This window comes from Desulforhabdus sp. TSK (assembly GCF_022836495.1).
Classification (GTDB): Bacteria; Desulfobacterota; Syntrophobacteria; order Syntrophobacterales; family Syntrophobacteraceae; genus Desulforhabdus.
Genome location: NZ_BQXM01000006.1, coordinates 1 through 113,971, shown reverse-complemented (window position 1 = coordinate 113,971; position 113,971 = coordinate 1). Strand labels below are relative to the sequence as shown.

General features: G+C 55.9%; 106 protein-coding genes, 2 tRNA genes and 2 pseudogenes (1 of these 110 cut by a window edge). 72 read left to right on the top strand and 38 right to left on the bottom strand.

Annotated elements, in window-relative coordinates; translation table 11 throughout:
* Positions 1-2,584, top strand: the 3' portion of a protein-coding gene (gene carB / locus MWC30_RS05595; RefSeq protein ID WP_244083174.1) for a carbamoyl-phosphate synthase large subunit. The gene continues 617 nt to the left of window position 1, outside the view; 2,584 of the gene's 3,201 nt are visible here — the last part of the coding sequence; the start codon falls outside the window, past its left edge; its stop codon occupies positions 2,582-2,584.
* A 95-nt stretch (positions 2,585-2,679) separates the two neighbouring features.
* On the opposite strand, the gene glgX is transcribed toward carB, so the two are convergent.
* A complete protein-coding gene (gene glgX / locus MWC30_RS05590; protein WP_244083173.1) occupies positions 2,680-4,974 on the bottom strand; it encodes a glycogen debranching protein GlgX in 2,295 nt (764 codons plus the stop codon).
* Positions 4,975-5,231: 257 nt separating this feature from the next.
* Here glgX and MWC30_RS05585 point away from each other — a divergent pair, with 257 nt between their 5' ends.
* The 3 genes from MWC30_RS05585 to hisB are packed head-to-tail and all read left to right on the top strand — an operon-like array spanning position 5,232 to position 7,406.
* Positions 5,232-6,305, top strand: a complete 1,074-nt coding sequence (locus tag MWC30_RS05585; protein WP_244083172.1) for a cation diffusion facilitator family transporter — start codon at positions 5,232-5,234, stop codon at positions 6,303-6,305.
* Positions 6,306-6,344: 39 nt separating this feature from the next.
* Positions 6,345-6,755, top strand: a complete 411-nt coding sequence (locus MWC30_RS05580; RefSeq protein WP_244083171.1) for a thioesterase family protein — start codon at positions 6,345-6,347, stop codon at positions 6,753-6,755.
* 54 nt (positions 6,756-6,809) lie between these two features.
* Positions 6,810-7,406, top strand: a complete 597-nt coding sequence (gene hisB / locus MWC30_RS05575) for an imidazoleglycerol-phosphate dehydratase HisB (RefSeq protein ID WP_244083170.1) — start codon at positions 6,810-6,812, stop codon at positions 7,404-7,406.
* A 130-nt stretch (positions 7,407-7,536) separates the two neighbouring features.
* Here the strand turns inward: hisB and MWC30_RS05570 are convergent, their stop codons facing one another.
* Entirely contained in the window at positions 7,537-8,955 is a 1,419-nt protein-coding gene (locus tag MWC30_RS05570) for a mechanosensitive ion channel family protein (protein ID WP_244083169.1), read from the bottom strand.
* Positions 8,956-9,532: 577 nt separating this feature from the next.
* Between MWC30_RS05570 and MWC30_RS05565 the strand changes: the two genes are divergently transcribed.
* From MWC30_RS05565 to MWC30_RS05460, 22 genes and pseudogenes are all read left to right on the top strand, one after another.
* Positions 9,533-9,609, top strand: a tRNA-Met gene (locus tag MWC30_RS05565).
* Between the two features lie 230 nt (positions 9,610-9,839).
* Positions 9,840-10,187, top strand: coding sequence for a transposase (locus tag MWC30_RS05560; protein WP_244083168.1), 348 nt, complete (start codon positions 9,840-9,842; stop codon positions 10,185-10,187).
* A 149-nt stretch (positions 10,188-10,336) separates the two neighbouring features.
* Positions 10,337-11,199 (top strand): annotated as a pseudogene (locus tag MWC30_RS22880) (transporter).
* Between the two features lie 281 nt (positions 11,200-11,480).
* Entirely contained in the window at positions 11,481-13,763 is a 2,283-nt protein-coding gene (locus MWC30_RS05545) for a tetratricopeptide repeat protein (protein WP_244083165.1), read from the top strand.
* A 247-nt stretch (positions 13,764-14,010) separates the two neighbouring features.
* Complete coding sequence (locus tag MWC30_RS05540) at positions 14,011-14,787, top strand: hypothetical protein (protein WP_244083164.1); 777 nt, start codon at positions 14,011-14,013, stop codon at positions 14,785-14,787.
* A 155-nt stretch (positions 14,788-14,942) separates the two neighbouring features.
* Positions 14,943-17,381: an arylsulfatase gene (locus MWC30_RS05535; protein WP_244083163.1), complete on the top strand. Its 2,439-nt coding sequence runs from the start codon at positions 14,943-14,945 to the stop codon at positions 17,379-17,381.
* A 20-nt stretch (positions 17,382-17,401) separates the two neighbouring features.
* The gene (locus MWC30_RS05530; RefSeq protein ID WP_244083162.1) at positions 17,402-18,910 is read left to right on the top strand and encodes a DUF1254 domain-containing protein; all 1,509 of its coding nucleotides are present in this window, start codon (positions 17,402-17,404) and stop codon (positions 18,908-18,910) included.
* 67 nt (positions 18,911-18,977) lie between these two features.
* Entirely contained in the window at positions 18,978-19,802 is an 825-nt protein-coding gene (locus tag MWC30_RS05525) for a DUF2092 domain-containing protein (protein ID WP_244083161.1), read from the top strand.
* A 221-nt stretch (positions 19,803-20,023) separates the two neighbouring features.
* On the top strand, positions 20,024-20,512 hold the full coding sequence (locus MWC30_RS05520; RefSeq protein ID WP_244083160.1) for a hypothetical protein: 489 nt from the start codon (positions 20,024-20,026) through the stop codon (positions 20,510-20,512).
* Between the two features lie 123 nt (positions 20,513-20,635).
* Entirely contained in the window at positions 20,636-22,075 is a 1,440-nt protein-coding gene (locus MWC30_RS05515) for a patatin-like phospholipase family protein (protein ID WP_244083159.1), read from the top strand.
* Between the two features lie 29 nt (positions 22,076-22,104).
* The gene (locus MWC30_RS05510; RefSeq protein ID WP_244083158.1) at positions 22,105-24,837 is read left to right on the top strand and encodes a glucosidase; all 2,733 of its coding nucleotides are present in this window, start codon (positions 22,105-22,107) and stop codon (positions 24,835-24,837) included.
* A 49-nt stretch (positions 24,838-24,886) separates the two neighbouring features.
* Positions 24,887-25,858: an MBL fold metallo-hydrolase gene (locus MWC30_RS05505; protein ID WP_244083157.1), complete on the top strand. Its 972-nt coding sequence runs from the start codon at positions 24,887-24,889 to the stop codon at positions 25,856-25,858.
* Positions 25,859-25,966: 108 nt separating this feature from the next.
* Complete coding sequence (locus MWC30_RS05500) at positions 25,967-26,113, top strand: hypothetical protein (protein WP_244083156.1); 147 nt, start codon at positions 25,967-25,969, stop codon at positions 26,111-26,113.
* A 79-nt stretch (positions 26,114-26,192) separates the two neighbouring features.
* Positions 26,193-26,561, top strand: a complete 369-nt coding sequence (locus MWC30_RS05495; protein ID WP_244083155.1) for a cupin domain-containing protein — start codon at positions 26,193-26,195, stop codon at positions 26,559-26,561.
* 43 nt (positions 26,562-26,604) lie between these two features.
* Complete coding sequence (locus MWC30_RS05490; protein WP_244083154.1) at positions 26,605-27,471, top strand: SMP-30/gluconolactonase/LRE family protein; 867 nt, start codon at positions 26,605-26,607, stop codon at positions 27,469-27,471.
* Between the two features lie 97 nt (positions 27,472-27,568).
* Positions 27,569-28,600 carry a fumarylacetoacetate hydrolase family protein gene (locus MWC30_RS05485; RefSeq protein WP_244083153.1) on the top strand — a complete coding sequence of 344 codons (1,032 nt, stop codon included), beginning with the start codon at positions 27,569-27,571 and terminating at the stop codon, positions 28,598-28,600.
* A gap of 573 nt (positions 28,601-29,173) precedes the next feature.
* Positions 29,174-29,518 carry a metalloregulator ArsR/SmtB family transcription factor gene (locus MWC30_RS05480; protein ID WP_244083152.1) on the top strand — a complete coding sequence of 115 codons (345 nt, stop codon included), beginning with the start codon at positions 29,174-29,176 and terminating at the stop codon, positions 29,516-29,518.
* A 29-nt stretch (positions 29,519-29,547) separates the two neighbouring features.
* Entirely contained in the window at positions 29,548-30,087 is a 540-nt protein-coding gene (locus MWC30_RS05475; protein WP_244083151.1) for a thioredoxin family protein, read from the top strand.
* Positions 30,088-30,140: 53 nt separating this feature from the next.
* The gene (locus tag MWC30_RS05470; RefSeq protein WP_244083150.1) at positions 30,141-30,659 is read left to right on the top strand and encodes a permease; all 519 of its coding nucleotides are present in this window, start codon (positions 30,141-30,143) and stop codon (positions 30,657-30,659) included.
* A gap of 65 nt (positions 30,660-30,724) precedes the next feature.
* Entirely contained in the window at positions 30,725-30,916 is a 192-nt protein-coding gene (locus MWC30_RS22520; RefSeq protein WP_256461222.1) for a (2Fe-2S)-binding protein, read from the top strand.
* A gap of 136 nt (positions 30,917-31,052) precedes the next feature.
* Entirely contained in the window at positions 31,053-31,496 is a 444-nt protein-coding gene (locus MWC30_RS05465) for an arsenate reductase ArsC (protein WP_244083149.1), read from the top strand.
* Between the two features lie 35 nt (positions 31,497-31,531).
* A complete protein-coding gene (locus MWC30_RS05460; protein ID WP_244083148.1) occupies positions 31,532-32,401 on the top strand; it encodes a universal stress protein in 870 nt (289 codons plus the stop codon).
* A 12-nt stretch (positions 32,402-32,413) separates the two neighbouring features.
* Here the strand turns inward: MWC30_RS05460 and MWC30_RS05455 are convergent, their stop codons facing one another.
* The 9 genes from MWC30_RS05455 to atpD form a co-directional block, all read right to left on the bottom strand.
* On the bottom strand, positions 32,414-33,313 hold the full coding sequence (locus MWC30_RS05455; RefSeq protein WP_244083147.1) for a F0F1 ATP synthase subunit gamma: 900 nt from the start codon (positions 33,311-33,313) through the stop codon (positions 32,414-32,416).
* Positions 33,300-34,850: an alternate F1F0 ATPase, F1 subunit alpha gene (locus MWC30_RS05450; RefSeq protein ID WP_244083146.1), complete on the bottom strand. Its 1,551-nt coding sequence runs from the start codon at positions 34,848-34,850 to the stop codon at positions 33,300-33,302. The genes MWC30_RS05455 and MWC30_RS05450 overlap by 14 nt, the downstream gene beginning before the upstream one ends.
* A gap of 13 nt (positions 34,851-34,863) precedes the next feature.
* Entirely contained in the window at positions 34,864-35,730 is an 867-nt protein-coding gene (locus MWC30_RS05445) for a hypothetical protein (protein ID WP_244083145.1), read from the bottom strand.
* 3 nt (positions 35,731-35,733) lie between these two features.
* The gene (locus tag MWC30_RS05440; protein WP_244083144.1) at positions 35,734-36,012 is read right to left on the bottom strand and encodes a F0F1 ATP synthase subunit C; all 279 of its coding nucleotides are present in this window, start codon (positions 36,010-36,012) and stop codon (positions 35,734-35,736) included.
* 4 nt (positions 36,013-36,016) lie between these two features.
* Positions 36,017-36,724, bottom strand: a complete 708-nt coding sequence (locus tag MWC30_RS05435; protein WP_244083143.1) for a F0F1 ATP synthase subunit A — start codon at positions 36,722-36,724, stop codon at positions 36,017-36,019.
* Complete coding sequence (locus MWC30_RS05430) at positions 36,721-37,032, bottom strand: ATP synthase subunit I (RefSeq protein WP_244083142.1); 312 nt, start codon at positions 37,030-37,032, stop codon at positions 36,721-36,723. The genes MWC30_RS05435 and MWC30_RS05430 overlap by 4 nt, the downstream gene beginning before the upstream one ends.
* Before the next feature lie 161 nt (positions 37,033-37,193).
* Positions 37,194-37,517, bottom strand: a complete 324-nt coding sequence (locus MWC30_RS05425) for an AtpZ/AtpI family protein (RefSeq protein WP_256461221.1) — start codon at positions 37,515-37,517, stop codon at positions 37,194-37,196.
* Positions 37,504-37,899, bottom strand: a complete 396-nt coding sequence (locus MWC30_RS05420; RefSeq protein WP_244083140.1) for a F0F1 ATP synthase subunit epsilon — start codon at positions 37,897-37,899, stop codon at positions 37,504-37,506. The genes MWC30_RS05425 and MWC30_RS05420 overlap by 14 nt, the downstream gene beginning before the upstream one ends.
* Positions 37,896-39,293, bottom strand: coding sequence for a F0F1 ATP synthase subunit beta (gene atpD, locus MWC30_RS05415; RefSeq protein WP_244083139.1), 1,398 nt, complete (start codon positions 39,291-39,293; stop codon positions 37,896-37,898). The genes MWC30_RS05420 and atpD overlap by 4 nt, the downstream gene beginning before the upstream one ends.
* Before the next feature lie 236 nt (positions 39,294-39,529).
* Between atpD and MWC30_RS05410 the strand changes: the two genes are divergently transcribed.
* From MWC30_RS05410 to MWC30_RS05375, 8 genes are all read left to right on the top strand, one after another.
* Positions 39,530-39,883 carry a helix-turn-helix transcriptional regulator gene (locus MWC30_RS05410; protein WP_244083138.1) on the top strand — a complete coding sequence of 118 codons (354 nt, stop codon included), beginning with the start codon at positions 39,530-39,532 and terminating at the stop codon, positions 39,881-39,883.
* A gap of 188 nt (positions 39,884-40,071) precedes the next feature.
* Positions 40,072-41,457 (top strand): permease, encoded by a 1,386-nt coding sequence (locus MWC30_RS05405; RefSeq protein ID WP_244083137.1) that lies wholly within the window; start codon positions 40,072-40,074, stop codon positions 41,455-41,457.
* Between the two features lie 50 nt (positions 41,458-41,507).
* Positions 41,508-41,741, top strand: a complete 234-nt coding sequence (locus tag MWC30_RS05400) for a thioredoxin family protein (protein WP_244083136.1) — start codon at positions 41,508-41,510, stop codon at positions 41,739-41,741.
* 112 nt (positions 41,742-41,853) lie between these two features.
* A complete protein-coding gene (locus MWC30_RS05395) occupies positions 41,854-42,231 on the top strand; it encodes a putative zinc-binding protein (protein ID WP_244083135.1) in 378 nt (125 codons plus the stop codon).
* 36 nt (positions 42,232-42,267) lie between these two features.
* The gene (locus MWC30_RS05390; RefSeq protein WP_244083134.1) at positions 42,268-42,789 is read left to right on the top strand and encodes a (Fe-S)-binding protein; all 522 of its coding nucleotides are present in this window, start codon (positions 42,268-42,270) and stop codon (positions 42,787-42,789) included.
* Positions 42,790-42,861: 72 nt separating this feature from the next.
* The gene (gene arsB, locus MWC30_RS05385; protein ID WP_244083133.1) at positions 42,862-44,070 is read left to right on the top strand and encodes an ACR3 family arsenite efflux transporter; all 1,209 of its coding nucleotides are present in this window, start codon (positions 42,862-42,864) and stop codon (positions 44,068-44,070) included.
* 275 nt (positions 44,071-44,345) lie between these two features.
* On the top strand, positions 44,346-44,699 hold the full coding sequence (locus MWC30_RS05380; RefSeq protein ID WP_368860808.1) for a thioredoxin family protein: 354 nt from the start codon (positions 44,346-44,348) through the stop codon (positions 44,697-44,699).
* A 55-nt stretch (positions 44,700-44,754) separates the two neighbouring features.
* A complete protein-coding gene (locus MWC30_RS05375) occupies positions 44,755-45,462 on the top strand; it encodes a cytochrome c biogenesis CcdA family protein (RefSeq protein ID WP_244083131.1) in 708 nt (235 codons plus the stop codon).
* 453 nt (positions 45,463-45,915) lie between these two features.
* On the opposite strand, the gene MWC30_RS05370 is transcribed toward MWC30_RS05375, so the two are convergent.
* The 6 genes from MWC30_RS05370 to MWC30_RS05345 form a co-directional block, all read right to left on the bottom strand.
* Entirely contained in the window at positions 45,916-46,164 is a 249-nt protein-coding gene (locus MWC30_RS05370) for a hypothetical protein (protein WP_244083130.1), read from the bottom strand.
* Complete coding sequence (locus tag MWC30_RS05365; RefSeq protein ID WP_244083129.1) at positions 46,161-46,610, bottom strand: DUF5681 domain-containing protein; 450 nt, start codon at positions 46,608-46,610, stop codon at positions 46,161-46,163. Before MWC30_RS05365 ends, MWC30_RS05370 begins: the two co-directional genes overlap by 4 nt.
* 218 nt (positions 46,611-46,828) lie before the next feature.
* Positions 46,829-47,989, bottom strand: coding sequence for a DEAD/DEAH box helicase (locus MWC30_RS05360; RefSeq protein WP_244083128.1), 1,161 nt, complete (start codon positions 47,987-47,989; stop codon positions 46,829-46,831).
* Positions 47,990-48,401: 412 nt separating this feature from the next.
* Complete coding sequence (locus MWC30_RS05355) at positions 48,402-48,611, bottom strand: type II toxin-antitoxin system HicB family antitoxin (RefSeq protein ID WP_244083127.1); 210 nt, start codon at positions 48,609-48,611, stop codon at positions 48,402-48,404.
* The gene (locus MWC30_RS05350; protein WP_244083126.1) at positions 48,604-48,846 is read right to left on the bottom strand and encodes a type II toxin-antitoxin system HicA family toxin; all 243 of its coding nucleotides are present in this window, start codon (positions 48,844-48,846) and stop codon (positions 48,604-48,606) included. The genes MWC30_RS05355 and MWC30_RS05350 overlap by 8 nt, the downstream gene beginning before the upstream one ends.
* Positions 48,843-49,994, bottom strand: coding sequence for a site-specific integrase (locus MWC30_RS05345; protein WP_244083206.1), 1,152 nt, complete (start codon positions 49,992-49,994; stop codon positions 48,843-48,845). The genes MWC30_RS05350 and MWC30_RS05345 overlap by 4 nt, the downstream gene beginning before the upstream one ends.
* A gap of 900 nt (positions 49,995-50,894) precedes the next feature.
* Here MWC30_RS05345 and acsA point away from each other — a divergent pair.
* The 6 genes from acsA (at position 50,895) to MWC30_RS05315 (ending at position 56,740) form a co-directional block, all read left to right on the top strand.
* Positions 50,895-52,655 carry an acetate--CoA ligase gene (gene acsA, locus MWC30_RS05340; RefSeq protein WP_244083125.1) on the top strand — a complete coding sequence of 587 codons (1,761 nt, stop codon included), beginning with the start codon at positions 50,895-50,897 and terminating at the stop codon, positions 52,653-52,655.
* Complete coding sequence (gene pdhA, locus MWC30_RS05335; protein ID WP_244083124.1) at positions 52,652-53,659, top strand: pyruvate dehydrogenase (acetyl-transferring) E1 component subunit alpha; 1,008 nt, start codon at positions 52,652-52,654, stop codon at positions 53,657-53,659. Before acsA ends, pdhA begins: the two co-directional genes overlap by 4 nt.
* The gene (locus MWC30_RS05330; protein ID WP_244083123.1) at positions 53,656-54,660 is read left to right on the top strand and encodes an alpha-ketoacid dehydrogenase subunit beta; all 1,005 of its coding nucleotides are present in this window, start codon (positions 53,656-53,658) and stop codon (positions 54,658-54,660) included. Before pdhA ends, MWC30_RS05330 begins: the two co-directional genes overlap by 4 nt.
* Entirely contained in the window at positions 54,653-55,984 is a 1,332-nt protein-coding gene (locus MWC30_RS05325; protein ID WP_244083122.1) for a dihydrolipoamide acetyltransferase family protein, read from the top strand. The genes MWC30_RS05330 and MWC30_RS05325 overlap by 8 nt, the downstream gene beginning before the upstream one ends.
* A complete protein-coding gene (locus MWC30_RS05320) occupies positions 55,981-56,250 on the top strand; it encodes an acyl carrier protein (RefSeq protein WP_244083121.1) in 270 nt (89 codons plus the stop codon). Before MWC30_RS05325 ends, MWC30_RS05320 begins: the two co-directional genes overlap by 4 nt.
* 121 nt (positions 56,251-56,371) lie before the next feature.
* Complete coding sequence (locus MWC30_RS05315; protein ID WP_244083120.1) at positions 56,372-56,740, top strand: carboxymuconolactone decarboxylase family protein; 369 nt, start codon at positions 56,372-56,374, stop codon at positions 56,738-56,740.
* A gap of 54 nt (positions 56,741-56,794) precedes the next feature.
* Here the strand turns inward: MWC30_RS05315 and MWC30_RS05310 are convergent, their stop codons facing one another.
* Positions 56,795-57,646, bottom strand: a complete 852-nt coding sequence (locus tag MWC30_RS05310; RefSeq protein WP_244083119.1) for an SPFH domain-containing protein — start codon at positions 57,644-57,646, stop codon at positions 56,795-56,797.
* Between the two features lie 60 nt (positions 57,647-57,706).
* Positions 57,707-58,168, bottom strand: a complete 462-nt coding sequence (locus MWC30_RS05305; RefSeq protein ID WP_244083118.1) for an NfeD family protein — start codon at positions 58,166-58,168, stop codon at positions 57,707-57,709.
* Between the two features lie 326 nt (positions 58,169-58,494).
* Between MWC30_RS05305 and MWC30_RS05300 the strand changes: the two genes are divergently transcribed.
* From MWC30_RS05300 to MWC30_RS05250, 11 genes are all read left to right on the top strand, one after another.
* Positions 58,495-58,890 carry a (deoxy)nucleoside triphosphate pyrophosphohydrolase gene (locus tag MWC30_RS05300; protein WP_244083117.1) on the top strand — a complete coding sequence of 132 codons (396 nt, stop codon included), beginning with the start codon at positions 58,495-58,497 and terminating at the stop codon, positions 58,888-58,890.
* Between the two features lie 88 nt (positions 58,891-58,978).
* Positions 58,979-60,145: a cysteine desulfurase family protein gene (locus MWC30_RS05295; protein WP_244083116.1), complete on the top strand. Its 1,167-nt coding sequence runs from the start codon at positions 58,979-58,981 to the stop codon at positions 60,143-60,145.
* 405 nt (positions 60,146-60,550) lie between these two features.
* Entirely contained in the window at positions 60,551-61,597 is a 1,047-nt protein-coding gene (gene hrcA / locus MWC30_RS05290; protein ID WP_244083115.1) for a heat-inducible transcriptional repressor HrcA, read from the top strand.
* A 100-nt stretch (positions 61,598-61,697) separates the two neighbouring features.
* Positions 61,698-62,264 carry a nucleotide exchange factor GrpE gene (gene grpE / locus MWC30_RS05285; RefSeq protein WP_244083114.1) on the top strand — a complete coding sequence of 189 codons (567 nt, stop codon included), beginning with the start codon at positions 61,698-61,700 and terminating at the stop codon, positions 62,262-62,264.
* Between the two features lie 111 nt (positions 62,265-62,375).
* A complete protein-coding gene (gene dnaK / locus MWC30_RS05280) occupies positions 62,376-64,292 on the top strand; it encodes a molecular chaperone DnaK (protein ID WP_244083113.1) in 1,917 nt (638 codons plus the stop codon).
* Positions 64,293-64,453: 161 nt separating this feature from the next.
* The gene (locus tag MWC30_RS05275) at positions 64,454-66,370 is read left to right on the top strand and encodes an ABC transporter substrate-binding protein (protein ID WP_244083112.1); all 1,917 of its coding nucleotides are present in this window, start codon (positions 64,454-64,456) and stop codon (positions 66,368-66,370) included.
* A gap of 152 nt (positions 66,371-66,522) precedes the next feature.
* Positions 66,523-66,783, top strand: coding sequence for a zinc ribbon domain-containing protein (locus MWC30_RS05270; protein ID WP_244083111.1), 261 nt, complete (start codon positions 66,523-66,525; stop codon positions 66,781-66,783).
* A 221-nt stretch (positions 66,784-67,004) separates the two neighbouring features.
* Entirely contained in the window at positions 67,005-67,541 is a 537-nt protein-coding gene (cobO, locus tag MWC30_RS05265) for a cob(I)yrinic acid a,c-diamide adenosyltransferase (RefSeq protein ID WP_244083110.1), read from the top strand.
* A complete protein-coding gene (locus MWC30_RS05260; RefSeq protein WP_244083109.1) occupies positions 67,542-68,129 on the top strand; it encodes a uracil-DNA glycosylase in 588 nt (195 codons plus the stop codon).
* Between the two features lie 97 nt (positions 68,130-68,226).
* Entirely contained in the window at positions 68,227-69,195 is a 969-nt protein-coding gene (locus MWC30_RS05255; protein ID WP_244083108.1) for a hypothetical protein, read from the top strand.
* A 58-nt stretch (positions 69,196-69,253) separates the two neighbouring features.
* The gene (locus tag MWC30_RS05250; protein WP_244083107.1) at positions 69,254-69,706 is read left to right on the top strand and encodes a universal stress protein; all 453 of its coding nucleotides are present in this window, start codon (positions 69,254-69,256) and stop codon (positions 69,704-69,706) included.
* 90 nt (positions 69,707-69,796) lie between these two features.
* On the opposite strand, the gene MWC30_RS05245 is transcribed toward MWC30_RS05250, so the two are convergent.
* Positions 69,797-69,979 (bottom strand): hypothetical protein, encoded by a 183-nt coding sequence (locus tag MWC30_RS05245; protein ID WP_244083106.1) that lies wholly within the window; start codon positions 69,977-69,979, stop codon positions 69,797-69,799.
* Between the two features lie 73 nt (positions 69,980-70,052).
* On the bottom strand, positions 70,053-71,120 hold the full coding sequence (locus MWC30_RS05240) for a lytic transglycosylase domain-containing protein (RefSeq protein WP_244083105.1): 1,068 nt from the start codon (positions 71,118-71,120) through the stop codon (positions 70,053-70,055).
* 660 nt (positions 71,121-71,780) lie between these two features.
* Between MWC30_RS05240 and fusA the strand changes: the two genes are divergently transcribed.
* Together fusA and rpsU are read left to right on the top strand one after the other, a co-directional pair.
* A complete protein-coding gene (fusA, locus tag MWC30_RS05235) occupies positions 71,781-73,823 on the top strand; it encodes an elongation factor G (RefSeq protein ID WP_244083104.1) in 2,043 nt (680 codons plus the stop codon).
* Between the two features lie 211 nt (positions 73,824-74,034).
* Positions 74,035-74,226, top strand: coding sequence for a 30S ribosomal protein S21 (gene rpsU, locus MWC30_RS22875; protein ID WP_368860804.1), 192 nt, complete (start codon positions 74,035-74,037; stop codon positions 74,224-74,226).
* Between the two features lie 263 nt (positions 74,227-74,489).
* On the opposite strand, the gene MWC30_RS05225 is transcribed toward rpsU, so the two are convergent.
* From MWC30_RS05225 to MWC30_RS05210, 4 genes are all read right to left on the bottom strand, one after another.
* A complete protein-coding gene (locus tag MWC30_RS05225; RefSeq protein WP_244083102.1) occupies positions 74,490-75,638 on the bottom strand; it encodes an acyl-CoA dehydrogenase in 1,149 nt (382 codons plus the stop codon).
* A 92-nt stretch (positions 75,639-75,730) separates the two neighbouring features.
* Positions 75,731-76,522: an enoyl-CoA hydratase-related protein gene (locus tag MWC30_RS05220; protein WP_244083101.1), complete on the bottom strand. Its 792-nt coding sequence runs from the start codon at positions 76,520-76,522 to the stop codon at positions 75,731-75,733.
* 39 nt (positions 76,523-76,561) lie between these two features.
* The gene (locus MWC30_RS05215) at positions 76,562-77,743 is read right to left on the bottom strand and encodes an acetyl-CoA C-acetyltransferase (RefSeq protein ID WP_244083100.1); all 1,182 of its coding nucleotides are present in this window, start codon (positions 77,741-77,743) and stop codon (positions 76,562-76,564) included.
* A gap of 193 nt (positions 77,744-77,936) precedes the next feature.
* On the bottom strand, positions 77,937-78,908 hold the full coding sequence (locus MWC30_RS05210; RefSeq protein WP_244083099.1) for a TrkA family potassium uptake protein: 972 nt from the start codon (positions 78,906-78,908) through the stop codon (positions 77,937-77,939).
* 511 nt (positions 78,909-79,419) lie between these two features.
* Here MWC30_RS05210 and sat point away from each other — a divergent pair.
* A complete protein-coding gene (gene sat / locus MWC30_RS05205) occupies positions 79,420-80,610 on the top strand; it encodes a sulfate adenylyltransferase (protein WP_244083098.1) in 1,191 nt (396 codons plus the stop codon).
* A 103-nt stretch (positions 80,611-80,713) separates the two neighbouring features.
* Here sat and MWC30_RS05200 read toward each other — a convergent pair whose 3' ends face one another.
* From MWC30_RS05200 to MWC30_RS05175, 6 genes are all read right to left on the bottom strand, one after another.
* Complete coding sequence (locus tag MWC30_RS05200; RefSeq protein ID WP_244083097.1) at positions 80,714-81,634, bottom strand: electron transfer flavoprotein subunit alpha/FixB family protein; 921 nt, start codon at positions 81,632-81,634, stop codon at positions 80,714-80,716.
* Between the two features lie 33 nt (positions 81,635-81,667).
* Positions 81,668-82,441, bottom strand: coding sequence for an electron transfer flavoprotein beta subunit/FixA family protein (locus MWC30_RS05195; protein WP_368860803.1), 774 nt, complete (start codon positions 82,439-82,441; stop codon positions 81,668-81,670).
* A 51-nt stretch (positions 82,442-82,492) separates the two neighbouring features.
* The gene (locus MWC30_RS05190; RefSeq protein WP_244083095.1) at positions 82,493-84,481 is read right to left on the bottom strand and encodes a heterodisulfide reductase-related iron-sulfur binding cluster; all 1,989 of its coding nucleotides are present in this window, start codon (positions 84,479-84,481) and stop codon (positions 82,493-82,495) included.
* A 111-nt stretch (positions 84,482-84,592) separates the two neighbouring features.
* Entirely contained in the window at positions 84,593-86,263 is a 1,671-nt protein-coding gene (locus tag MWC30_RS05185) for a class I adenylate-forming enzyme family protein (RefSeq protein WP_244083094.1), read from the bottom strand.
* Positions 86,264-86,372: 109 nt separating this feature from the next.
* On the bottom strand, positions 86,373-87,515 hold the full coding sequence (locus tag MWC30_RS05180) for a cyclohex-1-ene-1-carbonyl-CoA dehydrogenase (protein ID WP_244083093.1): 1,143 nt from the start codon (positions 87,513-87,515) through the stop codon (positions 86,373-86,375).
* A gap of 30 nt (positions 87,516-87,545) precedes the next feature.
* On the bottom strand, positions 87,546-88,694 hold the full coding sequence (locus MWC30_RS05175; RefSeq protein WP_244083092.1) for a cyclohexane-1-carbonyl-CoA dehydrogenase: 1,149 nt from the start codon (positions 88,692-88,694) through the stop codon (positions 87,546-87,548).
* Between the two features lie 290 nt (positions 88,695-88,984).
* Here MWC30_RS05175 and MWC30_RS05170 point away from each other — a divergent pair, with 290 nt between their 5' ends.
* The 9 genes from MWC30_RS05170 to MWC30_RS05130 all read left to right on the top strand — a co-directional run bounded on the left by MWC30_RS05170 (position 88,985) and on the right by MWC30_RS05130 (position 100,747).
* Positions 88,985-90,655, top strand: a complete 1,671-nt coding sequence (locus MWC30_RS05170) for a sigma-54-dependent Fis family transcriptional regulator (RefSeq protein ID WP_244083091.1) — start codon at positions 88,985-88,987, stop codon at positions 90,653-90,655.
* A 538-nt stretch (positions 90,656-91,193) separates the two neighbouring features.
* Positions 91,194-91,637, top strand: a complete 444-nt coding sequence (gene aprB, locus MWC30_RS05165; RefSeq protein ID WP_244083090.1) for an adenylyl-sulfate reductase subunit beta — start codon at positions 91,194-91,196, stop codon at positions 91,635-91,637.
* Positions 91,638-91,660: 23 nt separating this feature from the next.
* The gene (gene aprA / locus MWC30_RS05160; RefSeq protein ID WP_244083089.1) at positions 91,661-93,565 is read left to right on the top strand and encodes an adenylyl-sulfate reductase subunit alpha; all 1,905 of its coding nucleotides are present in this window, start codon (positions 91,661-91,663) and stop codon (positions 93,563-93,565) included.
* 265 nt (positions 93,566-93,830) lie between these two features.
* Positions 93,831-95,099 (top strand): CoB--CoM heterodisulfide reductase iron-sulfur subunit A family protein, encoded by a 1,269-nt coding sequence (locus tag MWC30_RS05155; RefSeq protein WP_244083088.1) that lies wholly within the window; start codon positions 93,831-93,833, stop codon positions 95,097-95,099.
* A 4-nt stretch (positions 95,100-95,103) separates the two neighbouring features.
* Positions 95,104-97,323: an FAD-dependent oxidoreductase gene (locus MWC30_RS05150; RefSeq protein WP_244083087.1), complete on the top strand. Its 2,220-nt coding sequence runs from the start codon at positions 95,104-95,106 to the stop codon at positions 97,321-97,323.
* Positions 97,324-97,401: 78 nt separating this feature from the next.
* Entirely contained in the window at positions 97,402-98,565 is a 1,164-nt protein-coding gene (locus MWC30_RS05145; protein WP_244083086.1) for a (Fe-S)-binding protein, read from the top strand.
* A gap of 223 nt (positions 98,566-98,788) precedes the next feature.
* Entirely contained in the window at positions 98,789-99,049 is a 261-nt protein-coding gene (locus MWC30_RS05140) for a hypothetical protein (protein ID WP_244083085.1), read from the top strand.
* 155 nt (positions 99,050-99,204) lie between these two features.
* On the top strand, positions 99,205-99,927 hold the full coding sequence (locus MWC30_RS05135) for a YkgJ family cysteine cluster protein (RefSeq protein WP_244083084.1): 723 nt from the start codon (positions 99,205-99,207) through the stop codon (positions 99,925-99,927).
* A gap of 43 nt (positions 99,928-99,970) precedes the next feature.
* Positions 99,971-100,747, top strand: a complete 777-nt coding sequence (locus MWC30_RS05130) for a YkgJ family cysteine cluster protein (protein WP_244083083.1) — start codon at positions 99,971-99,973, stop codon at positions 100,745-100,747.
* A gap of 140 nt (positions 100,748-100,887) precedes the next feature.
* On the opposite strand, the gene MWC30_RS05125 is transcribed toward MWC30_RS05130, so the two are convergent.
* The 3 genes from MWC30_RS05125 to MWC30_RS05115 form a co-directional block, all read right to left on the bottom strand.
* A complete protein-coding gene (locus MWC30_RS05125) occupies positions 100,888-101,154 on the bottom strand; it encodes an ogr/Delta-like zinc finger family protein (protein ID WP_244083082.1) in 267 nt (88 codons plus the stop codon).
* A 199-nt stretch (positions 101,155-101,353) separates the two neighbouring features.
* Entirely contained in the window at positions 101,354-101,770 is a 417-nt protein-coding gene (locus MWC30_RS05120; RefSeq protein WP_244083081.1) for a DUF5663 domain-containing protein, read from the bottom strand.
* A gap of 336 nt (positions 101,771-102,106) precedes the next feature.
* On the bottom strand, positions 102,107-102,892 hold the full coding sequence (locus tag MWC30_RS05115) for a carbon-nitrogen family hydrolase (RefSeq protein WP_244083080.1): 786 nt from the start codon (positions 102,890-102,892) through the stop codon (positions 102,107-102,109).
* Between the two features lie 246 nt (positions 102,893-103,138).
* Between MWC30_RS05115 and MWC30_RS05110 the strand changes: the two genes are divergently transcribed.
* From MWC30_RS05110 to MWC30_RS05090, 5 genes are all read left to right on the top strand, one after another.
* Complete coding sequence (locus MWC30_RS05110; protein ID WP_244083079.1) at positions 103,139-104,245, top strand: ATP-binding protein; 1,107 nt, start codon at positions 103,139-103,141, stop codon at positions 104,243-104,245.
* A 52-nt stretch (positions 104,246-104,297) separates the two neighbouring features.
* Positions 104,298-104,756 carry a thioesterase family protein gene (locus tag MWC30_RS05105; protein ID WP_244083078.1) on the top strand — a complete coding sequence of 153 codons (459 nt, stop codon included), beginning with the start codon at positions 104,298-104,300 and terminating at the stop codon, positions 104,754-104,756.
* Positions 104,757-104,998: 242 nt separating this feature from the next.
* On the top strand, positions 104,999-106,213 hold the full coding sequence (locus MWC30_RS05100; protein ID WP_244083077.1) for a homocysteine biosynthesis protein: 1,215 nt from the start codon (positions 104,999-105,001) through the stop codon (positions 106,211-106,213).
* A 5-nt stretch (positions 106,214-106,218) separates the two neighbouring features.
* Positions 106,219-107,049, top strand: coding sequence for an ATP-dependent sacrificial sulfur transferase LarE (gene larE / locus MWC30_RS05095; RefSeq protein WP_244083076.1), 831 nt, complete (start codon positions 106,219-106,221; stop codon positions 107,047-107,049).
* An 18-nt stretch (positions 107,050-107,067) separates the two neighbouring features.
* A complete protein-coding gene (locus tag MWC30_RS05090; protein WP_244083075.1) occupies positions 107,068-108,060 on the top strand; it encodes a tRNA 4-thiouridine(8) synthase ThiI in 993 nt (330 codons plus the stop codon).
* Positions 108,061-108,101: 41 nt separating this feature from the next.
* Here the strand turns inward: MWC30_RS05090 and nth are convergent, their stop codons facing one another.
* On the bottom strand, positions 108,102-108,794 hold the full coding sequence (gene nth, locus MWC30_RS05085) for an endonuclease III (RefSeq protein ID WP_244083074.1): 693 nt from the start codon (positions 108,792-108,794) through the stop codon (positions 108,102-108,104).
* Positions 108,795-109,122: 328 nt separating this feature from the next.
* Here nth and MWC30_RS05080 point away from each other — a divergent pair, with 328 nt between their 5' ends.
* Together MWC30_RS05080 and pyrR are read left to right on the top strand one after the other, a co-directional pair.
* Positions 109,123-109,464, top strand: coding sequence for a hypothetical protein (locus MWC30_RS05080; RefSeq protein ID WP_244083073.1), 342 nt, complete (start codon positions 109,123-109,125; stop codon positions 109,462-109,464).
* A 220-nt stretch (positions 109,465-109,684) separates the two neighbouring features.
* The gene (pyrR, locus tag MWC30_RS05075) at positions 109,685-110,242 is read left to right on the top strand and encodes a bifunctional pyr operon transcriptional regulator/uracil phosphoribosyltransferase PyrR (RefSeq protein ID WP_244083072.1); all 558 of its coding nucleotides are present in this window, start codon (positions 109,685-109,687) and stop codon (positions 110,240-110,242) included.
* Between the two features lie 41 nt (positions 110,243-110,283).
* On the opposite strand, the gene MWC30_RS05070 is transcribed toward pyrR, so the two are convergent.
* Positions 110,284-111,264: a threonine/serine dehydratase gene (locus MWC30_RS05070; RefSeq protein WP_244083071.1), complete on the bottom strand. Its 981-nt coding sequence runs from the start codon at positions 111,262-111,264 to the stop codon at positions 110,284-110,286.
* 275 nt (positions 111,265-111,539) lie between these two features.
* Here MWC30_RS05070 and MWC30_RS05065 point away from each other — a divergent pair.
* Positions 111,540-111,616 (top strand) — tRNA-Gly (locus MWC30_RS05065).
* Between the two features lie 103 nt (positions 111,617-111,719).
* Here MWC30_RS05065 and MWC30_RS05060 read toward each other — a convergent pair.
* Together MWC30_RS05060 and MWC30_RS22870 are read right to left on the bottom strand one after the other, a co-directional pair.
* Positions 111,720-112,826: a site-specific integrase gene (locus tag MWC30_RS05060; RefSeq protein WP_244083070.1), complete on the bottom strand. Its 1,107-nt coding sequence runs from the start codon at positions 112,824-112,826 to the stop codon at positions 111,720-111,722.
* Positions 112,827-112,951: 125 nt separating this feature from the next.
* Positions 112,952-113,338 (bottom strand): thermonuclease family protein, encoded by a 387-nt coding sequence (locus MWC30_RS22870; protein ID WP_368860802.1) that lies wholly within the window; start codon positions 113,336-113,338, stop codon positions 112,952-112,954.
* 74 nt (positions 113,339-113,412) lie between these two features.
* Between MWC30_RS22870 and MWC30_RS05055 the strand changes: the two are divergent.
* Positions 113,413-113,971 (top strand): annotated as a pseudogene (locus tag MWC30_RS05055) (IS3 family transposase); the annotation flags it as partial.

Here is a 113,971-nt window from a genome sequence, read left to right as displayed (position 1 = left end):
GGAGGAATCGGTCCTCGGCTGGGAGGAGCTGGAGCTGGAAGTCGTCCGGGATGCCAGGAACCAGCGCGTCACGGTCTGCTTCATCGAGAACGTCGACGCCATGGGCGTCCACACGGGGGACTCCTTCTGCACGGCTCCCATGTTGACCATCGACAGGGAGCTCCAGGAAAAGCTCCAGAAGCAATCCTATGACATCGTCGAGGCCATCGAGGTCATCGGGGGAACGAACGTTCAATTTGCACACGATCCCAAAACGGGCCGGATCGTCGTCATCGAGATCAATCCTCGGACCTCCCGGTCCTCAGCCCTCGCTTCCAAGGCGACGGGTTTCCCCATCGCCCTCATCTCGGCGCGGCTGGCAGGAGGCCTGACCCTGGACGAGATTCCCTACTGGCGCGAGGGGACCCTCGATCGATACACACCCTGGGGCGACTACGTCGTCGTCAAATTCGCACGCTGGGCCTTTGAAAAGTTCAAGGGGGTCGAAGACCGCCTGGGAACTCAAATGCGCGCCGTGGGCGAAGCCATGAGCATCGGAAAGACCTACAAGGAAACGCTGCAGAAGTCCATCCGCTCTCTCGAGATCGGCCGCTACGGACTGGGGTTCGCCGCGGATTACAACACGAAACCTTTGGCGGAGCTCATGGAGCTGCTCGCCTTCGCCACCAGCGAGCGCCAGTTCATCATGTACGAAGCCCTCCGTAAGGGCGCCACGGTGGAGGAGCTATCCCAAAAGACCCATATCAAGGCCTGGTTCATCGGGCAGATGAAGGAGCTCGTGGAACTGGAGGAAGAAATCCTGCGGTGCAAGGGTGGAACCCTGCCGCCCGGTCTCCTCGCCCGCGCCAAGAAAGACGGTTTTGCAGACCGCTACCTGGCGGGACTCCTGGGGATCTCGGAGCGGGAAATCCGTGACCGCCGGAAAGCCGAAGGCATCGTCCAGGGTTGGGAGCCTGTACCCGTGAGTGGGGTCGAAAACGCAGCCTACTATTATTCCACCTACAATGCGCCGGACCAGGTGACCCGATCCGACCGCGCCAAGGTCATGGTCATCGGAGGCGGCCCCAACCGCATCGGCCAAGGGATCGAGTTCGACTACTGCTGCGTTCACGCGGCCTTCGCTCTCCGGGACGAGGGTTACGAAACCATCATGGTCAACTGCAACCCCGAAACGGTCTCCACGGACTACGACACTTCGGACAAGCTTTACTTCGAGCCCATTACCGTGGAGGACGTTCTTGCCATCTATGAGAAGGAGAAGCCCGAAGGGGTTATCGTTCAATTCGGAGGTCAGACTCCCTTGAACATTGCCCGGGAACTGGCCGAGGCCGGAGTGCGGATCATCGGCACCACCCCCGATACCATCGACCTGGCCGAAGACCGCGACCGCTTCCGGCAGATGATGGAACGGCTCGGCATTCCCATGCCCGAATCCGGGATGGCCGCCAACCTTGAGGAGGCCCTGAAGGTGGCCTCCCGCATCGGCTACCCCCTCATGGTCCGTCCCTCCTATGTGCTCGGCGGGCGAGGCATGGAGGTCGTTTACGACGAAGAGATGCTTCGGCAGTATGTGCAGGCGGCTGTCGGCGTCACCCCCGACCGTCCCATCCTCATCGACAAGTTCCTGGAGAACGCCATCGAAGCCGAAGCCGATGCCATTTCCGACGGTGTGAATGCCTTCGTCCCGGCGGTGATGGAGCACATCGAGCTGGCGGGAATCCATTCGGGCGATTCGGCCTGTGTCATTCCACCCATCAGCATCCCGCCCAAGCACCTGGAGACCATCCGCGAGTATACGCGGCAGATCGCCCTGGAGCTGAAGGTTGTGGGCTTGATCAATATCCAGTATGCCGTCTCGGACAACAGCGTCTATGTGCTGGAAGCGAATCCGCGGGCATCCCGAACGGTTCCCCTGGTTTCCAAGGTGTGCAACATCCCCATGGCGCGGCTGGCCACCCAGGTCATGCTGGGCAAGCCCCTGGGCGAACTGGGCCTGCAGGAAAGGTATATTCCCCACTTTGGAGTGAAAGAAGCCGTTTTCCCCTTCAACATGTTTCCGGAAGTCGATCCCATCCTCGGCCCTGAAATGCGCTCGACGGGTGAGGTTCTCGGCATGGCGGATTCATTCGGCATGGCATCCTTCAAGGCACAGGAAGCAGCCGGCCAGCGCCTGCCGGTGGAAGGCACCGTTCTCCTGACGGTTTCCGATCTCGACAAGCAGGCGTCGGTTCAGGTGGCCAGGCGGTTCAAGAATTTGGGACTCAAGATCATGGCCACGAAGGGCACCTGCAATATTTTGCGGGCCAGCGGTATCGAAGCGGAGGGTGTCGAAAAGATGCACGAAGGGCGCCCCAATATTGTGGACGCCATCAAGAACGGAGCCATCCAGCTGGTGGTGAACACTCCCAGCGGCAAGCTGAGCCAGTGGGACGATTCTTACATCCGCAAGGCGGCCATCAAGTACAAAATCCCCTATATCACTACGCTGGCAGGTGCCGTGGCGGCGGCCCGAGGGATTGAGGCGTTCAAAACCGGACGCAGCGACGTCAAGTCCCTCCAGGAATACCACGCTGCCATCCGGTAGCGGGGATGGCTGGGGGACGCTGAAAACGCTGACAAGCGCTGATTGACGCAGAAAAAATTTGGGGCTGGCGCGGTCTCCCGACCGTGCCCCCCTGTCTAAAACTCCCTCTCCCTCGAGGGAGAGGGTTGAGGTGAGGGTGAAGGTGAAGAAGGACCCGCCCCCACCAGAATGGCCATGGAGTGGGGCAGGAGTCGATACACGCCCTGCTCCTTCAACAGCAGTTCCTTCCCCTGCCCCCGAACGTCGTGGGGATACGATTTGCCCGTATCGACAAAGCGATGCCAAAGGCGGTTGTCGGGCGCTTTCGGCAGCTGAAAAACCTCCGGCTCATTCTTTGCGTTGAAGAGCAGGCACAACGGCTGTTCCGCGGCCCTCATTTCCCTTTTTTCAGGGTAGATGAGACATCCCAGCACACCGCCGCCGCTATCCCACTGAGGAGCTCCTCCGTCCGGTCCGAGCCACAAAATGTCGTCTCCCGTGTAAAAATGCTCCGCCGTCAGCACCCTGTGTCGGCGGCGGAAGGCAATGAGCTCCCGTATAAATCGAAAAATCTGGCGGTTTTGCACGACCAGACTCCAATTGTACCAGGAGACCTCGTTGTCCTGGCAATAGGCGTTGTTGTTGCCACCCTGAGTCCTGCGAAACTCGTCTCCCCCCAGCATCATGGGAACTCCCCGCGACATGAAGAGCGTCGCCAGCAGGTTCTTCATCTGGCGGGTGCGTACTGCATTGATGGCGGGATCCTCCGTCTCTCCTTCCACCCCGTAATTTTCGCTGAAATTCTCGTCCGCGCCGTCCCGGTTGCCTTCGCCGTTGGCCTCGTTGTGCTTTCGGGAATAGGTGACGAGATCGTGGAGTGTAAACCCATCGTGGCAGGTGATGAAGTTGATGCTGTGCAAGGGATCCTTTCCCGTGCGCTGATACAAATCCGCGCTTCCGCACAGGCGGGTGGCGAGAGCGCCCACCATCCCGTCATCCCCCCGCCAGAATCTCCTGACCTCGTCACGAAAGCGCCCATTCCATTCGCACCAGCGCAACCCAGGAAAAGACCCCACCTGATAGGCGCCTCCCGCATCCCATGCTTCGGCGATGAGCTTTACATCCCGCAGCAGAGCGTCTTCGGCAATCCGCTCGAGGAGCGGTGGGTTGGTCAGCACCTCCCCTTCCCGATCCCTCCCCAGCACTGAGGCCAGATCGAACCGAAAGCCGTCCACATGCATCTCGATGACCCAATACCTGAGGCAATCCAAAATGAACCCCCGCACCACCGGGTGATTGCAGTTCAGAGAATTCCCGCAGCCCGAATAGTTGCGGTAGCTCCGCCGATCGGTGCGGAGCATGTAGTAGATGCTGTTTTCCATCCCCCTGAAATTGAGTGTCGGTCCCGTTTCATCGCCTTCCGCCGTATGGTTGAGCACGATATCGAGAATCACTTCAATGCCCGCTTTGTGCAGCTCTCGCACCATCGTTTTGAATTCAGCGACCTGGCAACCCGCTTCTATCTCGCTTCCGTAGCTCTCTTTGGGGGCGAGAAAAGAGACCGTATTGTATCCCCAGTAATTTCGGAGGAGCTCCCCCGTAAGAGGATTTTCCCTCACCAGTTCGCTCTCGTTGAATTCCTGGACCGGCATCAACTCCAGTGCTGTGATGCCCAGCGTTTTAAAGTAAGGAATTTTTTCGATGACCCCGAGAAAGGTCCCGGGCTGCTTCGCAGCTGAAGAGGGATGGATGGTGAGTCCTTTGACATGCGTTTCATAGAGAATGGTTTCCGACCACGGGTGCTTCAGAGGGCGATCCCCCTGCCAGTCGAACCGGGTGGTCGTCAGAAGGCACTTGGCCATGTGTCTGGCGTTGTCTTCGATGGAGCAGGCGGTATCGGGCTCGGGAGTGCTGAAGTCGATTCCCCTGGCATATCGAAAATCCCAACCGCGCGTCCCTGCGAGTGCATGCGCATAGGGATCCAGCAACAGCTTGAAGCGGTTGAAGCGATGCCCCTCCTGCGGTTGATAAGGCCCCTGCATGCGAAATGCGTAGATCTGCCCCAGGCCGATGCCCCCAATCCACACGTGCCAGATGTCGCCCGTCCGATGCGCCAACGGTTCCAGTTCAATGGAGGCAAAAGGCTTCTCATCCTCGGGAGCGTCGAAGAGCTCCAGCCAAACTTTCTCGGCATGGCGGCTGAAAACCGAAAAATTGATGCCCCCCTCCAGCTCGGAGGCTCCGAAAGGCAGCGGCTTGCCGATATCCATCTCGACAAATGGCGGCCGGCCACTCTCATTGGTGGCTGTCTGCCCATCTCGAGGACCAGAAGACGGAAGGGGCTGGAGGGCTTCGATCTTTTCAAAAGAATGCGTATTTCTCTGTTTTTTCAGGGCACCGGTGCAAATCATTTCGACTCCTCCCGCGACGCCTTTCTGGAATATCCCGCTCCATCCGGTCACCAGGCCTCCGACCGAAGACTCTGCCCCGACAGACTCCTGGCGGCCCTGCAGGACGCCGTTCAGCAAAGAAATATGGCTCGGCAATATTTTTATCACATGTGAAAACGACTTGTGCTGACAAATCCAAAACGATTGTGTAGACTTTCAGACACGAATGCAAGCATTTGCCCTGAACCTTTACCATATAGCAGGATCAATATTCCATCATGAACATGAACAATGCCGATGCGTGGAACCCGGGCAGCTATTTCAGACATCGCCTGATCGCCATCACGTTCTCCCTCGTGGTGGGTGCTCTGCTCATGGCCTCAAAGTTCTACGTATACTGGCTGACTCATTCTTCGGCTATTCTTTCCGATGCGTTGGAATCCATCATCAATGTGGTCGCCAGCGCGTTTGCCATGGGCAGCATTCTACTGGCGTCCAAGCCTCCCGATATGACGCATCCCTATGGCCATGGAAAGATAGAATTCTTTTCGGCCGGTTTCGAGGGCGCCCTGATTGTCTTCGCGGCCATCGGCATTGCAAGGACGGCATGGCCTCAGATCCTGCACCCCCATCCCCTTCCCAATCTCGAAAGCGGTCTCTGGATTCTTCTCGCTACCAGTGCGGTGAACTTCATTCTTGGGGCAGGACTCGTGCGCATCGGCAAGCGCACCCATTCCCTGACTTTGGTGGCCGACGGAAAGCATGTCATGACGGATGTGTATACGTCGGCGGGCGTTCTCCTGGGGCTGGTGCTGGTGAATCAGACGGGGTGGTACTGGATGGATGGGGCTATTGCCTGCCTGGTGGCACTGAATATCCTCGTCATGGGAGGAAAGCTCATCAACGAATCGTTCAGCGGACTCATGGACCGATCCGATCCGGGGCTCCTGGAGGATATTTCGAAGCTTCTCGCTCAACATCGGCGAGACGTCTGGATCGACATTCATCACCTGCGCGCTTGGCGGTCTGGAGACCGTATCCATCTGGATTTTCATCTGATTTTACCCAGGGATCTCTCCCTGGATAAAGTGCACCAGGAGGTTGAGGAGCTCCAGGCATTGCTGAGCGATCACTTCAACGGGAGAGCCGAAACCCTCATCCACGCGGAACCCTGCAACATGCCGCAATGCCCTATTTGCGGCCTCGACCCCTGCGAGCTGAGGGTGAAGCCCACGAGCCACCAGGCCCTGTGGCACCGGGAGGTTGTGACTCTCCCTGAAGAGGGTGCAGGACGGTTGGACGGGATAGAGTGCGGAGCGCAGAAGAAGGAAACGAAAAATTCCGCTCCGTGATGTGCTGCAGGATACTGGATGGGAAAGGAGAGTGAGGGCATGAGCGACCAGGCAAAGCTGGAAATCGGAATGAGGGGCACCGCCGGTGGACAGGTGGATCCAGGCAATACAGCCATCGCCATGGGAAGCGGAGAGGTGGAAGTCTTTGCCACACCGGCCGTAGTAGCCCTCATGGAGGCGGCGGCCGTACAGTGCCTCCAGGGTCACCTGGCTCCCGGAGAGACGTCCGTGGGCATCCGCATGGAGATGACTCACACGGCAGCCACACCAGTGGGAATGAAGGTACGTGCGGAGGCTGTTCTGGAAAAGATCGAAGGCCGCCTCCTGTCCTTTGAGGTTACCGCTTTCGATGCCGTTGAAAAAATCGGTGAGGGGAAGCACGAACGGGCAGTCGTGCAAAAGGAACGGTTTGTGTCAAGGGTTCTGGGAAAAAGAGACATGGCTCCATAGGGAGCCCTTCCCGGCAGTGTGCAGATCTGCAGAGACTAAGAATGGACACCATTTATGACAGAAAGGTTGCGGAGGGGTTCTGTACATCGCGGAACCAACGAGACTCGGATCGATCTTGATCTTGTTCTGGACGGGAGTGGGTCGGCAGATTTAAAGACAGGCGTTCCCTTCCTGGAGCACATGCTCACCCTTTTCAGCGTGCACGGTCTGTTCGACTTGAAGGTGGAGGCAGACGGTGACCTGGAGGTCGATGCACATCACACCGTGGAAGATCTCGGCATTTGCCTGGGGCAAGCCGTGTCCCTCGCCCTGGGCGACCGCAAAGGCATCCGCCGCTATGGTCAGTCGTCCATTCCCATGGATGAAACCTGCGCTTCCGTGGTGCTGGACCTGTCCAATCGCCCATGCCTCGTGTACCAGGTTCCTCCCCTGTCCGAACGCGCTGGTCAGTTCGAAACGGAGCTCGTCCCTGAATTCCTCCGCGCTTTCTGCCTCCATGGCGGCATAACGCTCCACGTCCAGGTGCCTTATGGAAGCAACACGCATCACATGATCGAGGCGGTCTTCAAAGCACTTGGCCGAGCCCTGGACCAGGCGACTCAGCTGGACGAACGGCGCACCGGCATCCCATCCTCCAAAGGTGCCCTTTAGCACCATGGCCGGCCCAGTACATCGCAGCTAAAGTCATTCCCTGGTGCACTGGGCGAAAGTCGCACCAGGTCCGGGAGGTTTTGTTTTCTGCGTTCGTCAGCGTCTCGTCAGCGTTTTCAGCGTCCCCCTCTCAGACGATCTTCTCGCTCAGCGCCTCGAGATCGATGTCTTTGTCATCGGTCACGTGGTAAACCGTCTGGCTGGGAAAAGCGAACTCGATGCCTTCAGCTTTGAACCGCCGCATGATTTCGAGGCAGGACCTCTGCACCCACGCCTGGAAGTCCCAGTAATTGGGTGGATGGTACCACGCAAAAACGGCGATGTTGAGGCTCCAGTCGTTGAAGGCATTGAAGTACACGCGAGGCGGAAATTCCCTGCGCATCCCTTCGTGGTTTTCCAGGATCTCCTGCACGATGGCCACCGCCCGTTCGACCTTCTCGGGTGAAGTGTCATAGGTGATGGTGAGGTTGGTGTGCCAGCGCAGGTGGGGACGCTTGTCGACATTTTCCAATGTGGAATTGATGATTTTTTCATTGGGGATGGAAATCAGGTGTCCTGCCAGAGTCCGCAGGCGGGTGCTGCGGAACCCCACGTTCTCGACAAACCCTTCGTAATTGTCGATGGCGATGCGCTCCCCTACCTGGAAGGGCTTGTCCAGAAGAATCGTGAGGCTGCCGAGAAAATTGGCGATGGAATCCTTGCCGGCCAGGGCGAAGGCGAGACCCCCGATCCCCAGGGAAGCAATGATGGGTCCGATTTCGATGCCGGTCATGTTCTGAATGATCATGATGCCGCCGATGGCCAGGATGAAGACCCGGATAGTTTTCCCCACCAGAGGCACCAGCATGTCGTCAATGGTGTTCGTCGTGGACTGAGCCCAATGCCTCAGCTGTGAATCCAGTACCTTTATCAGTCGATAGAAGAGCCAAAAAAGAGCGACCGTCCCACCCAGGTCCGCCGCTTTCCTTGCCAGTTGGTGCACTGTGTTGACGCCATCCGCGGTGCTGAAATATCCAAATAATGGTGACAATGCATAATAAACTCCGTAGATTCGGATAAAGACGGAAAGCGGCCTGGAAAGCGCTTTCAGAAACAACCGCCACCACCGTTCCGAAGTCTCCTCACCGCTCTGCCGGGAGATTTGCCTGTGCAGCAAATATGTGACAACACGATCCACGAGCACGACAAGGAAAAGCAGCAGGGCGCATATGATCAGCTTGAGCCAGGTGATTCCCAAAAAGGCCCTGGCGGCGATCCATTTTCCCCATTTACGGGACGCGTCCTTCCCGACTTCGTCGATTTTCTTGCCGAGCACCTTCCCCGCTTCGTCGATTCTTTCCGTTTGCAGGGGAACCGCCGTCTCATTGGGACGAGGAATGAGGTTGACGGTGGGCTCTGCTTCCTTTTCTTTCTCCACCTCCCTGGCGGCGCTTTTCTTTTCCTGCCCTCCGTTTCCATTCTCGGCCGAGACCCTTCCCAGTGATCCCAGCCCGAGAAAAAGGCCCAGCATCATCAAGACAATCAGCACAACAGACCTTCTACGCAACATCAATTCTGTCCTCCGGAACTTCCTTTTGGGGAGATTGTGAGCCTTTTCTCAATTTCGACAGGCCTCCTGGCACACGCTTTACGAAATGAAAGCAAAAGCCGGGCCTGCAATCCCTGCAACTCTTTCGGTTCACTCTCACCCCATACTGCACAGGTTCGATCGAATCAGGGTGGACACCGTGGCCGCTCGTGCAATGGCCCGAAACATGAGAAGCACGGCCCACCAAGGTTGGAGAATATATTCAATTGATGCGTGAATATCAATGCGGCACTGCGATGCCCGTGCAATCGCACGAAGTAGCCAATGAGGTGAGGAAAAAGGCAGTCAATCGGCATCGGACAACGGCGGAGGTGCCTTTCACACGCCTGACTCCACTGTACTGTTAACCGGTGATAACCTGGCTTTTGCAGGAGCGGCTTTCCATCTGCAACTTTCACCATCGATCGTTTTTGTCGCGGCTGGAAGCCGCTCCTGCAAGGCATTTGCTCGCTTATAAAGACCCACGTTGAAGACGGCTCAAAAAGGATTGGATTCCGCTTGACTTTGCATGGGCTTTGACATATTGTGCTTTTGTTGTCGCGGGGTGGAGCAGTCAGGTAGCTCGTCGGGCTCATAACCCGAAGGTCAGAGGTTCGAATCCTCTCCCCGCTACCAGGAAAATAAAGGGCTTATGGGAAACCATAAGCCCTTCTTCTTTTTCTTCCCCACACTATTCCCCACACCCACGCTAGAAATGAAGCTTTAGAGAGCACGGGCCACACCCTATTCAGTTTTCAAAGAGCGGCACTCGGTCATCTCCAGAGACATTTTTATAGAAAAGAATGTCTCACATGTCTCTAATGTCTCCAATCCTTTTGTCAGTGCGATTCTACAGCGGAGACATAATGTCTCCCAATGTCTCCAATGTCCCGACTACCCTTTTTCATATCGTTTGCGACAACTTGCGTGTCCACAAGGGCAAGGAGGTCCTGAAATGGTTGGGCAAACACCCACGTTTTCTTTTCCATTTCACTCCCGTCCACTGCTCCTGGATGAATCAAGTGGAGCAGTGGTTTAGCATCCTACAACGCAAGCGCTTCAAAATCGCCGATTTTGCCTCTATCGAAGATTTGCGCGACAAGATCTATCTTTTCATTGAGCAGTGGAACAAGAGAGCGCACCCTTTCAAATGGACGACCAAGTCAGTGGCCAAGATCATGGCCTATCCTGATGATCATAAGCAGGCGGCCTAACAGACACTCTTTTGTGTGACGCTGTATTAAGTTTATGAAGAAAGCAAGGATCTTATTCGGCTTGGCATGGTTGCTCTGGTCTGCGACAGTGCAACCCTCCGAAGTCTCCGCCACTGAGGGCGGAGTCAGCCACTACACCCCGGGGAGCCATGGCGTCTTTTATTGACACCGCCCCCCCGGGATTGGTGGCAATAAACTTTTTCAATCATTACAATGGAAGCGCCGGTGGTGACAGGCAACTGCCGTTTGGCGGCATGGTGGCGGCTAATCTTGACATGACCTTCTACGCCGATGTATTCGGCCTGGCATATGGGACCCCTTTGGGCATTCTTGACGGCAAATTCGCTGCTGCAGTGCTCGTTCCCTATGTCTGGGTTGATGTGAAAGCGCAAGTCGACCTGCAGAGCAGACTCTTCCCACGACTCGGGCGCACTATCACCCGGCAGGACGCGGCTGACGGTATCGGCGATATTACGCTCGTACCGTTTTGGCTTGCCTGGAAATAAGGGCGATTTCAAATGGGATGTGCGGTGTGACATTTACGCCCCGACAGGTGAATACACCGAGGGTCGGCTGGCCAACGTGGGTCTTAACTACTGGACCTTTGAGCCGGTCGTATCGTTCGGCTACCTGAGCTCCAAAATCGGCCTGGAAATATCTGCCTATGCCGGCCTGAATTTCAATACCAGGAACGATGCCACGGACTCAGAGCAGCGATTTCTTTCATCTGGATTTGACCGTCGCCGAGCACCTGCCCCTGTCCAAGTACGGCCTCATCGGAATCGGCTTCAACGCCTTTTACTGGGACCAGTTCACCGGCGACAGCGGTTCCGGTGCTGTGCTTGGGGCCTTCAATGGCCGCGCCCAGGGAATTGGACCGGTGGTCTCCTATGTCTCCCCGCCGATTTGTGGTCATACCATCTTGACCGAGGTGAAATGGCTCCCTGAGACCGATGTCAATAACCGCCTCAGCGGTGACTACATCTGGCTCAAGGCGGTGTTGGCTTTCTAACGATAGACGCGCTTATGGACCTCCCCATAGGCTGTATTTATTGACAGTAGACATTTTCCGGAAAGCTCTTTATTGTGAGCTGTATCGGAACCTTTTTCAGATAGCGCAGGAGATGACGGTAAGGCGCCCACCGGGACTCGACTCACTCATAGGAATCAGGGCTGATGGAGATCGAAAGGGGTGGTTTATGAAGAAAAGAACATCAATGGCCGCATTCATTCTTGCATTGAGCGTGGTGTGCGCGGGAGCAGCCTCGGCGCAGACGGAAAAGGATGTGTACCATGAGGTCAAAGTCGAACACCGTTGTCTTGCTGGCCTTGGCAGTGGGTGTTGTGTGTTTCTGCGGCTTGCCCCCGTTTTCTACCTTTGCGACTGAGCCCCGGCGGAACGCAGAAGTCGAGGGGTTTGCCGGCTCCCAGAGCTGTCGGGAGTGCCACGAGAGCTTCTACCAGCTCTGGTCCACCTCCTTCCACGGGCTCGCCATGCAGCCATACAGCGACGCTCTGGCAGAGGAGAAGCTCATCCCCCAGAAGGAAGACGTGGTCATCGGTTCGTTTCGCTACCGGGCCGAAATCGGCAAAAGGCAGGGCTGGGTGCTTGAAAAAGGGCCTGAAGGGACGAAGAAGTACCGAATGGAACATGCCTTGGGCGGCAAGAACGTCTTCTACTTTCTTACCCCGCTGGAGAAGGGGAGGCTGCAGACACTGCCCGTTGCGTACGATGTGAGCCGGAAAGAGTGGATCGACATGGCGTCAAGCGGCGTGCGGCATTTCCCGGGCGATCAGCGTCCGGAGGAGCCCTTCAATTGGAAGGAATGGCCTTACACCTTCAACACCGCGTGCTACAGCTGCCATGTGAGCCAGCTTACCACCAACTACGACCTCAAAAGCGATACGTATCACACGGTCTGGGCCGAGCCCGGCATCAACTGCGAGACCTGCCACGGCCCGTCCGCCGAGCATAACCAGTCTGCCAGGGAAGCACCAAAGGGACAGTCTTTGGCCGACCTGAAAATCATCAGCACCAAGACCATGACCAAGGAGCAGCGCAATCATCTCTGCGCCTCATGCCACGCCAAGACAACCGCTCCCCTGACACCGTCCACTCCTCCGGGGGGGAGGTTCTTCGACCACTTCGACCTGGTCACCCTCGAGAGCCCGGATTACTACCCGGACGGTCGCGACCTGGGAGAGAACTACACTTACACCTCGTGGCTCATGAGCCCCTGCGTCAAGTCGGGGAAGCTCGACTGCATGCACTGCCACACATCGAGCGGCCGCTACCGCTTCAAGAAACCCGAAGACGCCAACAAGGCCTGCCTGCCGTGCCATGAAGAACGGGTGAACGGCGCCCCGGCACACACTCGCCATGAGGAAGGAAGCGCCGGGAACCAGTGCATATCCTGTCATATGCCCATGACATCCTTTGCCCGCATGAACCGGAGTGACCACTCCATGCTGCCGCCGGCTCCCTCGGCGACGATGGCCTACCAATCGCCGAATGCCTGCAACCTCTGCCACACCGACAAAGACGCGGCCTGGGCCGACAGACAGGTTCGGGAGTGGCTGCCCCGCGACTACCAGGCCCCGCTGCTTCATCGCGCGAGCCTCATTGATGCAGCGAGAAAGAGGGACTGGAGCAAGCGGGAGGAGATGCTTCATTACATCACGAGCCCGGATCGGAACGAGGTATTCGCCGCATCCCTCATTCGCCTGATCCCGCCAACCTTGGACCTGAAAATCGCTCAGGCACTGCTCAAGGCGGCGGGTGACCCGTCTCCTTTGGTCCGGGCCGCAGCCATGGAATCCCTGGCGATGATCCCGTCGAAACAGTGTCTGCAGGCCATCATCGGGGCAACCGGAGATGACTTCCGACTTGTCCGCATCCGGGCTGCAGCGGCTCTGTCCGCCTATCCCGATCTGCAGATGGGCGAGGAGTACGGGGAGAAAATCAGGAAGGCCGACGCGGAACACCTCACGTCTCTGCTGGCGTGGTCCGACCAGTGGCCTTCCCACTACAACCTGGGGAACTACTATCTCAACCGGGGGGAGCTCAAAGAGGCCATCACCTGCTATGACCGGGCTCTCACGATCGAGCCTCGTGCCGTCATGGTCCTGGTGAATGCCTCCATTGCGTACTCGCGCATGGGGGAAGTGAAAAAGAGTGAAGAATCGCTGCAGAAGGCCCTCAGAACTTCCCCTGAGAATGGTGCGGCCCTGTTCAATATGGGACTTCTCAAGGCCGAGCTGAACGATCCGCAGCAGGCGGAGAGTTATCTCAAAGCAGCCCTGAAACAAGACCCCCAAATGGCCCAGGCGGCCTATAACCTCTGCATCCTTCTTGCCGGGGACCGACCGGGGGAAGCCGTCGGTTTCTGCAGGGAGGCGGTCGGGTTGCGCTCCGATGATCCGAAGTACGCCTACGCCCTTTCCATCACGCTGCAGCAAACGGGTGAGACGGCTGAAGCGATCTCTGTGTTGAAGACGATTTTGGAGGAGTATCCCGAATATCAGGACGCGCAGGTGCTTCTCCGGCAGATACTATCAACGGCTCCAACGCCCTGAAGAAGGCCGTGAGGCAGGTCGACCCTCAGGGGGGTACAGGAGCAGGAACCTCATTGATTCTGCCAATGACGACCAGTTACTGCTCCTGGGTGGAATCCATGAGCAGAAGGGAAACAGGCGCGGAGCCGGCGACACATACAAGCAAGAGGGACGTTGCCGTAGAAGGAATAGCAGAGAGCCAAGAGCTTTTGATAAAAGCGCGGATGGAAGCTCTGAAGCCTGACAAGACGGGTTCGGGAGGGAAGTAATGAATTATGCACTGGTCGGATTGTCATTAGGTACCGGTTTGTTCTTCGGCATGCTGATTCTCTATGAGGTTGGGAGGCGCATCGGCATCGCTGTACTCATGCGCCATCCTGAAGGCTTGGACAAGGGAACCAGCGCGGCGGAAGCCGCCGTGTTCGGCTTGATGGGACTTCTCATCGCCTTCACATTCTCTGGAGCCGCATCGAGGTTTGAAGATCGCCGGCACTTGATCGCCTCGGAAGCCAATGCGATCGGTACGGCCTACCTGCGCCTCGATCTGCTTCCAAACGATTCGCAGCGGGAGTTGAGGGAACTGTTTCGTCGCTACGTGGATGTGCGATCGGAGTCATATCTGGGGCAAGATCTAGATGCGATGCGCCTAAAGCACGCTGAGGGCTCCGCTTTGCATGAGGAGATCTGGACAAAGGCAATAGCTGCGTGCCGCAGGCAGGATGCACCCACACAAGCAGCCATTCTCCTGCTCCCCGCACTGAACGAGATGATCGACATAACGACCACGAGGGTGTCGGCAGCCCGGAATCACCCGCCGCTGGTCATATTTGTGCTGCTTGCCGGACTGAGTCTTATTGGCGCATTGATCGTTGGCTTTGACACGTCGTCCAACAAGGACCGGAGCTGGTTCCACATGATCGCTTTCGCAGCCATTACGTCGCTCGCGATCTACGTGATTGCAGACCTTGAGCTCCCGCGCCTCGGTCTGATTCGCATCGATGCTGCCGACCAACTCCTTATGGAGCTGCGAAAGAGCATGCATTGAGGCAATGCGTGTCTCGTAGCTCGTGCGAAGTTGAAAAAAGAGTGGAATCGAGGAACCCTGGTTTTTCTGCTTTCGGATTTTCGTGATGGACCTTTGATGTCAGTGCGGCTCGGCCGTCAAGGGTCAACGGAACTGGAAGAAATGAGGAGGGATGAATGAAATCTAAATTTGCATTGCGCACCATCCTGCCCGTAGCCCTTATTCTTACTGTGCTGGTGTGCACGCCAACAGTCCTGGCGCAAACGGAACCGGATCGCACCATGCTGCCGATCCACGAGCCCCAGTACCCCCACAGCACCGTGCTCGATGTCCGTAATGCTCCACCGCCACCACCACGGTTTGAGGTCAAGGCTCCGGCTGGAGCGCCCAACGTCCTCATTGTGCTGATCGACGACATGGGATTCGGCCAGTCCGGCGCCTTCGGCGGTCCTCTCCACATGCCGACCGTGGAACGTCTGGCTCAAAACGGGCTCCGGTACAACCAGTTCCACACGACCGCCCTCTGTGCGCCGACAAGGATGGCGTTGCTCAGCGGCCGCAGCCACCACATGAACAACATGGGGTCGATCACGGAAACGGCGACAGCCTACCCCGGCAACACCGCCCAGCGCTCCGACAACGTGGCGCCGCTGGCGATGGTGCTGCGCTACAACGGCTACACGACGGCGCACTTCGGCAAGAACCATGAGACGCCGGTGTGGGAGATCAGCCCGTCCGGACCCACCGACCGCTGGCCGACCCGCAACGGGTTCGACAAGTTCTACGGCTTCATGGGCGGCGAGACGAACCAGTGGGCACCGGCCGTCTACGATGGCATGATCAAGATCGAGCTGCCGAAGGATCCAAACTACCACTTCATGACCGACATGACGAACCAGGCCATCCAGTGGGTGCGATCCGTGAAGTCCCTAACCCCGGACAAGCCGTTCTTCATCTACTTTGCGCCCGGGGCTACCCACGCGCCGCACCACGTTCCCAGGGAATGGATCGAAAAGTACAGGGGCAAGTTCGACCAGGGGTGGGACAAGCTGCGGGAAGAGACCCTCGCCCGCCAGATCAAGCTGGGAGTCGTGCCCCCAGGGACGAAGCTCGCACCGAAGCCGGAAGCGATCAAGGACTGGGAGAAGCTCACGCCGGATGAGAAGAAGCTCTTCACCCGCCAGATGGAGGTGTTCGCCGGGTTCTCCGAGTACACGGACACCGAGATCGGCCGCCTCGTGAACGCCATCGGCGACCTGGGCCAGCTCGACAACACGCTGATCTTCTACATCGTGGGTGACAACGGCGCGAGCGCGGAAGGCGGCATGGCCGGCATGTTCAACGAGAACACCTTCTTCAACGGGATTGCGGAATCGGTCCAGGATGTTCTGAAGCACTATGACGAGCTTGGCGCTCCGAGCACGTACAATCACTATGCCGCCGGATGGGCCGTCGCAGGGGATACCCCGTTCGCGTGGACCAAGCAGATTGCCTCGAGCTACGGCGGAACCCGGAACGGCATGGTCGTCCACTGGCCGAAGGGGGTTAAGGCAAAGGGCGAGGTCCGTTCGCAGTGGCACCATGTCATCGATATTGTCCCCACGATTCTCGAGGCTGCGGGACTTCCCGAACCGAAGGTGGTGAACGGCGCCAGCCAAGTCCCCATCGAAGGGGTGAGTATGCTGGGCTCCTTCAATGATGCCAAGGCAAAGGACAACCACCTGACCCAGTACTTCGAGATTTTCGGAAACCGCGCCATCTATCATGATGGCTGGCTGGCCGGCACTATTCACAAAGCGCCCTGGGAGCAAAAGCCCCGGGCATCTCTCGAAAACGATGTCTGGGAGCTCTACGATACGCGGGCCGACTTCAGCCTGGCCAACGACCTGGCGGGAAAGGACCCGGCAAAGCTCAAGGAGATGCAGGACCTGTTCATGAAGGAAGCGGAGAAATACAACGTGCTTCCCCTTGACGATCGCACTCTGGAGCGCTTCAACGCCGCCCTCGTCGGACGTCCCGACCTGATGGCAGGCCGAACGTCCCTCACGGTCTACGAGGGCATGACCGGAATGTCCGAGAACGTGTTCATCAACACCAAGAACCGCTCCCACACGATCACGGCGGAGGTGGAGATTCCCAAAGGCGGCGCCAACGGTGTGATCCTGGCCCAGGCCGGGCGGTTTGGCGGCTGGAGCCTGTATCTGATGGATGGCAAGCCGACCTACCATTACAACTTCCTGGGGTTGGCGCGCTTCACCATTGCCGCAAAAGATCCTGTACCTGCCGGGAAGGCCACCATCCGCTACGAGTTCGCCTACGACGGCGGCGGACTGGCCAAGGGCGGCCTGGGGGCGATCTTCGTCAACGGTGCGAAGGTTGCCGAGGGGCGGATCGAACAAACGCAGCCCATGGTGTTCTCGGGTGATGAAGGTGCTGACGTCGGTGAGGATGGAGAGACGCCGGTCGTTGAGGACTATGGAATTCCAGCACCCTATAAGTTCACCGGCAGGATCGACAAGGTCACGATTGACCTGAAGGAAATGAAGGCGGCAGACAAAACGGAGGAGAACAAGCTCCGCGCCGAAACCGCTCATAAGAAAGCCTTGTCGGATTAGGCAATGAAGGAGCAGACACGATGAGAAAAGCACCTGTGTATGTCCTTGCCCTCCTGGCTTTGATCGTCTTTGGCCCTGCCATGCAGAGTGGGGCGGAGACGCCTGAGATGAAGATGACGACCCCGATTCCCGAGGGGGTCGCCATACCGGACACGGTTGAAACCCGCCTCGGCACTCTGAAGTTCTTCGACGGTTTCCCGGATGATGCCACCGTCGCGAAGCTCTACGACAACCTGGACTTTCAGCGCGCGGTACAGGCCTACCTTCTGGCCTTGGCCCCCGTTAGCCAGTTGGCCAACAAGAAGGGGATCTCCGAGTTGGGGCCACTCAATCTGACGGTGCCCATCTTCGAGGACCGGATGGACTCGAAGTCTCTCTTCCTCACTCCGAACAACAACACGCCGTACACGTGGTTCTGGCTGGACCTGCGCGATGGTCCCCTCGTGCTCGAAGTGCCGCCGAAGGTGCTCGGGGCGATTGATGACATTTGGTACAACTTCGTCACCGACCTCGGCTTCACCGGGCCGGACAAGGGCGAGGGCGGCAAATACCTGATCCTCCCGCCCGGCTACAAAGGCGATGTGCCGGAAGGCTACTTCGTTGTGCGCCCCGCAACGTTCTCCATTTGGGTCCCCTGGCGCTCCTTCCTCGTCAACGGCGACCCCAGGCCAGGCGTGGATCAGGTGGAGCAGCACACGCGCATCTATCGCCTGAAGGATGCCGCCAATCCGCCCAAACTGAATTTTGTGCACGTTTCCGGCAAGGCATTCAGCACACTTGCGCCAGCGGATTACACGTTCTGGGAGTATCTGAACCAGGTGCTGCAGGAAGAGCCGACCGAATCGCTCGATCCGGTAACACTCGGCCTCTATGCGTCGATCGGCATTCAGAAGGGAAAGCCGTTTGCACCCGATGCGCGGATGAGAGGGATACTGACTGAAGCTGCTTCGGTCGGCGACGCCACCGCTCGGGCCATCAATTACCGGCTGCGAATCAAGGAAAGCTACTTTTACCCGAACAGCGCCTGGCGCTCCGGCTTCTACGGCGGCTACAAGTTCGAAGAAAACGGCGCGCGCGTCCTCGACGCTTACTCGGCCTTCTTTTTCTACGCCACAGGCATCACACCGGCTATGGACTCGAAAACTGTCGGCGTGGGATCCCAATACATGGCCGCATTCGTGGATTCCAAGGGTGCCCCGCTGGACGGCGGGAAGAACTATAGGCTTCATCTGCCACCGAACATCCCGGTCAAGGAGTTCTGGTCCGTCATCCTCTACGATAACCAGACCCGCTCGATGCTCCAGACCGATCAGCGCTGGCCGGCCGCAACCAGCCAGAACCCTGACCTCAAGGCTAACACGGACGGATCGGTAGACATCTATTTCGGCCCCAAAGCCCCGGCCGGCAAAGAGAGCAACTGGGTACAGACGATTCCCGGCAAAGGATGGAACACCCTCCTGCGCCTCTACGGACCCCTTGATCCATGGTTCGACAAGACCTGGCGGCCAGGAGAGATCGAACCCATATGAGTCGTCCCGGCCGGGATTGGCATCCCTTGACGAGGTTTCGCATAACCTCAAAACTAAGGAGATTATTATGACACACAAGAAAATCCTGATTGTTTTGGTCCTCTTACTGAGCTTCTCATTTGCTCCCATTGCAGCGACCGCGGTGCAGGAGCAAGCTTCGGGAGCGCCCGCCGGCACTGGTGATGCCATGGCTTTGCTCAAGCGCACCGCTGATTTCCTCTCTCAACGCCCGCAGTTCAGCGTCACCATCCGCACAGGGTATGATGTGGTGCAGAAATCGGGTCGGAAAGTTGAGTTCGGAGATATTATCAAGGTAACGCTTCGCCGCCCCGATGGCTTCCGGGCGGACATCGAGCGAAGTGACGGCGAAAGAGGACTTGTATCTTTTGATGGAAAGGACATCGTCGTCTTCAACGAAAAAGAACAAGTTTTTGCAAAGGCTCAAAGGCCCGGAGACCTGGACGGAGCCGTGACCTATCTCCTCTCCGATCTCAAGATGCGTCTTCCCCTTGCCATGTTGTTTCTGACGAGACTTCCCTTCGAGATCGAAAGAAGGGTCCTTTCCGTCGATGTGGTCGAACGTTCCGTCATCATGGATGTCCCCTGTGATCACCTTGCTGCCCAAACCCCGGAAGTGGATTTCCAGATCTGGGTCCCCTCGGAAGGTGATCCAATGCCCCGGCGCATCGTGATCACTTACAAATTCGATCCAGGTGAGCCCCAGTTCAGTGCGAATTTCACGGATTGGAGCCTCTCTCCTAATCCTCCCGATTCTCTGTTTGTATTCTCTCCGGCGGAAGGGGTTCGCGAGATCCCCTTTCTGGCGCAACTGGGGGTGTCACAGCCCGAACCCGCAAATAAAGCGGCAAGCAAAAAAGGAGGCAAGAAATGAAAGAAAGCATATCCACGAAAGTGATTTCTTTGGGCGTGATATCCATCTTTGTGCTGTTCCTCTCACTTGACGCTGAAGCCCAACGCGGTGGCAGAGGCGGCGGAGGTGGACGAAGTGGTGGCGCTCAAAGCTTCTCGGGCGGCGCTGGTAGCGGTTTCAGTCGAGAGGGCACTGCTAGTGGAGGCAGCTTCTCATCCAGGAGCTCAGGCGCTGGTAGCACTATGTCTCAAAATCAGAGTAATCGCCAGAGCTCCATGGCTCAAACGCAGAGCAGTCGTCAGGAAGCTCAAAGCAGTCGTCAGGCAACTTCGTCTCAAAATCAGAGCGATCGGCAAAGCGCTTCGGCTCAGGCCCAGAGCAGCCGACAGCAGTCTGCCCAGAGCGCTCAGGCCAGCAGGCAGAGTTATGGTCAAAATGCCCAGCAAAATCGACAGAATTACGCCGATGATCATTGGGACGACTACCACCATCATGGAGGGTACTATGGAGGCGCTGTGGCGGCAGGCGCGGCTGCAGGTTATGCGGTGGGCGCTACAACTGCTGCTGTCGCAGCAACCACACCGGTGTATGTTACGGTTCTTCCCTCCACTCCCAAGGTTATCGTTGTAACTGGGGTCACCTATTACCAGTGCGGCTCAACCTGGTACCAACAGGCCTACTCCGGGTCGGGGGTCACTTACGTCGTAGTCAAGGCGCCGGCAGGTTACTGAGCGCATTTCGGACATGTGGACCGAATATCAGGACGCGCAGGTGCTACTCGGGCAGGTACTATCAACGGCTCCAACGTCCTGTAGAGGAAACGATTCCTGGGAACTTTCTTGGGGAGGAACGGCATGCATTGGAAGATTTTGGTGAGACCTGCCGGCGAAGCTCTGCTGAGGGCGTGTGCTGCACTGCGTCACTGGATTTGGGGAGCCATCCTTCTGGCCGCAGTGACAGGTTGTGCTCACTACCCCGTCAATCAGGCCGTGAGACAGGTCGACCCTCAGGGGGGCTATCGGGGCAGGAACCTCATCGATCCTGCCAATGACAACCAGATGCTGCTCATGCTCACTTTTTCCGGTGGGGGAACCCGGGCTGCCGCCTTTTCCTACGGCGTCCTCGAAACATTGCGGGATACGAGCGTCACCCTGCACGGTCGACAAAGGCGCCTGCTGGACGAAGTGGACTGGATCTCCGGAGTATCCGGTGGGAGCTTCACGGCGGCTTACTACGGCCTCTTCAGGGATCGAACCTTTGAGGACTTCGAACCCAGGTTCCTCAAGAAGGACATCCAGGGCGACCTTACCCATGCCACGCTCTTCAATCCCATCAACTGGGGAAAGCTTTTCTCCCCATACTACGATCGCAGCGACCTGGCTGCGGACTACTACAACAAGTACGTCTTCGAAGGAAAGACTTTTGGTGATCTGCTCGCCCTGAAAGAGCCAATGATTGTGATCAACGCCACGGACATGGTCCATGGTACCCGCTTTTCCTTTGTTCAGGACATATTTGATGTGATCTGTTCCGACCTTTCCTCGTTTCCCGTGGCTCGAGCCTGCGCGGCCTCCTCGGCGGTGCCCTTATTGTTGAGTCCCATTACCGTGCGCAACCATGCCGGCGAGTGTGGCTACCAGATGCCACCGGCGCTGGCACAGGCCATGGTCCCGCCCAGGGACGTTATCTCCCGCCGTTTCGATCTTGCCAACAACATGCTGCCTTTTCTGGATTCCAAGCAGAAGCCATATATCCATTTGGTGGACGGGGGCGTTGCCGACAACCTGGGCCTTCGAGCCCTGCTGGAGCGAGTCACACTGATGGGTGACCCGTGGTCCACATTGAAGGCAAACGGAATGGAAAATGTACACAAGGTCGTCTTCGTGGTGGTGAATGCCGAGACCGAGATCGACGACAAGTGGGACCGGTGGGAAAAGGTTCCCCCCTTTGTCGCCATGCTCGATTCGTACTCGTCCATAGCCATCGAACGATACAATAAGGAGACGGTGGCGCTGTTGAGTGAGAGCTTCACCCGCTGGGCTGATGAAATTCGACGGGGGCGTTGCGGCTCCGATCCGATCTCGACCCAGCCCGGCGGCTGCGGAGATATCGAATTCTATCTGATCCAGGTGAGGTTTGACGCTCTGGACGACGCTGCGGAGCGCAGCGCCCTCAAACGGCTCCCGACTTCTTTTGCCCTGAAGCCTGAGCAGGTGGACCATCTGAAGGACGCCGCACACCGTATTCTCAAACAGTCCAGGGAATTTCAGCGGCTTATCGGGGACTTACAATAGGGAGTTTATTTCAGAAAGGAGCGAGCATCATGACGGCGGAGCACCTGCGACTTGAAGAAGCTCGAGAGCAAAAGGCCTCCTGGAAAAAATGGGGGCCCTACCTGAGTGAACGCCAATGGGGAACCGTTCGGGAGGATTACAGTGAGGGTGGGGACGCCTGGAACTACTTCACCCACGACCAGGCTCGCTCACGGGCCTACCGCTGGGGCGAGGATGGCATCGCCGGCCTTTCCGACGACAAGCAGCGACTCTGCTTTGCCCTGGCCCTGTGGAACGGCAAGGATCCCATTCTCAAGGAACGCCTCTTTGGCCTGACCAACAGTGAGGCCAACCACGGCGAGGACGTCAAGGAATACTACTTCTACCTCGACAGTACGCCGACCCATTCCTACATGAAATATCTCTACAAGTACCCCCAGGCGCCATTCCCCTACGCCGACCTGGTGGAGACGAACCGCCGGCGCAATCGGGAGGAGATGGAATATGAGCTTATCGACACCGGCGTGTTCGACGGCGACCGTTACTTCGACGTCTTCGTGGAGTACGCCAAAGGAGGCCCTGAGGACATCCTGGTGCAAATCACCGCCATCAACCGGGGACCGGACGAAGCCGAACTGCACCTGCTGCCGACGCTCTGGTTTCGGAACGACTGGGCGGCGTGGATCGCCAGACCTTCTGAAAAACCCGTTCTCAAGCAGATCGAAGGACCTCAAGGCGTTAGTACGGTTTTCGGAGCGCATCCGCTGCTGGGTGAATACACCCTTTACTGCGAAGGCGATGTGCCGCTGCTCTTCACCGAGAATGAAACGAACAACGAGCGGCTGTTTCCTGAATATCCGAACGCCGGCCCGTACGTCAAAGATGGGATCAACAACTGCGTCGTGCTGGGTCGGCAGGGTGCGGTGAACCCCGAGAAGACAGGAACGAAGGTGTCCGCCCACTACGGGTTGGCCATCGGTCCCGGTCAGTCGGCGACGGTCCGTCTGCGTCTCACCGCCCAACCCCCTGCCGGGGAAGGCTCGAAAGCCAAAGGCACCACATCCCCCTTCGGGGCGAAGTTTGCCGAGATCCTGGCCGCCCGGCTGAAGGAAGCGGACGAGTTCTATCGGTCCGTAACCCCACCTTCGGTCTCCCCGGATGCGGCCAACGTGATGCGCCAGGCCATCGCCGGCATGCTGTGGAGCAAGCAGTTCTACTTCTTCGACGGTGACCAATGGCTGGACGAGCACCGCGCCAATCCCCTCCATGCCGGGAGCCGCGAGTTCCGGAATCGGGAATGGTTCCACATGATCAACGAGGACATCATCTCGATGCCCGACAAGTGGGAGTACCCCTGGTACGCGGCTTGGGACCTTGCTTTTCACACGCTGCCCCTCTCCGTCGTGGATCCCGACTTCGCCAAAGAGCAGATGGAACTGATGCTCCGTGGGGTCTATCTGCACCCCAGCGGACAGATCCCGGCCTATGAGTGGAACTTCAGCGACGTGAACCCGCCGGTCCATGCCTGGGCGACCCTGTTCCTCCACCGCACCGAGCAGGCCTTGCGCGGCGAAGTGGACGTGGATTTCCTCAAGTCGGCCTTCAACAAGCTGCTGCTGAACTTCACCTGGTGGGTGAACCGCAAGGACCGCTTCGGGAAGAACGTCTTTGAGGGAGGCTTCCTCGGCCTCGACAATATCGGCGTCTTCGACCGCAGCGCCCCGCTCCCCACCGGCGGCCACCTGGAGCAGGCGGACGGCACGGCCTGGATGGCTCTCTTCAGTCAGAACATGCTGGAGCTGGCAGCGGAGCTCGCTGCTCACGACCGCACCTACGAGGACATGGTCGCAAAATTCTCGGAGCATTTCTACTATATCGCCCGTGCCATGAACCGGTCCGACGGCATGTGGGACGAGGAGGACGGCTTCTACTACGACATCTTGAGACTTCCCGACGGAAGCGCCACGCGCCTCAAAGTGCGCTCCATGGTGGGGCTCCTGCCCCTGTGCGCCACGACGGTGATCGAGAAATGGCAGCGTGAGAGCGTACCGCGGGCGATGGCTCAGATCTTCGAGCGTCATCGCCGCATGCCCGAGCTTGCGGAGACTACCCACCCTACCGGCCCGGGGCATTTCGGGGTGGCCGAGCGAGGACTCATCGCTCTGCTCAACCAGGAGCGGCTGCGCCGGATTCTCACGAAGATGCTTGACGAAAACGAATTCCTGAGCCCCTACGGCATCCGTTCGCTCTCCAAGTTCCACGAGCAGCACCCGTACATCTTCCACGTACACGGCCAGGAATACCGGGTGGACTACCTGCCGGCCGAGTCGAATACGGGTATGTTCGGCGGCAACTCCAACTGGCGGGGACCGATCTGGATGCCGGTGAACGCGCTCATCATCCGGTCGCTCCTGAACTTCTATCTCTACTACGGTGACAACTTCAAAATCGAGTGTCCCACGGGGTCCGGCAGGATGATGAACCTCTTCGAAGTGAGCAAGGAGATCGCCGACCGGCTCACCCGGATCTTCACCCGAAACGAGCAGGGCAGGCGGCCGGTCTACGGCGGCACGGAGAAGTTCCAGAGCGATCCGCACTGGCGCGATCATATCCTCTTTTACGAATACTTCCACGGCGACAACGGCGCGGGACTTGGCGCAAGCCACCAGACCGGCTGGACCGGCCTTGTGGCCAAGTTCATTCAGCTCTACGGCCTTTTGGATCCGAAGCGTGCTCTGGGGGTGGGCAAGGAAAGTTCCTTCTTAAAGGGGCCTAAGGCATGACACCATCGAGACGGGCATTGTTTAGGCTCACAGGAGAACCCATATGGAGATGAAACAAGTAAGCGACCACTGTTTTGCAGTCCTGAACGAGAAGAACCGGGTGTGCGACGCCAACTCCGGCCTGATCAATCTGGGCGGAGGGGTTGTGATCGACACCCAGTCGGACCTTCCCCATGCGCGGCAGATGATCGAGCTGTTCAGCAAGGTGTGGCCCGCCATGCCGAAACGCGTCATCAACACGCACGAGGATGGGGACCACGTCTGGGGCAATCAACTCTTCGTGGGCGCGGAGATCATCGCCCACCGGTCGGTGCCCGAACGGATGAAGCACGTGGCTAATCCGGAGGAGACTCAGAAGTTGCTGCACGGCGTGGCCGACGGCCCCACGCGCCAGACACTCGAGGCGATGCACCCCGGCGTCGCGGCCGCGGGGCTGCAATTGTTGGAAGACTATAACCTCGACGGCGTCGAGCTCGTCCTGCCGACAACCCTGTTTGACACGCGCTATGAGCTCGACCTCGACGGCACGGAGGTCCACTTGATCTATGTCGGGCCGTGCCATCAGGTCGGAGACACGATCATCCATGTCCCCAAGGAGCGCGTGGTGTTCGCCGGAGACGTTCTTTTCCGGCAGTGTACGCCGATGGGCTGGACGGGATCCTATGAAAAGTGGTTCCAGTGTATCGATCTGCTGGTTGAGCTCAACCCGGAAGTCATCGTCGCCGGCCATGGCCCGCTCTGCGGGATCGAAGGGGCCACCGAGATGAAAGCGTACCTTCAGTACGTCCGGGACGAGTCGAAAAAGTGCTTCGAAGCCGAGCTCACTTCCCTGGATGCGGCCAAGCGAATCGAGTTTGGACCCTACGGTGAGTGGCGCGCCCCGGCGCGGCTGTACATGAACGTCGAACGGGCGTATCGCGAGCTCCGCAACGATCCTCCTGACGCCCCCTGGGACACGCCGGCCACCTTCGACGCCATCTACCAGGTGGCGAAGGCAAAAGGGATCGAAGTCGAGTACTGACACCGTTCAAAGAACTTTCCGTGAAAATCCCCCTCAATCCCCCTTTGATAAGGGGGAGGAGTTGCGTGTTTCCCCCTTTGGCAAAGGGGGGCAGGGGGGATTTTATTGATGGGGGTGAACATCGCCGCCGTGTTCATGACTGTTAAGCACCTGAGCACATATTTTTTGACATTTTCATACCGTCATACCGGCAAAAGCCGGTATCCAGAGAATTTGCCGCAGGGCTGGATTCCGGCTAAAAGCATGCCGGAATGACGTAATCAATAAGGCTCAAGAATGTTAGACAACTTCTGCTTAGGCCCTTAAGCCACCATGCAGGAGAAGGATAATAGTAATGAAATTCCCCATGATCCATGTAGACGAACGGGGTGAGACGCACTTCGGCGTCCAGGACATACAGGACCGTGAGCTTGCCGTGGGCCCGCCGCCCAACCCCATGGGGCAGCTGAGCGATTTCGGGGCTGTCACGAACATGTGCGTAATCTCGTTCCCCGCCGGAACGGAGGCGCCAGCACACAACGCCCCCCAACCCTACGTCGTCATCGTCTTGTCGGGCGAGGGAGAAGTGGTGACCAGCGACGGCGAAGCGCGGAGATTCCACACCGGCGAGGTGCTCTTCTGCAATGACCTCACCGGCAAGGGGCACGTGACTCGGGCGATCACCGATCTGACCCTGGCGTTCGTCAATCGGGCCACATCCTGAGACGCCTGTAGGCGGGATCCAAACACCAAGGAGAGAATACGCTATGCCGACTAACATCAATATACTGGTTGATTCCACAAAGGGACTCAAATTCACGGAGAGTCCCCGTTGGCACAACGGGAAGCTGTGGTTCCTCGACATCCACGACAAGCGGATCAAGACCGTGGACCTCACCGGTTCTGTTGTCACGGTAATGGAGCTCCCGTTTATCCCGAACAGCTTCGGGCTCACTCCCCAGGGAACTATCGTAGTTGGTGACGCGTTTCAGCGCCGGGTTTACCGCCAAGCCGAAGATGGCCTGGAAGAGGTGGCCGACATCGGCGAATTGACCGAGTTCTGCCTGAGCGACGGCATCGTGGACGCCAAGGGCCGTCTGTACGTGGGGGACATCGGCTACAACTTCTTTGACCCGGCTGCCAAGCCCGTCGAAACCTGCGTGATCGTCCTCGTCCAGCCTGATGGCCGAGCGTCCGTGGTTGCCGACAAGCTCTTCTTCCCGAACGGCATGGTGATCACCCCCGACGGACGAACGCTCATCGTCGGCGAGACGATCGGCCACCGTCTGACCGCCTTCGACATCCAGGAGGACGGCTGCCTCGGCAACCGGCGGGTCTGGGCACAGTTACCTCCCTCCGTTGGCCCCGATGGCATCTGCCTCGACGCCCAGGGGGCCGTGTGGTGCGCCAACCCCGAAGGCGAAGACAGCGTGGTGCGGGTCCGTGAAGGCGGGGAGATCACGGATCGGATCAAGGTGGACACCCACGCCTATGCAGTGATGTTGGGCGGGCCTGAGCGGAGGCACCTCTTCATCTGTGCGTCAGGCTCCCACGATCCTGCAGATATCCAGCGAAATCCGAGCGCGAGCTTCCAAGTTGTGGAGGTGGATGTTCCGGGTGCAGGAATACCATGACGCAGCGAGTACTTCGACGCCATCTACCAGGTGTTGAAGGCAAAAGGGATCGAAGTCGAATACTAATCCGGTCCAGACACAGAAAGGGAACCCTGCCATGAAACTGATCCGCTTCACCACCGCCGACTCGCTGAATCCTTGCCTCGGCGTCATTGTCGGAGATCAAGCCGTCTCGTTTGCCGTGCTGCAAAGCAAAGCGGGGAAGTCCTCCCCCCACCTGGCCAACAGTCGATCCTACCTGACCAATCTCCCCGAAAGCGAGCAGGCGGCCAGGGAACTGCTTGCCTGGGGCGAAGAGCACCTCGGAGAGCTCGGTAACGGCGAGCGCTTCCCTCTCGACGCCGTACGCCTGCTGGAGCCGGTCGAGGTCACCGCCCTGTTCGACTTCGGCCTGACGCCTCGACATCTCAAGAACTCCGCCGAAACCCTCATGAAGTATGAGAAAGATAACCCGCAGACCGCGCCGCTGCTGCAGGCGTTCGCCAAGGCCGTCATGGCCCCGAAACCCAAGCGCGCCACGGGTCAGCCCGAGCCCCTGTCCTATTATAAGTGCAACATGAACGCCATCGTAGGCGACGGGGAAACCGTTCCCTGGCCGGCTTACACGTCGCGCCTGGACGTCGAGCCTGAACTCGCCGTCGTGTATGGCAACGAAAAGCAGCCGGTGGCGGGCTTCTGCATCTTCAACGACGTCTCGGCCCGCGATGTTCAGGCCACAGAGTTCGTGGGCGGATTCTGCTTGACGAAGGACATGGCGAAGGGGAACCAGCTGGGGCCTTATCTGGTCACCCCCGATGAAGTCGGCGATCCGTACAGCCTCAAGGTGACGGTCTTGGTGAATGGGCAAGTCAAATACCAGGGCTCGACATCCGACATCAGCCACAAGGCTGAAGACGTGTTTGCATGGTTGGGGTTCATGGCTCCTCCCAAGCCCGGCTCCGTGATGGGCTTCGGCACCATCCCCGACTGTACCGGTCTTGACCACGACGACTTCATCGACCCCGGCGCCGAGATTCAGATCACTTTCGAGCAACTCGGGACCCTCCACTGCCGTTTCGCCGAACCGGCGGGCAAGCTGCTACCGAGCCGCTGGCCGGTGCGTGAGCCGTTGCAGAAGTACCACGGGTAGTAAGGCAGCTCACAAATAATAGAGTACCAGAACTGTAGGAGCGGCTTCCAGCCGCGACATCGGAGAAGCCGCCATGCGCTTGGTCGCGGCTGGAAGCCGCTCCTACAAAGCAAGCCATCCTTTGGTAGGTTATTTCTTTGGAGTTGCCTTACAAGAATGATTTGCCAGTGAACACCTTCGTGCTGTACTAGCCCTTTGTTTATGAGGTTTTGCCGGCAGTGGCGTTATGCCACTCAAACGCCACTCATGCCACTGAGGGACGCCACTTTGAAAAATTCTCTGTTCTACAACCCTGGTGTCACTTAAACCGACAGCGCCTCCCCCCTTTCTTTCAATCAAATCAATCCCAGCAAGAAAAAAATCACGGTCTCCTGCGTTGCTCAGAATATGAGGCAGCTCACCCGCAGCGTTCGCCGGGTCTTCGACTATCTGAAAATGACGAAAAACTCGCGCAGTTCCGGCTGTTCCTATGAGAAAATAAATCTACCGTTGCCAGCAACCGAAAATCAATTGACGCGTTTCAATAGACAGCATATATTTCTATATTTCGATATTAAAACAAAGAGGAGGCCTATGAAAGAATTCATCAAAGTGATGAAGGCGTTGTCCGATCCGAATCGCGTCAAGATCGTGAAGATGCTCCAAACGAAATCGCTCTGCGTGTGTGAAATCCAGGCAGCCCTCGAAATTTCCCAACCCACGGTTTCCAGCCACCTGAAGCTGCTGGAGGAAGCCGGGTTGGTAACCTATCGCAAAAGCGGGTTATGGGTTAATTATTTCCTGGCGAACGGGGAGAGCAGCCCTTATGTGGCCACGCTCCTCGGAAACCTGAAGCATTGGTTGGGGGATGATCCAGAGATCGATAGGCTGACGAAGATCGTGCCTCAATTGCAAAGAGAAGAAATCTGCAGGAAGTGAAGCTAAGAAAGGAAAGGAGGGCGGGGGATATGTCGGAAAAGGACATCACTCGAATCAGAGTCGGGCGCGATTCTGTGGGAATCATCGGCTTGAAGTCGGTCATCGAGGAACTGACCGAGGAGTATGCAAGTAAATCTGACGACGAAGTAAAGTGTGCCCTGCTTGAACGTCTGACGCGGGGTAATTACATCGCGGAATCTGCCCGGAAAGAATATGAGCAGGCATTTGTGCGGGAGTTCCGCAAGGCTTTGGGGCAGCCGTATGTGGAGCCGGTGCCGGAAGGGATCGACATCAAGGTGCTGGGCACTGGCTGCGCTCAATGCGATCAATTGGAGCGGACGATCATGGAAATTCTGGCGGAGGATAACCTGTCGGCGAGTCTGGACCACGTGACGGATATAAAGGATATTGCCCGCTACGGTGTGATGGGAACACCCGCTCTCCTCATCAATGGAAAAGTCATGGCGGTGGGGAGCGTCCCTCCCAGGAACAAGATCAAGAAATGGCTGCAGGACGCTGGCCCCGCTCGAATGGAGGGTCGCTGCGGGAATTCTCAGGGGGGACATTGACCCGGTAGAGCGCCACCGTTGATTAGGTTTTTGAAGACCATAAGGAATTCAAGATGAAAGCCAATGAAGAGAAAGGCTGCTGTTGTGCGGCAAGAGCGGAATTGATCTCGGGCGAGGCCTGCGAAAGCGAGCCCAGGTCACAGATGATGCGGTATCTCGTGCTGAGCGTTCCGGCCCTGGTGATATGGTGGCTGATTTACAGCAGTCTGGCGCCCTTTTCCAAATTTCTCACGTACACCCTGCTCGATCTGTCGCCGGAGAGCCATTTCGGCAGTGCGGTAGAATTTTTCGTCTACGATACCCCAAAAGTGCTCATGCTTTTGACGCTGGTGGTTTTTGCGGTGGGTATCCTGCGCTCCTTTTTCACGCCTGAGCGTACCCGAAAGATCCTGGCCGGCAAACGCGAATCCCTGGGGACGGTCCTGGCATTCATGATGGCTGTCATCGCTCTGTCACTTCCGGAAGCTATTATCCTGCGAAAGGTGCTCAAACCCACTCTCATCGCTACTTTTTTTGGAGTGGTGGGTACGGGGATTCTCTTTGTGGGGTATCTGTTCAACATGCTCATCTGAGAGCAAGGGAATCGAGTGCTCCAATGGGCGATCATTGGAGACTGTCGTTTCAACAAGGTTAAAGTATGGAAGATGCCTTCACTGAAAATATCCTGACGGCTCCTTCGGAGGAAGTGGTGTGCTACTGCGCCGGCGTCATCAAAGGGCAAATATTACAAGCGATGCGAGAGGGAGCCCGAAGCCTTCAAGACGTCAAGGCCACGACCGGTGCTTGTACCGTGGAGAGATGCAAGGAATTAAATCCCAGGCGGAGGTGATGCTCCCGAGAGATTCAATGGCTCCTGGGTCAGGAGCCGTTAGTCGGCGGTCGGCAGGGTGATGGATCACAGTAGCTGCTCAACTCGTAGATAAAAAGCAAGTTACGGGTTCTTCATGGAGGAAGTGAACATTCGTATGGAGACAAAAACATCAAAAATCAAGGTCCTCTATCTATGCACTGGTAATGCGTGCCGAAGCCAGATGGCAGAGGGGTGGACACGTTCCTTGAAAGGAGACGTGATCGAAGCCCATTCAGCAGGTGTTGAGCCTCACGGGGTAGACCCTCGGGCGATTCGGGCCATGGCGGAGGCAGGGGTGGATATTTCGGCGCAAACCTCCAAGTATGTCGATATGTTGGAGGATATGGACTTCGATTATGTGGTGGCACTCTGCAGCAGCGCCCAGCAGGCCTGCCCAGTCTTTCCAGCCAAATCCCGTGTCCTGCATTTTGGATTCGATGATCCACCCGCACTGGCGGCCGGCGCCAAAACGGAGGAAGAAGCCATGAGTCACTATCGGCGTGTGCGAGATGAGATCCGGCAGCTTGTGGAGCGGCTCCCCAAGGTGCTTATGGAATGAGAAATGGTGGAATTCTCCAAGAGAGGATAAGCATCATGTTTGAAAAAGTGGTGATGGCAACGGATCTATCGAACGACTGGGATGCGATCATCGCGTGTGCCCGGGAGTTCAAAGCATTGGGATGCAAGCGGGTGGTCCTCACCCACGTGTTGGTCGCCAAGGGGCTGGTGGGAACGGATACGGCCGCCCTGGCCGAGGCGCGGCCCAGGTTGGATGCTCAGAAAGCTGGCCTGGAGGCTCAAGGCTTCGAGGTCGAAGTGGAAACACCGGTAGGGCTGCCGGCCTATTCGCTCAATGATGTTGCCCTGAAGCACTGCGCTTCCCTCATTGTCGTGGGCTCTCACGGCAAATCCGCCTGGCGGGAAGCGATCCTGGGGTCTGTGGCCAGTGCTCTCCTGCATCATGCCCGGTTCCCCGTTTTCCTCATCAATGTGAAGAATTTCGAGGCGGGGGGGCTGGGGAGCACCTGTCAGCTCCGCGCCACGGAGCTTTTGCGGCATGTGCTTTTCCCCACGGATTTTTCGTCGGTGGCCGAGGGTGCTGTTGCGTACCTGGAGTACCTGGCACCCAGGGGGCTGTCCCGAGTCACCGTGCTGCATGCTCTGGAGATCGAAGAGGCCACTCCTCCCGCTTTCCTGGAGTGGGCTGAGTCGGCTGCGCGTGGATCCATGGATGCCCTGGAGAAAAGACTTCACGCGGCCGGCATTTCCGAGGTGAACGTCCAAATCTCCCACGGGCACCCCATTTCCCTCACTCTGGATTTGGTGAAGAAGGGGGATATTTCGCTCATTTTGCTGGGAGCGCAGGGGAAAAGCCTTCTGTCTGAAATCTTCCTGGGAAGTGTGGCCTACAACATCTCGCGCCTTGCTCCTTGCCCGGTCCTGCTGATTCCTCCAGCGGCTTGAACCCCGTTCGTACTACGGTTTCTGTCCGCCATCTCCGCTCAGTGCCTCAAAGCCCGAGATAACATCCATGAGCTCTTCGGTGATGAGGCTCTGACGCTGCTGATGGTAGCTCAAGCGAAGCTCGCCCAGCCGGTCGGCAATGTTTTTTTCAGCCACCTGCATGGCGGCCAGCCGGCCTGCATTTTCACTGCTGAGGGATTCCGCGACGGAGCGGTACAGTGTCACGAACAAGAACTGTCGCACCAGGGCGGACAACAGGTGAGCGAGGTCCATGGTGATCACGGGCAGAGAGCGGGACGGCCATTTCCTTTGAGCCAGGGAGCTCAACCATGCCCTGTTCAAGGGGAGCAGTTGCACCCGGCGCGGTTGGTAGGTGGTACCGCCCGTGGGAAGATTGTGAATCAGAAAGACCTGTCCGTCTCGGGTCTGTGCCCGCCATGCTTCCATGTGGACGATCATGTGCTGGACCACGGAATGAATGCCCGTGACCGATGTGGGCACGTCAAAGAGCTCACCGACGGCATGCCCCATGCGCTCGAGCCTGGACTTGACGCGCATTCCCATCGCCCACACGGTCAAACGTTCACCCGATGGGTCCAGGAACTGGACGTCTTTCACGGCCTGGGCCGCGACAATATCGTTGAACGGACCGACCATCCCCTGATCGGTCCCAAGGACAATGGCGAGACTGTGCTCCAACGAGGGCGTTTGCTGTCGGCTCACGGCTCCGGGTGCCTTCCACGCGACCATGCGCAGGGCCTGTTGGACCGCATGATCATAAAGCTCCATGGACTGCACCGCCTTCTCGTACTGGCGGATACTCACAGCGGCGAGGGCTTTCATGGTCTTGACGACGGAGAGCAGGTCCTCGGCGCTGGTGAGCTTTCGGCGCATTTCCTCAAGCGTTTCCATGGAAGCTCTTCTCGATCATGCGATGGATGGCCCTCCTGGCGCTGGACAGGACATCCTCACGGTCCTGCTGCCTGAAGACGGCACCCGAAAGGATGCGAGCGTGAAGCTCCCGTGAGCCTTCCCGCATTGCATGGCGGATGGCCTGCTCCGCCGGCGACGCCTGCTCGACGGGCAGGGCATCCAGCAGGCCGGCGTTGACCGCCAGCAGAACGGCAATCTGCTCCACCACGGGGATGGCATCGTACTGGATCTGCTTCAGGGACTCCCGCACCCTTTTTCCGTGCTCCAGCGTTCGACGTGTGGCCTCATCGAGTCGCGTGCCGAAGCGCGAGAATGTTTCCAGCTCTTCGAACTGTGAATACGTGAGGCGCAGATCGCCCGCCACTGCCCGGTATGCATTGAGCTGTGTCTTGCCTCCCACGCGGGACACCGATTTTCCCACGTCTACGGCGGGCATGATGCCCTTCTGGAACAGAAGGGGAGAGAGATACACCTGTCCGTCCGTGATGGAAATGAGATTGGTGGGGATATAGGCCGAAATATTCTGAGCTTCCGTCTCGATGATGGGCAGTGCCGTGAGAGACCCTCCCTTGAGCGATTTGCGAAGATGTGTCGAACGTTCCAGAAGTCTTGCGTGAATGTAGAAGATATCGCCCGGGAATGCTTCACGGCCCGGGGGACGTCTGAGCAGCAGGGAGAGCTCACGGTAGGCGATGGCATGGCGCGTGAGATCATCATAGACGATGAGAACGTCCCTCCCTTGCTCCATGAAAAATTCCCCCATGGAGGTTGCCGCGTAGGGAGCGACGAACTGCAGCCCCGGTGGATCATCGCCTTCCGCCACAACCACGATCGTGTAGCCCATGGCGCCGTAATGCCTTAAATCGGCGATGACTTTGGCAATGGAAGAGCCGCGCTGGCCGATGGCACAGTAGACACAGACAACGTCCTTGTCCGCCTGGTTGATGATGGTGTCCAGGGCTATGGCAGTCTTGCCCGTTTGGCGGTCCCCCAGAATCAGCTCTCTTTGTCCCCGGCCGATGGGGATCAGTGCATCGATGACCTTGATGCCGGTCTGAAGAGGGACCGTCACGGGTTCACGATCCATGATGGCGGGTGCTTCCCGCTCCACAGGGCGGCGCTCGGTGGTGCGCAGTTCACCTCCCTGGTCCAGCGGCCGTCCCAGAGGGTCCAGCACCCTCCCCAGCAGGGCTGTGCCCACCGGTACATCCAGGACACTTCCGGTCCGGTAGACCCTCGACCCGGCATTGAGATGGGGGTTTCGATCCAGGCAGATGATTCCCGTTCCGTGGGGATCGATGTTGAGCACCATGCCCGGAAAATTCCCTTCGAACTGCACCAACTCTTCGGACTGTGCTCCCAGGAGCCCTTCAACACGGGCGATACCGTGCCCTATGGAGCGCACCGTGCCGTATTGCTGTACTTTTAGACGAGGCTCTGTGCCGGCAATCGCCTGATCTAATGCCTTAGCGGCGCTTTCAAGTATTCTCGTCAATGGGCCTGGGGGATCGGACATGATGGACTGCCTTTTAGCTCGTTGCAGTATGCTTCTGTGCTGGTATTTCTACATCGGTTCGGGAAAGACCGCCGGGAGAGCGATCCGGTTTGATACTGTCGGTGTCTTCAGCCAGAAGGCTGAATCTCCCGTCGAATTCGATGTCGAGGTTTTTCTCGAGATCGCGAAGGTATTCCTCCAGGTTCCAGGAAACCCGTAGACTTCCTGTCCGGAGCTCGACGCCGCAGAGCAGGGCCGGCGATATCTCGTAATGGAACCGGCACTCGCATCTCATACTCTCCCGACAGGTGCGCTCGATCACGCTCCGCAAATCCGGTGGAATCTCAAAGGAGCTGGTCACGACCACCCGTGAGCCCGGCGAAAGGAGCGGGGCCGCATCCGTTTCCGAGGGGTTCGCGGGAAGTTCGCTGAGACGTTTTACAAAAACCTGCAGGATTTGCCTTTCGAGCTCGACTCCGGCAAGGCTTCGCAACGCGCTCCTGGAGACCTGCACGAAAGCAGCGGAGGTGTGACGGAACACGTCGTTGAGAAAGGCGGCTTTTTCTCCTTTCAGCGCTTCCAGCCAAGCGGTCAGTCTGGCCTTCACTTCTCCACGAGCTTCTTGCAGCAGTTCGCCTTTGCGGGCCTCCATCTCCTTCTCCGCCTTTTCCATCATTGCCGCAAGATTGGCCTCGAAATCGCGGTTCTTCTCGCGCCAAGCCTGCGCCTCATCATCAGCGGCTGCGATATGCTCCTCCGCTTCGCGAAGACGGGCGGCAATCCCGGCTTCCCGTGCATCCATGGCCTTGATGACGGGGCCGTAGAGGAATCTCTTGAGCAGCGCCACCAGGATCAGGAAGTTGATGATTTGCGCACTGACGGTGAACCAGTCGATGAGCACCGGTCATCCCCCTGCTTTCGAAACCATGTGGTCCCAAAAGGGGTTGGCAAACAAGATGATCATGGCGATCACCAGGCAATAAATACCCGTGGATTCCACCATGGCGATGCCCACAAACAGGGTCCGAGTGATGTTGTTGGCCTCATCCGGTTGCTGGGCAATGGCGAGCAGTCCCTGCGCCAGAGCGCGCCCCTCTCCCAGTGCGGGGGCGATGGAGCCGATAGCCATTGTCAAGCCTGCGGTGAAGATGGATACCATGCCGATGAGTGTCAGACTGTCCATCGTGTCATTCTCCTTTTTCCTGATGTGATTGGCTTGCCTGGCCCGGGGATTGAACTTCAGTCGCAGCCGAGATAAAAACCGTTGCCAGGATGGCGAAGATGTAGGCCTGAATCAGGCCTGTCAACAATCCGAAGGCCTGCATGACAACGGGAAAGATCAGGGGAGTGACGGAGAGGAGGATTCCCCCGATCATGGTCCCACTCATGACGTTTCCAAACAGGCGAACCGCCAGTGCAAGGGTGCGGGAAAGTTCTCCCATGACATTGAGCGGCAGCATGAAAATGGAGGGCTTCGCATAATTCTTGAAATAGGCTACGGCGCCCTGCGTTGAGATTCCATAAAGGGGAACGGCCTTAAAAACGCAGAGCGCCAGTGCCGTCGTTGTGGAAAGGGAGCCCGTCGGAGGCAGGTAGCCAGGGATAATGCTCAACAAATTGGATACTGCGATGAACAGGAAGAGCGTGCCGATAAATGGTAGGAATCGGTCCGGCTCCTGGTTGCCCACATCGCTGATCTGCTTTCGGATGAAGGTCACGATGATTTCGAGAAGGTTTTGCATGCGAGACATTTTGCCGTGAGTGACAAGCCTTCGAGTTATCAACCGGGACCCGATCACGAGGAGGGCCATGATGAGCCATGTGAACACCAGGGTCGCATTGATGCCGATGGGTCCCCACTGCCGGAGGACGATGAGATCCGGAGTGATCTTCATATGGGGGTTCCTTTTCCCATGCGTGACGGTGCACTTCCGCCGGGTCCAAGGCGCCATGTGAGCACCTGGCGCATCAAGAGGAAGCCCGCCATACAGGCGGCTAGCCTCAGCCAGTTTCCTCCCATGATGACGTAAAACGCTGCCAGTGCGATGGAGGCTCGCACCAGGAAGCTTGTCCATAGCATCAGTGCCGGCCGGCGGGCGTGAATGACGTGTCGGACCGTCAACCAGAGTCCGCCGAAGTAAAGGCTTCCCGTCACCAGTCCACCGATGAATGCCGGAGCATATTCCCAAATATTCATGGTCATGATGCCTCTACGATGATTCCAAGAGAGCTTTTTCCTGCTTCAATCCGGATTCACGATAGGGCGGGGTTGCGCCTCCGCCAACCCTGTGGCTCCGTTTGGCGGGGACGCAACCCCGCCCTACCGCGTCCGTCAATTTGAATTGCGGAAATCATCGGCTTGAGTCATTCTCCGATTTCTCTGCTCTCACGCTTCACCCAGTGCCATGCGTTGAAACAGCCCAGAATGACACCCACCAAAAGCCCCATGATCGTCCAGGAGTAGCGGCTGGGGAAGCTGCGGTCGACCCAAACTCCCAGCGTGGTCCCCAGCACCGTCGGGATGGCCACGGCCCAGCCGACCATGCCGAACATACCCAGCCCGAACCACACAGCGCGGCTCTTCCCGCACCTGGCGCATACCTTGCGTCGCTCCTTCACCTCCACGGCACGGCTCAAGCGTTTTCGGCCATCATCAGGTTTATGTTGACAGGGGTCAGGGCTTCCCATGTTTTCCCAGCTCCCAAAAGCGCCTGGCAAACTCGGCCTCCATCTTTGCCAGGGCGGTGCGCGCTTTTTTCTCCTGCTCGTCGAGACGCCGGAACACATCCTCCACGGTCTGCCTCAGTTCGCCCAGGCGGCGGCCGGTCACTGCATTGTGTGTTGAAACCAAAACCTGGGGGCCGCATTTGACGAGGACCCCTTCGTCTACCGCCACAAAAGATTCCTCTCCCTGCTCCGGAAGGTAAGAAAGGATGCCCGGCACGAGAGCGGCCGCAAAATCGGCGTGCCGGGGCAGGAGGCAGAAATGGCCATTTTCAGCCTCCGCAACCACTTTATCAACCTCCTCATCCAGAAAAATGTGACTGGGCAGCAGGATCTTCAGTCTCATGTCATGCGCGCCTCATCCACCCGGCCGATCATGTACAGGGCCTTTTCCGGGGCGTCCGAAAATTCGTCGTTCAATATCCTCTCGCAGCCCTGCAGAGCATCGGCCAACCCTACGGCCCTGCCTTCCATGCCCGTGAAATGTTCCGTGGTAAAAAAAGGCTGAGTCAGAAACCGTTCCAGGCGGCGCGCACGGTAGACCGCCTTGCGATCCTCTTCCGAAAGTTCTTCAATACCCAGCATGGCGATGATGTCCTTGAGCTCCTCATAGGTGGCCAGCGTCCTGCGGACCTCCTGGGCCGTCCGGTAATGTCTTTCTCCCACGATGAGCGGGCTCAGCATTTTGGAGGAGGACTGCAGCGGGTCGATGGCCGGATATAACCCTTCTCCCGCCTTCTTTCGAGAAAGCACGATAGAGGCCGAAAGATGCCCGAAGGTGTGCACGGCGGCGGGATCGGTGAAATCGTCCGCCGGAACGTAAACGGCCTGGATGGAAGTGATAGCCCCGGTCCTGGTGTTGGAGATGCGCTCTTCCAACCCTGCCAGTTCTGTCGCCATGGTGGGTTGATACCCAAGACGCGAGGGAATCTGCCCCATCAGTCCCGATACTTCAGAGCCAGCCTGGATGAAGCGAAAAATGTTGTCGATGAGCAGCAGCACATCCTGTTTGGCCCGGTCCCGAAAGTATTCGGCCATGGTCAGGGCGGCGTGCCCTACCCGAAAGCGCGCGCCGGGCGGTTCGTTCATCTGGCCGAAGACCATGATGGTATTTCCAAGGACTCCGGCATCCCTCATCTCGCGGTAAAGCTCTTCTCCTTCCCTGCACCGCTCGCCAATGCCGCAAAAGATGCTGATCCCCTCATGATGCCCTACCATGTGATGGATGAGCTCGGTGATGAGCACCGTCTTTCCGACCCCGGCCCCGCCGAAGAGGCCAGCCTTGCCTCCCAGCTCCAGGGGCATGAGCACATCGATGGCCTTGATGCCCGTGAGAAAAACTTCGGAGGTGGTCGCACGCTCGCTGAGGGGCACCGGCTCGCAATGGACCGAAGTCCATTCCACATCCTCCGGCGGCTTTCCGCCGTCGATCGTTTTTCCGAAAACATTGAACATCCGCCCCAGGCACCCACGGCCCACAGGCGTCATCAACGGCCTGCCCGTGTCCAGGACCACCGCCCCTTGAGCCGTGCCTCGCGCAGGAGTCAGAGCAATGCCGCGAGCCATGTCCCAGCTGAGATGCCCTTGCACCTCGATCACCACGTCATGATGTTCTCCAGTCAGAAGCAGGCTGTGGCGAGCCGGCAACCGGTCGGGAAACCGGACATCGATGACGCTTCCGCGCACTGAGACAATCGTACCCAGGTTCTCTTCGGTTGATTCTGGTCTTCGATCTTCCATCGCGGCACTGAAACCTCGAATAAACTCTAAATAAGTATTTCAATATTTGCTTTTAAAGATATCATTTCGTCCTTTTGATTTCAAAGTGAAAATAGGTCTTAGGTCCACATGAACCCCATTGATTTTTCTAAAGTAAACGCGAAGCCGAAAGCGCAGGCATCGAAAATAAAATTTTATATCGACGATAGACGATTTAGGATGTATATTCATCATGACTTATCTGTGGAGGGAATCCCATGCAAGAGTTCGTCAAGGTGATGAAGGCCTTTTCCGAGCCCAATCGAGTGAAGATCGTCAAACTGCTTCAGCACCGGTCGATGTGTGTCGAGGAGCTCCAATCGATCCTCGGCATTGCCCAGCCAACGGTGTCCAATCACCTGAAAGTTCTTAGTTTTGCCGGATTGTTGGCTTGTAGCAGGAAGGGCTTTTGGGTTTATTACTATCCCAGCGATGGGAGCAGCAGTCCCTTCGCGGCATCCATGCTCGGCAATCTCAAGCACTGGCTAGAGGATGATGAGGAATTCCTGCAGCTTATGGATCGGGCCTCTTCAATCTATGAGGAAAACCTCGGCAGTGCCGGTGGTAGATAAATGGCCCTTATGGAAAAGGAAAAATCCGAGAGGTGTGCGAGTTTGAGGAAGGCCGGATCGACTCAATGCCTATACATAGATAGATCGACATATAATTTAGAGGTGGAGGGGGGCGTCCATGGGGAAGGCCCGTGAAAAGAAAATCTTGTCCAAATGAGGACTCAACCGAAAAGCGAGGAGAGGCAGTCATGGGCAACGCTCAAGTAGGTCATAAAGAACCGTTGAAGGAGGATGCGGCGGAGAATGCGGAAGAAATGGCGCCAAGCCGCATCGACTGGAAAACCATCCGGCTTCCCATGTCGCTGATTGTCGGGGCGTTTTTGGTGGCCTTCTACCTTCCCATGGAAAGCAAGCGCTTCACCAACGCCGTGATGGAATCGCTGTCTCTGGTCAAGTGGTACGCCCAGGAGCATGTGCTGCTCTGCCTGGTGCCGGCTTTTTTCATTGCGGGAGCTATTTCCTGCTTCGTGTCGCAGGCTGCGGTGATGCGTTACCTGGGGCCGGCTGCCAACAAGGCCCTCGCCTACGGCGTTGCCTCGGTTTCGGGCAGCATCCTGGCGGTTTGTTCGTGTACCGTCCTACCTCTTTTTGCCGGCATCTGGAAGCGGGGAGCTGGATTGGGGCCGGCCATCGCCTTTCTCTACTCCGGCCCGGCCATCAACATTCTGGCCATCGTGCTTACGGCGAGAATCCTTGGACTACCCATCGGCATTGCCCGTGCGGTTGGGGCCGTCTCATTCAGCGTGGTTATCGGGTTGCTCATGCATTTTTTCTTCATCAAGGAGGAAGAAGAGAAGGTGCAGGCCGCTATACACATGCCTCCCGTGGAAGTTGATCGACCCCTTTGGAAGAATGTGACCTATTTTGCCACCATGGTGGGGCTGTTGATCTCGGCCACCTGGGGCAAGCCTGCCGACCCCGTCGGCTTCTGGAACGCGGTCTTTCAAATCAAGTGGTGGCTGACGGGAGCTTTTGCTGTCTGCCTGGGTATCGAGTTGATCATTTGGTTTCGAGTGAACACGGTCAAAGTGGTCCTTGCAGGGATCGCTATAGCGGCTTTGGCTTTTCTCTTTCCCCATGAGCCCCTCATTGCCTTCGGGGCCGGCATCGTCTCCCTCACCGTTCTCATCACCACCACCCGCGGCGAGACCGAAGACTGGTTCATGGCGACCTGGGACTTCACCAAGCAGATCACGCCCCTCCTCCTGGGTGGTGTGATGGCGGCAGGGTTGCTCCTGGGACAGCCGGGCACCGAAGGGATCATTCCTTCTGAATGGGTGAGCAATCTGGTGGGAGGCAATTCTCTCGGCGCCAATTTCTTCTCCGCCCTCGTGGCCGCTTTCATGTATTTCGCAACCCTCACGGAAGTCCCCATCCTGCAGGGGCTCATCGGGTCGGGCATGGGGCAGGGACCCGCGCTGGCGCTGCTCCTGGCCGGACCGGCTCTTTCGCTTCCCAACATGCTGGTCATCCGAAGCGTCATGGGCACGAAGAAGACGTTCATTTATGTGTGCCTGGTGGTGGTTATGTCCACCTTCTGCGGGATGGTCTTTGGATATTATTATCCGGGCTGAAATTGGCGTCATGGTGACGCGGGGTATTCCAACTTAAAAGGAGATTTTTAATGGAAATCAAAGTATTGGGTCCTGGTTGCGCAAAATGTCAGCAAACGGAAAAGGCTGTCAAGGACGCCGTCGCAGAGACGGGTGTGGACGCCCAGGTGGAAAAAGTCACCGACATCTTGAAAATTGGCGAATACGGCGTCTTTGGCACACCGGCCGTGGTGATTGATGGTGAGGTCAAATCAGTCGGCAAGGTGCCATCCAAGGAAGAAGTGAAAGGCTGGCTAAAGAAATGAGGACCCTTCAGTAAAAGCTGAAGAGCAACTCTGCGACGTTTTTCGCGAAACCCTAACAAAGTTGCTCTTCCAACAGTCAACCTACCGATGAAGGGAGTAAGGGAGGATCTCTATGTTTGAAGATTGTTGTGCTCCCGGCGGAAATGTCATGATCCTGGCGTGTAGTGGAGCTTCCAACGTGGGCCAGGTATCCAACCAGGTGGCCGTCGAGCTGACCCGGGAGGGTCTCGGCAAGATGTTCTGCTTGGCCGGTATAGGCGCTCATCTTAACGGGTTTGTTCAATCGGCGAAGGATGTACCTCGAATGGTAGCCATCGACGGGTGTCCGCAGGGTTGTGTCAGGAAGACGCTGGAGCATGCGGAAATCCCCATGAAGCCCTATATCGTGCTGACGGAGCTTGGCATCGAAAAAAATAAAGAATTGAGCCTCAAGCGTGCTGACATAGACAAGGTCAAGGCTGCCGCGAAGGCAGCATGCGGCAGTGTGTGATCCATCAGAAACATTCAGAGCGGCGGGAGGTGCCCCATGTTGCTCAAAGGCTACCGCAAGGAAATCGTCCGCCCCGAGTGCAGGCCCGAGGCCGAATCCGTCCACTACATTGCTCACCTCAACCAAGACATCACCGAGGTGATTCCCTACCTCAATTCCGTGTTGGGAGGGTTTCAGTATCTCAAAGACCCTCCTTCCGTCTCCTTCAAGGTTCATGGAAAACTCATCGCGGTCCACCCCAGGATGATCTGTGTCAACGCTCTGCGTGACGAGGCGGAGGGCGAGAAAATCATCCAATGGATGAAGCAGGAAATCAACGACGCATGGGAGCGCCGTGGCGAGATCGAGCCCAAATTCGAGGGAGCGCCCAAGCCTAAGGTGATCGATATCTTGAAGCTCCTTCCCAAAACCAACTGCGGGGAATGCGGACAGCCCACATGCATGGTTTTTGCCGTCCAGGTGGCCGAGGGAGGGAAAGGTCCCGAGGACTGTCCACCGTTGAGTGAGGAAGGAAAAGCGAAGCTCAGCGATTACCTGGGGCAGTTTCATTTCGATTGAATTCTTCTGGCCGCGGGGATAGTCACCACCCAAAGCCCTCATCACAGAATAATAAGAGGAGAAAAAAGGTGTATGAAGCCCTCCAAGAAAACTGAAGATAAACAACTGAATGTTTTTGAAAAATACCTGACTCTGTGGGTGGCGCTATGCATCGTCGGGGGCATTTTGCTCGGCAAGTTGGCGCCGGAGCTTGCCAACCGGCTGGATCGGATGGCCATCTACGTGGACGAGGCCCCGGTCGTGTCCATTCCCATTGCCATTGCACTCTTCTTCATGATGTACCCCATCATGGTGAAAATCGATTTTGCCGAAGTGCTCCGAGCCGGACGCACGCCCAAGCCGGTCCTTCTCACGCTCATCGTGAACTGGGGCATCAAGCCCTTCACCATGCTGGGCATTGCCATGCTCTTCGTGGGGTACTTTTTCAGGGACCTCTTGCCCGGCGTGGATGTGCTCAAAGACGGAACCCAGGTGCCTCTGTATCGATCGTACATTTCCGGCATGATCCTGCTGGGCATCGCGCCGTGTACGGCCATGGTCCTGATGTGGGGCTATCTTTCCAAGGGGAACCAGGGTCTCACCCTGGTCATGGTGGCCATCAACAGCCTCACCATGCTGGTCCTCTACGGGGTGCTCGGCAAGTGGCTGCTGGGACTCAATCAGATGCCCGTTCCCTGGGAGGCGCTCCTCCTTTCCATTTCCATTTACGTCGCGCTGCCATTGGTGGCCGGGTATTTTTCACGGCGTTGGATCATCCGGGTCAAGGGTGAGCAATGGTTCAATACCAGGTTTCTCCATGTGCTGACACCGGTTGCCATTATCGCGCTGCTGGCAACATTGGTGCTGCTCTTCAGCTTCAAAGGCCAGACCATCATCGAAAACCCGCTGACCATCCTGTGGATTGCTATCCCTCTGACGATCCAGACCCTGCTCATTTTTGTCATTACCTATGTTATCGCCAAGCTCATCAAACTGCCCTATCAGGATGCGGCTCCCGCTGCCATGATCGGCGCATCGAACCATTTTGAAGTGGCTATCGCGACGGCCACCATGCTCTTCGGCCTATCCTCCGGGGCGGCCCTTGCCACTGTCGTGGGAGTCCTCATCGAGGTGCCGGTAATGCTCATGCTGGTGAAGATCTGCCTCAGAACACAGTATTGGTTCACGGATCGGCTGAAAGGCATGAGTGTGCGGGAGGCATTGGTTCATCTGATGGAAGAGGTGGAAAAGCTCCGTGCCGAGGTGAGCGATATTTGTGCGAGGGATAGCGGAAAACGCTGACACCCACATTCCAGTGCTGGACGATCTCAATACGAGAGATCCTCGGTTGCCGGGTGAAACTGGTGAAGCTTAACCCATGGTTACCATTTTGCCCCCAAACGGAGGGCAAATTCCATCGATTTTGGGTTTAAAATTGGGTCAGCTGCATGGCGCATTTCATAACCAACTCAGCAATGTCCAGTTAGGAAATTGCTGGGTATCATCAATGATTCAAAGGAGGCAGTCTGGTGAAAAGAGTCAAGGGGTTTGTGTCTGTGGTGGGATTCCTGGGGCTGATGTTCGTGCTGTCAATGAATGGGATGTGCTTCGGGGCGGTGGAGTCCGCCGGGATTCCCGAGGTGCCGGCCAAAGGCATGGTGACAATGGTGGACATCGGTGCAAAGAAATGCATTCCCTGCAAGATGATGGCCCCGATCTTGGAAGAGCTTGAAAAGGAATACAAAGGGAAGGCTGCCATCATCTTCATTGATGTATGGGAAAACCGGGAGCAGGGCCAGCGTTTCGGCATCCGCTCGATTCCCACCCAGATCTTTTACGACAAGCAGGGCAAAGAGGTCTATCGGCATGAGGGCTTTCTGGACAAGCAGAGTATCGAAGCCAAGCTGGAGAGCCTGGGTGTCGAGAAGTAAAATTTGTTCTCTGTTATGAGATGATGTGCCCTGGAATTGTCGGAGGAGTGAAAGAATGGACCAGGCGCTATTGACCATCAATGCATGGATCATGGGGGGCACGGCCATTGCCGCTTTGGGGTGCTTCCTCTGGGGGGTGGTGAGCGTCGCCCTCAGCCCTTGCCACATGGCTTCCATCCCGCTTATTGTGAGCTACGTCGCGGGTCAGGAAAAGGCCGTTAAAGCCAAGGAGGCAGTCTATTATGCTGTAGCGTTCAGCATCGGACTCTTCATCACCATCGGCCTGGTGGGTATCGTCTGTTCGCTCCTCGGGCGGATGCTCGGTGAAGTGGGACCGTATTGGACTATTTTGGTGGGAGCCATTCTCCTTTGGGTGGCCCTTGACATGATGGGGATATCCAAGTGCTCCATGTCCGGGAGCCTTATGGGCCGCATCAAGATCAAGGGCCTCTGGGGAGCTTTTTCATTGGGGTTGGCCTACGGGGTTCTGTCGGGATCGTGCACCTTTGGATTCATCGCCCCTATACTGGCAATTATCACCATCCAGCAAAAAGTCCTGACAGGCCTTCTGTTTATCGTTCTGTTCGGAATCGGCCACTGTGTTCCCATTGCCGTGGCTGGGAGCTCCACGGCTACCATGAGACGGCTCCTCTCCAGCAGTTCTTTTCACGAGGGAGGGGCATGGTTTCGTAAGTGCGCCGGGGCGGCCATTGCTGTGCTGGGGTTATACTTCATTGTCCGTCCTTTTATCGGAGTTTCATAGGCCCGTGGGGCTTATGACGCAAAAGCCCCTGCCGATCTTACGAAGCACGGTCTGGTCGCTCCCTGCTTGATGTTGGTAAATGGCTTCGGGCTTGGCGGGAGGTTGTGTGACCAGTGTTTTCAACGTTGCCGGGACCTCTCCCGTCATGGGCAGTGGAAACCGGAACAGCTACCTCTTGCAGGGGAACCTCCTTCGCTCAAAGTCGTTTTCCCATGCCATAATATCTTTTTTGTCCTCTTGTTCCGTGAATTCGACACGATCCAAGAAGGGACACTCGTACGGTACGCCACTGATCTCAGTCCACCAATCCATACTCTTCTTCGGATGATTAATTGTTGCCATGCACCTAAACTTTAAGCGATTCACAGACTGGGAGGCTTTCGTATACTTCCGCAAATGTCAAACTCTGTGAGTCCTCCCCCCCCGCAAAGCCGGGGGGGTACCCAGATGAAATTAAAACCAATGCGTTGCTTCCTCGTGAGGACTGGGAAGCCCTCTCGACGTCCCGTCGATCTCATCAAGAATGGCCTTCAGCGTCCACCCCTCTGCAGCGTACTGTTGGATCAGTGCATTGATATCCTCCGGAACCTCAATGGCGCCGATCTCGAGCAGGCACATGACGGCCCTGCGGTATTCGTCCATGCTGCCTGTACCTGCAGCCTTCTCAAGTTGTGTGATACGTCGTTCGGTACTGGTCATCATTTTTTTGCCTCCATATTTTGCTCAAGGGTTTGTAAGCGCCGTTCAATCTCCGTCAACCCCAGCACCTTGAGGTGCATTTCAAACAACCGCATCATGCTTTCGGCCTGGGAGGGTGTGAGCTCCCCCGAAGCCGCCGCCTTAACGATTCTCCCTGTTGCCGACGTCAGATCTAATGATGAATCCACCAGGGGAAAAGAGAGTTTGACCGGGCCGTCTTTTGGCACGGGGTAAAATCTCTCCAGGCAGATCTTGAGAGCCACGGTGTCCCCTTCAAGCGCGCGGTCAATGGCGACCCGGGTTATCCTCTCCGCCTCGCCCCGGAGAAGCTCCTCACAGGCAAGGGTCACTTTGTGCTTTGTTCCGGGCCGCTTTCCCCTCGGATTCCCTGAACAGCCCGGTGCAAACGTTCCGTCCTGCTTGCGTCCTGCTTTTACAGGTTTTTCCATGAGCCACCTCCTTTCATGCAGCCATACCTTCAAAAACTTTTTGCCGTGCCCTGGCCTGGTACTCGAGCACCGGCAGAGGATCGATGTAATCGTAGACCCTCGGCCTTTTTTTCCCTGGAGACGGTCTCAGCACCCGCCCTACGTATTGCGTCAACCGTCCCGAGAATTTCACGGGAGAAGCCAAAAAGAGTGCGTCAAGGTGCGGAATGTCGAGCCCTTCACCAGCAGGAGGTGGCGAGGATCGCACGCTCCCGCCCCTCCAGGATGCCCTTCATGACTTCGCTGCGCGCTTTCCTGGAGAGCTGCCCGTTCAGGAGCACCGCATCGATCTTCCTGCAGGCAAGCATCCGCTGAACCCGGCGGCAGTGCTCCACCCCGTCGGAAAGGACAAGGCATGTCGCCCCCGCCCGATACTCTTCGGCAATGTCCCCACAGATAAGCCGGTTTCGGTCATTATCTTCGGGAAGCTCTCCCACGAAGCGCGACCACTCCTCTGCCGGGTCATGCTCCCCGCCCCGGTATCCCGTCCCTCGGGTGATGACTTCCGGCTTGAGGATGTGGCCGCCACCAAAGAGGGACGCCTGGTCCACCTCATGAACGTTGTCGCCAAGGTGCCACCAGATAAGCCGCCCCAGTCCGTCCCGCCGGTAGGGTGTAGCCGAAAGCCCGAGCATGTACCTGGCGTCAAACGCACTCACAACCTCCGTGAATGTCCTTGACGGGGAGTGATGGCACTCATCCACAACCAGGTGCCCGACAAGGGGTGCAAACAAATCGGCACACTTCACGAGGCTTTGCACCATGCCTACGCTGATCCTGCGGCCCACGGTGCGCCTGCCACCGCCGATCATTCCCACTTCCTCGCGCGGTATCCCGAGAAAGCGTTCTATCCGGTCAATCCACTGTTCGGCCAGCTCCCGGGTATGCACGATGATAAGCGCCGGCTGCTTCCGCTCCGCTATGATGGAAAGAGCCATGGTCGTCTTCCCGCTTCCGGTCGGCGCGCAAAGCACCCCGAACTCTCTTTGGAGCATGGCCCGGACTGCGCTTTCCTGGTACGGTCTGAGCTGCCCTGCAAAGGAGAAGTCCACAAGAGGAAGCTCCCGGCGCTGGTCGTCGATTTGGAAAGGAACTCCGTGGCGTTTAAGGATTTCGACAACAGCACGGGTTGCGCCCCGTGGGATAGAGAGCGCCCTCCCCTCGATATTGCAGAAGGACAAGAGCTCGCTGATATTTCCGGCCCAGCGGCCATGCTTCACGGCTTGTTCATATGCTGGGTTCTCGAAGGTAAACCGGGATTTGACCTTTTCCAGCACATCTTCTTGAAAGCCCGAAATCGGTCCAATTTCACATTTTGAACGGACGGTGAGGGTCAACATAAGCTTACCTCCTGTAAATCCGGGCAGTCATGCCGCTGGAGCAGCCCCCACATCACCCTTTCTCCCCGGTTACATCCCTTCTGAAGTGAACAATCAAGGCACCGTGAAGGATGAGGCGACTTCCATTTACCGGACTGGCATGGTGAACTGGTCCCGGCATACTCGGCTTGAAGCTCTTGGAAAAGTTTCCCTGGGAGTTCCCTCCGGCAGTAGGCTTTGACGTTCGGCCACAAGTGGGGGGATCGTGTGAGGACCTCAACCATTCCCTCGAATAGATCCCACATTTCAGGGGCATGTAGCGCCTTGCGTTCCAGGAGTGAAATGTCCTCTTGTTCGACGGAGAAGCAGGCGAGGATTTCCCGCTTGTCGCCCATGCTGATCAGCCACAGTCTATCCCCGTAAGGGTTTTTCTTTATGCCGTCATCAGCGATGGTTCTGGAGCTGCTTTGGAATCCCGCCGGGCAACATCGAGCCACAGGTCAATCGCCACCTGAATTTCCTGGAGTGCCTCTTGTGGAGTCTCCCCGAAGGCCGAACATCCCTTAAGGTCGGGAACTATTGCAATGAAGCCTTGATCTTCCTCACTATAAAAAATAGTCACAGGGTAAAACTTCTTAGACATTGTGAATCTCCTCAATGGCTTTGAGTGCCTGTTTGATTTGGTAAGGCTTGGCTTTACCTTTGTGGCTCTGCATTGTCAGGCGGCCGTCCCAGCGCGGATGGGTGAACACTTTGTGGCTTCCCTTGGCTTCCCGCTCAATGAATCCAAAAGAAATGAGCCATGCCTCGGCATCTTCAAAACGGACGTCATAAGGGTTGTTTCGAATTCGGGCATGCCGCTTCCATTTTCCGCTCATCCTTTTGCCGATCTCCCTTCATCCATGGCAACCACTTGCCCGGGTTCTGCATGTGCCGTCTTTACCAGCCGCTCGGCAAGTGCCGAAGCCTGTTTAAGAGCATCATCCCGAAGGTGGGCATATCGTGCGGTCATTGTGAAAGACTTGTGGGTCATAAGTTTTTGAAGCGTGTAGAGGTCAACCTCCCCGGAAGATGCCAACATGCTGGCATAGACGTGGCGTAAACCGTGAAGCGCTCTGAAGTCCTTCGGGAGCCCGGCCCGTTCCTTGATCCGGTTCACCTGCTTCTTGATGTCCACACGCCGCTGGCCGCTACGTCCAGGGAATACGAACGGACTTTCCCCGTCCCGTGGAATACCTTCAAGTATCTGCCGTGCCGCATCGTTCAAGGGGATCCTCTGATCAACGCCTCCCTTGGGATCTTGAAGCAGGATGAAGCCACGATAAAAATCAATATGATCCCATTGCAAACTGAAGAGCTCACCTCGCCTCATTCCCGTAAAAAGGGCCATTTTCATGAGAGCTGCAGCCATGGTGTTGGAATCCTCCTCGATGGCTTGCAGAAGCCGGGTCAATTCTTCCGGCGTAAGGTCTTCGGTTTTGAGATTCGATACCACAGGCATCTCGATAGTGAAACCGATTGGCTGGGATATCCGTTTGCTGACACCAAAATTTATAATCCTTCGCAGAAGCTCAAGGACATTGCGAACCGTCGCCGGTTTGTGGGTCTTGAGCATTTTCAGCCAAAGACGATCGACGTCCAGGGGGACAATCTCGTGGGCTTCCCTTGCCCCCAGGATAGGGGCAATATGCTTCTGAAAGCGGTTCTCATCTGTGACAATACCCTTCAGAGAGGGCTTGTTCTTTTTGTATTCTTCCCACAAGCGGGAAACAGTCCATATCTGCTCCCTGGCCTTTTCAACTTCCCGTTGTTCCTGGTTTGATTGTTCTTTGCCGCGGATTCTGAGCCATCTGACAGCATTCGCTCTTGCCGGGGTCATATCATCCTGGAATTGTCTTCCCACCTTTTCCTCGATCATCTTCCCGTCTCTGCGGTACCGGATATAAAAAATCTGCTCCGGTTTCCCTGTGAGGCTCTTGCCTTCGATGTAGAAGACGCCCGGATATTTCGTCGGGATTCGTTTCATTGTGGCCACTGCGACACCCCTTTCCCTCGATTTGAAGCGCAACCCGAAGGGATTCATTCCCCACACTATTCCCCACATCCAGAGCATATTTCAGGATAATTCAAGGTAAAGTCAAGGAAATGTCAAACCTGAAAATACTGTAATTTTACTAAGCTTTGTAAGCAGTGGTAAATGAGAGTAAAAGCAACCCTTCGGGCTCATAACCCGAAGGTCAGAGGTTCGAATCCTCTCCCCGCTACCAGGAAAAGAAAGGGCTCAGGAAACATCCTGAGCCCTTGTTGTTTTTACTCTGTAGTCTTAATTTCCGGTGCAGGCTACCTCGCACCAGATGACTCCCTGGTGCTGAAACGTCTACGGAATATCGCCGCACCAAGGCCCTTTCCGTGTTATCAAATCTCAAGAAGGCTTTTGCGTTGCCGGGGGCAGACGTTCCAGAAATATAAAACCCTCCTGACTCTGTCTGTTCTTCAGAATAACCGGTCATTTAACTCAACACCCTCTGCGCCAACCTTGACGTTCATCCTCTACACCACGGCAGTGCCCCTGGTAGTCCTCACTTTGTCATCCACCTGAGAATGGATGCAACAAATAAAGGAATTTCGGATCTCTGACCTGTCAGAGGGAATTCCCTGAGACTGCTGGACTCGACTATAACCTTCCAGAATCACAAATGCTAAAAGAAACACCCAAATCTTTCAGAGCTTGGAGAACTTCGATGGCGTGGCTTCCATCTTTCATGAGGAGACGTGAGGGAATCTGTCAGGGAGGGTTGATTCTCTCCATGAAAAGAATATCTTATTGGTAGTTGCGAATTATTAGGATTCGAAGTTATAATTCTTAAACGACCAACGATGACAATACAGTCCCAGATTTTCCAACAACTTGATGCGAGGTGTGGCCTTGCAGTGGACACCCATTCAGAAGCATCCGGAATCGTGGAAGGTACGGCCGAACCTCCTGGATTACGATGAGACGGTCGCCGGCTTCTCGTGGGAGGAGATTCGCCGTGAACTGGACGGCCTTCCCGGGGGAAGAGGACTCAATATCGCTCACGAGGCCATCGATCGGCACGCGCAGGGCGGGCTCCACGATCACATCGCCCTGCGATGGCTCAGCAGCGATGGCTCAGCTCGGAATTTCACCTATGGGGACCTGAAAAAAGAGAGTAACCGTTTTGCCAATATTCTCCGGGTGCTCGGCTTGGGGAAGGGGGACACGGTCGCCGTTCTGGCAGACCGCATCCCGGAGCTTTATATCGCCGCCCTGGGGATTTTCAAAAACACGAGCGTCTTCTGTCCCCTCTTTTCCGCCTTCGGTCCTGAGCCCGTCTATCAGCGCCTCAGCCGGGGGGATGCAAAAGTCCTGGTCACCACGGAACGGCAGTATAAGGTGAAGGTAAGTCAGCTTAGGGAGACGCTGCCAAGCCTAACCCACATACTCCTGATCGATGCCGCGGATCACCCGGGAAACGGTCTGCTGTCGCTTCCCCGCCTCATGGCCGAATCCTCGGAGACCTTCACGATCCCTCCCACCAACCCGGAGGATGTGGCCGCCCTCCACTTCACGAGCGGCACCACGGGGATGCCCAAGGGCGCGATCCATGTCCACCAGGCTGTCCTCATCCATTACATGACGGGCAAATACGTCATGGATTTTCACCCGGACGACGTCTTCTGGTGCACGGCGGACCCCGGTTGGGTCACGGGAACGTCCTATGGCATCATCGCGCCCTGGGTCCACGGCATCACCAACCTCGTCGACGAGGCCGATTTCGACGCCGGGCGCTGGTGCCGCATCCTGGAAGAACAGAAGGTGACCGTCTGGTATACGGCGCCCACGGCCATCCGCAGGTTCATGCGCCTGGGGATCGAGCCGATCCGAGAGCATGATCTCAGCCGTCTGCGCGTCATTCACAGCGTCGGGGAGCCCCTCAACCCCGAGGGAGTCGTCTGGGGGCAGAAGGCCCTGGGGCTTCCCATCCACGACAACTGGTGGCAGACGGAAACAGGGGGCATCATGATCGCCAATTTTCCCGCCATGGAGATCCGACCCGGCTCCATGGGGCGCCCTCTCCCCGGAATCGAGGCCGCCATTGTCCACCGGATGGACAAGGATTCCGTCGAAGTCGTCAATGAACCGGACATACAGGGAGACCTGGCGCTGCGGCCCGGCTGGCCGTCCATGTTTCGGGGCTATCTGCATGACGAGGAGCGCTACCGCAAATGCTTCGTGGGAGGGTGGTACCTGACGGGAGATCTGGCCAAACGGGACGCCGACGGCTACTTCTGGTTCGTGGGGCGCGCCGACGACATCATCAAGACGTCGGGCCACATGGTGGGCCCCTTCGAAGTGGAGAGCACGCTCATGGAGCACCCCGCCGTGGCCGAGGCGGGGGTCATCGGGAAGCCGGACCCCCTCATCGGGGAAATCGTGAAAGCGTTCGTCGCCCTCAAGCCGGGAATCAGCCCCAGCGAGGAGCTTCGCCTGGAGCTCATCGGCTTTGCCCGCAAGAAGCTGGGGTCGGCGGTGGCCCCGAAGGAGATCGATTTTCAGCCCAGCCTGCCCAAGAACAAGGCGGGCAAGATCATGCGTCGCCTGCTGAAGGCCCGCGAGCTGGGCCTGCCCGAAGGTGACCTGTCGACACTGGAGAAAAGCGAATGAAAACCAAGAGCACCAGGAAAACAAAGGCTGCGGCCCTGGATCGCGATCACGCATTGTACCTGCTGCGCTCCATGATCCGCATCCGGCGCCTGGAGGACAAGTGCGCCGAGCTTTACTCCGCCATGAAGATTCGGGGCTTCCTGCATCTCTATGACGGCGAGGAGGCAGTGGCCGTCGGCGTGCTGGAGGCGTTGACTCGAGACGACGCCGTTGTGGCGACGTACCGGGAGCACGGCCATGCCCTCATCCGGGGCGTCTCCGCGGGATGCATTCTGGCGGAGATGTACGGGAAACAGGAAGGCTGCAGCCGAGGTCGAGGAGGCTCCATGCACCTGTTCGACGACAAGACGCACTTTTACGGGGGCAATGCCATCGTGGGCGGCGGACTCCCCATCGCCGTCGGCCTGGCTCTGGCGGACAAAATGCAGAACAGGCCGAACGTCACCTGCTGCTTTTTTGGAGACGGGGCCGTCGCCGAAGGCGAATTCCATGAAAGCCTGAACCTGGCTTCCCTCTGGAAGCTGCCGGTGCTGTTCGTCTGTGAAAACAACCTCTACGCCATGGGAACCGCCCTGAAATACACTCAGGCCGTCATGGATCTTGCCCGGAAGGCGGCAAGCTACGACATACCTTCCCATGCCGTGGACGGGATGGATGTGCTGGCGGTGGAAGCCGCCGCAAAGCAGGCGGTCGAAGCCGTTCGAGCCGGTGAAGGGCCTCATTTCCTGGAATGCCGCACGTACCGCTTTCGAGCGCATTCCATGTTCGACGCCGAGCTCTACCGCACGAAGGCGGAAGTCGAGGAATGGAAAAAGCGCTGCCCCATTGAGACGTTCACGCAGACCTTGAAGAGCCGGGGGCTCCTGAGTGAGGCCGACCTGGAAAAGATCGAGCGCGATGTCGAAGGCGAAATCAGAGAAGCCGTCGCTTTTGCCGAGGCGTGCACCTGGGAGCCCGTCGAAGATCTGACGCGCTTTGTCTATTCGGAACGGAGGATGTCATGACCAACGGCGTTGAGACTCTGCGAAAGGTCACCTACCGTGAAGCGGTGCGCGAAGCCATCCGGGAGGCCATGCAAAAGGACACGAGGGTTTTTCTCATGGGGGAGGACGTGGGCCATTATGGTGGCTGCTTTGCCGTCAGCAAAGGGCTGCTGGAGGAGTTCGGCCCCGAACGGATCCGCGACACGCCTCTGTCGGAATCCGGCTTCGTGGGGGCGGGCATCGGGGCGGCTCTCGGCGGAATGCGACCCATCGTGGAGATCATGACGGTCAACTTCAGCCTCCTCGCCGCCGACCAGATCATCAACAACGCCGCCGTTTATCTTCACATGTCCGGTGGGCTCTTCAATGTTCCCCTCGTCATCCGTTCGGCGACGGGCGGCGGCCGGCAGGTAGGTGCCCAGCACTCCCGATCCCTCGAAGGGTGGTTCGCCCACATCCCCGGGATCAAGGTGCTGAGCCCGGCAACCGTCGAAGACGCACGCGGCATGCTCTGGACGGCCCTGGAAGATCCGGACCCGGTGCTCATCTTTGAAAACAGTGGACTTTACAACATGGAAGGGATGCTCCCCGCCGGCGCCGGGGCCGTGGACATCGACCGGGCCCGTGTGCGGAGAGAGGGAAAAGACATCACCCTCATCAGTTATTCGGCGAGCCTGTTCAAATCTCTGGATGCGGCGGAAATTCTTTCGAGGGAAGGGATCGAGGCGGAGGTCATCGACCTGCGTAGCTTGCGCCCCCTGGATGAAAAAACCTTCCTGGATTCCGTGGCCAAAACCCACCGGGCGCTCGTCGTGGATGAGGGATGGCGCACGGGGAGCCTCGCCGCCGAGATCAGCGCGCGCATCATGGAGGGCGCCTTCTACGAACTGGATGCCCCCGTGGAACGCCTCTGCAGTGCGGAAGTGCCCATGCCGTATGCGAAGCACCTGGAAGAGGCGGCCCTGCCCCAGGTGGATAAGATCGTGGATCTCGCGAGAAAGATGGTGAAAGCCGATGGCTGAATTTCGCATGCCCAGTCTGGGCTCGGATATGCAGGAAGGCACGCTCCTCGAATGGCGGGTCAAGCCCGGCGACCGTGTCAGGCGAAGAGATATCATCGCCGTCGTGGATACGGATAAGGCCGCCATCGAAATCGAGGTGTTCGAGGAGGGCATCGTCGAGGAAATCCTCGTCCAGCCGGGAGAGAAGGTCCCAGTCGGGACTGTCCTGGCCATCATTCGAACGGAAGGCGAAGCGGGAGTTGTGACTGCCAAAGGAGCGAAGGCCGCTGCCGAGGCGGCCCTTCCGGCAGGGGGCGTTATTGAAACGATGGAGGAAATGGCAGGCAGGGCTACCCCGGAAAAGCGCATTCCCCCAGGGGAGGCTCCAGCGGCTGCAGCGGCACCCGCAGCTCCGCCTACGGCCGGGCGCATCAAAGTCTCTCCTTATGCGCGCAGGCTGGCTGCGGAACGTTCCATCGATTTGAGCGTGCTTAAGGGAACGGGTCCTGCCGGCGCCATCCGGGCGGCGGATGTCGAAAGCGCGGCCGGGATCGCCCCAGCGGGCCCGCCGGTGGAAGCCCCACCAGCCCCTTTGGAAGAAAAGCCTCCCATTGCGCCGAGGGAAAAAGCTCCTCCTCCACCGGTTTCCCCGACGGCGGAAAAGCCAGCCGTCAAGGACTACCAGGCTGCCATGCGCCGTGCCATTGCGGCGGCCATGGCACGCTCCAACCGGGAAATCCCCCACTATTACCTGCAGACCCGCATCGATATGAGCCGCACCCTGCGCTGGCTCGAATCGGAAAACCAGAAGCGCTCCATCAAGGACCGCATACTGCCCGTCGTCCCCCTCATCAAGGCGGTGGCCATGGCCCTGACAGAGGTTCCCGAGCTCAACGGTTACTGGATCGACGATCGCCACCAGCCCCAGGAAGCGATCCACATCGGCTTTGCCATCGCTCTGAGGCAGGGTGGCCTCATCACGCCGGCGATTCTGAACGCGGATTTGAAGAGCGTGGACGAGCTCATGGAAGCGCTGCGGGACCTCGTGACGCGAGCCCGGTCCGGGGGATTGCGCAGTTCGGAGCTGACGGACGCCACCGTCACGATTACCAGTTTGGGCGACCTTGGTGTCGAGACGGTCTACGGGGTCATCTACCCGCCCCAGGTGGCGCTGGTGGGATTCGGCAAAACGATGGAGCAACCCTGGGCCGAGAACGGCATGCTGGCCGTTCGCCCGGTCCTGACGGCGACACTCGCGGCAGATCATCGCGCCACGGACGGCCATCGGGGCGCCCAGTTCCTCGATGCCATGAACCGCTACCTCCAGGAGCCCTCGAAGCTATGAACGAAGAACAGATCCAGCAGGTTGTATTCAAGATCCTCAAAGGCATCGCCCCAGAATCGGAACCAAGCTCCCTGGCACCGGACGAAAACCTGCGCAGAGCCCTCGATATCGATTCCTTCGATGCCCTGAATTTTTTCATCCGCATCCACGAGCAGCTCGGAGTCAACATACCCGAGGCGGATTACGGGGAGCTCAACACCCTTTCGGAGATTGTCCGCTACCTCGCTTCCCGGGTCAATGTTGTTGACTCAACGTCACCCCGGTGAAAACCGGGGTCCAGAAAGTCTTCATTTTCCTGGATTCCGGCTTTCGCCGGAATGACGCAAATGGGTTAGGTTAACAACATTGTTCGCCCGGGTGGGTTGAATGGTTGAAAGGAGACCCAAGATGCATGAGGACTACCCCCGGTACCACGAACGCCTGCAGGCTCTGACGGCCAAGCTGGCAAAAGAGCTGCGCGGTCCCATGTCGGCTTTTGCCCAGCTCAATGGCGCGGCGACGGCTGCGGGCGTTCTCAGCACCAAAACCAAGCAGCTCATCGCCCTGGGGATCGGCATTACGGTTCGATGTGACGGATGCATCGCCTATCACGTGCACGACGCCCTTCGAGCCGGCGCCACAAAGCAGGAGATCCTGGAGACCATCGGCATCGCCATTCTCATGGGCGGGGGGCCCGCTGTCGTTTACGGCTGCGAAGCCCTGGAAGCGCTGGACCAATTTGAAGCGGCCGGACTGCCTTCACAAAATCGTGAATAGGGAAACGAGACTCCTGTTGTTGCTGCCAACCAGAGACTGCGGCGTTCGTAAAGCTCATTTGAGGGCGCTCACGATCCCTTTCACGGCGGCAGGAATGTCGGCTGGGAGCAGAACGATCTTGGAATTCTGAGAGGTCGACAGGCTCTTGACCGCTTCGATGTAGCGCTCCCCCAGCAGAAACATGACGGGCAAGTCCTTGTCGGCAATGGCTTCGGTGATCTTTCGAATGGCCAATTGATTGGCTTCGGCCAGGACGACTTTTGCCTGGGCGTCACGCTTCGAGGCTTCAAAGCGCCCCTCCGCTTCTAAAATGGCAGCTGTTTTCTCTCCCTCCGCCCGCGTGACGGTCGCCCGGCGCTGGCGTTCCGCGGCAGCCTGCTCCTCCATGGCTCTCTGCATGGTTTCGGAAGGGTTGATGTCCTGGATTTCCACCGTCTTGAGAGTAATACCCCAGTCGGCGATGTCATCGGAGATGGCGGACTTCAGTCGCGCCTTGATCATGTCGCGTGATGAAAGGGCGTCGTCCAGGTCCATTTCTCCCACGATGGAGCGCAGGGAAGTCTGCACCAGGTTTTGGATGGCGATGCGATAATCCTCCACGCCGTACACGGCCTTTTCCGGGGAGATGATGTTGATATAGGCCACCGCATTGACGATGATGACGGCATTGTCCCGGGTGATGACCTCCTGGGACGGGATGTCCAGGACAATGTCCTTGCTGGTGATTTTGTAGGCGACTGTATCGATGTAAGGAACGATGAGATTCAGTCCAGGACCCAGGGTCTTGTGATATTTTCCCAGTCTCTGGACCACCTGTTTGCTCCCCTGGGGAACAATTCTCACGCCCAGAACGATGGTGACCAGAACCAGTACAAAGAAAACCGTCGCGACTGCTAATCCGGGCATTAATGTCTCCTCTCCTCTTCAGTGTTCAATGTCCCATGCGTTGCTGGATGATTCACCGATTCAATGCGATGTCTTTTTTTCAACGATGAGCGTGTTTCCCGAAACATCCCGGACCACCACACGTTCACCCAGACTGACTTTCATTTCACAGATGAAGGGCCACTCGTCGTCCCCCAGAATGGGCATCGTAAAGCGTACGAGCCCTCTGTGGCCCTCTTCGGGGACCTTGATGACCTGCCCGATTTCCCCCAGGACAGCCTCCCTGGAAATCCCCGCCTTCGTGCGATCGGCCATGAGGGGCCTGAAAAACTTGAACCAGGCGACCGTAAAAAAGCTCGAGGCGATGGCCCAGAAGAACAACTGCCAGCTCAGGGCAAGGTCCGGCAACAGCCAGAGCAGGCCGCTCAGGAGCACCGCACCCAGGCCGAACCAGAAAATCGTGAAGCTCGGAATGAACAGCTCCGCCAGGATCAGGATCATTCCAAACACCAGCCAGTGCCAGTAAAGCAGATGAAAACCCATGGAATATTTTCTCCCCTGTGGAAGGCCTCATTGACAAGGAGCTCGTCCCATGCTCTCTATACCTGCTGAGGGTTGAAAGCTTGGTTTTTGTAGGAGCGGCATCCTGCCGCGAACAACTCGCCGTCGCGGCAGGATGCCGCTCCTACAACAAACGAAGTCATCGGATTGGAAGACATGAACCTCGTCAAGTAGAGACACGAATCATGCCACAGGTTCGGCCAAAACTGCCAAGGGCATTAGCATAATTCGTGCGTTTCGTCTTGGGTCCCTGTGCAAGGCTGTTCCGGATGACGATCGAGTAGACGCTCATATATAAGGATATCCTTTTGAAGACAGTCACCGCCGCCGTATTGATTCGGGATCACCGGCTTCTCATTGCCAAGCGGAGGGCAGGTAGTCACCAGGCACTCCAATGGGAGCTTCCCGGCGGCAAGATGGAAGAGAGAGAAACGCCCGAAGAATGCCTGCAGCGGGAAATGTTCGAAGAATTTCAAATCCATGTGCGTGTAGGCTCCTTTCTTTGGGAAAGCATCTATCACTACAGTCACGGCTCCATACGATTGCTGGCCTACGAGACCTTCTGGGAGAGCGGAGGCGCATTGCACGCCGTTGCCCACGAAGATTTCAGATGGGCAGCGTGGAATGAATTGAAGGACTACGATTTTTCTCCCGCCGATGTCCCCTTCGTCGAGCGCCTGATCGAAAATGAAATGAAGCTGTGAGAACCGGGAGGGCATAGACAGTGACGAGGGGGGTCCATCTCTATGGAGACACTGTTTCCTCAAACCTCATGAAGCCAAGGAGTGGAAATTGAAACCGATCTATCTGGACTACAATGCAACCACCCCGGTGGATCCCCGGGTGGCGGCAGCCATGCTTCCCTATATCCATGAGCATTTTGGCAATCCTTCCAGCAGCCACATTTTTGGAACGACGGCCCGCACTGCCGTGGGGAAGGCACGCCAACAGGTTGCGGACGCCCTTCGCTGCCGGGCGGACGAGCTCATTTTCACCAGTGGAGGCTCGGAATCCAACAATCACGCCATTAAGGGGGTCGCTCGCGCGCACCGGGCAAAAGGCAACCACATCATCACCTCCTCCGTGGAGCATCCGGCCGTGACGGAAGTCTGCCGTTACCTGGAGGGAGGAGGCTGCGCCGTAACGTATTTGCCTGTGGATGAGCTCGGGCGGGTCGATCCCCGGCAGGTTGCGCAAGCCATCACTCCGCGGACGATCCTCATCACCATCATGCACGCCAACAACGAAACGGGCACCATCGAGCCCATCCGAGAGATCTCCCAGATCGCACACAGGCAGGGAGTCCTCGTCCACACCGATGCCGCTCAGTCCATAGGTAAGATTCCCGTTCACGTGGACGACCTGGGCGTGGACATCCTGTCCATCGCGGGCCACAAGCTGTATGCGCCCAAGGGAATCGGGGGGCTCTACATCCGGTCCGGTGTGAAGATGGAAAAACTGATCCACGGCGCCAACCACGAAATGAACCGGCGGGCGGGTACGGAAAACGTTATCGAAATCGTGGGGCTGGGAGAAGCCTTCCAGATGATCACCGAAAATCTGAACGCTTACCGGGAGCATATGAAAAGGCTGCGTGACAGGTTGGAAGAGCGGCTGCAAAGGGGATATCCCGGCCTCCGCATCAACGGTCACCCCGAAATGCGTCTGCCCAACACCTGCAGTGTCGGTTTCAAGGGACTCACGGCCGACGCGATCCTTTCAAGGATGACGGATGTGGCAGCCTCCCCCGGGGCGGCCTGCCACAGTGACGGGGTACAGGTATCGAGCGTCCTGAAAGCCATGCAGGTCCCCGAGGAGTACGCCCAGGGGACGATTCGCTTTTCTGTCGGTCGATTCACGACGGCAGAAGAGATCGACCGAGCGGCCGAAGCGATCCTCACCGCCGTTGAATCCCTGAGTGAGGGTTCCGCTCCGAGTGTCTTGACTCGTGAGTTATAAATAGATCGGAAAGAAGATTCTTTCCTCCTCCCGGGAGAGCCAGGTTTTCCCTCCTCCTTCCTGGCTCTCCCTTCTCCATTTCCGAAGGACTCTCCGGGACATTTTCATCTTGCAGATTGCCTTGAACCCCGGAAGGGGCATTCCCCCGGATATTTGCATTCGGCCTGGATTTTGCGCAGCTATCTCTTGACAAAATCGGGCTACACCACTAGGTTAGGTTAGCACTCATCAGAGTCGAGTGCTAATTCAACGACCGAATACGGCTCCCTGAATGAAGATTTTTGTTCTCTTCATGCCGATAAGATCCGGCAGCCTGACAGGACTTTACGTGTGCGGCCAAGCCTGGAATGCCGACGGACCGAGACGCATCTTTATGGTGTGGAGCTGTATGAAGGGGATGATGCAGTGACCGAACTTACCAAACGAGACCAACAAGTGCTGGAAGCAGTCATTACCGACCATATCCACAGCGGGGATCCGGTTGGTTCACGCACCATTTCCAAGCGCTACGGCCTGAAAGTGAGTTCTGCCACCATTCGCAATGTCATGGCGGATCTGGAGGAAATGGGATTCCTGCAGCAGCCGCATACTTCCGCCGGCCGCATTCCCACGGAAAAGGGCCTGCGCTTCTACCTCGATTCCCTCATGCAGTTCAGGGAAATGGAAGAGGGAGAACGTCGACTGATTCGAAAAGCCCTGGAGGAAACGCAGCAGGACATCAAGGGACTCTTGCAGCGGACTTCCCGCATATTGTCCAGGCTGTGCAAGCAGGCGGGAGTCGTTCTGTGGCCCAGGCTGTCGTCGACTCACTTGAAGCAGATAGAGTTCATCCGGTTGAGGCGGCAGCAGATCATGGTGATTCTGATTTCTAAGTCCGGACTGGTCCATCACACGGTACTGGACTGGGAAGAGGACATCACCCAGGACGAGCTCGACAAGTACGGACGCTACCTCAACGACCTCCTGGAAGATGTCCCCCTGGGCAAGGCCAAGGAGCGGATCTTGGAAGAGATGCAAAAAGAGAAGGTCCTCTTTGATCAGCTCTATTCACGAGCTTTGAGGATTTCTCGGCATTTTTTCCAATTCAACCTGGAAAAGAGTGACATCTACATCGAGGGACAGACGAACCTGCTGAACAATCCCGAGTTCAGTGATGTGGAGCGTATGCGCCGGATTCTGGAGACCTTTGAGGACAAGTCGAGGATCATTCGGCTCCTGGACAAGACTCTGAATATGTCATCGGGAGTGCAGATCATTCTGGGGCAGGAGAGTGAGCTGGAGGAACTTCAGGGAATCAGCCTGATCTCCTCTCCCTATCGCAAAGGGGATACCCTGCTGGGAGTCCTGGGGGTCATCGGGCCGTTGCGGATGGATTATTCGAGGATCATCCCGGTGGTGGAATTTACCGCCGGCCTGCTGAGCCAGCTCATGGAAGAGCCGGAGGATTATTAAAATTCTATCTTCTTTGCTTTTAAATGCGATGGATCACCTTGTTCTGAGGCACTTTCGTGCTTATGAATCACTGAATCGCCCGGAGGGAGGGTACTCATATATGGTTGAGGAGAACAAAGAGGAAGAACGCAGCGTACAGGAAGAAGAAGCAGAGTCCCTGCAAACAGATCAAGAGATGGAAGAGGGCTCTGAAGTCAGTGTCGAAGCGCTGCTGGCAAAGAAGGACGCAGAAATCAAGGAGCTCCAGGACCGTGTGCTGCGGCTTGCCGCCGAGAATGAAAACACGCGCAAGAGGCTGGAGCGGGAGAAAACGGACGGAATCTGTTTTGCCAATGAGAATTTTATCCGTGAGCTGCTGCCCGTCATCGACAATCTCGATCGCGCAGTGCAGCACGCTACTCAGGAAACCGATCCCGAAGCCCTCCTGGAGGGAGTCAGGATGACGCTGAAAGCTTTCGCCGACACTCTGGAGAAATTCGGTTGCAAGTCTTTTGAATCGGTGGGAAAGCCCTTTGATCCCAACTTTCATGAGGCCGTCATGCAGCAGGAAAGCTCCGAAGAGCCTGAAAATACTGTCCTGCAGGAATTTCGGAAAGGCTACACGCTGAATGAGCGTCTCCTTCGTCCCGCCATGGTTGTAGTCTCCAAGGCGGCTTCATCCTCTTGAGGCAATGAAGAGGAAATGAAATAGAACGGTATGGGGCACACGATCAATTGCTTTTCATCGAGTCTTTCATTTGACTTTAAACGCATAGAAAATAATCAGGGAGGCAGATAGATGAGTAAAATCATTGGAATCGATCTTGGAACCACCAATTCCGTGGTGGCCATCATGGAAGGTAAAGAACCCAAAGTCCTGCCCAACTCCGAAGGCGGTCGCACGACCCCTTCGATGGTCGCCTTCACCGAAAGTGGTGAACGACTGGTGGGTCAGGTTGCCAAGCGGCAGGCCATCACCAACCCGGAAAACACGATCTTCGCGGTGAAGCGCCTGATCGGACGCAAATATGACTCCAAGGAAATTCAGCAGGACGTCAAAGTCCTGCCGTACAAAATCATCAAGGCCGCCAACGGTGATGCGCATTTGCAGATTCGCGGGCGGGATTACAGTCCCACGGAAATCTCCGCTTTCATTCTGATGAAGATGAAACAGACGGCGGAAGACTACCTGGGTGAAAAAGTGACCGACGCGGTCATCACGGTTCCTGCCTACTTCAACGACAGTCAGCGTCAGGCTACCAAGGACGCTGGAAAGATCGCCGGGCTGAACGTGCTCCGCATCATCAACGAGCCGACCGCGGCTTCGCTGGCGTATGGGCTCGACAAGAAGAAAGATGAGAAGATCGCCGTTTTCGACCTGGGTGGCGGAACCTACGATATTTCCATTTTGGAGATCGGTGAAGGCGTCTTCGAGGTCAAATCCACCAACGGGGACACACACCTCGGTGGGGAAGACTTCGATCAGAGGGTCATGGACTGGCTTGCAACGGAATTCAAGAAGGATTACGGCATCGATCTCCGCAACGACAAGATGGCCCTGCAGCGTTTGAAGGAAGCGGCGGAAAAGGCTAAAATCGAGCTCTCTTCCACCATGGAAACAGAGATCAACCTGCCTTTCATCACCGCGGACGCTTCGGGTCCCAAGCACATGAACATCAAGCTCAGCCGGGCCAAGTTCGAGTCCCTGGTGGAAGACCTCATCGACCGCGTTGTTCCGCCAATGGAACAGGCGCTGCGGGATGCCGGTCTCAATCGGTCCGCCATCGATGAAGTCATCCTGGTGGGTGGCATGACCCGCATGCCGCGCGTTCAGCAAAAAGTGCAGGAATTTTTCGGCAAAGAGCCCCACAAGGGCGTAAATCCCGATGAAGTCGTGGCGATCGGTGCGGGCATTCAAGCCGGGGTGCTCAAAGGCGATGTCAAGGACGTACTGCTTCTCGACGTGACACCTCTCTCCCTGGGCATCGAGACCCTGGGCGGGGTAATGACCAAGCTCATCGAGCGCAACACCACCATCCCCACCCGCAAGAGCCAGATCTTTTCGACGGCGGCCGATAATCAGACGGCGGTGTCCATCCACGTCCTTCAGGGAGAACGTGAAATGGCCGCCAACAACAAGACTTTGGGGCGGTTCGAACTGGTGGGAATTCCGCCGGCGCCGCGCGGCATCCCTCAGGTCGAGGTGACTTTCGATATCGATGCCAACGGCATCGTCCACGTCTCGGCAAAAGACCTGGCCACTCAAAAAGAGCAATCGATCCAGATCACGGCATCCAGCGGCCTCAGTGAATCCGAAATCCAGAACCTGGTGAAAGAAGCCGAAATGCACGCGGCCGATGACAAGAAGAAGCGCGAGCTGATCGAAACCAGGAACCAGGCCGATTCCCTCATCTACAGCACGGAAAAGACCATGAGGGAGATGGGCGACAAGGTGGATGAAAAGACGCGCCAGGACATCGACTCTCAGATCGAAAAAGTCAGAAAAGCGATGGAGGGGGAAGATCGAGATGCCATCCAGCGTGAGGTGGATCAACTGATGCAGATCTCTCACAAGATCGCCGAGGAAGCGTATAAGCGAGCTTCCGAGCAGCAGGCCGGCGCCGCGGGAACGCAGCACGAGGAAGCCGCCGGTGCACGGAAGAAGCCCGACGATGATGTGGTCGATGCAGATTTCGAAGAAGTGAAGGATAAATAGACCAAATAAAAATCTACGCTTCATTCTCAGTTTTTAGCCATACGAAGAAGGGCACATGAAAATTCATGTGCCCTTCTTCGTATGATTGAGGTATACGTTTTTGCAACCTTCGTGAGATCGACTTGGTTATGAGATTCTTTTCACCTGCAATGAGGCGTCTTATGCGAAAAAAAAGCACTTCGGCTTCCATATTCCTTGTTCTTGCGACCCTTTTCCTTTCAAGTTGCGCGACCATGTCTCCTCAGGGAACCGCTCCGGCCGCTGTTTCGACTCAAACGCCTCAGGATGCCGAATCCCTGATGCAGCAGGCGGAAAAGGAAAAGAAGGCCGGGAATATTCCCGCAGCATTCAAGCATTGGGAGCGCGTGGTTCAGACCTGGCCCAAGAATGCCGTCGCCGCCAAATCTCTTTATGAAATGGGGCATATCCGCCTGCAGCAGGGGCAACCGGAGCAGGCACTGCAGTATTTGGACTACCTTATCTATGCTTATCCAACCTGGAACGGAATCCCGCGCGCACGCCTGGATCAGTTGCAGGCCTTCTGGATGACGGGGAGGAAAAAGCAGGTCATGAAGGAAGCAACGCCCCTGTGGGAGGCGTCAGCGTCGCAGCCCGATGTCCAGGTGGATCTGGCTGCCTTCATGGCACGCAGCTATGCAGCCGAGGGAGACGTTGAAACCGCCTTCGACTGGGCTACTGCAGGCTTTGCCGTGGCAAGAAGTCCGGAAGAGAAAAAATCCCTCGCCAAAACAACGGACGCGCTTCTGAAAGACAAGGATGCAGCCACCGTCAACCGCCTCCTCAAGAGAAATCCCAACGCCTTCATGAAAGTGTTTCTCGATTTTCGACTGGCAGAAATCGAGATGCAGCAGAAAAAGTCTGACACCTCTAGAGAAAAGCTTCGGAGTCTCTTGGCTCAGAACGCCTCCCATCCCGCAGCACCGTTTATCCAGGCGGCTTTGAGGGGATCAGGCCCCGAGAGCGACCTCCCCGCTCACCCAGACCGTATCGGCAGCCTCGTGCCCGTGAACGGTCCCTATGCCAGCTATGGCGAAATGGTTATGAAAGGCCTCTCGCTGGCCAAAAGCGACTGGAACGAGCAGCATTCCGGACAGCAGGTCACCCTCGTCGTCAAGGATGCACAGGCTGAACCGAGCCTCGCCATCAAATCCTTTGAAGATCTCGTCAAGCAGGACGGTGTTTTGGCGGTTGTCGGCCCTTTGGGACAGAAAGCCGCCAAGGGCGTCGCTCCCGTAGCCGATAAGCTCGGGGTCCCGCTCCTCTCCCTGACCCAGCGGGAAGACGAGAGAGCCCCCGATTCCTTTTCAGTTCCCCTCATGCTTGACAACCGCGAGCTGATTCGGTCCCTCGTCAAGTACTGTAAGGTAAAACTTGGCTACACGCGGTTTGCAGCTCTTTACCCCGAGGATCGCTACGGTCAGAATCTGTCTAAAATTTTCGCGGAAGTCGTGAATGAATTCGGGGGGCAGCTCATGGCCAGCGTATCCTACAAGGACAAGAGCACAGATTTCAAGGAGCCCATTCAAAAGCTCATGACCATCGCCAAGAAGAATGCTCCACCCACGGGCGTGGAAACGACCCCTTTTGAAGCACTCCTTCTGCCGGATCAGGTCCAGACCGTGTCCCTCATTGCCCCCCAGCTTCCCTATAATAATGTCGTGGGCGTCACTCTCCTGGGGACGAATCTCTGGGGAGAGGGCCCCATCGTGGAAGCGGGAGGCGTTTATGTGGAGCAGGCAATTTTTGCGACACCCTACTACGCTGACAGCCAGGCGCCGCGCGTTCGGGCTTTTCGCGAGCGCTTCGAGGAGGTTTACCAGACATCGCCCTCCTATCTCGAGGCCCAGGCTTACGATGCCTTGATGCTCCTTTTGCAGGCAAGAGCAGCTCTGGATCCGGCTTCCATCGATCGCTATTCCCTCCTTCAAAGCCTTTTTCAGATTCATGAATTCCAGGGGGCGGCAGGGGTATACTCTTTCTCAGCAGACGGAAGTCTCAGGCGGAGCTACCAAATCCTTCAAATCGCCAATGGAGAGCTGACTCCAGTTTCTTTCTGAAGGATAGAGAGAGCGGTATCTTTTTGAGAAAGGCCCGGAGGGAATTGCTTGACATCGAAGAAACCAGTTTTATAATTGAGGTACATTTGGGAATGAGAAAACAATCCGTCTTCTTTCGCGAGTCAGACAAAATATAACAGGAGGTTTTGGGGATGCCGATTTACGAGTACGAATGTTTAAAGTGTGGAAAAACGACAGAGGCCATGCAGAAGTTCTCCGACGCACCTTTGCATGAATGCGAGGCATGCCGGGGTGAATTGCGCAAGCTCATCTCCATGAGTACGTTCCACCTTAAAGGTTCGGGCTGGTACACCACGGATTACGCGGGTAAGAACCAAAGCACCAGTGCATGCAAAGCTCAGGAAACAACCAAGACGGAAACAAAATCCGACAGCAGTTCGAGCGATTCGTAAGGCAGCAAGCATTTCGTAACTCCTGCACGATGGGTTTCCAAAGCTGGTCACCGGCAGCGACTCTGCACCGGAAAACCCGGAGCAAGCTCAACATTCGAAGGTTGGCTTAATTCCACAGTGGATCAATTGAAGCGGGCAAGCTTAGAGAGCCCGCTTTTTTTATCCGTCAACCGGGCGCTTCACCATTCCAAAAATTTTTCACAACACTTCTCAGGCTGAGAATGCAGGTGACTATGGCACGCCAGGGGTTGCTCATCGTTTTTACTGGAAACGGCAAGGGTAAGACGACAGCGGCATTGGGCATGGCTCTGCGGGCGGCGGGTCATGGCATGCGGATCCTCATTCTTCAGTTTATCAAGGGATCCTGGCGCTACGGAGAACTGAACGCTCTGGAGCGATTCCCCGAAATTCGCATCAAGCCCCTGGGGTCAGGATTCACATGGAAAAAGGATAACCTGGACGAAGATCGCAGGCTGGCTCATCTGGGCTGGCAGGAAGCCGTCGAGGAGATGCAGCGCGGCACGTGGGACATGATCGTCCTGGATGAGCTCAACATCATCCTTTCCTATGGTCTTTTACCCCTGGACACGGTGCTCGCGGCTCTCCGTTCCAGACCGTCCGATCTGCACGTTGTCGTGACGGGCAGGAATGCACCACCCGAACTGATGGCTCTTGCCGATCTTGCCACAGAAATGAAGCTCATCAAGCACCCCTACCACGATCAGCAGCTCAAAGCACAACAAGGGATTGAATTTTGAATGACTGAAGAAGAAAAAGTCCTCAAGTTGGATGCACTTTATAGTATCATTCAACAAGATCCAAAGTACCGAAATAACAGGATGGGCACTGTTTTCGTCCCGGGAAGCGGGTCTCTGAGACAGAATGCGCTGGTGTTTATAGGGGAGGCACCGGGAAGGGAAGAAGAAGCAGCTCGCACACCCTTTGTGGGGCCTGCAGGTAAAAATCTGGATGTTTTGCTGGCACAAATCGGACTGTCCAGAAACGACGTCTTCGTGACCAATCTCGTCAAATACAGACCGGTGGATGCAAAGGGTGGAAACCGCAGTCCCACCTCGAAAGAAAGCCGCTACGCACTCCCCTTCCTGCAGGAGGAGCTGCAGATCTTGAAACCGCCCGTTGTGGTATGCCTCGGACTCTCAGCCGCAAAGCCATTGCTGGACGATAATCTGCTGAAGATGCAAAAGGCCAACGGGAGCTTTTTTGAAAAGGCGGGAAGAAAGGTTCTGGTCACATATCATCCGTCCCCCTTCAATTACCAGAGTCCCGGGAAACGGGAAGCATTGCAGGAAGCTTTCCATCATCTCAGGCGTTTCGTGACAGTTTAAAACCATCGCATAGGATGGTGACTTGGTGATTCAGTTCGAAGTCGTTTAACAGGTTATTCTTTTCTCCTTTTCCCCTCTTTCCACGACAGGCAAAAAGATGAATGAATCACAATTAAGAGAAAAGATAGCATACTATCTCCATCGTCCCTACAAGCAGAAGATCAACATCGTCCACGACACCACGGAATTCATGAAGGTGAATTCCGGCGACGTTCTGGAGCTGGAGGGGCGCTTCTACTTCGTTCGAGGCGAAGAAGTCGAAGGACGGTTCGGCATGGATGGAGATCCCAAGTTCTGGGTCAAGAAGGCCATCGATCTTTCGGACGGCTCCTCCAAGATCATCAAGCTGGTATTCCTGGAATCTTTCATTCTGCAACTGGGGATGGAGAGCATCAAATGCTTCCGAAGCCCTCACAAGGAGGCGAGAATCCTTGAAAAGATAAGGAATGACCCTTATTTCATGCAGGGTTTCAACGTTCCGGACTCCATGGGCAATTCCGTCAGGATCATTGACAGGATCGAGGGAAAGCGCTTTTATGACTACCTGCTCGAAATGCCCATGAGCCACGAGGCGTACTTCCACGAGAATTTCCCGGTAATCTTCGACAATGTGATCAGCTGCATCGAAGCCATCCAGAGACTCCATTCCCTGAACGAACTGCATGGGGACATCCGGAATGATCACGTGTTGATCGAAAAGCATACGGGGATCTACACCTGGATCGATTTCGATTACACCTACGACTGGGCGGAAAACCCCTTTGGGATAGACCTCTTTGGCCTCGGCAACATACTTCTTCTCACCGTGGGAAAAGGTTTCCATACCGTAGCCGACTTGAACGCCTGCGGTCCCGAGGGGATGCACCTGAAGTCGTGCCTGGATGAAGATGACATGTCTCTGTTCTTCAAGCTCCGGGTCATGAACCTACGGAAGCTCTTTCCCTATATCCCCGAAACGATGAACGACATCTTGATGCATTTCAGCCACGGAGCCGAAGTTTTTTACGAGTCAACGGAAGAGCTTTTGAGTGATTTGAAAGCATGCCGGAAAGATCTACCCCATTGATTGGAACCTGAAGCCCGCTACCTGGCTGAGGACATTGGATAAGGAGACAGCTGAAGTCATGGAGAAGAAAATACTGATTGGCATCGATCTTTCCGAGAATTCCCTCAAGGCGGTGGACTATGTTGGGCGCATGATGTCCTCCGACCCCAAGGTGCAAATAACGCTGTTGAACGTGATACGCCAGCCTTCGCCGGACGTCATGCCTGACGAGAAGGAACGGATCAGCCATGTGGAGCGTTTGTATGCCGAAACAGCATCGCTGATGGAAGAGGCAGGTAAGAGGCTCTCGTCGCAGGGAATTCCCCAGGCAAACATTCACATCAAGATCCAGGTGTGCGACCGGTTAGTTTCTATCTCGGAGCTCATTTTACAGGAGCAGAAGCGGGAAGGCTATGAGACGGTAGTGATCGGGAGGCGGGGAATGACGAAACGCCAGGAGTTTCTCTTCGGAAGTGTTTCCAAGAAGATTGTCACGGATGCCCGTGACTGCGTTGTCTGGGTTGTGGAATAGCTCACACGCGGAAAAACAGGAAGACGGGCTGCCATGGGAAATGGATCGCCCCCCTTCGCGCACGGCGGAAGGGGGGCGATCCAGGGGGCGCTATTCCTTTGCCCCCTCCAACATGGCTTTGAGGCGGTTTTCCTCGGCTCGCGCATGCCTGAGCTCCTCCCGGGTCTGCTCCCTCTCCGGCGAACCGGGATTCATGGCTTCGAGAGCCTTTTCCAATTCCTGGACTCTTCGCATCACCCGGTAGAGCTCGATGGCCAACATCCTGATACTCATGGTCAAACAATCCTTCAACAAACCTGATACAACTCTTACGGTCCAGCCCGCTGGGCGATGTGTAATGGTTTGATTACTTCCGGAGATAGCTCTCATAAGCTATTTGAAATTTTTCCCTGGCACCGGAAGGAAGGTTCAACTGTACCCCACCACGATCGGGGGGCAAACGATCCTGACGTAGAGACGGGTTCAAGTCCCTTAAATCACTTGTAGGCACATCGATCCACTTCGCCACCTGCTTCAGTTTCAAAGGTGATTGAACGGTAATGGCCTCAAAATTGTAAATTGGAAAAGGTTGGGGACTCTCGAACCCGTGGACCTCCAAATTGCGCATGATCCGAATGGTAGCCAAGATTTTCGGAACATAAGCTCTCGTAATTCTTGGAAGACTGCGACGTTTGGAGATCTCCCAAAAATCGTCCACTCCATGCTTTCTGATGATGTTGGAAACCAGCCCGTCTCCCGCATTGTATGCAGCAAGAGCCAGAGGCCAGGATCCAAAACGATCGTAGAGTGAACGCAAATACTTTGAAGCAGCATGAGTGGATTTTATCGGGTCGTAACGCTCATCCACCCAACGATCAACCCTGAGACCAAGGGATCGCGCTGTCGATGCCAGCAACTGCCAGTAACCTGCCGCTCCTTTGTAAAAGGCCCGACGCTTGAAAGCGCTTTCAACCATGGCCACCGCTATCAATTCGTGGGGGACTCCCTGAGCCTCCATGATTTCGGCCACGATCGGGAAATGGGATCGCGCGCGTTCCAGCACCGTAACGAACGTCGTGCGTCCTTCTCCTTGGAAGAAGCGAATTTGTTTTTCAATTGCAGGTTGATCAGGAATGGGTATCTGACTTCTGGTACTCCATCGTACTCCAACAGGGGAAAAATTGACAAAAAGGGATGAGGGGGACAAGGACGCCAACGCTGCGGAGCTCTTCAATGACAGCTGCTCATGCGCTGCAAGAGAGGCAGAAATACTGCTCAACGAGTCACGGGTCGGTTCGGTCCTTGCCTCGATTTGAGTGGCAAAAAGAGTGAAACCAAGACAAAACGGAATGGTGGCCTTCAGCGCAAAACTCCGCTGTCGACCAGTTTGAGCTTCCCCCAGTTGGTGCCTATAGAGTGAGGAATCAGGCGCCATACTGGTTTCTCCTTATTTTTCCAAAGAAAATCAAATTCGCCCTCGCGGTAGACCGTAAGAGTTTAGGATCGGTTTCTACTTAGCAGCATGGATGAGAGGCTGACAACTCCCATAAATCCAGTTCTCCATGGATTAGGGGGGATTTTCCCATGAATCGATCCGTCGTAAATTTCGTCGCCGTGGGTTTCTGATGCACGGAGAAGCATTCGCATCTTGCGGGCAGCCTCTGCCCGGGGTCAACTAAGAGGGAGAGTAGTTTTTCGCGGATTGTCGGGTACAGCCATTTCTCGAATTTCCGAGATGGAGGAAACCCTGAGCAGGATGCCTTTATATCCAAAATCCAGAATATCCTTTCGCGATTATTTGGCGATTTCCTCCAATTTTCATGGCTGAGGGACACGGCGAGGCTACCTCCCATGGTCTGTTTTGGCCATGTCCTTGACTCTTTATGCGATTTTCTTTAGAGTGCTGCTTCCCTGTTTTTCATATGAAAAAAATAAGATATGGATAGGATGTCCATCGCATTCCTGTAAAACGGCCTGACCAAACGAAGACCAGACCGACGCACTGACTGCAGGACATACACAGCACAGGCTCACGAGCGAAGGACTCCTTATTGACGGCGAAGGCTCTCTTGCCTTCTCGATCGGGAAAATGGATATGGCTGAAGCACACCACCTCAAGACTTTTCGCAATTTCGGCATCATCGCTCATATCGATGCCGGGAAGACCACGGTCACGGAACGCATCCTTTACTACACGGGCCGTTCCCACAAGATGGGAGAGGTTCATGACGGAACCGCCATCATGGATTGGATGGAACAGGAACAGGAAAGAGGAATCACCATCACTTCCGCCGTGACCACCTGCCTGTGGCGTCAGCACGAATTTCACCTCATCGACACACCGGGACATGTGGACTTTACCATCGAGGTGGAGCGTTCTTTGCGCGTCTTGGACGGTGTTGTCGCCGTCTTCTGCGGTGTGGGTGGAGTGGAGCCCCAGTCGGAAACCGTGTGGCATCAGGCGGACCGCTACCATGTTCCCAAGATTGCATTCGTCAACAAAATGGATCGCCTGGGGGCAGACTTCAACAACGTGGTCCAGCAGATCGAGGAGAAATTCAAGGCGAACCCCCTTCCCTTGCAGATCCCCGTGGGGCAGGAATCGACATTTCGCGGGGTCATCGACCTGCTGCGCATGAAACAGGTAGTGTGGATGGATGAAAGCCAGGGAGTCGAATACGAATATCGCGATATAGAACCGGATTTCCTGGCAACTGCCGCCGAGGCCCGCGACAACCTGGTGGCCAGGGTGGCCGAATGGGATGATGGCCTCATGGAGCTCTACCTGGAGGGAAAGGACATCTCTCCGGAGCAATTGATTCCCGTTATTCGCAAGATCACCCTCCAGCTCAAAGGGGTTCCCGTGCTCTGCGGCTCAGCCCTCAAGAACAAGGGGATTCAGCCGTTGCTTGACGCCATTGTCGATTTTCTGCCCTCCCCCCTGGATATTCCTCCCATTAAAGGAGAGAACCCTCAGACCAAACAGGTGGAGGAACGCCCAAGCAGCGAGCAGGCGCCTCTGGCCGCGCTGGCTTTCAAAATTCAAATGGATCAGGGACGCAAACTGACCTATGCACGCATTTACTCGGGGAAGCTCGAGGTCGGCATGGATGTCCTCAATGTCAGTAAAGGATCTCGTGAAAAAGTCTCCAGAATCTTCCAGATGCACGCCAACAAGCGCGATCGACTCGAGAAGACAGGGGCAGGAAATATCGTAGCCCTCATGGGCCTCAAATCCTCTACGACAGGGGACTCGCTTTGCGCCCCGGGAAGCCCCATCCTTTTGGAGCCCGTGGACATTTATGAGCCGGTCATTTCCATTGCCGTGGAGGCAAACACCCGGGCGGACCAGGAAAAACTCCTCGACAGCCTTTCCAAGCTCTCGGAGGAGGATCCCACCTTCCGATTTCAGGAGAACCCGGACACAGGCCAAACCCTCATCAGCGGAATGGGTGAGCTCCATCTGGAGATCGTTTTGAACCGGCTGGAGCGTGATTTTCATGTCACGGCCAATGCAGGGAAGCCACAAGTCGTTTACAGGGAGACCGTCAACCAGGAGGCTGAGGCTCAGGGAGTTTTCGACCGAGAGATCAGCGGAAGCCGACATTATGCCATGGTGGAAATTCACGTGTCCCCCCGTGGTCGAGGGGAAGGCAATTCCATAGAAAACCGGATCCGGGACGCATCCATCCCCGAGATGTTTTTTTCAGCCCTCGAGGCGGGTCTTCAGGACGCTTTCAGCAGTGGGCCTCTGCTGGGTTATCCCGTGGTGGATACCCAGACGGTGATCTTCGGCGGGAGCTTTCTGGAGGGGGTATCCAGCGAACTGGCTTTTCGTGTGGCGGCAACGATGGCTTTCCGGAAAGCGTGCGAACAGGCTTCGCCGCTCCTGCTGGAACCCTATATGGCCGTGGAAATATTGGTTCCTGAAGAGTTCCTGGGGGAAGTTCTGGGGGACATCAATTTGCGAAAAGGGCGTGTGGAGGAAATCACCGCGCGCAAAGCCATCCAGGTGGTCAAGGCGGTGGCCCCCCTTTCCAGGATGTTCGGCTATTCGACCGTCCTGCGGTCATCTACCCAGGGAAGGGGAACTTTCACAATGCACTTTTCCCATTATGACAGCTCTTCGCAGGTGTGAATCCATCTTCAAAAACTTATTATATTTTCTTGATATTTGGGATCAGTTGATTTATTTTGCCGGGGTTATGGGGTTTTGGCAGGCAACCAACGAAAAGCCCATTTTGCGCTGGGATGCTCTGAAGGACGGTATAGAGCATTTCGGCGTTTTTTTGAAGAAGAAGCATGTTGAGACCGTCGAAGTTTTTTGCGGAAAGGTAGGTGAGTACTGAATGTCGGAGTCCGAAACAAGAGAAAACATAGAGAAGAAAATACGAAAGCTCCGCAAAGACTTTCAAAAGAACGTCCAACCTGTCTTGCGTCGCCATAACTATTATCTTTCCAAGGGGGAGCGCCGTCGCATCAAGAAAAAGAAAGCGATCAAGCGCATCCAGAGGCGGGAACGCCGCATGATGAGGTCTTAATACCTTGATACTTATTTCCTCTGTGGTGCCGCAACGACGTGAGGTCATACGGATGAACTGAGGAAGAAAAAATGAAAGCAAAGAGAAAACCCCCTCGGGTATAACGTTGGTCTGCCTGCGCCACTCCTTCTCTCCCGGAAGCACCATCCCGGAGAAGATTCAAAATGGAAGATTGAAGCCGCAAAAAAAGCCCCGAAAGGCTGTCCGCCATTCGGGGCTTTGGTTTTTTTCATCATCCTTCCGAAGACCGCGGCGGGAATCTCTTAGCGCTGTTTCAAAAGGTTGCGAGCGATCACCAGACGCATGATTTCATTGGTTCCTTCGTAGATCTGGGTGATCTTGGCATCTCTCATGTGACGTTCCATTGGATAGTCTTTGCAGAATCCATAGCCTCCCAGGACCTGAACACCCTCTACGGCAGCCCACATGGCGACGTCGGAAGAGAGCAGCTTGCCCATGGCGGCTTCTTTTTCATAATGGCGATGATTCTGCTCCAGCCAGGCGGCCCGCAGCGTCAGGAGCAGCGAGGCATCCAGCTGGGTGGCCATGTCGGCCAGCTTCCACTGAATGGCCTGGAAAGCGGAAATGGGCTTGCCGAACTGCTCTCTCGTCTTGCTGTACTCGATGGCCTCGTCCAGGGCGGCGTAGCCAATGCCCAGTGCCTGGGAAGCGATGCCGATGCGGCCGCCATCCAGGGTGGTGAGCATTTGTTTGAAACCTTCCCCCGGTTTACCCAGCAAATTCTCCTTGGGAATGCGTGCGTCTTCGAAAACCAGCTCCGCCGTGCCCGAAGCGGTGATGCCCATCTTGTCTTCAACGGTACCGACTTTAAAGCCCGGAGTGTTATTCAGGTCGACAATGAAGGAGCTGATCCCTTTATAACCGGCGCTCTTGTCCGTTACGGCCGCGAGGACGCAGTAACCTGCCACGTTTCCGTTCGTGATGAATTTTTTCGTTCCGTTGATGACCCATTCATCGCCGTCGAGAACAGCCGTGGTGAGCATTTTTGCAGGGTCGGAGCCCGCGCCTGCTTCCGTCAGCCCATAGCAGCCGAGGGCCTGGCCGCTGGCGACGGGAGTGAGATACTTTTTCTTCTGCTCATCTGTTCCGTATGCGTTCACGGGAAAACAGTAGAGACTGTTGCAGACGCTCATGATCACGCCACACGAAGCGCACGCCTTGGAAATCTCGACCATGGCCAGGACATAGCAAATATAATCCATTCCCGCTCCGCCGTATTCCTCGGGAATGGCAACGCCCATCAATCCGAGCTCACCCATCTTCGCGACCAATTCCGCTGGATGCTCATGGGTACGATCCAGTTCCGCCGCTACAGGTTTGATTTCACGCTCAGCAAACTTACGAGCCATATCTTGAATCATCTTTTGTTCTTCGGTCAGATCAAAATTCATTGAGGTCACCTCCACTTGAAAATGCGATCCAGTTCATCTTCCACTCGAGCAAACTATCGGATGTTGGACTTGACAATACGATGACTACATTCCTAGCTCTCGAATCCCCCTTTGAACGCGGGCTTACGCTTCTCCAGGAAGGCGGAGACTCCTTCCTTCATATCCTGGCTGGCAAAACAAATGCCCCAGGCTTCCGCCTCCAGGGCGCAACCCGTCTTGAGGTCCACGTCCATGCCGCGGTCCACCAACTGCTTGACGCTGCGCAACACACCCTGTCCTCTTGTAGCGAGCATTTTGGCCACCTTCATGGTTTCGTCCATGAGCTGGTCCGCAGGGAAAACTTTGGCGACCAGGCCAAGATCTTTAGCCTGCTGCGCGTCGATCATCTCCCCGGTCATGCACAACTCTTTGGCCTTGGCGCGGCCGATGAGTCGAGGAAGCCTCTGCGTTCCACCGAAACCAGGAGTCACCCCGAGATTCACCTCGGGCTGACCAAATTTGGCCTTATCGCTTGCATAAATGAAATCGCAGCTCATGGCGATCTCACAGCCCCCGCCCAGAGCAAAGCCGTTGACACAGGCCAGCACGGGCTTGGGCAGCTGTTCCAGTTTGAAAAATACTTCCTGCCCCTTCTCGGAAAAGCGTCTCGCCTGGAGGGGATTCATCTTGGGAAATTCCGAAATGTCCGCTCCCGCCACAAAGGCCTTGTCCCCTGCTCCGGTGAGAACCAGCACGTGAATGTTGTCGTCTTTGCTGACGAGGTCCACGACGGACTCCACTTCAGCCAGCGTCTGGGGATTCAGTGCATTCAGAGCCTTGGGCCTGTTGAACGTGAGGAGCCCTACACCATCCTTTACTTCAAACAGAATATTGTCATAAGCCATAACGAAAAATTCCTTGTTTCTCAAGAGTCCCCTGCAAATCTAGGGACGTTCCACAACAATGGCCGATCCCTGGCCCCCGCCGATACACAGGGTTGCCAGTCCCTTCTTGGCATCCCGCTTCTGCATCTCGTGCAGCAGCGTCGTCAAAATGCGTGCACCGGATGCACCGATGGGGTGCCCGATGGCAACGGCCCCTCCATTGACATTGACCTTGGAAAGATCCCAGCCCATTTCGCGGTTCACGGCAACGGCCTGAGCAGCAAAAGCCTCGTTGGCCTCGACCAGATCCAGCTCCTGAGCCTTCCAGCCCGCACGCGCCAGAGCCTTTTGGCTCGCCCGAATGGGTCCGATGCCCATGATGGTGGGATCCACGCCGCTGGAAGCGTAGCTCTTGATGACGGCCATGGGCTTGAATCCCAATGATGCAGCCTTCTTGTCCGACATGACCATGATGATGGCCGCACCGTCATTGATTCCCGAAGCATTGCCTGCGGTCACCGTCCCATCGGGTTTAAAGGCGGGCGGGAGCTTCTTCAATGCTTCCATCGTCGTCCCCAGGCGGGGATGTTCGTCCGTATCGAAAAGTACCGGTGCGCCTTTCTTTTGAGGCAGCGGAACCGGGATGATTTCGTCTTTGAACCTGCCGCTCTTGATGGCGGCTTCGGCCTTCTGTTGACTGGCCAATGCCAGCTCATCCTGATCCTGCCGGCTTACCCCGAATTTGGCCGAAACGTTCTCTGCGGTGTTCCCCATGTGGTATCCATTGAAAGCATCCCATAGCCCGTCGAGGATCATGAGGTCGATCAACTTCCCATCACCCATGCGCTGGCCCCACCGTGCACCATTCAAGGCATAAGGGGCGCGGCTCATGTTCTCCATTCCTCCAGCCACGACGACTTCCGCATCCCCCAGCATGACCGCCTGGGCAGCGAGGAAAACCGATTTCAAGCCGGAAGCGCAGACCTTATTGATGGTGAACGCAGGAGTTTCCTGGGGAAGCCCGGCATGAATCGCCACTTGACGTGCGGGATTTTGCCCCAGACCGGCCTGCAGTACATTTCCAAGGATGACCTCGTCGATCTGTCCCGGGTCGAGCTGCATGCGCTTCAAAGTTTCCTTGAGAACCAGCACGCCCAGATCCACCGCCGGAACGGATGCCAGAGATTTTCCAAAACTGCCGACGGGAGTTCTAAGCGCGCTGACAATAACCGCCTGTTGCATTGATCCCTCCATGGTGAGACGAATAAGGTGAATGGCCCGGTGCAACCGGGATGAGCCTGAGTGAATGAATAACAAACCATTGGGTCTGTCTCATTGTAGAAATCCGTTTGTTTTATAGGAAAAGCATTTGTGATTGTCAAATCTTTTGAAAAGCTGAAAATTTCCTATGGGGCGGATCTCGGATGCAAAATCGCTAAAGCTCGCTGGAGAATCGCAATAGATTGTCCTTGGGCCCAATGACCACGAGAATATCACCTTCCTGGAGCTGCTGCTTGGGCGAGGGATTGTAAATCATGCGGCCGTCACGCTGTTTGATGGCCACCACGATGAGGTTGTAGCGACTCCGAATTCCCGAATCCATGAGCTCCTTCCCCACGAGCTGACATCGCTCCGCCAGGTAGAACTCCTCCATGCTCAGCTCCATCCCCTCCTCCGACAACGCCAACTCCAGGAAATCCGTCACGGTCGGCCGCAAGATGTTTTGGGCAATGCGCGTCGCCCCAATGGCGAACGGGGCGACGACGCGGTTTGCGCCCGCCTTGTAGAGCCGCTTCTCGCTTCCGGGCGCGCCGGCGCGGCTGAAAATGTAGAGATCTTTTTTGATGTCCCTTGCGGTGAGCACAATGAAGACATTGTCGGTATCCTTGCTGACCACGGAAACGAGCCCCTTGGCCTTCAGGATGCCTGCGGCCATGAGGTTTTCCTCCTCGATGGCGTCTCCGGAGAGGTAGAGAACCTGCTTTTCTCTCAGTTTGACCAGGAGGGATTCATCCTTTTCAATCACCACGGAAGGCACATGATAGCGGCTCAATTCCTGTACGATGATTTGTCCCATCTGGCCATACCCGCAAATGATGTAATGATCTTTGAGCTCTTCCAGCCGTCTTCCCAATTTGCGCCTCCGATAAACATCGAGCCAATTCCCGTCCAGAAGGAGCCCGCTGAAGTAGGTCAGGTTGTAAGCGACGAACCCGGCTCCCATCATGATGAGCAGAATGGTAAAAATGCGCCCGTTGCGGCCGAGAGGCCTCACTTCCCCAAAGCCCACCGTGGTGAGGGTGATGATCGTCATATAAAGAGCGTCAATGAAAGGATAGCCCTCGATGATGACATATCCAAGAGTCCCAAAACCGATGAGAAGGATCGAGAGGACGATGAGAGCCATCACATGTCGGCCGGTTGTTGTCCGCCCAAACGTAATCGCCGTCCTCAATGTTCTAGGCCAAAATGCACCCATATGCTGCTGTACCAAGCCTCCCACTCTGTGATCAATATGTCCGGATGTCTGGGCTGCACTCCTGCAGCCATCTTGAACCATCACAACTGGCCGCATGGCAGCACTGGATTGTGAAAAACATAACAGTTTCAGCTTGACATCAAGGAAAAATTTGATAACAGTTACCACGATCGTATCGTGGAATCAAAGTGAACTTTAAGGAATTGCTTTGGCAGGTCTGGTGGGTGGTTCCAACGACAGGAGATCACGCACCGCAACTTTATATTGACCCTGGCTGCTTTGGGGGGCTGCCGGTAGTGGAGGAGGGCCTGATTTTTACTATCCAGGGGGGGGCGGCATGTGCCCCAAAACACATGCGGTAACTTTGGCAAGAGGGTTTAGTTTCACGAGTCAGTGGAGAAATACATCAATCAGGAATCAGGTTAGAGAGGAAAGAATTATGATTAAGCCACATGGATCGACCACGTTGAACCCGCTTTACGTAATGGACGCAAAAATGCGCGAAGAACTGGCAAAGGAAGCCATGAGCCTGCCTTCCGTCGTGATTTCTTCGGCAGCAGCCGGTAACGCCGTTATGATGGGCGGCGGCTACTTCAACCCCCTGACCGGCTTCATGAACGTAGCGGATGCCATGAGCTGTGCAGACAAAATGACGACCACGAAGGGTCTTTTCTTCCCCGTTCCCATTGTGAATGTGATCAAAGATCCCGCTCCCATCAAAGGCGCCAAGAGAATCGCTCTGCGCGACCCCAACGTTGCGGGCAACCCGGTTCTGGCCATTCAGGACGTGGAAGCTATCGAAGAGATCACTGCCGACCAGATGAAGTTCATGACCGAAAAAGTCTACCGCACCGACGATATGGAGCATCCGGGTGTAAAGGCTTTCAATACGGTGGGTAATTTCGCGGTTTCCGGCCCCATCAAAGTGCTCAACTATTCCTATTTTGAGCTGGATTTCCCCGAAACCTTCCGCACCGCCTATCAGATTCGCGAAGAGATGCAGAAGCTCGGCTGGCAAAAAGTCGTTGCCTTCCAGACGCGTAACCCCATGCACCGCGCTCATGAAGAGCTTTGCCGCATGGCTTACAACGATGTCAAAGCCGACGGTATCCTCATTCACATGCTGCTCGGCCGCCTGAAGCCCGGGGATATCCCGGCGGACGTTCGCGACGCCTGCATCCGGAAGATGGTGGAGCTCTATTTCGAGCCCAACACGGTATTGATCACGGGCTATGGCTTCGACATGCTGTACGCAGGCCCCCGCGAAGCCGTTTTGCATGCCTTATTCCGTCAGAACTGCGGTTGCACGCACTTCATCGTGGGCCGCGACCACGCCGGTGTCGGCGACTATTATGGTCCGTTCGATGCGCAGACCATTTTCACCGACGAAGTGCCCAAGGGCGCCCTGGAAATCGAAATTTACATGGCCGACCATACCGCATGGTCCAAGAAGCTCGGCCGCGTGGTCATGATGCGCGACGTACCCGATCACACGAAGGATGACTTCATTCTGCTCTCGGGCACCAAGGTCCGTGCGATGCTTTCCGAAGGCCAGGCACCTCCACCGGAATTCTCCCGTCCGGAAGTGGCGAAGATCCTCATGGGCTACTATCAGTCCACCTTGAAATAGGACATTAGCAGCGCAGTCTCGGTTTATCGCGGTTTTCTTAAATGAGCAGCCCGCCCTTTCAGAAGAAAGGGCGGGCTGTTTTTTTTCGATCATCCTGGCTTTCTCACATTACCTTCAGTTTTTCCGTCAATACAGGGACAAACTGTGTGAGATCCGCCAGCACCATTACATCCGCGATTTCGCTGATGGGGGCATCCGGATCCGTGTTGATGGCGACAACGAATTCGGATTTTTTCATACCGGCCAGGTGTTGGATGGCCCCTGAAATGCCGCATGCAATGTAGAGCTTCGGCGACACGGTCTGGCCGGTCGTCCCGACCTGCCTCGAATGATCGACCCATTCGGAATCAACCACCGGTCGGCTGGCCCCAAGCTGTCCACCGATGGCATCAGCCAGTTTTGCGATCATTTCGACGTTATCCTTTTTGCCAATTCCCCGGCCGGCACTGACGATGACTTCGGCACGACTCAGGTCAACATCCGATTTCTGCGCCGCTTCGTAGCCGACAAACTCAATGGTCGAAGCTGCGTCGGGTGTATCCAGAGGCTCGATGGCAGGGGCTCCTTCCGGATCTCCATCCAGCGTAAAAGCACCCGACTGGAGCGTAACGACAGTGACAGGGGTTTTTGACTTGAGGTTCCGGCGCATTTTAGCATTGCAGGCTGGAACAACGAATGCACCGTCCGCATACCCCACCACTTCGGATATCTGAGCTGCACCGAGGGCAACGGCAAGGCGCGGCGCCAGATCCCAACCATAGGATGAGTGTGCCAGCACCACCATGTCGGGATTTTCACGGTTCACCGCTTCCTGGATCAACTTTTTGTGCACATCGGGATTGTACTCGCCGTGTTTGGCAGCATCTGCAAGGTGAAGCCTGCCGTCAAATTTCGGTACGGATTCTTTGCCGGCAATCACGACCATGGCTGCTTGAGCGCCAATTTTTTCAGCAAAGGCTACCAGTTCGTAGGTAGAGGCCAGCACTTTGCCGTCCCTGTATTCTCCGACTAAAAGGGCTTTCATGGAAAGATCTCCTTGATCTTCGTATTGTTTTGTTTATCGCAGTACCAGTGTTTTTTCCCGCAGAATAGCCAGCAGCTGATCGGCCAGCTTGTCCGGTTCCCCTTCGAGAACCATACCGCCTTTTTTTTCGGGAAAGTACATTTTTTCCGTTGTCAACCGGGCCTCGGTCTTTGCCAAATCAGAAGGCTCAAGTGAAAGCAGCTCTTTTTTCCTGGCCTGCAGGATGTTCGGCAGAGTCGGATAGCGAGGGGTATTGAGGCCCAACTGACAGGTAACCAGAGCCGGAGTTTTCATGCGCACGACGGATTTAGTGCCACCTTCAAGTTCGCGCTTGACTTGCAGGGTGCCGTCGGCAAACTCGAAATGGACAATGGTTGTGACTGCAGGAATTCCAAGCATTTCGGCCAGCAGCACGCCGACCTGCCCTGAGCCACGGTCCTGGGACTGCATGCCTGTAAAAATCACATCAAATCCCTTACCGCCTGCAAATGCGGCAATCAGCGAAGCGATCTCAAAAGGGTCCTTGCGAAAAGCATCATTGTCCTTGATATGAACACCACGGTCGCAACCCATCGCCATGGCCTTTTTCATTGCCTCCCGGACCCGATCAGGGCCGATGGAAAGGACCGTCAGGTCAGCGGCAGCCCCGACCTGCTCCCGAAGGCGAACAGCCTGTTCGACAGCATAACCGTCATACTCGTTCATACGCCAGGCAAGGTCCTCCTCGCTGTACCAGATGCCGTCAGCATCTATCTGGAACTTCCCTTCCATATCGGGCACCTGCTTGATGCAAACAAGAATTTTCATAAGTCTTTCCTTATTTATCCATCTCACGTTCATTCACACAACAGCGACCCTTTATTGCTTCTCCAGTCGCTCCACCAAAATTTCGGCTATGTCCCGCGGTACCAGCTTTCCTTCCAATGCGGCCCCTTTGATCCCGTCCTCAAACATGGTCAAGCAAAAGGGGCAGTTGGAAATGAGCAGGCCTGCTCCGGTATCTGCCGCCATTTTAGCTCTGGTTTCACAGATTCGGGACCCAATTTTCTCATCCGCCACAACCCGCCCGCCGCCGCCGCCGCAGCAGAACCCCTCCTGCCGGTTCCGCTCCATTTCACGGATGGCAGCCCCAGCGGCATGCAGGAGCTCACGGGGAGGCAGGTAAATGTCATTGTACCGGCCAACGTAGCACGAGTCGTGGTACGTGCACGAGAAGCGCTCAGGCCTGAGCTTCAATCGGCCTTGCCGGACCAAATTTTGAAGATAGGTGACGTAGTGTTCGACCTGAATATTAAATCCAAGGTCGCGGTAATCTCGATCCAGCGTATTGAAACAGTGGGGGCAGGCTGTGACGATCCTTTTCACCCCATAACCCTTCAAAACCTCGATATTTTCAACCGCAAGGCTCTGATAGAGGTATTCGTTCCCCAGTTTGCGGACAGGCTCGCCACAGCATTTTTCTTCCTTGCCGAGAATCCCAACCTTGATGCCGGCTGCTTCACAGAGTTGAACAAAGCTTTTGGCCACCTTGATGTTGCGTTTGTCGAAGGACGCATAGCAGCCGACAAAATAGAGGATATCCACATCGGCATTATCGGACATGCGCGTGACGCTCAGCCCGTCGGCCCAGTCGCCTCGAGAGGAAAATGCCATGCCGAGCGGGTTTCCATTTACTTCCAGGTGGTTCGCCGCTTCCATCACTTCGTCGCCCGGAAATTCGCCCTTCATGAGAACCAGATGACGACGCATCTCGATGATTTTGTTGACATGCTCAACGGTTGCCGGACAAATCTCCTGGCAGGCGCGACAGGTCGTGCAGGCCCACAAAGCATCCCGCCCTATGGTTTCGACCAGCTGCGCATCGGGCTGTTCAAAGGCGATCTCCCGTATGTCTCCGATCAGCTTCATGGGGCTGAGGGGCTTGTTGGTGTTCCAGGCCGGGCAACGATCTTGACATCTTTTGCATTCAACACAGGCATCGCTGTCCAGGATGTCCTTCCACGTCAGGTCTTTAAGATGCGAGGCACCGTAGCTTGCAACCTGTTCGTCCTCGAGGTCAGGTGTGTCCAGGCTTCCCTTGCGCCGATGATCGGCAAACACATAATTGGCAGTAATGGTCAGAATATGGCGAAACTTGGTCCTCGGAAGGGCAACAAAAAATGCCATTGTCAGAAAAAAGTGAATCCACCAGGTGGTTTTATGCAGAGCGCGCAAGCTCTCCTCTCCCATACCGGCAATCTGGCGGGCAACGGACAACCCCACCGGTGACCAAACAGCCAGCTTGTTCCCGGCGCCGAGCTCGGTAACGGCCATGCGAGCTCCCTCTATGACAAAGCCGGTGACAAGAATGGCAAACAGCAACCCGTGCATGATGGCGTCGTCGAGATCCGATTCCAGGCCTGCCGGGCGCACCCAGTAGCGTCTGTAAGACAGGCCGCACAGCATGATGAGCGCCACGAGGCCTGCAATATCCAGAACGAGCGAGTAAAATTTGTAAAAGCTCCCCGACAGAAATTTCCACCCGAACACGGGATCGGTCAGGTCGGCCTGAAGAAAAATCAGGAGGGTCCCGAGGGTCAACAGGAGAAATCCCCAGAAGAACAGACTGTGCCCTATGCCCGGTGCCCGAACTCTCAGCACGTGACGCTGCGAAAAGGCGTTTTTCAGGGCAACCGCAATACGACCTTTGAGATCGTCTGTACGGTCCGCGCGCTTTCCCTTCCTGTAGATCTCGATCCGCTCGAAAATGCCCTGGAGCATGACGACAACGGCCAGTACAGCCATGGCATACATGGGAACCATAACGCTGTGGCCAACGTTCCAATAAATTTCCCGGGTCAATTCCATTACAGACCCTCCTGTTCCTTCGGCTTTGACGCTGGCCTTGTTGACCGGCGTCCCATACAGTTTTTCCGGATCCCAGGGGATGCGACCTGACAGTGGCATCACCGGGCAGGATCATACTTTTTCCAGCAGCCCCTGTTCAGCGTCCACAACGACACGTTCCCGAACCTTGTAGTGCAATTTTTTGCCGGTTGCCGTCATGGGCAACTGATCCACAAAGCAGTAGTACCTGGGGCGTTTGTAGTTGGCCAGCATGGAGTGCTCGAGACAAAACGCATCAATCTCTTGTGCAGTCAATGATGGGTTGCTTCTGACGACATACGCCACCACCACCCGCCCCCATTTGGGGTCGGGAAGTCCCACCACCACACAATCCCTCACACCCGGGTGTTCGTTCAGCACCGCCTCCACCTGCACGGGATGAATGTTCTCACCGCCGGAGATAAGCATATCATCTTTCCGGCCCACCAAAGTCACGAACTCATCTTCGTTCCAGGTTGCAAGATCTCCAATATACAGCCATCCCTTATGATATTTTGCTTTCGCTTCGTCCGGACGGTTGACGTAGGTATACGAACACTTTCCGGCAGCCCTGATGATGACCTCGCCCACTTCCTGGTTGTCTTTCTTCACGTGGTCGTCCGGTTCGGCCAATCGGTCATAGTATACAGGGACCACAGCCATATCGTCGTCAGTGCACGAACGGCCGGCAGACCCCGCCATGTCAGGCAAATCATAAGGGCGCAGAAAGGTGTTCCAAAAAGCTTCCGTGGATCCATACCCGTTGAAAATGTTTGGGGTGAGCTCTTTCTGGTAGCGAATGCATGCCGCTCGATCCAAAGGAGCGCCCATGGTCACGATACCTTTTAAATGGCTCAAGTCGCGATGTTTTTTCTGTTGCTCGGCACAGAGTCCCTCCAGCGTGGTCGGGGCGCCGATGATGAAGCTGATTCTGTGTTTGTCTACGAGATCCAGGACGGCGGCTGCGTCATAATGACGGAGGGGGATCAGTTCCGCCCCCACATAAAGCGCAGGGTTGGGGCCGCCGGAATAGAGCCCGCCCCGATGGAACCAGGGGGTCATGTTCAATGTCTTGTCTATAGGGCTGAGCGGGAAATGCATGATGACATCGTGAGCGCTCATAATTTCATTGATGTTGTTCAGGGGAACGCCTTTAGGCATGCCGGTTGTTCCGGAAGTGTACAGACGCGTTGTCTCGTCATAAATATGGCTTGGGCGGAAAATCCCTGGATCGGTGTCCGGCTGACCCGCGATATATTCTTCAAAAGAGATTGCTCCCGCAAATGGCTTTGCGTTGCCGATAATATCAACCATGACGACGGTCTTTGGCTTGTGCGATGCCTTGTTGAGGGATTTTTCCGCCATTTCGGAATCCGCCGCATCGTAGAAATAGACTTTGGGTTTGCTGTCATCGAGCGCATAAGCGGTTTCACCATAAGACCAACGAAAGTTGATCGGGCAATTGATGGCCCCCAGTTTCTGCGACGCCAGATACAGAAAAACCCACTCTGCACAGTTGTAAAGCTGGTACATGACCACATCGGCCTTGCTTACCTCATCATTTTTCAGAGCATGGGCCAGAATGTTGCATGCCTTGTCAAGCTCCTGATAGGTCCACTGTTTGTCCCTCAAGGGACACGTCAACGCGTTTTTTTTGGCGTATCGATGGGCGTTTCGCAAAAAGCCGTTCAGATAGGTAAAATCATTTTCGAACGTGTCCCGGAACATGGAAATATCATATGTGAATTCTCTATTTTCCGACATGTCACTGCTCCTTATCGGAGAAGGTTCCTTGTGCAGCCTGCGAGAACGCGCCTCCGTCCCACGCGTTGCGCCCAGTCTCACCATGAACGTCACGATGTGTGATTTCCGGTCAGGAACGCAACAATGTGCGGCCGGTCACCAAACGGGTGATCTGGTTCGTTCCTGTGTATATTTGTGTCAGTTTGGCGTCACGCATCATCCGCTCCACACCGTATTCCTGCATGTAGCCCGCTCCACCGAGTATCTGGACGGCGTCCGTGGTCACCCGCATGGCCGTATCGCTCGCAAGGGTCTTTGCCATTCCTCCCAGCAGCACGCCTTTCTTGTCTTTCTCATCGAGCCATTGAGCAGCCTCCCGGGTCAGCAGACGTGCAGCTTCAACGGCCGTGGCCATATCGGCAATCATGAACTGGATGGGAGCCAAATCGGCAATGGGCTTGCCAAATTGCACACGCTCACGGGCATGAGAGATGCTGCGCTCGAGGGCCCCCTGAGCAATCCCCACGGCTTGGGCCGCACAAAAAACGCGGTTTATGGAAAGCGCTTTCATCAGATTGGCGAATCCATCGCCTTCAGCACCGATAAGGTTTTCGGCAGGGATTTCCATGTTTTCAAAAAAGAGCTGGGAGTTGACACATCCGCGCATTCCCATTTTTTTCTCATTGCGGCCGTAAATCAAACCGGGAGTGCCTTTTTCCACAACAAAGACGCTCATGCCTTTGGGGCCTCTTTCCGGGTCTGTGTAGGCATACAGGGAAATGATGTCCGCCAGGGAGCCGTTGGTGATAAAGCACTTCTGGCCGTTGATCACATATTTATCACCTTTTTTGACTGCACGGGTCTTCATGGCGAGTAGGTCCGAGCCGGCTGAGGGCTCAGTGGCTGCAAAGGCGGTGAGCAGTGTGGAGCTCCCGGCAAAGCGACGCAAGAATTTTTCCTTTAGCACGGGGCTGCCGCCGTGGATGATGGGCAGCATGCCATCGGCCTGAGCGATCAGCAAAAGGGCCGTGGAGGCACAAACCCGGCCAATCTCCTCAAGGATCATCACGAACGTCTCGTTGTCCATTTCGGTTCCACCCTGTTCGGCGGGCAGAAGCGGATTCAGCAGTCCCAGCTCGGCAAACAGTTTTTGGGCATGTTCCGGGAAAGCGTGCTTTTCATCGAGTTCGATAGCCCGCGGCGCGATTTCCCGGTCCGCCACATCACGCACCATTTCCAACAAGACTTTCTGCTCTTCGGTAAGATGTTTCATTCGATACGATCTCCTTAAAATGATTGAATCTCAGGATGTGGAATTCTCTTTCCTTATTTCTCTAGCAATCACCAGCCGCTGAATTTGATTGGCGCCTTCGAAAATCTGGGTGAGCTTGGCGTCCCGGAACATCCGCTCCACAGGATAATCCTGCATGTAGCCATACCCACCAAAGACCTGTATCGCATCCGTGGTGATTTTCATGGCTGCATCCGATGCAAAAACCTTGGCCATGGACGCCAGCTTGGTATTGCGCTTGCCCTCGTCATACTGGGCCGCGGCTCGATAGACCAGACCCCGGGAAGCTTCGATGAGGGTGGCGCTGTCCGCAAGAATCTGCTGAATCATCTGATGTTCGCAAAGTTGTTTGCCGAAGGTTTCCCTCTCTCTGGAATACCTTTCCATCTGTTCGAATGCACCCTCGGCTATGCCCAGTGCCTGCGCAGCAACCGCAGGACGGGACATGTCGAAATCCTTCATGGCGAGTTTGAAACCTTTGTTTTCTTCCCCCAGGAGGTTCCCGGCAGGTACACGCACCTCCTCGAGATGCACCTCGGAAGTTTGTGAGCCCTTTTGCCCGAGCTTTTTCTCGATTTTTCCAATCGTGAGTCCAGGGGTTTCGCGTTCTACCAGAAAAAAGGACAACCCATCGCGTCCATTGTTTGAGGTCCGGGCCAAAACGGAATAGACTGAAGCCACCGGTCCGTTTGTGGCGAAACACTTTGTTCCCGTAATAACGTATGTGTCACCATCTTTGACCGCCGTGGTGCGAATGGAGGCCACATCGGATCCGGCGCCGGGCTCTGAAACAAGGTAGGCCGCCAGTTCACGGTTTTCGACCATCCTCGGAAGCAGACGATCGAGCAGTTCCGGCCTGGCGCCATGAATAATGGGGAAACTGCCGACAGCCTGAATGATCAACATGAGGGCCGAGGAGGCGCAGCAGCGTGCGAGCTCCTCAACTCCGATACACAAGAAGGTGCCGCTATGCTGCGCCATGCCGCCATATTTCTGCGGAAAGACAACGGTCATGAGCCCTAAATCCCACAACAGTCCTTCCACTTCCGGGTTGAGTTGACCTGTTGCATCAATGGAGGGGGCCAGGGGAGCCACCTGTTCCCGAGCTGCCTTGCGTATCATGTTGGCGGCCATTCGCAGTTCTTCGTTGTTAGAATACATTGTTCCTCCTAAAGATTGATTCATATAGAGTTTGTATGCCCAAGTCACCAGCAAAATACCGAAAATCCGGACACGTCCCATGAGACAATTGGTGGCTGTGCATTTCATGCATCGTGCCAGCTTCTGGAGAACGGGCATTCAGGATATAAGTATTTGAAAATCAATAAACTATTTAAAAGCGAGTCAAAAGGCATGAAGTTGACACTTTTTGATTTGTGTAGTCGGATGTCTACAGTTTCGCTACAATTGGGCAAAAACTAGAATGTATCCATAGGGAGACATGTTGACGAATGAATTCAACTTCCCAGGCAAGCTTGTTCCGTAAAGCCGTCTATTGTCGATGCGGCCTTGCATTTTTGGATCAAACCGGGCGTGTGACTGCTGTAGACCCCGAATTTTTCAACACAACCCATATGGATCTGGCAGAAGGCGATCTGCTTCCGCACCAGCTCCGCGATTTGGGACCGGGACAATGGGCGTTCTACGGCGATGACTGGTTCGTACAGGCCGAAGGGCGACAAAGGGCTGAAGTGGTCGTTTTCAGGCGTGTCCGGGCGGCCGATCGGATCCTGGGCCCTTATGGGGACTGCACCATCAATGAGGAAATGGTGAGGATGGTTCTCGACAACCCCTATGAGGGACTGACGGTTGTGGACACCGACGGGAAAGTCACTCTCCTCAGTGCAGCCAACGAGCGATGGTTTGGGCTCGAATCCGGGGCAGGTGCGGGATTATTCCTCTGGGAGCTTGCCCCGGGCAGTCGCCTGGCGGAGGTGGCCCGAAGCGGCGTGGCCGACAGTGCACAGATTGTCGATCTGTACGGCAAGACTAAAATTACGGTGAACCTCCCCATCCGAAGGGACAACCAGGTGATCGGCGCCTTTGGGAGAATTCTGTTTCAGAGCCCTGAGCAATTGGAAAAACTGGTCGATCGGGTTCGATCGATGGAGCGGAAGGTCGAGCGCTACGAAACGCTGCTCAATGAAATGAGCAGGAACCGGAGCTCATTTGAAAGCATTTTCACGATCAATCCGCAAATGCAGCATATCATTGAGCAGGCACGCCGTGTTGCGAATTCTTCTGCGACGGTGCTGATACTGGGCGAAAGCGGGACGGGCAAAGAGCTGTTTGCGCAGGCGCTTCACGAAGCTTCGAGTCGAAAAAACGGCCCTTTTGTTGCGATCAACTGCGGCGCCATTCCCCATGACCTCATCGAATCGGAGCTGTTCGGGTACGAAGAGGGGGCTTTCAGTGGCGCACGCCAAAAAGGCAAGCCGGGAAAATTCGAAATCGCGTGCGACGGGACACTCTTCCTGGATGAAATCGGCGAACTGCCGGTAGACAGCCAGGCCAAGCTGCTTCGCGTACTGGGAGAGCGCAAGATCGATCGCCTGGGCGGCACCCAGCCGATTGCCGTGAACTTTCGTCTCATCGCTGCCACCAACCGTGACCTGGCGGCTCTTGTCCGCTCAGGAAAGTTCCGGAGCGATCTATTTTACCGCATCAACGAATTTCCCATCGAAATTCCTCCGCTGAGGTCGCGGCCGGAAGATATTCCACTGTTGGCAAGACATTTTCTTGCTGAGGTGTGCCAGCGTGAAGCCTTGCCCCTGCATCGACTCTCCGAGGCTACTGTAAAGTCATTGGTCTCACATACCTGGCCGGGAAATGTTCGGGAACTGCGAAGCCTGATACGTCAGATGGCCTGGAAGGTCCAAGGCTTGACGATCGAGCCACACCATTTGCCGCCCATATTCCCCAAAGGCAAGAAAGCCGTTTCCATGGGAACGCTGGAAGAACAGCTGGTGAGTGCGGAACGCAGCGCCATAGAGTCCGCACTGCAGACAGCAGATGGGAATCGCGCTTTAGCGGCGCGGATGCTCGGAATACATCGTACCGCTCTTTACAAAAAGATGAAAAGGCTGGGTATAATAGAGGATCGCATGACGATCGGAGAGTAAAAGCCTTTTACCATAAATCTGGGACCTTAGACTTGAATTGCTCACACCCCTTGCGATCGTCCCGCATTTTGTATATTCTGAAAAACAATGGTTCATGCACTTGGGCAATCATGTCATGGGACTCAGCAATGGAAAATCGCCTTCGAATACCTCCTTCCCCGTTTGTCTCCACCCCATGACATCATGAGCGCAAACGACTTGTGAAAAATTGCATATTTTTCCCTTGACAACTTTGAGACCATCCCTATAATGATTTTGCAATATAATGCACAAGCATGAAACGCGGAAAAAAGTTCCTTGCAGCAGTCTGCCCAGGGAGGCTTCGGCGGAACAAGCGACGAAACTTCACGGCGTGACCACTAGAAAGCGTGAAGCAGAAATAACAAAGACGCAGTGATCATTTTCACCAAACAGCTTGTTCGTAGTGAGTAGAACAAGTGCGGATGCAAGAAGGGAGGTGTAGGGCTCAAACAAGGCTTCCAGACAAGTGTGAACGATAGGCTAAAGGATAAAATATAAACTCTCTAGGAGGATAGTTATGCCAAGTTATGTAATCCTTGAAAAATGCGATGGCTGCAAAGGCCAAGACAAGACAGCGTGCATGTACATTTGTCCCCAGGATTTGATGGTTCTCGATAAAGAGAAAATGAAAGGTTACAACCGCGCACCTGAAATGTGCTGGGAATGCTACAACTGCGTTAAGATCTGCCCCCAGCAGGCTATTGACGTACGCGCTTATGCCGACTTCGTTCCTATGGGAGCTTCAGTGGTGCCCCTCCGTGGTTCCGAAGACATTATGTGGACCGTTAAGTTCCGCAGCGGCCAGGTAAAACGCTTCAAGTTCCCCATCCGGACCACACCGGAAGGTAAAGCAAATCCCTTGGCAGGGTATGCAACGGGTACGGAAGACATCAAGAGCCCCGTTCTCTGTACTGAGCCTGCTTCCACCGGCCAAGACACGCTTCCCACCCTGAAGAAGTAATAAACCCTTAAGGAGGTAACGATATGCCTAATTTTGAAACCGTAGTCGTCGATACCGATCTCCTGATTATTGGCGGTGGTATGTCCGCTTGTGGTGCTACATTTGAAGCCGCTTACTGGGCCAAAAAGAATGGCTTGAAAGTAACCGTGGTTGACAAGGCCGCCATGGATCGTTCCGGCGCCGTTGCCATGGGTCTTTCCGCTATCAACGAATACATCGGCTATGCCAAGGGCAAAAACACCCTGGAAGATTACGTCAAGTACGTTCGCCAGGACCTCATGGGAATTTCCCGTGAAGATCTGGTATACGACATTGCGCGTCACGTCGACTCTTCCGTGCATCTCTTTGAAAAATGGGGCCTCCCCATCTGGAAAGATGAAAAGGGCGAGTATGTGAACGAAGGCCGCTGGCAGATCATGATCAACGGTGAATCCTACAAGGTCATCGTTGCCGAAGCAGCCAAGAACGCCATGAACGAAGCCGGCTTCAAGGATTGGCTGTACGAACGCGTTTTTATTACCGAGCCTCTGATGGACGGCGACAAGTGCATCGGTGGTGCAGGCTTCAGTGTCCGTGAAAACAAGTTTTATGTTTTCAAGGCAAAAGCGACCATCGCCATGATGGGCGGCGCCGTTCACGTATTCCGTCCCCGTTCCGTCGGTGAAGGTTTGGGTCGCGCCTGGTATCCCCCCTGGAACTCCGGCTCCACCGCTTATTTCACCATCAAGGCCGGCGCGGAAATGACCTGCCAGGAAGTGCGCTTCATCCCCGTGCGCTTTAAAGATGGTTACGGCCCTGTAGGCGCCTGGTTCCTCCTGTTCAAGTCCCGTGCAGTCAACGCCATGGGTGAAGAATACATGGTAACCCGCGCCGGCGAGCTCCCCAAGTGGGCTCCCTACGGTCTGGGCAAACCCATCCCCGCCAACCTGCGTAACTGGCTGGGCATGGAAGACCTCTTCATCGGCAAGGGCCCCATCTATATGAAGACGGAAGAAGCCATTGCCAACATCGCAGCCAAGTACAAAGACGACCCCAAGGCCTTCAAGAAGAAGATGAAGGAACTGGAAGCAGAAGCATGGGAAGACTTCCTGGATATGACCATCAGCCAGGCACTCCTCTGGGCAGGCAGCAACATTCAGCCCGAGGAAAAGCCGTCTGAAATCGCTCCGGCGGAACCCTATTTCATCGGTTCTCACTCCGGTGCTTCCGGCGCCTGGGTATGCGGTGCTCCCGATCTGATGCCTGCCGAATACGCGAAAGATTGGGAAAAGGTCGGTAAATACACCAACATGACCACCGTTAAAGGTCTCTTCACCGCAGGTGACGGTTCCGGTGCATCCAGCCACAAATTCTCTTCCGGGTCGCACGCAGAAGGCCGTATCGCCGGCAAGAGCGCCATTGCGTTCATCTTGGACAACAATGTTGCTCCCAAAGTCGATGATGCAACCATCGCTGCCCTGAAGGAAAAAATCCTTGCTCCTATGGCTCGCTTCGAGCAGTTTGGTGCGCTCTCCAGCGATCCCGACATCAACCCCAACTTCATGAAACCCAAGATGTTCATGTTCCGCCTCCAGAAGATCATGGATGAATACGTCGGTGGCGTTAGCGCACAATTCACCACCAACAAGTCTCTCCTGGAAAAAGGCCTTGAGCTCCTGGGCATGCTGAAGGAAGATGCCGAGAAGTTGGCTGCTCAGGATCTGCACGAACTGCTCCGCTGCCATGAAAATGTGCATCGTATGTGGATTGCCGAAAGCCATCTCCGCCACGTCATGTTCCGCGAGGAAAGCCGTTGGCCCGGCTACTACTTCCGCGCTGACTTCCCCGATATGGATGAAGCCAACTGGAAGTGCTTCGTCAACTCCGTATACAATCCCAAGACTGGCGAGTGGACGATGAAGAAGGTTCCGGTTGTCAACATTCTGTAATCGCGAGCCCTAAGTAATTGACCTCCGGGTGCACTCGCACCCGGAGGTTTTTTTTTGCTCTTCAATTCCCGTCGGTGCTCCTTGTCTTGACTCGCATGATGCCTCGCCTGCGCACAAGTCATTGGATTTTTTTATTGAAAATCTTCTCACCCTTGAGTTATCATATCTTGTTTTTGATTTCCTCAAATCTGCAGGATAGAGACACCGCAATGCATTGCCATATATTTTACACAACCAGTATGAAAACAGACCATGGAGGAAATTTATGGCCGATTCGCTGAACGGAAACCGGAGTATTCTGGTGGTAGGAGGCGGCATGAGCGGTTTGAGCGCCGCTCTCGAAGCCGCTGAAGCAGGGTCCCAGGTCTACCTCGTAGAAAAAGAGCCTTACCTGGGCGGACGTGTCGCTCGAATGAATCAGTATTTTCCCAAGCTCTGCCCTCCCAACTGCGGGTTGGAGATCAACTTCCGCCGCATCAAGGGCAATCCGCTCATCCGTTTTTTCACCATGGCGGAAGTCGAAAAAATCGAGGGCCAGGCAGGCAACTTCGATGTAGTCATTAAAACTCGCCCTCGCTACATCAATGAAAAATGTACCGGCTGCGGCCTCTGCGCATCGGCCGCTGAAACAGAAATTTCCAATGTCTTCAACTACGGTCTCGATAAGGTGAAGGCAGCCTATCTCCCCCATGAATTTGCGTTTCCCATGCGCTATGTTTTGGCTCCTGAAGTCATCGGGACACCCGAAGCCGAGAAGATCAAGGCGGCCTGCCCGTACGACGCTATCGATACCGCCATGCAGCCTGAACAGTTCGATCTCAAGGTAGGCGCCATCATCTGGGCTACGGGCTGGGAGCCGTATGCCGCCGAGAAGATCATCTATTATGGCGGAGGCAAGCATAAGAACGTCATCTCCAATGTCATGATGGAACGTCTGGCTGCCTTCAATGGCCCTACCGGCGGCAAAATCACCCGCCCTTCCGATGGCGGAGAAGTCCAGAAGATCGCCTTCATCCAGTGTGCAGGCTCCCGGGATGAAAACCATCTCCCCTATTGCTCGGGAATCTGCTGCCTCGCCTCTCTGAAGCAGTCCACTTACCTTCTGGAACAGAATCCCCAAGCGAGCGTGTCCATTTATTACATCGACATTCGTGCTCTCGGCAAATACGAAGACTTTTACATGAAAGTTCAGGCCGACGAGCGCGTCACCCTCATCAAGGGCAAGGCCGGTGAGATCACCGAAGATCCTGCCACAGGCATGGTGACGGTACAGGTGGAAGATCAAGCCACCGGCAAGATTCTCAAGGAACAGTATGACCTCGTCGTATTGGCTACGGGTATGGTCCCCAGTTCTGCATCCGGGAAAGTCCCTGCAGATGTCTCTTATGACGACAACGGATTCATCCTTTCGACACAACCCACGGCAGGGATCATCGGCGCAGGATGCGTGAAACGCCCTGTGGATGTATCGTCCAGTGTCCAGGATGCAACGGCGGCAGCTCTCAAGGCCATTCAGGCAACATGCAGGAGGTAGCTCAATGGAAAAGAAAATGGGGGTCTATATTTGCTCAGGCTGCGGACTGGGTGATGCACTCGACATGGAAGCCCTGGCCGAGGTGGCCTCATCCGATTACAGTGTGCCGGTCTGCAAACAGCATTCCTTTCTATGCAGCCCCGAGGGCAGGGATCTCATCCAGTCGGATTTTGATAAGGGCGAAATCGACACCGCCGTCATAGCAGCCTGTTCTCCCCGAGTAATGACGGATGTCTTCAATTTTTCCCTCGACAAGGTCGTGGAGCGGGTCAACCTTCGCGAGCAGGTGATCTGGTCTCACCCCGCCAACGACGAAGACACCCAGATGATGGCCCAGGATTTTCTCCGCATGGGCATTGTCAAGGCCACGGAGACGTTGCCTCCCGTGCCCTTTGAGGCTGAAAACCTCAGCAAGCGCATACTCGTCGTGGGTGGAGGACTGGCCGGGATCACCGCTGCCAGAGAAGCAGCCAAGGCGGGATATGAAACCGTCCTGGTGGAAAAGAGCGACCAGCTCGGTGGATACTTGAAGAATGTCTTCAAGCTGCCTCCCTCCCAACCGCCTTATGAGGAGCTGCAGAGCTTCGACCTCGAGGCACTGGTCGGTGAACTGTCCAGCCAGCCGGGCGTCAAGGTCTACACGGGAGCCCAGGTGAGTCAGATTTCGGGGGCACCCTGCATGTTCGATGTACAGATCTCTCAGAACGGCGGCCAGGTACAGGAACGTGTGGGCTCCATCGTCCTGGCCACGGGATCCGTCGAGTACGATCCCCAGAAGCTCGGACACCTCGGTTACGGGCAGTTCCCCGATGTCATCACGGCCGGGGCCCTCGAAACCATGTTCAAATCCGGCAACGTACAGCGCCCCTCCAACGGCCAGCCGGTCAACTCCGTCGGCTTCATTCTCTGCGCCGGCTCCCGGGATCCCGAGCACCTGCCTTACTGCTCAGCCGCATGCTGCGTAGAATCCCTCAAGCAGGCCAAATATTTCAAAGAAGCCAATCCGGAAGCAGCGGTCTACCTGTTTTATAAGGATATCCGCGCCAACGGCAATTACGAGCTCCTGTACAAGCAGCTTCAGAAAGACGGAGCTTTCTTTGTCCGTGGAACGGTGACGGGCATTGAGGATGATGGATCCGGCGGACTCATGGTCCTTGCCGACGACGTCCTGACGCGCTCTCCCATCATGTCCGAATCCCTGGAGCTGGTGGTTCTCGCCAACGGCATGGTTCCCACCACCGCCTTAGGCGAACCGAGTCGAGCTACGGCACCCAAGGAAGGGGAAGAAGCAGCGGAAGTCCCCGCCGACACCATCCTGGCTTCCAACATTTTGAACCTTCAATACCGCCAGGGTCCTGAGCTTCCCGCTCTGAAATACGGCTTCCCCGACTCGCATTTTGTCTGTTTCCCGTACGAGTCGCGACGAACCGGCATTTACCCCGCAGGGACTGTCCGTGCTCCCATGGACTACGCACGAGCCATGGACGACGCAACGGGAGCGGCCCTCAAGGCCATCCAGTGCGTGGAAATGGTATCCGAGGGTAAGGCTGTTCACCCCCGTGCGGGGGATCTCAGCTACCCGGAATTCTTCATGCAGCGATGCACTCAGTGCAAGCGGTGCACGGAAGAATGCCCGTTCGGCGCCATCAACGAAGACGAAAAGGGCAATCCTCTGCCCAATCCCACCCGCTGTCGCCGGTGTGGCGTCTGCATGGGGGCATGTCCCGAACGCATCATTTCGTTCAAGAACTACTCCGTCGGTATGATCGGCAATATCATCAAGAGCATCCAGGTCCCCGACGAATATGATGAAAAGCCCCGGATTCTCATTCTGGCCTGCGAAAACGACGCTTATCCCGCTCTCGACATGGCAGGCATTCGCCGCATGGGTTATAATCCCTGGGTTCGCATTCTCCCCGTCCGCTGCCTGGGCTCCATGAACCTTGTCTGGATCGCCGATGCACTTTCCAAAGGGATTGACGGCATCCTGCTGCTGGGTTGCAAGCATGGGGACGACTATCAATGCCATTTTGTCAAGGGCAGCGAACTGGCCAACATCCGCATGAGCAAGATCCAGGAGACATTGAATCGCCTCGTTCTGGAAAGCGACCGGGTGCAGTTGCAGCAGATTTCCATCACGGATTACCATCGGTTGCCCCAGATTCTGGATGATTTTTCGGCCCGGCTGGAAGAGGTTGGCCCCAACCCGTACAAAGGCTACTAGGCGAGCGGCTGAACCGGTCCGAAGAGGATGGCAGCTCAGATTTGCCGACTCTCCACAGATTTCAAGGAGTGATGACATATGGAACCAAAAGCTGTTTCAATGGAAATGAGGGACTATATCGCCTCGATGGGGGGTGAATCCCTCTCGTGGTGCATGCAGTGCGGGCTTTGTACCAATCTCTGTCCATGGCGCCTCGTCCCGGGATCGACCAGTGAGAACTTCAATATCCGGTACATGCAGCGCCTGGGTCAGATGGGCATGGAAGGCTTTGAAGATGAAGAAGTGCTCTTCGCCTGCTCCACTTGCAGCATGTGCCAGACCAACTGCCCCCGCGGCGTAAAGATTGTCGACAATGTGCGCGCCATGCGGGCAAGTCTCGTCGGTGCAGGCATGGCACCGGCCGGCCTGCGGCCCATCCTGGGGAGTGCTCATGCCAACGGAAATCCATGGGCGGGCCCCAGAGAAAAGCGCACGGACTGGCAGAAAGGCCTCGACGTACCGCAGTTCGGCCCGGATACGGAGTACTTCCTGTTCGTTTGCTGCCATTCCTGTTACGATCCTCGAAGCACCAAGATCGCCAAAAGCATCACGCAGCTCTTGAAGCATGCGGGGGTGAGCTTTGGTGTGATCGGCGCCGAGGAAAGCTGCTGCGGTGAAAGCATGCGTAAAGTCGGTGACGAAGAGCTCTTCACCAAGCTGGCTCAGTCCAACATCGAGCTTTTCAACAGCAAAGGCGTGAAAAAAATCATCACGACTTCCCCCCACTGCTTGTGGACCTTCAAGAACGAATACCCCGAGCTGGGTGGTGAGTGGGAAGTGATCCATTACACGGAGCTGCTGGCAGGGCTGGTGGCTGTAGGGAAGCTCTCCTTCCCCAAAGGCCTCGAGAAAAAGGTCGCCTACCACGATCCCTGCTACCTGGGACGCCACAGCGGCATCTACGATCTCCCCCGGAATCTTCTGAGCAGTCTTCCGGGAGTGGAGCCGCGTGAGATGCAACGCCGCGCGGAAATGAGCCTGTGCTGTGCGGGTGGCGGCGGGCGCATCTGGGCTGAAGCCGCAATGGGCGAGCGCTTTGGGGAGTTGCGCATCCACGACGCCCTGGCTCAGGGTGCGGAAGTTCTTACGACCGCTTGCCCATACTGTGTCAATATGTTAACAGACGCATGCAAGAGCCTGGACAAGCAAGATGATTTGGAGATTACGGAGCTTTCCGAGCTTCTGGCAGCGGCCCTTCCCTGATGAGTTGATCAAGGCTATAACACCCCATCAGCAGGGTCCACGCACACGGCTGAAATGGAGGTCGGAGCGCTCTTCCGCCAAAAGAAGGTTGGGGAGTGAAGGCGACCCCCATTTCACCAAACACTACATGAGCAATGAACGATGAAACCTGGGAACGTGGATTTCACTTCCCATCCGTCACCCTTCATTGCTCATCTATTTTCAAGGAAGGAGCGATACCCGCATGCCCGTAACCGCTGAGATCCTGAAGCAGCACCAACAGGATTACCTTATCGCCCGGTGGGAAGATGGAGAACTCGTCATGGAGCCGGTCTGTTCCTGTGGGACCCCGCTGGACGAAGATTATATTTGTAAGAAATGCCAGCGCAAATGTAACTGCAACTTCATTGCCTGCAGCGATCCTCAGGCCTTTTCCGTCGTGGAAAAGCTGCTGCAGGGGAACCCCAACTTCAAGAATTTTCAGGCGGCCCTCCTGGACCAGTGACGACCCTGCCCGAGGTCGCCTTCAAAACATGCTCCTTGCCGTCCATCACAGTGAGCACGCAGAGCAGGGCGAATGGGCCGCTTTCAACCATTGGCCATGAGCGTCGCTTCCCGCAGTAGCCGTACAGTCTTGAAATTAAATCATCGAGGATTCATATGTGCCCAAATGCATCCGCCCAAGACCAACCTGTCCTGACCCCCACCAGCACCTTTCACTTTGCCTGTGGAGACACTCTCCCCTGTTTCACTCAATGCTGCCGGGACGTGAATATCTACCTGACACCGTACGACGTGCTTCGCCTTCGGCGCTCCCTGAAAATCGGTTCCGGGAAATTTCTCGCCAAATACACGCGTCATTTTTTGGCACGTGTTACGAATATTCCCGTGGTCCAGTTCGATATGAGCCCCGACACACTCTATTGCAAGCTTGTGACCAGGGACGGCTGCAGCGTGTATAATAATCGGCCCTGGGCCTGCCGCATGTTTCCCCTGGACCTCGCTTCCAGGGAGGGTGAGTATCAGATGATCGTCGGAAGCGACCGGTGCAAGGGGCTGAAGGAGCCAAACACCATGACGGTTCGTGAGTGGTTGGATACTCAGGGCGTGGGGCCTTATGAAGAAATGGAGCGTCTTTTCCACTCCGTTCTACCCCCCAGCTTCAAGCCTGGGGCTGCCATGGATGCAGGACTCGGCAAGCTCCTTTTCCTGGCTTACGATCTCGATCGCTTTGCAGAAATGCTCGACAACCCTCGCTTCAGGGCCTTTTATGAACTGGACGACGAACTGCTGCGCCAGGTGAAGGAAGACGACGAAGCGATGCTGAGACTCGCCTTCCGCTACATTCGCAGTCAAATGGATGAGCTTTATCAGGTCATTTGAGCGGTGACGTTCCCTTTCTCCGACACAGCCACAAGGAATAACCATGTCCCTCGAAAAGACGGCCCCCGATGCCATTCAAGAGATGCTGCAGCCTTTGGAAAACGGGCAGTTTCAGTTCGCCTGCCATCCGGGGGTTCCCTGTTTCACCGAATGTTGCCGTGATCTGAAGCTGCTTCTCACTCCTTATGATATCCTGCGCCTCAAGAATCACCTTGGGCTGGATGCGAGGACTTTCCTGGATCAGCACACCAACACCGAACTGGACGTACGCCGCAATCTCCCCATGATTTACCTTCGAATGCAGGACAATCCCCGCAAGACCTGTCCCTTCGTTTCGGCATCAGGGTGTCAGGTCTACCCGGACCGCCCCGCGGCTTGCAGGATCTATCCCGTAGCTCGAGCTTCACGCATGCACCGCTTGCATGGAACCGTCCAGGAAGACTATTTCGTGCTGCATGAGGCGCACTGCCGGGGGTTTGAGGAATCCCGCGCATGGTCCGTCCAGGAATGGACTCAGGATCAGGGATTGGAACAATATCACCACTTCAACAATCAATGGATGGAGATCATCACCCACCCGAAATTGCTGCAGGAAAACGGAATCTCGGAAAAACAACAGCAGATGTTTTTTCTGGCGAGCTATAACATGGAAAAATTTCTGGATTTCGTGCTGGGGGGGCGGTTCCTGGATCTTTTTGACCTTCCGGAGGGGATGGCGAAGGCAGTGGTCGACAGTGATGATGCGTTGCTGGAGCTCGCTTTCCTGTGGCTGAAATTTTCTCTCTGCAATGAACCGGTCCTCAAAATTCGGGGGCGATGAACCAGCCTCCGGGACGCCCGCGCTCCAGGCATCCGGTTGCGTCGGAAAGCAAAGAGACAAAAATGGGGGCGCTTCAAGATGCCGTCCCCCATTTTTGAGAGGGTGGATGCTTATTTCTGCATCACCCGGAAGGTCTTCCATCATTCCTCGATAATATCCAGCTTTCCCACGTCATCGGAACAAACAGGCAGAGGCCCGGTTGTTCCCGAGACAGGATCGTAGCGGTGCCGGTAGGAACAGTTGTGCTGCATGCTTTCATCCATGTGCTTCCACCCTCTGACAAAATACGGACATTCATCGTTGAAGCAGACATACAGGAACTCGGCACTCCAGGTCGAAAAGGGAGGTGTCCGCCACTTGCTCATCTTTTTCCCACAGTGAGGGCATATTGTCTTAGCGTCTTCCATTTGCTTTTTCCTTTTTTGCCTCGAAACGAGGCCTTTTATATTCGATGCGTTGCAATAGTTTCGATTCGATGGATCCCTATTTTTGTAGGAGCGGCATCCTGCCGCGATGGCGAGCAAGTTGCGGCAGGATGCCGCTCCTACAAAAATGAGGTTTTCAGTCCTTAATGCGTATATCCCGGTCAATTTTTGCCCAGCCCACTCAAGAATCCGAGAGTACCTCGAGGGGAACAGGATAATCCTTCACGTCGAAATCTTTATTTTTCATAAAAATTTCAGCAAACTGTTTCATAGTACCCTTCATCACTTCTTCATGGTTGGGAATACTCTTGTCAAAAATCTCCCCAATTTTTTCGTAGGATAGCTTGCTCAGATCCTCCGAGGCCTTCGTGTATTCTTCTTTTGCCTTTGCTGGAAGGGCTTCGATCATGTTCTGACCCAGCATGCATTCAAAAAGGCGGTACATGTCATTGAGCAGTTTTTTCAGGGCGTCCCCTTCGAGGCTTGCCCCCTTCTTCTCCACCAGCACCTTACAAAAATTGACGATGTAAGGGTTCCGAACAGGGCCTGAAGAGCCGGCGTTTCTGGGCTCTATGGTAGGTGTCTCGTTCTGCGGCATCACTTCTTCATCCTCTCATTAGAATCATTTGCAACAACGGCTCTGCCTCTCGATACATCAAAGCTCACGATGACAAGGGCAGCCGTACCCCTGCAGTTTTTGTGCATTTTTTAACTAAGCATTTTTCTATAGCATTGCAATGCACCGGGGGCTATCTTTTTCCCCCTAGTGCGGTCGCCCGGACATCAGCATCCCCGCCTCCCCAATGTTTTGATTTAACGTCACCCCGGTGAAAACCGGGGTCCAGAAGGCCTTTATTCGCATGGATTCCGGCTTTCGCCGGAATGACAGTTGGTTAAGTCAACAGTACCCCCCTCCAACACCCGGCCAGAGGCATCAGAAAGCACCGTAAGCCGATGACCGCCTGTCCGCAAAGCAGGGAATTTGACCACGGAATGCCAGCATGGATGCCGGATCCAGGGTGGCCCGTATCCCCGTTTCCTCAGAGCCCCCCTCGGCCAGCACGCTTCCGGTCGGAGAAACGAGGGCGGAAGCGCCTCCATAATGCAGATTGTCTTCCGCTCCGCAGCCGTTGCAGCCCAGAACGAACATTTGGTTTTCAAGCGCCCGACTGCGCAGCAGCAAAGACCAATGATCCAGGCGCTCCACCGGCCATTGGGCAGAGACACAAAGGATTTCAGCCCCGTCGAGGGCAAGGCGTCTGGCCAGTTCGGGAAAGCGCAGATCATAGCAAATCATGATGCCGAGACGCCCGACACGGGTCTCACAGACAACAGGCACCTTCCCTGCCTCAAAATACTCATGCTCTCTGTTGTAGGAAAACAGGTGGATTTTGCGGTAACTCCCAGCCAGCACGCCGTCATCGATGACATACGAAACGTTGAAGATGCTGCCTTCCTCCTTTTCAGGCAGACTTCCCACCAGGACCATCTGGTACTGCCGGCTCCATGCCCTGAGGTATTCGAGAACCATGGGAGTAGCCCCGGCCACTTCATCCAGTCTCAAAAAGGAAAAGCTGGAGGACCACATCTCGGGAAGGACAAGGAGATGGCATCCCGCTTGCGCCATTGTGGACACCCAGTACTCGGCTTGCTTCATATTCTGCTGGATATCTCCGGGAATGACATTCAGCTGGCAACAGCCTGCAACGAAATCTTGCATCGCGACGCCCCTTTGGAAGACAATTCAAAAAAACCATTGAACATTCAATTTTCCGATTACAATTTGATTTTACCAGCCAAGAGGGATTAAATTCACAAGGTGCGGAGGCGGCTACCCCTGCGCTCTCATGATTGGTTGAGTCAACAAAATTGCCCCGGCCGTCGTCGGCATGAAGTGAACCAAAGGAATACTCTTTCCTGCGGGCTTCCGATAAACACGCGCAAACACGACCTCAAGGGAGGAAACATGGGAGAAAATCAAAATGTTTATGAATTACTGGCAACACACCTGGATCGTTTGCCGTCGGGTTTTCCCCGGACCCCTACAGGGGTGGAACTGCGCATACTTCAAAGACTTTTCACTCCCCAGGAAGCCTCACTCGCCCTGAGCCTCTCTCTCCGCCCCGAAACCCCCGAACAGATCGCCAAGCGCACCGGGCAGAATCCCGAAGCCCTCGCGCCTCAGCTGGAGGCCATGTCCAGGCGTGGCCTCATCTTCCGCATTCGCAAAGGGGATGAACCCCGATACATGGCCGCTCAATTCGTGATCGGTATCTGGGAATACCACGTCAACGATTTGAGGCCGGAGCTCATTCAGGACATGAACGAGTATCTGCCCTATTTTTTCGAAAAGATCAACCGGCTCAAAACACCGCAGCTCCGCACCATTCCCATCTCCAAGGCCATCTCTGTGGAACAGGCGGTCATGCCATATGAACAGGCACACCATATCATTCTGGAACAGGAAAAAATTCTTGTCGCTCCCTGCATTTGCCGAAGGGAGCACCAGATGGTAGGAGAAGGCTGCGACAAGCCCATGGAGTCCTGCCTGGTTTTTGGAACGGGAGCGGAATATTATGAAGAAAACGGCCTCGGTCGTTTCATCAGTCAGGGAGAGGCCTTGAACATTCTCGAGAACGCCGAACGGAGTGGCTTGGTTCTTCAGCCTTCCAACGCCCAGAAAGTCATCAACATCTGCACCTGCTGCGGATGCTGCTGCCAGATTCTCAAGAACCTGAAGAAGCTCCCGGATCCGGCGCACTATGTGGCCTCCAATTATTTTGCCTCCATCGATGCCGATGCATGCACTCTGTGCGGAACCTGTGTCTCCAGATGTCAGATGGATGCGGTAGAATTGCTGGAGAAAGCCGCCAGCGTGCTTCCAGAAAGGTGTATCGGCTGCGGCCTCTGCGTGTCCACGTGCCCCGAAGAGGCGATCCACCTGCGGCTGAAGCCCGACGAAGAACGAACGACACCGCCCGCTCATTTCCTGGAGACTTACAAGAGGATTGCCAAAGAGCGGATTGCAAGAATGCGGCAGGCCGACGGCCGGACGGATTTAAAGACCCATTGAGCAGGACGAAGCCAGGCATCCCCGAGGAAAAGAATGGAGGGTACTTAAAAGGATGGCGACCATTGTCAAAGCACCTCCCGGCAATAGCTTCGAAACTCTCGCGACAATCCATCTCGGAGACACAGACCCCTATGGCGTCGTTTACTTTACGGCTTACTTCAGGTACTTTCACCAAGGCATCGAAGAATTCTTCCGGCATCTCGGCATTCCACCCGAGGAAATCTTCAGAAACAAGGAGAAGGGGTTCGGACTCCCCATCGTGCATGCCTCCTGCAGCTTCCATCGGCCGGTGAGATACGGGGAAACGCTTCGCATGGCGATCCATGTTCTGAGTATTGGCGAAAAGGCCCTGACATTCGGCTTTTATTTCCACCCCCAGGAGGGGGATTTCGTCATCGCTCATGGTGAAGTGACCATGGTCTCCATAGACCGATCCTGGCATTCGAGGAATCTCCCCGAAAGACTGCTCGACGCCCTTGCCCTTTACCTGCCGCCCGTGCGGCAGCCCTGACCCGTGGGCACTGGCGGAAGCCGGCAGGGACCATTACCGGAGAGGGCACTATTGACTCTCCAAAAAAATCGGCGAATATGGACCGGAACCCTCGTGAAAGTATGACGGGACTCCGGCCAGGTTCCATATCGGCAGAAGACAGCCTGGAATGGATTTCGCAGGTTGTCTCATCGTCCAAATCGTCCTGAAGCAACTGTTCAATAAGGTAGGCTCGGACAGAGCGAAAAAAGGTTGGAAAGATTATGGGAGCAGTACAGAAAACGTATCAAGAGATCAATGAAAAAATCCGGAAAGGGCAAGCCGTTGTCGTTACGGCTGAAGAAATGGTCGGAATCGTGAAAAAGAAAGGTCCTGTTCAAGCCGCCCGCGAGGTGGATGTGGTAACGACCGGTACATTTGCTCCCATGTGCTCGTCCGGCGCCTTCATCAATTTTGGCCACACCCAGCCCCCCATCAAGGCAAGCAAAGTCTGGCTCAACGATGTGCCCGCGTATGGAGGATTGGCAGCCGTGGATCTCTTTATCGGAGCGACAGAGCCGGCTTTCGACGACCCCCTCAACAAGATCCGCCCGGGCTCTTTTGACTACGGAGGAGGACACGTCCTCCATGATCTGGTAAGCGGAAAGTCCGTCCAGCTGCGCGCCGAGGGTTACGGCACGGATTGCTACCCCCGGCGCCAGGTGGAAATGACCGTTACCCTTGCAGACCTGCCCTACGCGGTGCTCTGCAATCCACGCAACGCGTACCAGAACTACAATTGCGCCGTCAACCTCTCCCAGAAAACCATCTTCACCTACATGGGCACATTGAAGCCGCGCCTGGGAAATGCCAACTATTCCACTTCCGGGCAGTTGAGCCCCCTTTTCAACGACCCCTACTACAGAACTCTGGGCCTGGGGACTCGCATTTTTCTGGGAGGTGCCCAAGGGTACATCACGTGGCAGGGCTCTCAACACAATCCCAATGCAGCGCGCCTGCCCAATGGGGTCCCCCGCGGACCGGCCGGCACCCTCATGGTCATGGGGGATCTCAAAGAAATGAAACCGCGTTGGGTGCTGGGCGTCAGCCTGCAGGGCTATGGCTGCTCCCTCTCCCTGGGAGTGGGCATTCCCATTCCCATACTCGATGAAGAGATGGCCTATTATACCGGTGTATCCGACGAAGATATTGTAACCCAGGTGAAGGATTACAGCTTCACGCGACCCGATCCTTTGTGCGAAGTGTCGTATGCACAGCTGCGCTCTGGAAGCATCACGGTGGAAGGAAAAGAGTTGCCCACAGTGCCTTTGTCGAGCTATGTGCGTGCAAAGGAGATCGCAGAACTTCTGAAGGACTGGATCCAAAAAGGGACTTTTTCCCTGGGAGAGCCCCAACACCTTCTGCCCACCGCATCGGGAGAACGTCATGGTATTCCCGAGTCGGTCCTTCGCAGTTTCGAAAATCCTTCGACAGATTGATTTCCATGCCGAAACCCCTTCGCATCCCTTCCGACCTTGAGGAAAAAATCAAGGTCGTGGAGGGGATGCTGTCACCCTACCCTTCCCTTGCCGTTGCCTTTTCAGGAGGAGTGGACAGCACGCTGCTGGCTTGGCTCCTACTCAGGATGCAGGGGAAGAAGGTCCTCGGCCTTTGGGTTGAAACTCCCTTCGCCGCCACGAAAGAATGCAGAGGCTCCAGGACGACAGCCGCTGAGATCGGGCTTCAGCTGGAGGTCATTTCCTTCGACCCCACCGCCGTGGCTTCTGTGCGGGAGAATTCGCTCCTGCGCTGTTATTTTTGCAAAAAGGAGCTCATGTCCCGAATCAAGTCCAGGGCTCGGGCCCTGGGTTATCCTGTCGTGGTGGAAGGAAGTCACGCCAGTGATGCAGCAAGCTATAGGCCGGGACGAAAAGCCCTCTCGGAAATGGAAATCCTCAGCCCTTTGGCTGCCGCGGGCTTCCACAAAGATGATATTCGTGAGATGAGCCGTCTGGCAGGGCTTCCAACATGGAGCCTTCCTTCCCAGTCCTGCCTGGCCACACGCATCCCTTATGGGACGCCCCTCAGCATTGACCTTCTGCGCAGGGTTGAAGCAGCCGAAGCCTTTCTGTGGGATCTGGGATGCCGACAGGTGCGAGTCCGCTGCCACGGCGACCTCGCCCGCATCGAAATCCCTCCCCCTGACTTTCCTCTGATCCTTAAGGACGAGGTCCGAGGAGAGCTCCTCAGCCACTTCCAGGGGCTGGGATTTCTTCATATCAGCCTGGACCTGGAGGGTTATCGAAGCGGCTGTTGGGACAAAATGAACGGTTAACGAATGAGCAAGGAATTTATGACTGAAAGCAAAGCAACAGGCATTGGGCTTCTGTCGGGAGGTCTCGACAGCATCCTCGCGGTAAAAGTACTGCAAGAACAAGATCTTCGTCTCCTGGGCGTGACCTTCAGCACACCGTTTTTCTCCGGGCAGCCAGGCATCGATGCAGGGCGCGCGGCCGGGATCGAGGTTCAAGTCATCGATTTGACCGATAAGCATCTGGCGATGCTGAGAAACCCCGTTTACGGCTTCGGCAGCCAGATGAATCCCTGCATCGACTGCCATGCCCTCATGCTCCGGGAAGCCGGGCAGCTGATGGAACAGATGAAGGCGGATTTCCTCTTCACGGGAGAAGTCCTGGGGCAGCGCCCCATGAGTCAGCGCCGCGACTCGTTGAGGAGCGTCGAAAAGCTCTCGGGATACCCCGGCCGCATCCTGCGTCCCCTCAGCGCGCGCCTGCTGCCCCCGACGCTTGTGGAAAACGAAGGGAAGGTGGACCGCGAGCGACTTCTGGATATCAATGGTCGCTCCCGCAAAAGGCAGATCGAGCTCGCCAGGCATTACGGAATCAAAGTCTATCCCCAGCCCGGCGGTGGCTGTATGCTCACCAAAGAGGGGTTTGCCCGGAAGCTCCGGGAATTGTTTACTCTTTACCCTGATGCGGGTGCCAGGGAAATAGAGCTGCTCAAATGGGGACGCCACTTACTCCTTCCTGGCGGGGTTTTCCTGGCAGTAGGACGGCAGCAAACGGACAACGAAAGATTGGGATCCCTCGCCGGGCCTGAAGAAGTGGTCCTGCGAGTCCTGGACCATCCCGGTCCCCTGGGGGTTTTGCTCCATTTGACCCCGGAGACTGAAGCGCTGTCGCTGGCGGCGAAGGTAGTCGTCTCCTACAGTGACGCCCCGTTGGAGGGGGCCGTGAGAGTCGAATGGAAGCACGCCGGCAAAACGGGAATGGTGACTGAGGCCAACAACCTGCGCAAGGAAGAGATGAAGCAATATTTGCTGTAGGAACCGCTGGTGCAGCCGTGTGAGGGGCTTTGGCGGCTCTTTCAGGGGGATACGCCGCCGTCGTCATGCTCCATGGCGTATTGGCAGTGAGGATTCAGAGGGCAGATGGATGTCCTGGGTTTTCTGGCCTGACAAATCTTCCTGCCGTGCTGAATGAGCTGGTGGCAAAAGTCTGTCCAGCGTTCCCGGGGAATGAGGGACATGAGATCCTGTTCGATTTTGACCGGGTCTTTGTGGGCGGTCAGTCCCAGGCGCTGCGACACCCTGGCGACATGAGTGTCGACGACAATGCCGGGGATATGGAATGCATCTCCCAGCACCACGTTGGCCGTCTTCCTCCCGATTCCCGGCAGCTTGACGAGGATGTCCAGATCGGCGGGAACTCTCCCCTCATACTCCGCATCCAGGATGCGGCAGCACGCCTGAATGTTCTTCGCCTTGTTCCGGAAAAAGCCGGTGGACCGGATGTCTTCTTCCAACTCTTCCAGCGACGCTTCCGCAAAAGCTTTGGCCGATGGATATTTCGTGAACAATCCCGGGGTGACATGATTGACACGCTCATCCGTGCATTGAGCGGAGAGAATCGTGGCGACGAGGAGCTGCAAAGGGCTTTCATAGCCGAGGGAGCACCGGGCCTCGGGATAATGTTCATCGAGGAGACTAAGAATGGCATGGATCCGCTCTGCGGGGGGGCTGAGCGCGTTTCGATGCTTGACGGTCTTTTTAGGAGGCATGGGTCGATTATCCCGCTTCGGATGCAAAAATAATAATAGATTGGAGCACATCGTCACCACGAAATTGTCATTTTTATATGTCAAAGTTATCATTGGATTTCAAGAAGAAACGATTTAATATACGTATACGAAGCGGTAAGGAGCCAGTCTTGCAGCACTGGTCGACGTGTGGCCCCCAATGGACAGGAATTTTGACAAAATGATAGAGACAAACATCAAAGGTTTACTCCACAGCTTAAATGAAGTTAGGGATCTCTCAGGTTATGATGAAAGAACGAGGCGCCACTTCAAAAGAAACCGCAACAGATTCCTGGGGGAAAAGCAGCCCATGAACACGCATATCATCGTTTGTCCCTTTTGTGAAAATGGGCATCCGGTTCCACACGATTTCGATTCCATCCACCGGTGCAACTGTGGTGCCTGCTATAAAGTGTGCGGGAATCATGCCCTGGAAATGGGCGTCGGGGACATTGCGAATGAACTGTGGAATGAAGAGGAGCTCGATTTTGTGCGATCCATTCCGGTGGACTTCTGCAACATCGTCATCGAAAAGGATTTCGATCGGCTGCTGGCTTTGAAGCAGACAGCTGACGTCAATATGATCGAACGCTTCTGCAAGTACGACATCAATACCCACCTGAGCCTGGTTTGGGTAAAACGCCTTTTCTAGGAGCGCCTGTTTCACATTTCCTTTTGGGCACGCGGGTCACCGGCAGGCTCACCCGGCGCAGTAGCCCACGAGAACACATGCCGTCAGGGCAGAAGGCCATCAAGCGCTTCCGCCCTGATCTTTTTTGGCGGTACCCGGCATGCGCTCACTGGAGCGGGATGAGAGGGGCCCGTCTTTTGGTCTCCATCGGCACTGAATTCTGAAAAGACAGGAACGCATCATGACAGAACCCGGCGGTCGTTGTGTAATGGAATCCCGAGAGATCGAAAAAGCCCTGGATAGACTTGCCACAGAAATTGTAAAGCAAAAACAAATGGATTCCCAGAAATTGGCCCTAGTGGGAATCCACACGGGGGGAGTCTACCTGGCCAGGAGACTGGAGCGCATCATCTTTGATCAATTTCGGATCTCCGTTCCAGTGGGAACGCTCGACATCAATCTTTACAGGGACGATTGGACCCGGCTGCACACGCAGCCCCTGGTGCGTTCTACTGAATTGCCGTTCCCCATCGACGACCGCGAAGTGGTCCTCGTGGATGACGTACTTTTTACAGGCCGAACCATACGAGCGGCCCTCAATGCCATCATGGACTATGGCCGCCCCAAGCACATTCAGGTGGCCGTGCTGGTGGATCGCGGGCACCGGGAACTGCCCATCTGTGCCCAGTTTATCGGAAAGGAGCTCCAGACGCTCCTGGAAGAACAGGTCAATGTGCTCCTCCAGGAAAAAGACGGAGAGGACCGTGTTGTCATAGAAAGTCTGCGGGAACCTTCCTGAGAAACGGATTGCTCCCAGGCGTGCGGGTCCGAGGAGAGGCTTCAGCTCACAGCCTGGCTCAAGCGACTCAGATCGAGGTTTCCCCCCGTCATCACGGTCACGGCTTTCTTGCCGGCCAGTTTGTCCTTGATCTTGAATGCTGCAGCCAGGGACGCCGCTCCGGCGACTTCGGCCAGGTTCTGAGTATAGCGCAGGGCCAGGCGGACGCCTTCAAGGAGCTCATCTTCAGTCAGCAGGACAATATCCGTGATGCGATCCTTCAAAATCATGAAGGGAATTTCGAAAACCGACCGTGCCGCCAGTCCCTCGGCAATAGTAGCCGCGCCGGGAACGGTCACCTTCTTCTTCTGACGCCAGGATTCATAAAAAGACGGCATGCGCTCGGCCTGAACCCCGATGAGCTCGACTCTGGGATTGATGCCCTCCATGACTTTTGCCAGGGCGGCACAGCCCGTCCCTCCTCCGATGGGCATGATGATGACATCTACATCGGGAACCTCCTCGAAAATCTCCAGGCCCATGGTGGCGATGCCGTTGATGAGGTGCGGTTCGTTGCCCTGGCGAAGATAGTACATGCCGGTGCTTTCGGCCAACTCTTCACAGTAATCCTGAGTCTCGTAGAAGTCGCTGCCGTGCTCGATGAGTTGTGCGCCATAGGACAGAATGGTGGCATTGATTTCGGGGTTGTTATCCACCGGCACGACGACGTTGCAGAAGATGCCCTGTTCCTGAGCTGCCCAGGCAACGGCCAACCCGTGATTGCCGCGGGTGGAGAGAATGACTCCCCGCTTTCGAATGTCTTCGGATACGTGCGCCATGAAATTGACTGCACCCCGAACCTTGAAGGAATTGGTCGGAAGGTGGTTTTCGTGCTTGACATACATGTGCGTCCCGAGCTCATCCGAAAGCCTTTTGTAGTAAGTCATGTGAGTGGGCTTCAGCCTCTGCTCCACAACGCGGCGCGCTTTAAAGACCTCCAGCATATTCACCTGAGACAGCAAATCTTCATAATGCCGGTTCATATTCCCTCCTCTTATCGTACAGACGTTTTCTAGGATACCTGCCACCCATTGCCCAGGATTATTCGCCCGAGGATCGCATTCCATGCAGAAGACTTCGCGCGTCAGCAGCAACTCATCCCGGCGGGATGATCATATACCAGAATTCCCTTTTGAGCCAGGAGATGTAGAAGGAGCCCACACTGCTGGCAGGTGTTTGGACCGATTCCCAGCCGGTCGCATTTTCATTTTTCATTTGAAATGCTCCGGAACTCGTGCTAAAGACTATTCCACTTTGAGCGGGAGTAGCTCAGCTGGCTAGAGCATCAGCCTTCCAAGCTGAGGGTCGCGGGTTCGAAGCCCGTCTCCCGCTCCAGAAAAATCAAGGGGATAGACCGGAAGGCCTATCCCCTTCTTTGTTTTCTGCGCCATATTTGCGCCATATTAGCTGAGCCTAATTTCAAAAATCGCTCTTCGTATCATTTCCCAAATAGAAATTTCCCGAGGTCTTGAGCGTGCTCTGGGTGACGATCCTTCATGAGATGGCCATAGACTCGATCAATGAGTGATTCATCGGCATGCCCCAGCTGCTCCTTGATGTACTGGCGCGGTTTTCCCAACTCGATCAGCATTGAACAGTAGGTGTGGCGGAAACAGTGGAAGTGTCGGTATGGCAATCCCGTGGTGTTGAACAGAGGAGCATACACCCTTCTCTGCCAGTTAGAGGCATGAATCGGTTGACCGGTGCGGCCAGGAAACACCAGGTTATCATCCGTCTTCCAGCACTGGAGGTTCCAGGCCCTAAGATGCGACAGCAGCTCGGGGGCGGCATCGATACGGCGCCTGGATGTTGAGCTCTTCACGTCATAGTAAGAATCATGGTTGTAGGTGCGCCTGATGAATATCTGGCCATGATCCCATAGGACATCTGACCACTGAAGTCCGAAAAGCTCTCCTCGTCGAGCACCAGTGAGAGCGGCGGTGAGCAGGAGGGTTTTATCGCGTTCTTCTCTGGCTGCCTCGATCAAGGCGTGGATTTCATCGGGCTGAAGTACCATGATTTGATCGTCATCATTTGGCTCGCTCTGGTTCCTCGGCATCTGTAGTGACGAAATGGGATTGTGCTCGATGAACTTTCGGCGTACGGCATGATCTAGGATGCGCTTCAGACAACCGAGAATTTTCCGCAGGGTAACAGGCGTTACGCCTACATCGAGGCGCTCTCGCTTGAATCCTTCAAGCACCTCGTAGGTGATCCTCGTTATGGGAATCGCTCCTATTTCGAATATATGATTTGTGACATAGCCCCGGTACATCTTCAGTGTCGATGGCCGAATATCGGGTTGTACTGTCCCCAAATAATCCTCGCATACGTCACCGAGCGTCGGAGCCCCGCGATCCGCCGTGAGCACCCCGGCCGCAGCTTTGCGTTCAAGGGCGCTTGCCTCATTGATCGTATCCTCCTCGGTAGATCCTTCCGGCATCGTATGGAAACGGCGTTTTCCTGAGGCATCCCAATACCGGATGACCCAGCGGTCGCGGTACTCATCAAAGGAGTAGCTATTGTGGCGTTGTTTGGGAGGCATCTCAGCCCTTCACAGTCCTGACCGTCGGGTCAAATCATCAAGGCATTCCACTCCCACCGGAATCGGTGGAAGGCTGGAGAAAAACCCTGTATTCCCGGAACCTATTCTTGGGGTAAGTGCGCTGCCTAATTCACGCACGCACTATGAGGCCTGTAGCCAGCTTTCATAGCCTCTTCCTTGGACGTAAAGACTTGCGTGCAGTTTTTGCAGTCATAGTCCTTGCAGCCTGGCCCATGAAACACATGGCTCCGCACATTCCCATGGTAGGCGGTCCCCTGCGACTGAACCGATGGACTCTCAATTGCTGCCGCCGAAACCGAAGGCCGAGGAGTTGGCGTGGCTGTCGATGATTCCCGAGCGTTGCGCCGAAATTCCCATGGAGGTGTCGGATTGGGAGTGGACCAAAGGCCGTTCTTTTCGTCCTTCGCCTTGGCTTCGATGAACTCCCATGCTTTGCATTCGGGCCGCGTGCAATACTGCCGATAGACCCAGGCATGCCCAGAGCGAATCAATATAATGTACCCCGAAAACTGGAAAGAGAACTAAATGTGGAAGTGCCGTTCCGGTCCAAGTTAAAATTAAAGGGCAAGTAGGGCAGATGAAGGTCGAACTCGATTGGCTCAAAAAAAAATCTGGCCTTATCGACAAATGAAAAGAGAGAGCGGATAGAGCCGGATCATCCGCAGATCCCGGTCTGCAGGCAGTGTGAATTGTTGAGGCTGCCTCGCTCCAGCTACTACTACCAACCCATGGATGTGTCCGGGTTCGAAACGGAGTTGATGCGCCTGATAGACAGGCAGTACATGGAGACCCCCTTCTACGGCATTCGTCGCATGACCGCCTGGCTCAATCGGAAGGGCTACCCTGTCAATCACAAGCGCGTGGCTCGCCTCATGCGGATCATGGGGATCGAGGCGATCTACCCCAAACCCAAACTGAGCGTGGGGGATAGCGAACACAGGATCTATCCCTACCTGCTGAAGGGAGTTCAAATCGTACGGCCCGATCAGGTCTGGTCGAGCGACATCACCTACATTCCCATGCACCGGGGCTTTGTCTATCTGGTGGCGGTGATGGACTGGTACAGCCGGTACGTGCTCTCCTGGGAGGTCTCGGTCACGATGGATGTGCATTTTTGCATAAGT

What these genes read in the sequence shown, in the direction of transcription:
- MWC30_RS05490 (WP_244083154.1), top strand. Translation starts at nt 26,605, where the DNA reads ATGCCGACTAACATCAATATACTGGTTGATTCCACAAAGGGACTCAAA.
- atpD (WP_244083139.1), bottom strand. Translation starts at nt 39,293, where the DNA reads ATGGAAGATCGAAGACCAGAATCAACCGAAGAGAACCTGGGTACGATT.
- MWC30_RS05320 (WP_244083121.1), top strand. Translation starts at nt 55,981, where the DNA reads ATGAACGAAGAACAGATCCAGCAGGTTGTATTCAAGATCCTCAAAGGC.
- MWC30_RS05125 (WP_244083082.1), bottom strand. Translation starts at nt 101,154, where the DNA reads ATGGAAGACGCTAAGACAATATGCCCTCACTGTGGGAAAAAGATGAGC.
- MWC30_RS05080 (WP_244083073.1), top strand. Translation starts at nt 109,123, where the DNA reads ATGAACACGCATATCATCGTTTGTCCCTTTTGTGAAAATGGGCATCCG.
- MWC30_RS05405 (WP_244083137.1), top strand. Translation starts at nt 40,072, where the DNA reads ATGGGCAACGCTCAAGTAGGTCATAAAGAACCGTTGAAGGAGGATGCG.
- MWC30_RS05145 (WP_244083086.1), top strand. Translation starts at nt 97,402, where the DNA reads ATGGAACCAAAAGCTGTTTCAATGGAAATGAGGGACTATATCGCCTCG.
- MWC30_RS05170 (WP_244083091.1), top strand. Translation starts at nt 88,985, where the DNA reads ATGAATTCAACTTCCCAGGCAAGCTTGTTCCGTAAAGCCGTCTATTGT.
- MWC30_RS05400 (WP_244083136.1), top strand. Translation starts at nt 41,508, where the DNA reads ATGGAAATCAAAGTATTGGGTCCTGGTTGCGCAAAATGTCAGCAAACG.
- MWC30_RS05460 (WP_244083148.1), top strand. Translation starts at nt 31,532, where the DNA reads ATGTTTGAAAAAGTGGTGATGGCAACGGATCTATCGAACGACTGGGAT.
- arsB (WP_244083133.1), top strand. Translation starts at nt 42,862, where the DNA reads ATGAAGCCCTCCAAGAAAACTGAAGATAAACAACTGAATGTTTTTGAA.
- grpE (WP_244083114.1), top strand. Translation starts at nt 61,698, where the DNA reads ATGGTTGAGGAGAACAAAGAGGAAGAACGCAGCGTACAGGAAGAAGAA.
- pyrR (WP_244083072.1), top strand. Translation starts at nt 109,685, where the DNA reads ATGACAGAACCCGGCGGTCGTTGTGTAATGGAATCCCGAGAGATCGAA.
- MWC30_RS05255 (WP_244083108.1), top strand. Translation starts at nt 68,227, where the DNA reads ATGAATGAATCACAATTAAGAGAAAAGATAGCATACTATCTCCATCGT.
- MWC30_RS05545 (WP_244083165.1), top strand. Translation starts at nt 11,481, where the DNA reads ATGAGGTCAAAGTCGAACACCGTTGTCTTGCTGGCCTTGGCAGTGGGT.
- MWC30_RS05430 (WP_244083142.1), bottom strand. Translation starts at nt 37,032, where the DNA reads ATGACCATGAATATTTGGGAATATGCTCCGGCATTCATCGGTGGACTG.
- rpsU (WP_368860804.1), top strand. Translation starts at nt 74,035, where the DNA reads ATGTCGGAGTCCGAAACAAGAGAAAACATAGAGAAGAAAATACGAAAG.
- MWC30_RS05315 (WP_244083120.1), top strand. Translation starts at nt 56,372, where the DNA reads ATGCATGAGGACTACCCCCGGTACCACGAACGCCTGCAGGCTCTGACG.
- MWC30_RS05560 (WP_244083168.1), top strand. Translation starts at nt 9,840, where the DNA reads ATGTCTCCCAATGTCTCCAATGTCCCGACTACCCTTTTTCATATCGTT.
- MWC30_RS05455 (WP_244083147.1), bottom strand. Translation starts at nt 33,313, where the DNA reads ATGGAAACGCTTGAGGAAATGCGCCGAAAGCTCACCAGCGCCGAGGAC.
- MWC30_RS05390 (WP_244083134.1), top strand. Translation starts at nt 42,268, where the DNA reads ATGTTGCTCAAAGGCTACCGCAAGGAAATCGTCCGCCCCGAGTGCAGG.
- MWC30_RS05060 (WP_244083070.1), bottom strand. Translation starts at nt 112,826, where the DNA reads ATGCCTCCCAAACAACGCCACAATAGCTACTCCTTTGATGAGTACCGC.
- MWC30_RS05200 (WP_244083097.1), bottom strand. Translation starts at nt 81,634, where the DNA reads ATGAAAGCCCTTTTAGTCGGAGAATACAGGGACGGCAAAGTGCTGGCC.
- MWC30_RS05090 (WP_244083075.1), top strand. Translation starts at nt 107,068, where the DNA reads ATGACTGAAAGCAAAGCAACAGGCATTGGGCTTCTGTCGGGAGGTCTC.
- MWC30_RS05260 (WP_244083109.1), top strand. Translation starts at nt 67,542, where the DNA reads ATGACTGAAGAAGAAAAAGTCCTCAAGTTGGATGCACTTTATAGTATC.
- glgX (WP_244083173.1), bottom strand. Translation starts at nt 4,974, where the DNA reads ATGATTTGCACCGGTGCCCTGAAAAAACAGAGAAATACGCATTCTTTT.
- MWC30_RS05325 (WP_244083122.1), top strand. Translation starts at nt 54,653, where the DNA reads ATGGCTGAATTTCGCATGCCCAGTCTGGGCTCGGATATGCAGGAAGGC.
- MWC30_RS05500 (WP_244083156.1), top strand. Translation starts at nt 25,967, where the DNA reads ATGGGGGTGAACATCGCCGCCGTGTTCATGACTGTTAAGCACCTGAGC.
- MWC30_RS05540 (WP_244083164.1), top strand. Translation starts at nt 14,011, where the DNA reads ATGAATTATGCACTGGTCGGATTGTCATTAGGTACCGGTTTGTTCTTC.
- aprA (WP_244083089.1), top strand. Translation starts at nt 91,661, where the DNA reads ATGCCTAATTTTGAAACCGTAGTCGTCGATACCGATCTCCTGATTATT.
- MWC30_RS05190 (WP_244083095.1), bottom strand. Translation starts at nt 84,481, where the DNA reads ATGGAATTGACCCGGGAAATTTATTGGAACGTTGGCCACAGCGTTATG.
- MWC30_RS05465 (WP_244083149.1), top strand. Translation starts at nt 31,053, where the DNA reads ATGGAGACAAAAACATCAAAAATCAAGGTCCTCTATCTATGCACTGGT.
- MWC30_RS05530 (WP_244083162.1), top strand. Translation starts at nt 17,402, where the DNA reads ATGAGAAAAGCACCTGTGTATGTCCTTGCCCTCCTGGCTTTGATCGTC.
- MWC30_RS05220 (WP_244083101.1), bottom strand. Translation starts at nt 76,522, where the DNA reads ATGGCTTATGACAATATTCTGTTTGAAGTAAAGGATGGTGTAGGGCTC.
- MWC30_RS05245 (WP_244083106.1), bottom strand. Translation starts at nt 69,979, where the DNA reads ATGAGTATCAGGATGTTGGCCATCGAGCTCTACCGGGTGATGCGAAGA.
- cobO (WP_244083110.1), top strand. Translation starts at nt 67,005, where the DNA reads ATGCAGGTGACTATGGCACGCCAGGGGTTGCTCATCGTTTTTACTGGA.
- MWC30_RS05210 (WP_244083099.1), bottom strand. Translation starts at nt 78,908, where the DNA reads ATGGCTCTCATCGTCCTCTCGATCCTTCTCATCGGTTTTGGGACTCTT.
- MWC30_RS05215 (WP_244083100.1), bottom strand. Translation starts at nt 77,743, where the DNA reads ATGCAACAGGCGGTTATTGTCAGCGCGCTTAGAACTCCCGTCGGCAGT.
- MWC30_RS05505 (WP_244083157.1), top strand. Translation starts at nt 24,887, where the DNA reads ATGAAACAAGTAAGCGACCACTGTTTTGCAGTCCTGAACGAGAAGAAC.
- MWC30_RS05450 (WP_244083146.1), bottom strand. Translation starts at nt 34,850, where the DNA reads ATGTCCGATCCCCCAGGCCCATTGACGAGAATACTTGAAAGCGCCGCT.
- MWC30_RS05495 (WP_244083155.1), top strand. Translation starts at nt 26,193, where the DNA reads ATGAAATTCCCCATGATCCATGTAGACGAACGGGGTGAGACGCACTTC.
- MWC30_RS05470 (WP_244083150.1), top strand. Translation starts at nt 30,141, where the DNA reads ATGAAAGCCAATGAAGAGAAAGGCTGCTGTTGTGCGGCAAGAGCGGAA.
- MWC30_RS05305 (WP_244083118.1), bottom strand. Translation starts at nt 58,168, where the DNA reads ATGGGTTTTCATCTGCTTTACTGGCACTGGCTGGTGTTTGGAATGATC.
- MWC30_RS05270 (WP_244083111.1), top strand. Translation starts at nt 66,523, where the DNA reads ATGCCGATTTACGAGTACGAATGTTTAAAGTGTGGAAAAACGACAGAG.
- MWC30_RS05070 (WP_244083071.1), bottom strand. Translation starts at nt 111,264, where the DNA reads ATGAACCGGCATTATGAAGATTTGCTGTCTCAGGTGAATATGCTGGAG.
- MWC30_RS05345 (WP_244083206.1), bottom strand. Translation starts at nt 49,994, where the DNA reads ATGAAACGAATCCCGACGAAATATCCGGGCGTCTTCTACATCGAAGGC.
- MWC30_RS05130 (WP_244083083.1), top strand. Translation starts at nt 99,971, where the DNA reads ATGTCCCTCGAAAAGACGGCCCCCGATGCCATTCAAGAGATGCTGCAG.
- MWC30_RS05370 (WP_244083130.1), bottom strand. Translation starts at nt 46,164, where the DNA reads ATGATGACCAGTACCGAACGACGTATCACACAACTTGAGAAGGCTGCA.
- MWC30_RS05395 (WP_244083135.1), top strand. Translation starts at nt 41,854, where the DNA reads ATGTTTGAAGATTGTTGTGCTCCCGGCGGAAATGTCATGATCCTGGCG.
- MWC30_RS05485 (WP_244083153.1), top strand. Translation starts at nt 27,569, where the DNA reads ATGAAACTGATCCGCTTCACCACCGCCGACTCGCTGAATCCTTGCCTC.
- MWC30_RS05380 (WP_368860808.1), top strand. Translation starts at nt 44,346, where the DNA reads ATGTTCGTGCTGTCAATGAATGGGATGTGCTTCGGGGCGGTGGAGTCC.
- MWC30_RS05350 (WP_244083126.1), bottom strand. Translation starts at nt 48,846, where the DNA reads ATGAGCGGAAAATGGAAGCGGCATGCCCGAATTCGAAACAACCCTTAT.
- MWC30_RS05570 (WP_244083169.1), bottom strand. Translation starts at nt 8,955, where the DNA reads ATGTTGCGTAGAAGGTCTGTTGTGCTGATTGTCTTGATGATGCTGGGC.
- MWC30_RS05120 (WP_244083081.1), bottom strand. Translation starts at nt 101,770, where the DNA reads ATGCCGCAGAACGAGACACCTACCATAGAGCCCAGAAACGCCGGCTCT.
- MWC30_RS05100 (WP_244083077.1), top strand. Translation starts at nt 104,999, where the DNA reads ATGGGAGCAGTACAGAAAACGTATCAAGAGATCAATGAAAAAATCCGG.
- aprB (WP_244083090.1), top strand. Translation starts at nt 91,194, where the DNA reads ATGCCAAGTTATGTAATCCTTGAAAAATGCGATGGCTGCAAAGGCCAA.
- MWC30_RS05520 (WP_244083160.1), top strand. Translation starts at nt 20,024, where the DNA reads ATGTCTCAAAATCAGAGTAATCGCCAGAGCTCCATGGCTCAAACGCAG.
- hisB (WP_244083170.1), top strand. Translation starts at nt 6,810, where the DNA reads ATGACAGAAAGGTTGCGGAGGGGTTCTGTACATCGCGGAACCAACGAG.
- MWC30_RS22520 (WP_256461222.1), top strand. Translation starts at nt 30,725, where the DNA reads ATGGAAGATGCCTTCACTGAAAATATCCTGACGGCTCCTTCGGAGGAA.
- MWC30_RS05440 (WP_244083144.1), bottom strand. Translation starts at nt 36,012, where the DNA reads ATGGACAGTCTGACACTCATCGGCATGGTATCCATCTTCACCGCAGGC.
- MWC30_RS05510 (WP_244083158.1), top strand. Translation starts at nt 22,105, where the DNA reads ATGACGGCGGAGCACCTGCGACTTGAAGAAGCTCGAGAGCAAAAGGCC.
- MWC30_RS05420 (WP_244083140.1), bottom strand. Translation starts at nt 37,899, where the DNA reads ATGAGACTGAAGATCCTGCTGCCCAGTCACATTTTTCTGGATGAGGAG.
- MWC30_RS05535 (WP_244083163.1), top strand. Translation starts at nt 14,943, where the DNA reads ATGAAATCTAAATTTGCATTGCGCACCATCCTGCCCGTAGCCCTTATT.
- MWC30_RS05180 (WP_244083093.1), bottom strand. Translation starts at nt 87,515, where the DNA reads ATGAAACATCTTACCGAAGAGCAGAAAGTCTTGTTGGAAATGGTGCGT.
- MWC30_RS05110 (WP_244083079.1), top strand. Translation starts at nt 103,139, where the DNA reads ATGGGAGAAAATCAAAATGTTTATGAATTACTGGCAACACACCTGGAT.
- MWC30_RS05150 (WP_244083087.1), top strand. Translation starts at nt 95,104, where the DNA reads ATGGAAAAGAAAATGGGGGTCTATATTTGCTCAGGCTGCGGACTGGGT.
- MWC30_RS05585 (WP_244083172.1), top strand. Translation starts at nt 5,232, where the DNA reads ATGAACATGAACAATGCCGATGCGTGGAACCCGGGCAGCTATTTCAGA.
- MWC30_RS05360 (WP_244083128.1), bottom strand. Translation starts at nt 47,989, where the DNA reads ATGTTGACCCTCACCGTCCGTTCAAAATGTGAAATTGGACCGATTTCG.
- MWC30_RS05525 (WP_244083161.1), top strand. Translation starts at nt 18,978, where the DNA reads ATGACACACAAGAAAATCCTGATTGTTTTGGTCCTCTTACTGAGCTTC.
- MWC30_RS05410 (WP_244083138.1), top strand. Translation starts at nt 39,530, where the DNA reads ATGCAAGAGTTCGTCAAGGTGATGAAGGCCTTTTCCGAGCCCAATCGA.
- fusA (WP_244083104.1), top strand. Translation starts at nt 71,781, where the DNA reads ATGGCTGAAGCACACCACCTCAAGACTTTTCGCAATTTCGGCATCATC.
- MWC30_RS05365 (WP_244083129.1), bottom strand. Translation starts at nt 46,610, where the DNA reads ATGGAAAAACCTGTAAAAGCAGGACGCAAGCAGGACGGAACGTTTGCA.
- MWC30_RS05475 (WP_244083151.1), top strand. Translation starts at nt 29,548, where the DNA reads ATGTCGGAAAAGGACATCACTCGAATCAGAGTCGGGCGCGATTCTGTG.
- MWC30_RS05135 (WP_244083084.1), top strand. Translation starts at nt 99,205, where the DNA reads ATGTGCCCAAATGCATCCGCCCAAGACCAACCTGTCCTGACCCCCACC.
- MWC30_RS05115 (WP_244083080.1), bottom strand. Translation starts at nt 102,892, where the DNA reads ATGCAAGATTTCGTTGCAGGCTGTTGCCAGCTGAATGTCATTCCCGGA.
- larE (WP_244083076.1), top strand. Translation starts at nt 106,219, where the DNA reads ATGCCGAAACCCCTTCGCATCCCTTCCGACCTTGAGGAAAAAATCAAG.
- pdhA (WP_244083124.1), top strand. Translation starts at nt 52,652, where the DNA reads ATGAAAACCAAGAGCACCAGGAAAACAAAGGCTGCGGCCCTGGATCGC.
- MWC30_RS05355 (WP_244083127.1), bottom strand. Translation starts at nt 48,611, where the DNA reads ATGTCTAAGAAGTTTTACCCTGTGACTATTTTTTATAGTGAGGAAGAT.
- MWC30_RS05310 (WP_244083119.1), bottom strand. Translation starts at nt 57,646, where the DNA reads ATGCCCGGATTAGCAGTCGCGACGGTTTTCTTTGTACTGGTTCTGGTC.
- MWC30_RS05275 (WP_244083112.1), top strand. Translation starts at nt 64,454, where the DNA reads ATGCGAAAAAAAAGCACTTCGGCTTCCATATTCCTTGTTCTTGCGACC.
- MWC30_RS05140 (WP_244083085.1), top strand. Translation starts at nt 98,789, where the DNA reads ATGCCCGTAACCGCTGAGATCCTGAAGCAGCACCAACAGGATTACCTT.
- MWC30_RS05580 (WP_244083171.1), top strand. Translation starts at nt 6,345, where the DNA reads ATGAGCGACCAGGCAAAGCTGGAAATCGGAATGAGGGGCACCGCCGGT.
- MWC30_RS05480 (WP_244083152.1), top strand. Translation starts at nt 29,174, where the DNA reads ATGAAAGAATTCATCAAAGTGATGAAGGCGTTGTCCGATCCGAATCGC.
- MWC30_RS05155 (WP_244083088.1), top strand. Translation starts at nt 93,831, where the DNA reads ATGGCCGATTCGCTGAACGGAAACCGGAGTATTCTGGTGGTAGGAGGC.
- MWC30_RS05250 (WP_244083107.1), top strand. Translation starts at nt 69,254, where the DNA reads ATGGAGAAGAAAATACTGATTGGCATCGATCTTTCCGAGAATTCCCTC.
- nth (WP_244083074.1), bottom strand. Translation starts at nt 108,794, where the DNA reads ATGCCTCCTAAAAAGACCGTCAAGCATCGAAACGCGCTCAGCCCCCCC.
- MWC30_RS05330 (WP_244083123.1), top strand. Translation starts at nt 53,656, where the DNA reads ATGACCAACGGCGTTGAGACTCTGCGAAAGGTCACCTACCGTGAAGCG.
- MWC30_RS05425 (WP_256461221.1), bottom strand. Translation starts at nt 37,517, where the DNA reads ATGGGAAGCCCTGACCCCTGTCAACATAAACCTGATGATGGCCGAAAA.
- MWC30_RS05515 (WP_244083159.1), top strand. Translation starts at nt 20,636, where the DNA reads ATGCATTGGAAGATTTTGGTGAGACCTGCCGGCGAAGCTCTGCTGAGG.
- MWC30_RS05225 (WP_244083102.1), bottom strand. Translation starts at nt 75,638, where the DNA reads ATGAATTTTGATCTGACCGAAGAACAAAAGATGATTCAAGATATGGCT.
- MWC30_RS05185 (WP_244083094.1), bottom strand. Translation starts at nt 86,263, where the DNA reads ATGTCGGAAAATAGAGAATTCACATATGATATTTCCATGTTCCGGGAC.
- MWC30_RS05195 (WP_368860803.1), bottom strand. Translation starts at nt 82,441, where the DNA reads ATGAAAATTCTTGTTTGCATCAAGCAGGTGCCCGATATGGAAGGGAAG.
- MWC30_RS05240 (WP_244083105.1), bottom strand. Translation starts at nt 71,120, where the DNA reads ATGGCGCCTGATTCCTCACTCTATAGGCACCAACTGGGGGAAGCTCAA.
- MWC30_RS05175 (WP_244083092.1), bottom strand. Translation starts at nt 88,694, where the DNA reads ATGTATTCTAACAACGAAGAACTGCGAATGGCCGCCAACATGATACGC.
- sat (WP_244083098.1), top strand. Translation starts at nt 79,420, where the DNA reads ATGATTAAGCCACATGGATCGACCACGTTGAACCCGCTTTACGTAATG.
- dnaK (WP_244083113.1), top strand. Translation starts at nt 62,376, where the DNA reads ATGAGTAAAATCATTGGAATCGATCTTGGAACCACCAATTCCGTGGTG.
- MWC30_RS05435 (WP_244083143.1), bottom strand. Translation starts at nt 36,724, where the DNA reads ATGAAGATCACTCCGGATCTCATCGTCCTCCGGCAGTGGGGACCCATC.
- MWC30_RS05375 (WP_244083131.1), top strand. Translation starts at nt 44,755, where the DNA reads ATGGACCAGGCGCTATTGACCATCAATGCATGGATCATGGGGGGCACG.
- MWC30_RS05105 (WP_244083078.1), top strand. Translation starts at nt 104,298, where the DNA reads ATGGCGACCATTGTCAAAGCACCTCCCGGCAATAGCTTCGAAACTCTC.